The sequence below is a fragment of the Kribbella sp. NPDC055110 genome, assembly GCF_053607525.1.
Window position 1 is genome coordinate 1 of record NZ_JBSGTS010000015.1, and the last position, 114,252, is coordinate 114,252.

The 114,252-nt window shown below is 68.3% G+C and carries 103 protein-coding genes and 1 tRNA gene (1 of these 104 only partly in view); 44 read left to right on the forward strand and 60 right to left on the reverse strand.

What is annotated here, in order from left to right:
• Positions 1 to 161: 161 nt before the first annotated feature.
• Positions 162 to 1,544 (reverse strand): MocR-like pyridoxine biosynthesis transcription factor PdxR, encoded by a 1,383-nt coding sequence (pdxR, locus tag ACWF0M_RS23035; RefSeq protein WP_452237741.1) that lies wholly within the window; start codon positions 1,542 to 1,544, stop codon positions 162 to 164.
• A gap of 187 nt (positions 1,545 to 1,731) precedes the next feature.
• Here pdxR and ACWF0M_RS23040 point away from each other — a divergent pair, with 187 nt between their 5' ends.
• The 3 genes from ACWF0M_RS23040 to ACWF0M_RS23050 all read left to right on the forward strand — a co-directional run bounded on the left by ACWF0M_RS23040 (position 1,732) and on the right by ACWF0M_RS23050 (position 3,322).
• On the forward strand, positions 1,732 to 1,947 hold the full coding sequence (locus tag ACWF0M_RS23040; protein ID WP_452237742.1) for a hypothetical protein: 216 nt from the start codon (positions 1,732 to 1,734) through the stop codon (positions 1,945 to 1,947).
• A 195-nt stretch (positions 1,948 to 2,142) separates the two neighbouring features.
• Positions 2,143 to 2,604 carry a carboxymuconolactone decarboxylase family protein gene (locus ACWF0M_RS23045; RefSeq protein WP_452237743.1) on the forward strand — a complete coding sequence of 154 codons (462 nt, stop codon included), beginning with the start codon at positions 2,143 to 2,145 and terminating at the stop codon, positions 2,602 to 2,604.
• Positions 2,605 to 2,614: 10 nt separating this feature from the next.
• A complete protein-coding gene (locus ACWF0M_RS23050; protein WP_452237744.1) occupies positions 2,615 to 3,322 on the forward strand; it encodes an isocitrate lyase/PEP mutase family protein in 708 nt (235 codons plus the stop codon).
• On the opposite strand, the gene ACWF0M_RS23055 is transcribed toward ACWF0M_RS23050, so the two are convergent.
• On the reverse strand, positions 3,319 to 5,265 hold the full coding sequence (locus tag ACWF0M_RS23055; RefSeq protein WP_452237745.1) for a hypothetical protein: 1,947 nt from the start codon (positions 5,263 to 5,265) through the stop codon (positions 3,319 to 3,321). The genes ACWF0M_RS23050 and ACWF0M_RS23055 overlap by 4 nt on opposite strands.
• Positions 5,266 to 5,350: 85 nt before the next feature.
• Between ACWF0M_RS23055 and ACWF0M_RS23060 the strand changes: the two genes are divergently transcribed.
• The 6 genes from ACWF0M_RS23060 to ACWF0M_RS23085 all read left to right on the forward strand — a co-directional run bounded on the left by ACWF0M_RS23060 (position 5,351) and on the right by ACWF0M_RS23085 (position 13,702).
• Positions 5,351 to 5,839: a pyridoxamine 5'-phosphate oxidase family protein gene (locus ACWF0M_RS23060; protein ID WP_452237746.1), complete on the forward strand. Its 489-nt coding sequence runs from the start codon at positions 5,351 to 5,353 to the stop codon at positions 5,837 to 5,839.
• A 76-nt stretch (positions 5,840 to 5,915) separates the two neighbouring features.
• On the forward strand, positions 5,916 to 6,554 hold the full coding sequence (locus ACWF0M_RS23065; protein WP_452237747.1) for a GntR family transcriptional regulator: 639 nt from the start codon (positions 5,916 to 5,918) through the stop codon (positions 6,552 to 6,554).
• 33 nt (positions 6,555 to 6,587) lie between these two features.
• On the forward strand, positions 6,588 to 7,799 hold the full coding sequence (locus ACWF0M_RS23070; RefSeq protein WP_452237748.1) for an amidohydrolase: 1,212 nt from the start codon (positions 6,588 to 6,590) through the stop codon (positions 7,797 to 7,799).
• Positions 7,796 to 9,034: an MFS transporter gene (locus ACWF0M_RS23075; RefSeq protein ID WP_452237749.1), complete on the forward strand. Its 1,239-nt coding sequence runs from the start codon at positions 7,796 to 7,798 to the stop codon at positions 9,032 to 9,034. Before ACWF0M_RS23070 ends, ACWF0M_RS23075 begins: the two co-directional genes overlap by 4 nt.
• A 167-nt stretch (positions 9,035 to 9,201) precedes the next feature.
• Positions 9,202 to 12,000 (forward strand): glycosyltransferase, encoded by a 2,799-nt coding sequence (locus tag ACWF0M_RS23080; protein ID WP_452237750.1) that lies wholly within the window; start codon positions 9,202 to 9,204, stop codon positions 11,998 to 12,000.
• 97 nt (positions 12,001 to 12,097) lie between these two features.
• Complete coding sequence (locus ACWF0M_RS23085; protein ID WP_452237751.1) at positions 12,098 to 13,702, forward strand: Na+/H+ antiporter; 1,605 nt, start codon at positions 12,098 to 12,100, stop codon at positions 13,700 to 13,702.
• A 4-nt stretch (positions 13,703 to 13,706) separates the two neighbouring features.
• Here ACWF0M_RS23085 and ACWF0M_RS23090 read toward each other — a convergent pair whose 3' ends face one another.
• From ACWF0M_RS23090 to ACWF0M_RS23110, 5 genes are all read right to left on the reverse strand, one after another.
• Positions 13,707 to 14,510: a family 1 encapsulin nanocompartment shell protein gene (locus ACWF0M_RS23090; protein WP_452237752.1), complete on the reverse strand. Its 804-nt coding sequence runs from the start codon at positions 14,508 to 14,510 to the stop codon at positions 13,707 to 13,709.
• A complete protein-coding gene (locus ACWF0M_RS23095; RefSeq protein ID WP_452237753.1) occupies positions 14,507 to 15,484 on the reverse strand; it encodes a Dyp-type peroxidase in 978 nt (325 codons plus the stop codon). Before ACWF0M_RS23095 ends, ACWF0M_RS23090 begins: the two co-directional genes overlap by 4 nt.
• An 84-nt stretch (positions 15,485 to 15,568) precedes the next feature.
• A complete protein-coding gene (locus ACWF0M_RS23100) occupies positions 15,569 to 16,387 on the reverse strand; it encodes an aldo/keto reductase (RefSeq protein WP_452237754.1) in 819 nt (272 codons plus the stop codon).
• 10 nt (positions 16,388 to 16,397) lie between these two features.
• Positions 16,398 to 18,374 carry a protein meaA gene (locus ACWF0M_RS23105; protein WP_452237755.1) on the reverse strand — a complete coding sequence of 659 codons (1,977 nt, stop codon included), beginning with the start codon at positions 18,372 to 18,374 and terminating at the stop codon, positions 16,398 to 16,400.
• Positions 18,375 to 18,449: 75 nt separating this feature from the next.
• Positions 18,450 to 18,773 carry an STAS domain-containing protein gene (locus tag ACWF0M_RS23110; protein ID WP_452237756.1) on the reverse strand — a complete coding sequence of 108 codons (324 nt, stop codon included), beginning with the start codon at positions 18,771 to 18,773 and terminating at the stop codon, positions 18,450 to 18,452.
• A 141-nt stretch (positions 18,774 to 18,914) separates the two neighbouring features.
• Between ACWF0M_RS23110 and ACWF0M_RS23115 the strand changes: the two genes are divergently transcribed.
• Complete coding sequence (locus tag ACWF0M_RS23115; protein ID WP_452237900.1) at positions 18,915 to 19,247, forward strand: hypothetical protein; 333 nt, start codon at positions 18,915 to 18,917, stop codon at positions 19,245 to 19,247.
• Positions 19,248 to 19,276: 29 nt separating this feature from the next.
• Positions 19,277 to 20,929 (forward strand): signal peptide peptidase SppA, encoded by a 1,653-nt coding sequence (gene sppA, locus ACWF0M_RS23120; protein WP_452237757.1) that lies wholly within the window; start codon positions 19,277 to 19,279, stop codon positions 20,927 to 20,929.
• Here the strand turns inward: sppA and ACWF0M_RS23125 are convergent.
• Complete coding sequence (locus tag ACWF0M_RS23125) at positions 20,926 to 21,507, reverse strand: cob(I)yrinic acid a,c-diamide adenosyltransferase (RefSeq protein ID WP_452237758.1); 582 nt, start codon at positions 21,505 to 21,507, stop codon at positions 20,926 to 20,928. The genes sppA and ACWF0M_RS23125 overlap by 4 nt on opposite strands.
• 49 nt (positions 21,508 to 21,556) lie before the next feature.
• Here ACWF0M_RS23125 and murA point away from each other — a divergent pair, with 49 nt between their 5' ends.
• Complete coding sequence (murA, locus tag ACWF0M_RS23130; RefSeq protein ID WP_452237759.1) at positions 21,557 to 22,843, forward strand: UDP-N-acetylglucosamine 1-carboxyvinyltransferase; 1,287 nt, start codon at positions 21,557 to 21,559, stop codon at positions 22,841 to 22,843.
• A gap of 280 nt (positions 22,844 to 23,123) precedes the next feature.
• Positions 23,124 to 24,305: an enoyl-[acyl-carrier-protein] reductase FabV gene (gene fabV, locus ACWF0M_RS23135; protein ID WP_452237760.1), complete on the forward strand. Its 1,182-nt coding sequence runs from the start codon at positions 23,124 to 23,126 to the stop codon at positions 24,303 to 24,305.
• Here the strand turns inward: fabV and ACWF0M_RS23140 are convergent.
• Positions 24,302 to 24,853, reverse strand: a complete 552-nt coding sequence (locus tag ACWF0M_RS23140) for a CGNR zinc finger domain-containing protein (RefSeq protein ID WP_452237761.1) — start codon at positions 24,851 to 24,853, stop codon at positions 24,302 to 24,304. The genes fabV and ACWF0M_RS23140 overlap by 4 nt on opposite strands.
• 71 nt (positions 24,854 to 24,924) lie before the next feature.
• Here ACWF0M_RS23140 and ACWF0M_RS23145 point away from each other — a divergent pair, with 71 nt between their 5' ends.
• Positions 24,925 to 26,136, forward strand: coding sequence for an MFS transporter (locus ACWF0M_RS23145; protein ID WP_452237762.1), 1,212 nt, complete (start codon positions 24,925 to 24,927; stop codon positions 26,134 to 26,136).
• Here ACWF0M_RS23145 and ACWF0M_RS23150 read toward each other — a convergent pair.
• From ACWF0M_RS23150 to ACWF0M_RS23165, 4 genes are all read right to left on the reverse strand, one after another.
• Complete coding sequence (locus tag ACWF0M_RS23150; protein ID WP_452237763.1) at positions 26,123 to 28,624, reverse strand: DEAD/DEAH box helicase; 2,502 nt, start codon at positions 28,622 to 28,624, stop codon at positions 26,123 to 26,125. The genes ACWF0M_RS23145 and ACWF0M_RS23150 overlap by 14 nt on opposite strands.
• Before the next feature lie 123 nt (positions 28,625 to 28,747).
• Positions 28,748 to 30,358, reverse strand: a complete 1,611-nt coding sequence (locus ACWF0M_RS23155; protein WP_452237764.1) for an extracellular solute-binding protein — start codon at positions 30,356 to 30,358, stop codon at positions 28,748 to 28,750.
• Positions 30,355 to 31,251 (reverse strand): carbohydrate ABC transporter permease, encoded by an 897-nt coding sequence (locus ACWF0M_RS23160; RefSeq protein ID WP_452237765.1) that lies wholly within the window; start codon positions 31,249 to 31,251, stop codon positions 30,355 to 30,357. Before ACWF0M_RS23160 ends, ACWF0M_RS23155 begins: the two co-directional genes overlap by 4 nt.
• Positions 31,248 to 32,300, reverse strand: a complete 1,053-nt coding sequence (locus ACWF0M_RS23165; protein ID WP_452237766.1) for an ABC transporter permease — start codon at positions 32,298 to 32,300, stop codon at positions 31,248 to 31,250. The genes ACWF0M_RS23160 and ACWF0M_RS23165 overlap by 4 nt, the downstream gene beginning before the upstream one ends.
• 427 nt (positions 32,301 to 32,727) lie before the next feature.
• Between ACWF0M_RS23165 and ACWF0M_RS23170 the strand changes: the two genes are divergently transcribed.
• On the forward strand, positions 32,728 to 33,195 hold the full coding sequence (locus ACWF0M_RS23170; protein ID WP_452237767.1) for an HIT family protein: 468 nt from the start codon (positions 32,728 to 32,730) through the stop codon (positions 33,193 to 33,195).
• On the opposite strand, the gene ACWF0M_RS23175 is transcribed toward ACWF0M_RS23170, so the two are convergent.
• The 10 genes from ACWF0M_RS23175 to ACWF0M_RS23220 all read right to left on the reverse strand — a co-directional run bounded on the left by ACWF0M_RS23175 (position 33,190) and on the right by ACWF0M_RS23220 (position 46,050).
• The gene (locus ACWF0M_RS23175) at positions 33,190 to 35,286 is read right to left on the reverse strand and encodes a DUF6351 family protein (protein ID WP_452237768.1); all 2,097 of its coding nucleotides are present in this window, start codon (positions 35,284 to 35,286) and stop codon (positions 33,190 to 33,192) included. The two genes, ACWF0M_RS23170 and ACWF0M_RS23175, sit on opposite strands and share 6 nt — an antisense overlap.
• A 12-nt stretch (positions 35,287 to 35,298) precedes the next feature.
• The gene (locus ACWF0M_RS23180; RefSeq protein ID WP_452237769.1) at positions 35,299 to 36,726 is read right to left on the reverse strand and encodes a cellulase family glycosylhydrolase; all 1,428 of its coding nucleotides are present in this window, start codon (positions 36,724 to 36,726) and stop codon (positions 35,299 to 35,301) included.
• A gap of 12 nt (positions 36,727 to 36,738) precedes the next feature.
• Entirely contained in the window at positions 36,739 to 38,298 is a 1,560-nt protein-coding gene (locus ACWF0M_RS23185; RefSeq protein WP_452237770.1) for an FAD-dependent oxidoreductase, read from the reverse strand.
• Positions 38,299 to 38,302: 4 nt separating this feature from the next.
• Positions 38,303 to 39,328: a LacI family DNA-binding transcriptional regulator gene (locus ACWF0M_RS23190; RefSeq protein ID WP_452237771.1), complete on the reverse strand. Its 1,026-nt coding sequence runs from the start codon at positions 39,326 to 39,328 to the stop codon at positions 38,303 to 38,305.
• Entirely contained in the window at positions 39,325 to 40,281 is a 957-nt protein-coding gene (locus ACWF0M_RS23195; protein ID WP_452237772.1) for an ABC transporter ATP-binding protein, read from the reverse strand. Before ACWF0M_RS23195 ends, ACWF0M_RS23190 begins: the two co-directional genes overlap by 4 nt.
• Positions 40,278 to 41,249, reverse strand: coding sequence for an ABC transporter ATP-binding protein (locus ACWF0M_RS23200; RefSeq protein ID WP_452237773.1), 972 nt, complete (start codon positions 41,247 to 41,249; stop codon positions 40,278 to 40,280). Before ACWF0M_RS23200 ends, ACWF0M_RS23195 begins: the two co-directional genes overlap by 4 nt.
• Positions 41,246 to 42,106: an ABC transporter permease gene (locus ACWF0M_RS23205; protein WP_452237774.1), complete on the reverse strand. Its 861-nt coding sequence runs from the start codon at positions 42,104 to 42,106 to the stop codon at positions 41,246 to 41,248. The genes ACWF0M_RS23200 and ACWF0M_RS23205 overlap by 4 nt, the downstream gene beginning before the upstream one ends.
• A gap of 2 nt (positions 42,107 to 42,108) precedes the next feature.
• Positions 42,109 to 43,107 (reverse strand): ABC transporter permease, encoded by a 999-nt coding sequence (locus ACWF0M_RS23210; protein ID WP_452237775.1) that lies wholly within the window; start codon positions 43,105 to 43,107, stop codon positions 42,109 to 42,111.
• 3 nt (positions 43,108 to 43,110) lie between these two features.
• Positions 43,111 to 44,757, reverse strand: coding sequence for an ABC transporter substrate-binding protein (locus ACWF0M_RS23215; RefSeq protein ID WP_452237776.1), 1,647 nt, complete (start codon positions 44,755 to 44,757; stop codon positions 43,111 to 43,113).
• A 306-nt stretch (positions 44,758 to 45,063) separates the two neighbouring features.
• A complete protein-coding gene (locus tag ACWF0M_RS23220) occupies positions 45,064 to 46,050 on the reverse strand; it encodes a TRM11 family SAM-dependent methyltransferase (RefSeq protein ID WP_452237777.1) in 987 nt (328 codons plus the stop codon).
• A 280-nt stretch (positions 46,051 to 46,330) separates the two neighbouring features.
• On the opposite strand from ACWF0M_RS23220, the gene ACWF0M_RS23225 reads away from it, so the two are divergent.
• Complete coding sequence (locus tag ACWF0M_RS23225; RefSeq protein ID WP_452237778.1) at positions 46,331 to 47,374, forward strand: alpha/beta hydrolase-fold protein; 1,044 nt, start codon at positions 46,331 to 46,333, stop codon at positions 47,372 to 47,374.
• Here the strand turns inward: ACWF0M_RS23225 and ACWF0M_RS23230 are convergent.
• From ACWF0M_RS23230 to ACWF0M_RS23290, 13 genes are all read right to left on the reverse strand, one after another.
• The gene (locus ACWF0M_RS23230) at positions 47,365 to 47,796 is read right to left on the reverse strand and encodes a DUF2550 domain-containing protein (RefSeq protein ID WP_452237779.1); all 432 of its coding nucleotides are present in this window, start codon (positions 47,794 to 47,796) and stop codon (positions 47,365 to 47,367) included. The two genes, ACWF0M_RS23225 and ACWF0M_RS23230, sit on opposite strands and share 10 nt — an antisense overlap.
• 100 nt (positions 47,797 to 47,896) lie before the next feature.
• The gene (locus tag ACWF0M_RS23235) at positions 47,897 to 48,301 is read right to left on the reverse strand and encodes a F0F1 ATP synthase subunit epsilon (RefSeq protein ID WP_452237780.1); all 405 of its coding nucleotides are present in this window, start codon (positions 48,299 to 48,301) and stop codon (positions 47,897 to 47,899) included.
• A 1-nt stretch (position 48,302) separates the two neighbouring features.
• The gene (atpD, locus tag ACWF0M_RS23240) at positions 48,303 to 49,757 is read right to left on the reverse strand and encodes a F0F1 ATP synthase subunit beta (RefSeq protein WP_452237781.1); all 1,455 of its coding nucleotides are present in this window, start codon (positions 49,755 to 49,757) and stop codon (positions 48,303 to 48,305) included.
• Between the two features lie 5 nt (positions 49,758 to 49,762).
• Complete coding sequence (locus ACWF0M_RS23245) at positions 49,763 to 50,674, reverse strand: F0F1 ATP synthase subunit gamma (RefSeq protein ID WP_452237782.1); 912 nt, start codon at positions 50,672 to 50,674, stop codon at positions 49,763 to 49,765.
• A 3-nt stretch (positions 50,675 to 50,677) separates the two neighbouring features.
• On the reverse strand, positions 50,678 to 52,315 hold the full coding sequence (gene atpA / locus ACWF0M_RS23250) for a F0F1 ATP synthase subunit alpha (protein ID WP_452237783.1): 1,638 nt from the start codon (positions 52,313 to 52,315) through the stop codon (positions 50,678 to 50,680).
• Between the two features lie 91 nt (positions 52,316 to 52,406).
• Positions 52,407 to 53,204: a F0F1 ATP synthase subunit delta gene (locus ACWF0M_RS23255; protein ID WP_452237784.1), complete on the reverse strand. Its 798-nt coding sequence runs from the start codon at positions 53,202 to 53,204 to the stop codon at positions 52,407 to 52,409.
• The gene (locus ACWF0M_RS23260; RefSeq protein WP_452237785.1) at positions 53,204 to 53,776 is read right to left on the reverse strand and encodes a F0F1 ATP synthase subunit B; all 573 of its coding nucleotides are present in this window, start codon (positions 53,774 to 53,776) and stop codon (positions 53,204 to 53,206) included. Before ACWF0M_RS23260 ends, ACWF0M_RS23255 begins: the two co-directional genes overlap by 1 nt.
• A gap of 30 nt (positions 53,777 to 53,806) precedes the next feature.
• Positions 53,807 to 54,028, reverse strand: coding sequence for an ATP synthase F0 subunit C (gene atpE, locus ACWF0M_RS23265; RefSeq protein WP_198682801.1), 222 nt, complete (start codon positions 54,026 to 54,028; stop codon positions 53,807 to 53,809).
• Positions 54,029 to 54,122: 94 nt separating this feature from the next.
• Positions 54,123 to 54,905: a F0F1 ATP synthase subunit A gene (gene atpB / locus ACWF0M_RS23270; RefSeq protein ID WP_452237786.1), complete on the reverse strand. Its 783-nt coding sequence runs from the start codon at positions 54,903 to 54,905 to the stop codon at positions 54,123 to 54,125.
• 106 nt (positions 54,906 to 55,011) lie between these two features.
• Positions 55,012 to 55,227 (reverse strand): AtpZ/AtpI family protein, encoded by a 216-nt coding sequence (locus tag ACWF0M_RS23275; protein ID WP_130387318.1) that lies wholly within the window; start codon positions 55,225 to 55,227, stop codon positions 55,012 to 55,014.
• A gap of 90 nt (positions 55,228 to 55,317) precedes the next feature.
• Entirely contained in the window at positions 55,318 to 55,782 is a 465-nt protein-coding gene (locus ACWF0M_RS23280; protein ID WP_452237787.1) for a hypothetical protein, read from the reverse strand.
• A 204-nt stretch (positions 55,783 to 55,986) separates the two neighbouring features.
• A complete protein-coding gene (locus ACWF0M_RS23285; RefSeq protein ID WP_452237788.1) occupies positions 55,987 to 57,105 on the reverse strand; it encodes a glycosyltransferase family 4 protein in 1,119 nt (372 codons plus the stop codon).
• Positions 57,105 to 57,875: an L-threonylcarbamoyladenylate synthase gene (locus ACWF0M_RS23290; RefSeq protein ID WP_452237789.1), complete on the reverse strand. Its 771-nt coding sequence runs from the start codon at positions 57,873 to 57,875 to the stop codon at positions 57,105 to 57,107. Before ACWF0M_RS23290 ends, ACWF0M_RS23285 begins: the two co-directional genes overlap by 1 nt.
• A gap of 110 nt (positions 57,876 to 57,985) precedes the next feature.
• Between ACWF0M_RS23290 and ACWF0M_RS23295 the strand changes: the two genes are divergently transcribed.
• The 4 genes from ACWF0M_RS23295 to ACWF0M_RS23310 are packed head-to-tail and all read left to right on the forward strand — an operon-like array spanning position 57,986 to position 63,654.
• On the forward strand, positions 57,986 to 59,011 hold the full coding sequence (locus ACWF0M_RS23295) for an adenosine deaminase (RefSeq protein ID WP_452237790.1): 1,026 nt from the start codon (positions 57,986 to 57,988) through the stop codon (positions 59,009 to 59,011).
• Positions 59,012 to 59,028: 17 nt separating this feature from the next.
• On the forward strand, positions 59,029 to 61,830 hold the full coding sequence (locus tag ACWF0M_RS23300) for a BTAD domain-containing putative transcriptional regulator (protein WP_452237791.1): 2,802 nt from the start codon (positions 59,029 to 59,031) through the stop codon (positions 61,828 to 61,830).
• A gap of 19 nt (positions 61,831 to 61,849) precedes the next feature.
• Positions 61,850 to 62,770 carry a hypothetical protein gene (locus ACWF0M_RS23305; RefSeq protein ID WP_452237792.1) on the forward strand — a complete coding sequence of 307 codons (921 nt, stop codon included), beginning with the start codon at positions 61,850 to 61,852 and terminating at the stop codon, positions 62,768 to 62,770.
• Entirely contained in the window at positions 62,767 to 63,654 is an 888-nt protein-coding gene (locus ACWF0M_RS23310) for an endonuclease/exonuclease/phosphatase family protein (protein WP_452237793.1), read from the forward strand. Before ACWF0M_RS23305 ends, ACWF0M_RS23310 begins: the two co-directional genes overlap by 4 nt.
• A gap of 1,249 nt (positions 63,655 to 64,903) precedes the next feature.
• Here the strand turns inward: ACWF0M_RS23310 and prmC are convergent.
• The 14 genes from prmC to ACWF0M_RS23380 all read right to left on the reverse strand — a co-directional run bounded on the left by prmC (position 64,904) and on the right by ACWF0M_RS23380 (position 80,497).
• Complete coding sequence (prmC, locus tag ACWF0M_RS23315; protein WP_452237794.1) at positions 64,904 to 65,731, reverse strand: peptide chain release factor N(5)-glutamine methyltransferase; 828 nt, start codon at positions 65,729 to 65,731, stop codon at positions 64,904 to 64,906.
• 10 nt (positions 65,732 to 65,741) lie between these two features.
• On the reverse strand, positions 65,742 to 66,818 hold the full coding sequence (gene prfA / locus ACWF0M_RS23320) for a peptide chain release factor 1 (protein WP_452237795.1): 1,077 nt from the start codon (positions 66,816 to 66,818) through the stop codon (positions 65,742 to 65,744).
• Between the two features lie 90 nt (positions 66,819 to 66,908).
• Positions 66,909 to 67,115 (reverse strand): 50S ribosomal protein L31, encoded by a 207-nt coding sequence (gene rpmE / locus ACWF0M_RS23325; RefSeq protein ID WP_452237796.1) that lies wholly within the window; start codon positions 67,113 to 67,115, stop codon positions 66,909 to 66,911.
• Between the two features lie 107 nt (positions 67,116 to 67,222).
• Positions 67,223 to 69,658: a glutaminyl-peptide cyclotransferase gene (locus ACWF0M_RS23330; RefSeq protein ID WP_452237797.1), complete on the reverse strand. Its 2,436-nt coding sequence runs from the start codon at positions 69,656 to 69,658 to the stop codon at positions 67,223 to 67,225.
• Positions 69,659 to 70,035: 377 nt separating this feature from the next.
• Entirely contained in the window at positions 70,036 to 72,222 is a 2,187-nt protein-coding gene (gene rho / locus ACWF0M_RS23335; protein WP_452237798.1) for a transcription termination factor Rho, read from the reverse strand.
• 326 nt (positions 72,223 to 72,548) lie between these two features.
• A complete protein-coding gene (thrB, locus tag ACWF0M_RS23340; protein ID WP_452237799.1) occupies positions 72,549 to 73,523 on the reverse strand; it encodes a homoserine kinase in 975 nt (324 codons plus the stop codon).
• 21 nt (positions 73,524 to 73,544) lie between these two features.
• Complete coding sequence (gene thrC / locus ACWF0M_RS23345) at positions 73,545 to 74,609, reverse strand: threonine synthase (RefSeq protein ID WP_452237800.1); 1,065 nt, start codon at positions 74,607 to 74,609, stop codon at positions 73,545 to 73,547.
• A gap of 4 nt (positions 74,610 to 74,613) precedes the next feature.
• The gene (locus tag ACWF0M_RS23350; protein ID WP_452237801.1) at positions 74,614 to 75,906 is read right to left on the reverse strand and encodes a homoserine dehydrogenase; all 1,293 of its coding nucleotides are present in this window, start codon (positions 75,904 to 75,906) and stop codon (positions 74,614 to 74,616) included.
• Positions 75,903 to 77,306: a diaminopimelate decarboxylase gene (lysA, locus tag ACWF0M_RS23355; protein WP_452237802.1), complete on the reverse strand. Its 1,404-nt coding sequence runs from the start codon at positions 77,304 to 77,306 to the stop codon at positions 75,903 to 75,905. The genes ACWF0M_RS23350 and lysA overlap by 4 nt, the downstream gene beginning before the upstream one ends.
• A complete protein-coding gene (argS, locus tag ACWF0M_RS23360; RefSeq protein ID WP_452237803.1) occupies positions 77,303 to 78,961 on the reverse strand; it encodes an arginine--tRNA ligase in 1,659 nt (552 codons plus the stop codon). Before argS ends, lysA begins: the two co-directional genes overlap by 4 nt.
• A gap of 63 nt (positions 78,962 to 79,024) precedes the next feature.
• Complete coding sequence (locus tag ACWF0M_RS23365; RefSeq protein ID WP_452237804.1) at positions 79,025 to 79,438, reverse strand: PIN domain-containing protein; 414 nt, start codon at positions 79,436 to 79,438, stop codon at positions 79,025 to 79,027.
• A complete protein-coding gene (locus tag ACWF0M_RS23370) occupies positions 79,438 to 79,680 on the reverse strand; it encodes a FitA-like ribbon-helix-helix domain-containing protein (protein ID WP_452237805.1) in 243 nt (80 codons plus the stop codon). The genes ACWF0M_RS23365 and ACWF0M_RS23370 overlap by 1 nt, the downstream gene beginning before the upstream one ends.
• 55 nt (positions 79,681 to 79,735) lie before the next feature.
• Positions 79,736 to 80,266, reverse strand: coding sequence for a hypothetical protein (locus ACWF0M_RS23375; protein ID WP_452237806.1), 531 nt, complete (start codon positions 80,264 to 80,266; stop codon positions 79,736 to 79,738).
• Between the two features lie 45 nt (positions 80,267 to 80,311).
• On the reverse strand, positions 80,312 to 80,497 hold the full coding sequence (locus ACWF0M_RS23380) for a PspC domain-containing protein (protein WP_452237807.1): 186 nt from the start codon (positions 80,495 to 80,497) through the stop codon (positions 80,312 to 80,314).
• A gap of 191 nt (positions 80,498 to 80,688) precedes the next feature.
• On the opposite strand from ACWF0M_RS23380, the gene ACWF0M_RS23385 reads away from it, so the two are divergent.
• Positions 80,689 to 80,760 (forward strand) — tRNA-Arg (locus ACWF0M_RS23385).
• A 50-nt stretch (positions 80,761 to 80,810) separates the two neighbouring features.
• Here the strand turns inward: ACWF0M_RS23385 and ACWF0M_RS23390 are convergent.
• Together ACWF0M_RS23390 and ACWF0M_RS23395 are read right to left on the reverse strand one after the other, a co-directional pair.
• The gene (locus ACWF0M_RS23390) at positions 80,811 to 81,644 is read right to left on the reverse strand and encodes a hypothetical protein (RefSeq protein ID WP_452237808.1); all 834 of its coding nucleotides are present in this window, start codon (positions 81,642 to 81,644) and stop codon (positions 80,811 to 80,813) included.
• An 86-nt stretch (positions 81,645 to 81,730) separates the two neighbouring features.
• Entirely contained in the window at positions 81,731 to 82,264 is a 534-nt protein-coding gene (locus tag ACWF0M_RS23395; RefSeq protein WP_452237809.1) for a helix-turn-helix domain-containing protein, read from the reverse strand.
• A gap of 99 nt (positions 82,265 to 82,363) precedes the next feature.
• Here ACWF0M_RS23395 and ACWF0M_RS23400 point away from each other — a divergent pair, with 99 nt between their 5' ends.
• The 3 genes from ACWF0M_RS23400 to ACWF0M_RS23410 are packed head-to-tail and all read left to right on the forward strand — an operon-like array spanning position 82,364 to position 89,206.
• Positions 82,364 to 83,872: a serine hydrolase domain-containing protein gene (locus tag ACWF0M_RS23400; RefSeq protein WP_452237810.1), complete on the forward strand. Its 1,509-nt coding sequence runs from the start codon at positions 82,364 to 82,366 to the stop codon at positions 83,870 to 83,872.
• Positions 83,873 to 83,915: 43 nt separating this feature from the next.
• Complete coding sequence (locus ACWF0M_RS23405) at positions 83,916 to 85,280, forward strand: esterase/lipase family protein (protein ID WP_452237811.1); 1,365 nt, start codon at positions 83,916 to 83,918, stop codon at positions 85,278 to 85,280.
• Positions 85,277 to 89,206: a hypothetical protein gene (locus tag ACWF0M_RS23410; protein WP_452237812.1), complete on the forward strand. Its 3,930-nt coding sequence runs from the start codon at positions 85,277 to 85,279 to the stop codon at positions 89,204 to 89,206. The genes ACWF0M_RS23405 and ACWF0M_RS23410 overlap by 4 nt, the downstream gene beginning before the upstream one ends.
• Here the strand turns inward: ACWF0M_RS23410 and ACWF0M_RS23415 are convergent.
• The 5 genes from ACWF0M_RS23415 to ACWF0M_RS23435 all read right to left on the reverse strand — a co-directional run bounded on the left by ACWF0M_RS23415 (position 89,193) and on the right by ACWF0M_RS23435 (position 94,135).
• Entirely contained in the window at positions 89,193 to 89,579 is a 387-nt protein-coding gene (locus tag ACWF0M_RS23415) for a VOC family protein (RefSeq protein WP_452237813.1), read from the reverse strand. The two genes, ACWF0M_RS23410 and ACWF0M_RS23415, sit on opposite strands and share 14 nt — an antisense overlap.
• Positions 89,580 to 89,720: 141 nt before the next feature.
• Positions 89,721 to 90,440: a hypothetical protein gene (locus ACWF0M_RS23420; RefSeq protein ID WP_452237814.1), complete on the reverse strand. Its 720-nt coding sequence runs from the start codon at positions 90,438 to 90,440 to the stop codon at positions 89,721 to 89,723.
• On the reverse strand, positions 90,427 to 92,583 hold the full coding sequence (locus tag ACWF0M_RS23425; protein ID WP_452237815.1) for a hypothetical protein: 2,157 nt from the start codon (positions 92,581 to 92,583) through the stop codon (positions 90,427 to 90,429). The genes ACWF0M_RS23420 and ACWF0M_RS23425 overlap by 14 nt, the downstream gene beginning before the upstream one ends.
• 44 nt (positions 92,584 to 92,627) lie before the next feature.
• Positions 92,628 to 93,809 carry an RNA polymerase sigma factor gene (locus ACWF0M_RS23430; RefSeq protein WP_452237816.1) on the reverse strand — a complete coding sequence of 394 codons (1,182 nt, stop codon included), beginning with the start codon at positions 93,807 to 93,809 and terminating at the stop codon, positions 92,628 to 92,630.
• On the reverse strand, positions 93,806 to 94,135 hold the full coding sequence (locus ACWF0M_RS23435) for a YciI family protein (protein WP_452237817.1): 330 nt from the start codon (positions 94,133 to 94,135) through the stop codon (positions 93,806 to 93,808). The genes ACWF0M_RS23430 and ACWF0M_RS23435 overlap by 4 nt, the downstream gene beginning before the upstream one ends.
• 140 nt (positions 94,136 to 94,275) lie before the next feature.
• Between ACWF0M_RS23435 and ACWF0M_RS23440 the strand changes: the two genes are divergently transcribed.
• The 13 genes from ACWF0M_RS23440 (at position 94,276) to ACWF0M_RS23500 (ending at position 104,975) form a co-directional block, all read left to right on the forward strand.
• Positions 94,276 to 94,653 (forward strand): VOC family protein, encoded by a 378-nt coding sequence (locus ACWF0M_RS23440; protein WP_452237818.1) that lies wholly within the window; start codon positions 94,276 to 94,278, stop codon positions 94,651 to 94,653.
• 72 nt (positions 94,654 to 94,725) lie between these two features.
• Positions 94,726 to 96,222 (forward strand): glucose-6-phosphate dehydrogenase, encoded by a 1,497-nt coding sequence (gene zwf / locus ACWF0M_RS23445; RefSeq protein ID WP_452237819.1) that lies wholly within the window; start codon positions 94,726 to 94,728, stop codon positions 96,220 to 96,222.
• Positions 96,223 to 96,294: 72 nt separating this feature from the next.
• Entirely contained in the window at positions 96,295 to 96,846 is a 552-nt protein-coding gene (locus ACWF0M_RS23450) for a hypothetical protein (RefSeq protein WP_452237820.1), read from the forward strand.
• Positions 96,843 to 97,808, forward strand: a complete 966-nt coding sequence (locus tag ACWF0M_RS23455; RefSeq protein ID WP_452237821.1) for a hypothetical protein — start codon at positions 96,843 to 96,845, stop codon at positions 97,806 to 97,808. The genes ACWF0M_RS23450 and ACWF0M_RS23455 overlap by 4 nt, the downstream gene beginning before the upstream one ends.
• 92 nt (positions 97,809 to 97,900) lie before the next feature.
• A complete protein-coding gene (locus tag ACWF0M_RS23460) occupies positions 97,901 to 98,134 on the forward strand; it encodes a hypothetical protein (RefSeq protein ID WP_452237822.1) in 234 nt (77 codons plus the stop codon).
• A gap of 2 nt (positions 98,135 to 98,136) precedes the next feature.
• On the forward strand, positions 98,137 to 99,879 hold the full coding sequence (gene frdA / locus ACWF0M_RS23465; RefSeq protein WP_452237823.1) for a fumarate reductase (quinol) flavoprotein subunit: 1,743 nt from the start codon (positions 98,137 to 98,139) through the stop codon (positions 99,877 to 99,879).
• Between the two features lie 2 nt (positions 99,880 to 99,881).
• Complete coding sequence (locus tag ACWF0M_RS23470; RefSeq protein ID WP_452237824.1) at positions 99,882 to 100,631, forward strand: succinate dehydrogenase/fumarate reductase iron-sulfur subunit; 750 nt, start codon at positions 99,882 to 99,884, stop codon at positions 100,629 to 100,631.
• Positions 100,628 to 101,008: a fumarate reductase subunit C gene (locus ACWF0M_RS23475; RefSeq protein ID WP_452237825.1), complete on the forward strand. Its 381-nt coding sequence runs from the start codon at positions 100,628 to 100,630 to the stop codon at positions 101,006 to 101,008. Before ACWF0M_RS23470 ends, ACWF0M_RS23475 begins: the two co-directional genes overlap by 4 nt.
• Positions 101,005 to 101,352 (forward strand): fumarate reductase subunit FrdD, encoded by a 348-nt coding sequence (gene frdD, locus ACWF0M_RS23480; protein WP_452237826.1) that lies wholly within the window; start codon positions 101,005 to 101,007, stop codon positions 101,350 to 101,352. Before ACWF0M_RS23475 ends, frdD begins: the two co-directional genes overlap by 4 nt.
• 15 nt (positions 101,353 to 101,367) lie before the next feature.
• Positions 101,368 to 102,126 carry a precorrin-6A synthase (deacetylating) gene (gene cobF / locus ACWF0M_RS23485; protein ID WP_452237827.1) on the forward strand — a complete coding sequence of 253 codons (759 nt, stop codon included), beginning with the start codon at positions 101,368 to 101,370 and terminating at the stop codon, positions 102,124 to 102,126.
• 93 nt (positions 102,127 to 102,219) lie between these two features.
• Positions 102,220 to 102,894: a DUF433 domain-containing protein gene (locus tag ACWF0M_RS23490; RefSeq protein ID WP_452237828.1), complete on the forward strand. Its 675-nt coding sequence runs from the start codon at positions 102,220 to 102,222 to the stop codon at positions 102,892 to 102,894.
• Entirely contained in the window at positions 102,894 to 103,316 is a 423-nt protein-coding gene (locus tag ACWF0M_RS23495) for a PIN-like domain-containing protein (protein WP_452237829.1), read from the forward strand. Before ACWF0M_RS23490 ends, ACWF0M_RS23495 begins: the two co-directional genes overlap by 1 nt.
• A gap of 114 nt (positions 103,317 to 103,430) precedes the next feature.
• A complete protein-coding gene (locus tag ACWF0M_RS23500) occupies positions 103,431 to 104,975 on the forward strand; it encodes a carboxylesterase/lipase family protein (RefSeq protein ID WP_452237830.1) in 1,545 nt (514 codons plus the stop codon).
• Here ACWF0M_RS23500 and ACWF0M_RS23505 read toward each other — a convergent pair.
• Positions 104,917 to 105,549 (reverse strand): TMEM175 family protein, encoded by a 633-nt coding sequence (locus ACWF0M_RS23505; RefSeq protein WP_452237831.1) that lies wholly within the window; start codon positions 105,547 to 105,549, stop codon positions 104,917 to 104,919. The genes ACWF0M_RS23500 and ACWF0M_RS23505 overlap by 59 nt on opposite strands.
• Positions 105,550 to 105,566: 17 nt before the next feature.
• The gene (locus ACWF0M_RS23510) at positions 105,567 to 106,982 is read right to left on the reverse strand and encodes an MFS transporter (protein ID WP_452237832.1); all 1,416 of its coding nucleotides are present in this window, start codon (positions 106,980 to 106,982) and stop codon (positions 105,567 to 105,569) included.
• A 121-nt stretch (positions 106,983 to 107,103) separates the two neighbouring features.
• On the opposite strand from ACWF0M_RS23510, the gene ACWF0M_RS23515 reads away from it, so the two are divergent.
• Complete coding sequence (locus ACWF0M_RS23515) at positions 107,104 to 108,051, forward strand: phosphotransferase enzyme family protein (protein ID WP_452237833.1); 948 nt, start codon at positions 107,104 to 107,106, stop codon at positions 108,049 to 108,051.
• A gap of 1 nt (position 108,052) precedes the next feature.
• Here the strand turns inward: ACWF0M_RS23515 and ACWF0M_RS23520 are convergent, their stop codons facing one another.
• Positions 108,053 to 108,535 carry a MarR family winged helix-turn-helix transcriptional regulator gene (locus ACWF0M_RS23520; RefSeq protein WP_452237834.1) on the reverse strand — a complete coding sequence of 161 codons (483 nt, stop codon included), beginning with the start codon at positions 108,533 to 108,535 and terminating at the stop codon, positions 108,053 to 108,055.
• Positions 108,536 to 108,751: 216 nt separating this feature from the next.
• Here ACWF0M_RS23520 and ACWF0M_RS23525 point away from each other — a divergent pair, with 216 nt between their 5' ends.
• The 6 genes from ACWF0M_RS23525 to ACWF0M_RS23550 form a co-directional block, all read left to right on the forward strand.
• The gene (locus ACWF0M_RS23525) at positions 108,752 to 109,924 is read left to right on the forward strand and encodes an MFS transporter (RefSeq protein ID WP_452237835.1); all 1,173 of its coding nucleotides are present in this window, start codon (positions 108,752 to 108,754) and stop codon (positions 109,922 to 109,924) included.
• A 10-nt stretch (positions 109,925 to 109,934) separates the two neighbouring features.
• Positions 109,935 to 111,035, forward strand: coding sequence for a precorrin-3B synthase (locus tag ACWF0M_RS23530; protein ID WP_452237836.1), 1,101 nt, complete (start codon positions 109,935 to 109,937; stop codon positions 111,033 to 111,035).
• On the forward strand, positions 111,032 to 111,661 hold the full coding sequence (locus ACWF0M_RS23535; RefSeq protein ID WP_452237837.1) for a precorrin-8X methylmutase: 630 nt from the start codon (positions 111,032 to 111,034) through the stop codon (positions 111,659 to 111,661). Before ACWF0M_RS23530 ends, ACWF0M_RS23535 begins: the two co-directional genes overlap by 4 nt.
• Positions 111,658 to 113,184, forward strand: a complete 1,527-nt coding sequence (locus ACWF0M_RS23540; RefSeq protein WP_452237838.1) for a precorrin-2 C(20)-methyltransferase — start codon at positions 111,658 to 111,660, stop codon at positions 113,182 to 113,184. The genes ACWF0M_RS23535 and ACWF0M_RS23540 overlap by 4 nt, the downstream gene beginning before the upstream one ends.
• Before the next feature lie 78 nt (positions 113,185 to 113,262).
• Positions 113,263 to 113,955 (forward strand): hypothetical protein, encoded by a 693-nt coding sequence (locus ACWF0M_RS23545; protein ID WP_452237839.1) that lies wholly within the window; start codon positions 113,263 to 113,265, stop codon positions 113,953 to 113,955.
• Positions 113,956 to 114,052: 97 nt separating this feature from the next.
• Positions 114,053 to 114,252, forward strand: the 5' portion of a protein-coding gene (locus ACWF0M_RS23550; RefSeq protein WP_452237840.1) for a hypothetical protein. 409 nt of this gene lie beyond the right edge of the window; 200 of the gene's 609 nt are visible here — the first part of the coding sequence; its start codon is at positions 114,053 to 114,055; its stop codon lies off the right edge, out of view.

The following is a 114,252-nucleotide window of genomic DNA, read 5'->3' on the forward strand; positions in this document are numbered from 1 at the left end:
CACGGGGCGCACGGGGCGCACGGGGCGCGGGGCGCACCGGGGCGCGGGTCGCGGGGCGCACGGGGCGCGGGGCGCGGGACGCGCGGGCGCGAGGAACGCAGGCGCGAGGAACGCGGGCGCGAGGAGCGCGGGTTACGCGGGCGCGGGGGCGGGGGCGGGGGTTAGACGTCTAGGACTTGGGAGAGGAGGTCTAGGGCGCCGGGGTAGGCGTGGTCGGGTGGGGTGCCGTAGCCGACTATTACTGCTTGGCGGGTGGCTGGGGTGGGGTTGAAGTGGTACGTCGTGAGCGTGGCGAGGCCGAGGCCCTGGCGGGCGGCTCGGGTGACGATGTCTTCGGCGTCGCCGGGAACGTCCAACAGGACATGGAGGCCCGCCGAGATACCGGCTACCTCGACTGTCGGTGCGCGGACCGCGAGCAGTTCGACGAGGCGGTCGCGGCGGCGCCGGTAGTGCAGGCGGGAACGCCGTACGTGCCGGTCGTAGTGGCCGGAGGCAATGAATTCGGCGAGGACGAGCTGGTCGAGGGTCGCGGTCTGGAAGTCGGCGGTCCGCTTCGCCGCGACCACCGGCTCGATCAACCGTTGCGGCAGCACCATCCACGCGAGCCGCAGCCCGGGCGCGAGGCTCTTGCTCGCCGTACCTGTGTAGACGACCCGTTCCGGATCGAGGGCCTGCAACGCCCCGACCGGCTGCCGGTCGTACCGGAACTCGCCGTCGTAGTCGTCCTCGATCAGCACCGCCCCCGACTCCCGCGCCCACTCGACAGCAGCGGTACGCCGCTCCGGCGCGAGCGGCACGCCTGTCGGCATCTGATGCGCCGGCGTGAGCAGCACCCCCTGCCCGGTGAGCCGAGAAGTCTGCGCACCCAGCTCGTCAACCGGCACGGCCACCGCGGAAAGCCCGCGCGCCCGGATGACGTCCCGATGTAGCCCGTACCCGAACTCCTCGACCGCGATCGTCGTACCGCCGAGTGTTCCGATCGCCTCGCTCAGCAGACTCAGCGCCTGCACGTACCCGGAGCAGATCAGGATCCGCTCCGGATCGGCCCGCACCCCGCGCGCCCGCGCCAGGTAGTCCGCCAGCACCCGCCGCAGCTCGATCCGGCCGCGCGGATCCCCCAGCCCGAAGGCCTCGTTCGGCGCCGCGGTCAGCGCCTTCCGCGCCGCGGCCAGCCACTCGGTCCGCGGGAACGTCGCCACATCGGGGGAACCCGGCGTCAGGTCGTACCGAAAACTCCGGGCCTCAGGCAACGAAACGGCCGGCGACGGCGGTACGGCGGCCCGGGTCGCGACGACCGTCCCGGATCCCTGCCGCGCCGTCAGCCACCCCTCGGCGACGAGCTGCCCGTAGGCGTCGGCGACCGTGTTCCGTGCGATCCCGAGGTCGCGGGCCAGCGACCGCGACGACGGTAACCGGGTCCCCGCCGCGAGCCGCCCGCTCCGGATCGACTCGTGCAGGGCCTGCACCAGATCGTTCCGCCCCCGCGTCGCCACCAGTTCGAGATGCAGGTCCGAACCGGCCCAGGTGGCCTGTGGATCCTCCATGGAGTGGACCCTATCCCCAAGTCCACTCTCAGCGGCCCGGGGCCGGTGACCGGTTTCCTGCGTCCGGGTAGGTTGGAGTCAGAACGCCCGACGTTTCTCGCCATCGTGAACGGCGCCCGGACCCGCGCAGGAATGCCGCCGTGGAACACCATCGGCCGGATTCGGCTCGCACGATTCGAGGATTTCCATGGCTACTGACCACGACCTCCACCGGCTCGACCACCTGCACCTGCCCGCTCACGTCCACGTCCGGATCCGTGGCGAATGGCGCTCGGGATGGCTTATCGGCTGCGACCGCCAACTGTCCGGATGGCACGGCCTCGTCCAGTACCAGGACGACGATGGGGACCAACCCGAGACCACCGCGTGGTTGCCCGCGGAAGAGATCACTGCCGACGGGTAACTGCCCAGGTCAGGCGCGCGACGCCCTCGGGAGCAGCAGGCTGATCACCGCGATCGCCGTACCGAGGCCTGCCGCGACCAGGAACACCCGGTCGGGACCGCCTGACCGCACCTGACCGGATTGGCGATATTGGCCCACGGATCTTCGGGGGAAGTGGACCAGGTGCCTGGGCCGGTCCGGTTATAACGTGGAGGCATGAGCACAACAACGCGGCGGGTCAAGCTCGCCAATCTGGTGCCGGACTTCTACAAGGCGATGATCGAGCTGGACCGGGTGTCGGACGAGGGTCTCGACCCGAAACTGGCGCATCTGGTGCGGATCCGGGCCTCGCAGATCAACGGGTGCGCGTATTGCACCGATATGCACTCGCTCGACCTGATGGAGTTCGGTGCCGAGCAGCAGCAGCGGATCACGCTGCTCCCAGTGTGGCAGGAGGCGCCGAAGTTCTACACCGAGCAGGAGAAGGCCGCGCTGCAGCTGACCGAGGCGATCACGCTGGTGAGCGTCGACCACGTCCCGGACGACGTGTACGAGGTCGCAGCCCAGGCGTTCGACGAGAAGGACCTCGCGCAGCTGATCGCGCTGATCATCACCATCAACATGTGGACCCGGGTCGGGGTCACCGGTCGGCTGGAGCCCGGCCACTACAAGCCGTGAGGTCGCAGCAATGACTGCCGAACTGTTCAGAGCGCTTCACCACGGCGGCACTCCCCTGGTCCTCCCGAACGCCTGGGACCCGGTGAGTGCACGTCTGGTCGCCGAGGCCGGCTTCTCCGCTGTTGCCACCAGCAGCGGAGCGGTCGCCCGCGTCCTCGGGTACGACGACGGGCAGCTGACCCCGCCGGACGAGATGTTCGCCGCCGTGGCGCGGATCGTCCGCGGGGTCGACGTACCGGTCACCGCCGACCTGGAGGCCGGGTACGGGCTGCCGCCGAAGGAGTTCGCGGAGCGGTTGCTCGAGACAGGCGCGGTCGGCTGCAACCTCGAGGACTCGATCGGTGGCGCGTTGGTCGACATCGCCCAGCAGGCGGACTATCTGGCCGAAGTACGCGCCGCTGCGGGGGCTGAGCTCGTGATCAACGCGCGCGTCGACACCTTCCTGCGGCCGGTGGACGACCCGGTCGACGAGGCGGTACGGCGGGGGCGCGAGTACCGCCGCGCCGGGGCGGACTGTGTGTATCCGATCCTTGCGCCGCTCGACCAGCTGGCCCAGGTGGCCGAAGCTGTCGGCGGGCCGATCAACGGACACGCGAAGATCGGTGGACCGACGCCGGCCGAGCTCGCGGCGGCCGGTGCGACGCGGATCTCGTACGGGACGAGCGTGCATGAGTACGTGATGGCCCAACTGCGGCAGCTCCTCCCGTCGCTGCGCTAGCCCCGCGTTACGTCCGAAGAACCGGCGGGATGTCTCGCCGGTTCTTCGGACGTAAGGGATCGCAGTGCGTAGACGAGGGCCCAGTCCTGATCGTTGGCGAGGGGGTCGGCGATGTGGGCGGGTTGTCCGTTGACGCAGCTGGGGTAGACGAAGGCGCAGGTCGCCGATCCATCCGTGGCGAAGCTGACGAGGTTGGCGCGGAGGATGGCGTCCTGCGCATCGTCAAGCCAGGCGGCTTGTTCGGGTGTGACCAGTTCGCGGGGCCAGGCGGCGTACACGACAGCGCTCAGAGCGGACCAGTAGTGCGGGAAGACGTCACCCCAGAGGCGGAGCCGGCCGAACCAGTAGCCGTCCCAGTGCCGGATGGGGACGTGGCGCAGTCGTACGTCGGGTTGGTCGGCGGCGAATGCGGTCAGCCAGGGCAGGCGTCGGGTCAGCTCGGTGCCGTCGATCTGGTCCGGGGCGATTTGGTATGCCGAAACGAGCAGCTCGAGGAGCGGGGCGACCATCGACTGCTCGTAGTTGACCTCGTGCGGCGGCAGCTCGTCGCCGTACCCGATGAAGGTTTTGGCGTGCCGGACGAGGTGGTCGTGGAGGCCGAGTTCGCTGAGCAGCGGGCCGAGGTCGAAGGCGAGGAAGTGGTCGCCGCCGAGTTCGTAGTACCGGTTGAGGATGCGGATCGCGCCGGCGCGATCGCCCTGGCCGAGGAGGAATCTGGCATACCACGGGAAGTTGTAGAGGCGTACGGCGTTCTGGTGGACACTGTCGTCCTGGATCGTGCCTTGCTCGTCGAGCAGGTGGTCGCGGACGAACTGTTCGTAGCCGGTCAGCGCCTCGTCCAATTCGGTGCGGTCGCCCCAGTCGCGGGCGCGGATCTCCTGCAGGAGAAGGGCCATGCCGACGCGTTCGCGGGCGTCGTTCCAGTCGCGCCAGGCGCTGGACAGCACGGTCAGACCGCTCTCGTTGTCGTACGGCACGAACGCGTATCGACGGCTGTCGGGGAGTTCGGGGCGGCGTTGGCGGTCGAGGACGAAGCGGGCGCGGCGTTCGGCGATCGTGCGCAGCGGCTCGTGGAAGAGGACCGCGATTCGGGACCTGTCGTCGGGTGCTTCGACGTACTGGAGGCCTGGCTCGGCGCTGGTGATTTCGCGTCCGTCGTGGAGCCGGATCGTCTCGCCGACCTCGACAGCGAGCCGGTCAGCGCCGACGAGTCGTGCGCGGTCGGTGTGGAAGGCGGGGAGGTCGTCATACCAGGCCAGCTGCCACGTCCACCGGTACGACGCCCCTGGTGCGAGCATGATCGCCGGCTGGCCACCCATCGCGTGCGGGGACCGGGCGTGGTCGGTGACGTGGAGGTAGATGTGGCCGCGAATGTTGCTGCCTGTGCCGGGCTCGCGGGACTCGACTGAGTACGCCCACAGCTCGCCCTCCGTGAGCTGCAGCCCCAAGCCCGGTCCGCTGCCGTCCATCGGCACCGCCCACACCCAGGCCTCCGCGCCGCCCGTCCACACATGCGCATGCACCGCGCCGGTCAGACTCTCCCGGCTCGACGTGTAGACATCCCGGTACGGCGTACTGATCGCCAGCGACCCGACCTCGACCGGGTCGGCGCTGGTGTTGCGCAGCTCGTACGTCTCCGTCCACCGCTCACCGAACCGGCGACCGACACGCAGCTCCAGGTCGCCGAACCGGTACATCAGATCGATGCCGCTGCTCCGCCACCGGGTGAACGCCGGCGTATCGAAGCGGTGCGCGCCGCGATCGGTGATCACGAAACCCTTGCCCCAGGCATGCAGACTGTCGTGCACGACACCATCGACAGCGGTGGCACCGGCGGCACGGGCGTCCAGCAGCACGCGCCGCCCGTCCGGATGCAGGACCTGCACGACCGCTCCGTCATCGGCGAGCTGGACCGTTCCGCGACCGAAGTCAAAACTTTCCACGATTCGCCAACCTATCGATGTCGAGAACCCTCCGACGGCTCCGTCCCCCTGATGAGAACCAGCCTCCTCACGATGGGATACCGAAATGAACCAGCAGCAGATCGCCGAGATCCTCGCCAAGCCGTACTCGCAGCAGCTCCTGAACGGCTCCGAGCCGGCCCGCTTCGCCTACGACGGCCTGGACGGCGACCCGCGGGTGATCCCGATCGGGTTCTGGGTCGAGGGCGACCAGATCGTGATCGCCACCGTGCCGAAGTCCGCCAAGGTCGCCGCACTCCGCAAGAACCCGAAGGTCGCGCTCACCATCGACACCGGCGCGTTCCCGCCCAAGGTGCTGCTGCTCCGCGGCACCGCCGAGGTCACCGTCGTCCCGGGCGTCCCCGAGGGCTACCTCGTCGCCGGCCACAAGGTCATGACCGACGAGCAGTACCCGGGCTGGGTCGAGGGTGTGAAGGCCCTGTACGACGAGATGGCCGTGATCACGGTTACGCTCACGTGGGCCAAGCTGCTCGACTTCGAGACCACGATCCCGAAGGCCGTCGAGGACCTGATCAAGGAGAAGTCGGCCGGCTGATTCACCCCACCGGCTTCGTTCGCCGCTCACCGGTAGGTCATGCTGGGAATGGCATACCAAAAGCTGGAGAGGGTTGATGAGCGAGAGTCGGGAGTCCGAGACCGAACGGGTCACGCGGCATTTGCGGGGCGAGATCCTCGACGGTGTCCGGCGGCCCGGTGAGCGGCTCGTCGAGCGGGAGCTGGCCGCCGCGCTGGACGTCAGCCGGGTGCCGGTGCGAGAGGCCCTGAAGGCGCTCGTCAGCGAGGGCCTGGTGACGTTGCGGCCGCGCTCGTGGGCGGTGGTGCGGACCTTCACGGACTCCGACATCGCCGATCTGACCGAGGTGCGCGCGGCGTTCGAGCCGCTGACGTTCCGGCTCGCGGCGGAACGGCGTACCAGGGAAGGACTCGACCGGCTGCGGGCGGTTCTGGACGAGCAGCTGGTCGCGGCGCGGGCCAAGGACGCGGTCGTCGCGCGGCGGAAAGCGGCCGATTTCCACGAGCTCGTGACCGAGCTGGCGTCGAACGAGCTGCTGATCGAGATCGAGCGCCCGCTGCGGAGCCGGATGCGCTGGTTGCTGACCCAGCACGACGACCTGATCGCGGTCGCCGGCCAGCATTTGGAGCTGTTCACGGCGATCGCCAACCGCGACGTCGAGGCCGCCGAACGTCTCGCCGACGAGCATCTGGAGCAGTCGCACGTCCTGTTCCGGAGCAGCCGCGGCATGGACTGAAGGGCTCGTGCGGTTTGGTATACCATTCTCGGCATGACCTCCTTGCTGCTTTCTGACGTGCGCCCTTGGGGCGGCGACGCGGTCGACGTGACGATCGTCGACGGCGTGATCTCGGACCTCTCCCCCACCGGGACGACAGCAGGGAACAGCGCCGGGAACAGCACAGAGGCCGGGGAGCGGATCGACGGGCGTGGGCTGCTGGCGCTGCCGGGGTTCGTCAACGCGCACGCGCACGTCGACAAGAGCTGGTGGGGCCAGCCGTGGGTGTCGTACGGCGGTCAGCCGACCACGCAGGGCCGGATCGCCCACGAGCGCGCGGAGCGGGACAAGTACGGCATCCCGAGCGTCGGCGGCGCGAAGGCCGTGCTGCGTGAGTTCCTCCGGCACGGTACGACGGCGACGCGCACACACGTCGACGTCGACCTCGGCGTCGAGCTGCGTGGCATCGCCAACGTTCTCGAGGCCGCGGCGGCGCTCGACGGTGCCGTCGACGTGGAGATCGTCGCGTTCCCGCAGGACGGCGTACTCCGGCGTCCCGGCGTACTCGACCTGCTCGACAAGGCCGCGGCCGAAGGCGCCACGAGCATCGGCGGTCTCGACCCGGCGACGATCGACCGCGACCCGGTCGGCCAACTGGACGCGCTGTTCGAGATCGCGGCGCGGCGTGGGGTCGGGATCGACCTGCACCTGCACGACCGCGGCGACCTCGGTGCGTTTCAGTACGAGCTGCTCGCGGAGCGCACTATCCAGGCAGGCCTGCAGGGCAAGGTGAACGTGTCGCACGGGTTCGCGCTCGGTGAGCTGCCGCCGGCGCGGCGGACCGAAATGGTAGACCAGCTCGGCGAGGCCGGGATCTCGTGGACCACGGTCGCTCCGGCCACCTCGGCACCGCTGCCGTTCCGCGAGATGCGCGCGGCCGGCGTCCCGATCGGCCTCGGCACCGACGGCATCCGTGACCTGTGGTCGCCGTACGGCGATGGTGACCTGCTGCAGATCGCCCGCGGTTTCGCGCGGCTGCATGGGCTGCGCACCGACGAGGACCTGACGTACGCGGTCGAGCTCGCGACGACGTACGGCGCCGACTTCGTGCACCGCGAGAACCACGGCCTGACCGTGGGCGCCCGCGCGGACATCGTGCTGCTCGACGCCGAGAACGCGCCGGACGTGCTGGTCCGCGCACCGCGTCGTGAGTACGTGATCGCCGGCGGGCAGGTCGTCGTGCGCGACGCCGAACTCCAGGTGTGAGTACAGGCACAGCCGTCGGGCGGACGCTGGGCTCGCTCAGGGACAACAGGGCGTTCCGGCTGTTCTGGTTCTCGAACCTTTTCTTCTTCGGTGGCGTGTGGACGCAGACGCTCGTCCTCGGATGGCTCGCGTACGAGTCCACGCACTCGGACTTCCTGGTCGCCGTCTACACGGCGGTGCGGTTGGCCCCGTTGCTGCTCGGGCCGTTCGCGGGTGCGTTCGCGGACCGGCACAACCGGGTGCGCCTGCTGATCGTCGCGGCCTCATGGGCGCTGGTCGCGGTCAGCGCCGTTGCCACGCTGGCGTCGCTCGGCAAGGCGTCGTACTGGGTGCTGGTAGTCGGCGGGCTGGCGATCGGGCTTGCGCAGTCGCCGTCCCAGCCGGCCCGCGCCTCGCTGGTGATGGACCTGGTCGGCCGGCAGAACCTCAGCAACGCCAACGCCCTGAACTCGATGGCGCTGAACATGACCCAGGTGATCGGGCCCGCAATCGGCGGGCTGATGATCACCGGCCTGGGCGCGCCCGCCGCCTTGTGGGTCTCGACATTTTGGTATGCCATTTCGCTGGTCATGCTGCTGCCGTTGCGCGAGTACGGCCGCGTGGTCGGCGGGCACACCGGATCGGCGCTCCGGATGGTCACCAGCGGACTCCGCGACATCGCCCGGAACCGGCTGGCCTCGACCGTCCTCCTGATCACCCTGGCCGCAAACACGCTGCTCTGGCCGATCGCGCAGTCCTTCATGCCGGTGTTCGCGCAGGAGTCCCTCGGGCTCGATGCGGCCGGACTGGGCTGGCTGCTCACCTGCGCCGGCGTCGGCGGGCTGACCGGTTCGCTCGTGATCGCCTGGCTCGGCGACTTCCGGTTCAAGGGCGGGATGTTCGTGGTGGGTACGGCGATCTGGGGCACGCTGTGGTCGCTGTTCGGGCTGTCCCACGACACGGTGGTGTCGTTCGTGCTGATGACCGCGATCGGGGTGATGAGCGCGGCGTTCGGCGTACTGCAGACGACGCTGCTCCTGATGACCACCGACGAGTCCCTGCACGGCCGCGCACTCGGCGTCCAGGAACTGGCGATCGGCATCATGCCCCTCGCCTCGCTGGCCTTGGGCGCCTTCGCCGAGAGCTACGGCGTCGGCATCACCACGTTCGTCAGCGCCGTACTGCTGGTCGCCGCCGTCGCCGCCCTCGGCCTCTGGACGCCCACCCTGCTGCGCTACGGCGGACATCTTCGGTAAATAAATGGGCATTCCTGGCAACCAACTGAGAGTCTCACCGCATCTATAGGTATGAGTCCGGGGGGACTCAGAACCAGCGCACAGGCCAAGGGAGCGGTCTGTGCTAATACCGGTCTAGTCCTGATGTGTCAAGACCGTACGGCGCTCTTGTGGGGGGATTTGACACTGTGGATCGGAACTCGGACTCACGCGACGGAATGCCCGCGCGGCTGGACGCGTCCGTCCGGCTGCTCGTTGGTCCGGCCAACTTCGCGGGCCAGGGCACTCGCTGGGCACGCTCGCTCGAGGAGCGGGTGCCCGACACGAAGGCGACCTCGTTCGCCTTCTTCAAAGGAGTTCTCGACTACGAGGTCGACTACGGCGTCCCGGCGCGCACGTACCGGCGCAACCCGCGGTGGCGGCTGAACTTCTACAACCACGTCGTACGCAACTACACGCATGTGCTGCTCGAGGCGGCCCGGCCGATCTTCGGCCCCTTGCACGGACCGGACGGATCCTTCGAGATCCCGCACCTGCTCGCCAAGGGGCTGCAGGTGGGTCTCATCGCCCACGGCTCCGACGTCCGCATCCCGAGCCGGCACGCGGAGACCGAGCCGTGGTCGCCGTTCCCCGACCTCGACGACGAGACCGTCGAGCTGCTCGAACGCAACTCCACCCGGGCCGTCGAACTGTTCACGTCGTACCCGGGCCGGGTGTACGTCTCCACTCCCGACCTCCTCGACTACGTCCCGAACGCGGTCTGGTGCCCGGTGATCGTCGACGTCGGCGCCTGGCGCAGTGACGCCCCGGTGCTGGAGCACAAGTTGCCGGTGGTGGCCCACGCGCCCAGCAAGTCGGCGATGAAGGGTTCCGAGCTCATCGACCCGATCATGGAACGCCTGGCCGAGCGCGGTCTGATCACCTATCGCCGGGTCGAGGGCGTCGACCCGGCGGACATGCCGGCCGTGTACCGCGACGCCGACATCGTCCTCGACCAGTTCCGTATCGGCAGCTACGGCGTCGCCGCGTGCGAGGCCATGGCGGCGGGCCGGATCGTGGTGGGCCACATAGCTCAGCACGTCCGGGACCGCGTGGCCGCGGACACCGGTCTCGACCTGCCCATCGTGGACGCGACACCCGACACCGTCGAGCAGGTCGTGCTCGACCTCATCGCGCACCCGGAGCGCGGCCGCGAGATCGCCGCGCGCGGACCGGTCTTCGTCGAGAAGGTGCACGACGGCCGTTGGTCGGCCGAGGCGCTGGCCGCGTTCGTCGAGCAGCCGAGCCAGTCAAGTCCGGTGCCGGTCGACTGGAAGCCGTCGTGGATCCGGCCCAAGGTCGTGATGATGGCCGGCAACGACATCGTGGTCGACGCCCGGGTGCTCAAGTACGCGCAGACGGTGGCCAACTGGGACCTGGACGTCACCTGCATCGGCATCCCCGGACGCCGGTTCCGGGGCGTCCGCTACTTCGGCAAGGTGCAGGTGTTGTGCCCGGTCATCCCGTCGAAGGTGCTGCTGACGGGGTGGCGCAAGCGACTCGCCAACCTCAAGACCAACCTGAGACCGTGGTTCAAGACTGAGGCTGAGTACACGCTGGCGTACAGCCGATGGCAGTACGCGAGCCGCGAGCTGCGGGCCGAGCGTGGCCGCGACCGCCGCAACCACGAACGAGCCGATGCGCGAAGCGGGTCAGGCGTACCGCGGCGGTCCCTCCGCGCCCGGCTGCAGCGGGCGGTGCGCTGGCGGTCGCTGCGACTGCACCGCGCGATTCTCCAGGCCCGCGCGTACCCGTTCCGGCGTACCAAGCCCCAGGCCGACATCACCGACCTGGGCATCGGCAAGCGGCGCGAACGGATGCTCGCCCTCTACCGCTACCTGCCGTCGGGGCGCTGGCGCCGGGTGATGCCCGAGCTGGTCGACCAGGAGCTGACGCTGGGCCCGCTCCTCGACCGCCTCCTGATCGAGGTCATCCACGTGCACGACGTGTTCATGCTCGGCATCGCGGCGCGTGCGGCGCACCGGGCGGCCCTGGACGGGCGGACGATCAAGATCATCTACGACGCCCACGAGTACATCCCAGGTGTGCCGGTGGTGGCTCCGCGGCGCGTTGCGGCGTACAGCGATCTCGAGCGCGAGTTCATTCGCGACGCCGACCGCGTCATCACGGTGTCCGAGCCGCTGGCCGGCTGGCTCAAGCGCGACCACAAGCTGGCCGAGCTGCCCGACGTCGTCCTCAACGCGCCGGTCGAGCCGCCCGAGGACGCCGAGGTCACCGGTCTGCGCGAGCAGCTGGGGCTGCCCGAGGACGTTCCGCTGCTGGTGTACGGCGGGGGCGTCAACCGTGCCCGCGGCGTCGGGACGGCGGTCGAGGCGCTGACCCAGCTGCCCGGCGTACACCTCGCGATCGTGGCACGGCCCAACTCCGTCACCGTGGAGTTGCAGGCGCGCGCCGTCGAACTGGGCGTGGACGACCGCGTGCATCTGGCGCCGTTCGTCGCTGCCGAGGTCGTGCCGCTGTACCTGCGCTCGGCCACCATCGGCCTCAGCCCGCTGCTGCACGCGCCGAACCACGACATCGCGGTGACGAACAAGTTCTGTGAGTACATCGGCGCTGGGCTGCCCATCATCACCAGCGACACCCCGGCGCAGGCAGACCTTGTGAAGGAGCTCGACCTCGGCGCGGTCTACCCCGCGGGCGACGTGGACGGCCTCGCGCAAGCGGTCCGGGATGTGCTCGCCGACCGCGACCGCATCGCCACGCGCATCGCCGACGACCCCGAGCTGCAGCACCGGTTCTCCTGGGCCGCACAGGCCGAGGTCCTCCGGTCGGTGTACGCCGACGTGATGGGGACCCTGCCCGACGCCGCCTGGGCCCCTGGCGCCACCGTTGTCCGCCAGCTCCTCCCCGGCCCGCCCGAACCACCGGAGACACGGTGGCGCGCCTTCCGGGAAAAGATGGCAAAGAGCACGAGCTTGTTGGTCTGAGCCCTCCACCTCTTTGTGCCCCCCGACAAAACCGCGCTGACCAGCCTGCTCGCGGGGATAGGTTGCCGCTAACGTCGGCGCGCCCGTGGGAGGACCCGTGATCGGACAGGTCTGGTTCGTCCTTGCGATGGCCGCGGTGGTGGTGCTGGCGCGGGGGGCCGGCCGCCGGATCGGCGTACCGTCCTCGATCCTGCTCACCCTGGCAGGCTTGGTGTACGCCGTACTCCCGGGACCGAAGGTCGCGCTGGATCCGGAGGTCGTACTGCTCCTGATCCTGCCGCCGCTGCTCTACAGCACGGCGCGGCGATCGAGTCTCCCGGCGATCCGGGCGAACCTGCGGCCGATCGTCAGCCTGTCGGTGCTGCTCGTGCTCTTCACCGCCTTCGCCGTCGGCGCGCTCGTCAGCCTCGTGGTCCCCGGAATGCCGTTGGCGGTAGGCCTGGTGCTCGGTGCAGCGGTCGCACCGCCGGACCCGGTCGCCGCGTTGTCGATCGGCCGTCGCGCGGGCCTCCCGCCGCGGCTGATCGTGCTGATCGAGGGCGAGGGCCTGCTCAACGACGCGACCGCGCTGACGACGTACCAACTGGCCTTGGCGGCCGCGGTCGGCACCGGGTTCTCGTGGGCGGCGGCCTCGGGCCGTTTCGTCCTGGCGATCGTCGGCGGACTCGCGGTCGGGGCGCTCGTCGCGTGGACGATCCGTACGGCGCGGCCGTGGCTGCGCGATCCGCTGATCGGCAACGCGGTGTCGCTCGCCGCACCGTTCGTCGCGTACCTGCTCGCCGAGCAGCTCCACTCCTCCGGTGTTCTCGCGGTCGTGATCGCGGGCTTGATGATCGGGTACGACGCCGGACGCGAGGAGACCGGTGCGGCGCGGCTCCAGACCGGCGCGGTCTGGGAACTCGTCGAGTTCCTGCTCGAAGGGTTCATCTTCCTGCTGATCGGTCAGCAGCTACCCGCCATGCTCAACGAGCTACAGACCGAGCCGCCGGGCCGGGTGATCGCAGCAGCCGCTGTGACGGTCGGTGTGGTGCTGCTGACCAGACCGCTGTGGCTGGTGCTCACACAGCTCGTACCGGTCGGGCTGCACGCTCGACTGGGTATCACTCCGTCGGAGCGGCTCCAACCGCGTGAGGTCTTGGCAATGAGCTGGTCCGGTACCCGCGGCGTCATCACGCTCGCTGCGCTGGTCGCCGTACCGCTGACCGCCAGGGACGGGCAGGCGTTCCCGGAGCGCGATGTCCTGCTGTTCTGCGGGTACGCCGTCGTGCTGGCGACTCTGGTGGGACAGGGGCTGACGTTTGCGCCCCTGCTGCGTCGACTCAGGCTGGGGGTCAATGTGGCAGAGGTGGAGCAGCTGAGCAATGAAGCGCGGCTGGCTGGGGTGGAGGCAGGGCTGGTGACCGTTGACCGTCTGCTCGACGCAGGGCGGATCGGGTCGGAGTTGGCCGCCGTACTGCGTGCGAATCTGGCTGCGCGGGCTGACCGGTACAAGGCGCGCAGTGCCGCGCTCCTGCAGTCAGGTGACGGTGACATCACCTGGCCGCAGGACTACCGCGCGGCGGTCGAGGCGCGCCGGGCGATCATCAACGCCCAGCGCGACGAACTCGTCCGCTGGCGCGACGCGGGGCGGCTACCGGACTCCAGCCTGCGCAAGCTCCGCCGCGAGCTGGACCACGAGGAGCGCGGTCTGCTCGAGCTGTAACTAGCTAGGCCTGAAGGACGACGCTGGACTCGGCTGTGAGGGCTAGGAAGGTCAGGGACTCCTGTAGGTACAGCTGGACGTTGTCGGCGTCGTGTGAGAGGTACCCGATGGACAGGTCCTGGCCGAGGTGCAGTTCGTAGTCGCCGCCGCGCGTCGATACCAGGAGTGCGCCTTCGAGTGCCGGCGCCCAGATGATCTCGCCGTCGCCGATCAGCCGGGACAGGTGGTCGCGGATCGGGTAGCCGTGGTCGGTGGTCTCCGCGACGGCTGTGTACGCGTCAGCGGAGAGCAGGAGGCTGTACGGCCCGTTCACCCCGGCCAGCCGCAACGCCCGCAGCGCCTGCGCGACCGTGTCCGGCAGCACCCGCGGATCGGACGGGAGTGCGAGGACCGGGTTCGACGTACTCGGAGCGAGGCCGAGGATCCCGGCGGCGTCAGAGCCGTGGAAGACGAGGTGGTCCTCCGCGTACGCGACCTGCTTCGCGGCGTCCTTGACCGGCTGCCAGTCCGAGTCCTTCGCGCCGCGCTCCACATCGTCGACGGCCTGCCGCGAGACCGTGAACGGGACGCGCAGCTCGATGATCGGCTGCGACAACCGGCGGAGCGCGAGCACGCCCTCGCCCGGCGCCTCGACCGATTCGGTGTGCCCGGTGCCGACCGACGACAGCCCCGGTCCGGCCGGGCCGACCAGGTCGACCACGCGGCGGCCGGCGATGTCGCGCGTGAAGGTACGCCGGGCCTCCTCCTCGATCTCGCCCCACGCGGCATCCGAGACCGGGGCCAGCTCGCGGTGCAGGTTGTTGGTCATGTCCGACTCCTTCTCAGGCTGCCGATCCCCAACGAGCCGTCCGAAGCGGCCGGTTGGGTTGTGGTGGGTGACTCGAGGAACTCCGCGGTCGGCACGAAGAACAGGCTGCCGGTGACCGCGGTCGAGAAGTCAAGGATCCGGTCGTGATTGCCGGGCGGCTCGCCGACGAACATCCGGTGCAGCATCCGCTCGATCACGTCGGGCGTCCCGGCGTACCCGATGAAATAGGTGCCGAACTCGGCGGCGCCCGGTGCGCCGAACGCCATGTTCTCGCGGACGATCTGCCGCTCGGTGCCGTCCGGGTCGACGATCGTGTTCACGGCGACGTGCGAGTTCGGGGCCTTGTCGGCGTCCGGGATCTCGACGTCGCTGAGTTTGTGCCGCCCGATCACGCGCTCCTGGTCCGCGACCGGCAGCGCCTGCCAGGCGTCCAGGTCGTGCAGGTACTTCTGGACGATCACGTAGCTGCCACCGGCGTACGCCGGATCCTCGTCACCGATCGTGATGGCGGCGACCGCGGCGGGGCCCGACGGGTTCTCGGTGCCGTCGACGAAACCGAGCAGGTCGCGTTCGTCGAAGTACTTGAAGCCCTGGACCTCGTCACGGACCTTCACGTGGCCCGCGAGCCGCAGCATCACCTGGCGGACGAGCTCGAAGCACAGGTCGAGGCTGCGGGCGCGGACGTGGAACAGGAGGTCGCCGTGCGTCGCCGGGGCGGTGTGCCGGGCACCGGACAGCCCGCGGAACGGATGCAGGCCGCGCGGCAGCGGCAACCGGTAGAGCCGCTGCCACAGGGACGCGCCGATGCCGACCACACAGCTGAGCCGGTCGTCCGGAACGCGGAAACCGACCGCGCGGGCCAGCCCGGCGACGTCCGCCAGCAGCTCCCGCACAGCGTCCTCGGATCCAGGACGTACGTCGACCACGAGGAAGATCGCCGCCTTCGCGGGCTCCCGCAGTACGTCCTGGACCATCTACTCCCCCTCGCCGGTTGCCGCCACGCTATCCCTCAGCGCGCCGGGTGTGACCGCGTTTGTCTCAGCCGACCGACGGTGTTGTCAGGACCACCACTTGCCGCGCTGGGACAGGGCGTCCGCGGTCAGGTTCGTGGTGTCGAGGGCGTCGAGGTCCGCGATCGCCGCGTCGTCCAGCTCGAAGTCGAACACGTTGAAGTTCTCGACGATGCGGTCCTGGTGGATGGACTTCGGGATGACCGAGAGGCCCTTCTGGATCGCCCAGCGGATCAGCACCTGCGCCGGCGTGTGGTCGGTGGCCTCCGCGATCCGGGCGATCACCGGGTCGCCGAGGTGGCGGCCGGTGCCGAGCGGGCTGTACGCCTGCGCGACGACGTTCGCGTCTTCGCACGCCTCGACGAGGGCCTTGCGGTACTCGAACGGGCTGAACTGGATCTGGTTCGCGACCGGCTGGATGCGGGCGATCTTGCCCAGCTCCTGCAGCTCGGCGGAGCTGAAATTGGAGATGCCGATGCCCTTGGTGAGTCCCGCGTCCACGGCTGCTTCCATCGCCGGCCAGGCCCAGGTCGGCCCGCCCTGCGGCCAGTGGATCAGGTAGAGGTCGAGGTAGTCGGTCCCGAGCCGCTCGAGGCTCTTCTCCGCCTCGACCCGCGCGTCCTTGCCGCCCGGATAGAACTTCGTCGTCAGGAAGATCTCTTCGCGCGGGATCCCGCTCTCCCGGATCGCCTTCCCGACACTGGCCTCGTTGCGGTAGGCCTGCGCGGTGTCGATCAGCCGGTAGCCGGCCTCGAGCGCCCAGGTGACGGCGCGCTCGCACTCCGCCCCGTCATCCACTTGCCAGACACCGAGCCCAAGCACGGGGATCTCAGTTCCGTTGGACAGCTGCCGAGTATTAGCGGTCATGCGCCCCAACTTACAACTTGTTGGCCAGGCGGATGACGTCGACGACGTCGGACATCATGCCGGTGAGGTCGTAGTCCTTGGGCGTGTAGACGGCAGCGACGCCGGCGGCGCGCAGCGAGGTGGCGTCGGCTTCGGGAACGATGCCGCCGACGACGACGGGGACGTCTTCCAGGCCGGCCTCGCGGAGGCCTTCGACCACCTGCGGGACCAGTTCCATGTGGGAGCCGGACAGGATCGAGAGGCCGACGCAGTGGACGTCCTCGGCGACGGCGGCCGCGACGATCTGCTCGGGGGTGAGGCGGATGCCTTGGTAGATGACCTCGAAGCCGACGTCACGCGCGCGGACCGCGACCTGCTCGGCGCCGTTGGAGTGACCGTCCAGACCAGGCTTGCCGACCAGGAAGCGGAGGCGGCCGCCCAGCTCGGAGGACGTCGCGGCGACCTTCTCACGGACGGCGGCGAGGTCGGCGCCGGCGGAAACTCCGACCGATCCCGAGACTCCGGTGGGTGCGCGGTACTCGCCGTACATCTCGCGCAGTACGCCGGCCCACTCGCCGGTCGTCACGCCGGCGCGAGCGCACTCGAGCGTCACGGGCATCAGGTTGTCGGTCGTCTTGGCCGCGGCACGCAGCTTCGCCAGGGCGGTGTCGACGGCGGTCGCGTCGCGTTCCGCGCGCCACGTCTGGAGTGACTCCAGCGCAGCCGATTCGGCCGCCGGATCGACAGTCTGGATCGCAGTGTCGAGGTCAGCTGTCAGCGGCGACGGCTCGGTGTTCTCGAACTTGTTCACACCGACGACGATCTGTTCGCCGGACTCGATCCGCTGCCGCCGCTCGGCATGCGACCCGACGAGCGCCTGCTTCAGGTACCCGCTCTCGACGGCGGCGACCGCGCCACCCATCGCTTGTACGCGGTCGATCTCCTCTTGCGCACCCGCGACCAGCGCGGCGACCTTCGCCTCGATCACGTGCGACCCGTCGAAGATGTCGTCGTACTCGAGCAGATCGGACTCGTACGCCAGTACCTGCTGCATCCGCAGCGACCACTGCTGGTCCCACGGTCGCGGCAACCCGAGCGCCTCGTTCCACGCCGGCAGCTGGACCGCCCGCGCCCGCGCGTTCTTCGACAGCGTCACGCCGAGCATCTCGAGGACGATCCGCTGCACGTTGTTCTCCGGCTGCGCCTCGGTCAGCCCGAGCGAGTTCACCTGTACGCCGTACCGCAGCCGCCTCGCCTTGGAATCGGTCACCCCATAGCGTTCCAGCGTCAACGAATCCCACAGCTGTACGAAGGCGCGCATCTTGCATGTCTCCTCGATGAACCGCACGCCGGCGTTCACGAAGAACGAGATCCGCTGCACCACGTCCCCGAACCGCTCCGGCGGCACCTGCCCGCCGTCCCGCACCCGGTCGAGTACGGCGATCGCCGTCGACAGCGCGAACGCCAGCTCCTGTACGGGCGTCGCGCCGGCCTCCTGCAGGTGGTAGCTGCAGATGTTGATCGGGTTCCACTTCGGCATGGTGGCGACCGTGTACGCGATCACGTCGGTCGTCAGCCGCAGCGAGGCATCCGGCGGGAAGGCGTACGTCCCGCGCGACAGGTACTCCTTGACGATGTCGTTCTGCGTGGTCCCGGTCAGCTCGTCCGGCAGCGCGCCCTGCTCCTGCGCGGCCACCTGGTAGAGCGCGAGCAGCCACATCGCGGTCGCGTTGATCGTCATCGACGTGTTCATCTGCGCGAGCGGGATCTGGTCGAACAACGCCCGTACGTCGCCCAGATGCGCGACCGGTACGCCGACCTTCCCGACCTCACCCTTCGCCAGCGGGTGGTCCGCGTCGTACCCGGTCTGGGTCGGCAGGTCGAACGCGACCGACAGCCCGGTCTGGCCCTTCGCGAGGTTCCGGCGGAACAGCGCGTTGGACTCCGCCGCGGACGAGTGGCCCGCGTACGTCCGCATCACCCAGGGTCGATCCTTCTCGGTCGCCATGTACCCGAGAGTAGGACTCTGTGCCCTTGTGAGTCCCCACCTCGTGACTGGTGTCACCAGGGGCGTGGATCACACTCAGGCGCTGATGGGCAGCGGGGTTCTTTCCACGTTGAGGACTCGGTGCAGGCGGGTGACCGCGAGGATGCGGACGACCGACGGCATCGGGTGCCAGAGGACCAGTTGCCGGCCTAGCAACTGGGTGCGGCGATGGGTCGCGACCAGCAGGCCGAGACCGGTCGCGTCGACCGCATCGACTGTTTCCAGGTCGACGATCACGTCGCCGTCGGAGGCGTCGATCAGCTGGTTGAGAGTTTGACGGACGTCGCCGACGGTGCGGACGTCCAGGATGCCGGTCAGGTGTACGACGTTGTCAGGCTTGCTGTGGGTCGGTGCGAGCATGTCCGTGCCCTCCCGCTCTTCCGGCGGCCCCCGAGGTGTTGTGGCCGGCCCAGAAAAATGTATGGCAGCTCTGTGTTGGTAAAGACTCCCCGGAGACACGGAAGGTTGCCAAGAGTTCACGATCTTTTGATTCGCGAGACAATGGTGTTCGTGTTCGCCGAGGATTACTTCCTGTTCCCGGTGGTCGCCATCGCCCTGGCCGGTCTGATGGTGCTGCTGTGCCGCTGGGCGTTCTCGAAGGCGAAAGGCGGGTCGCTCGTGCGCCGGGTCGACCATCGCCCGGCCGACCGGGACTCCTTCGGCCTGCTCATCGACATCCGCACAGTGACGAACTACAACGAGGCGCGCGTCCTGGTCAGCCGCCTGAAGGACTTCGGTATCAAGGCGACCGCGGCCCGCACCACCGACGGCTGGACGGTCTACGTCTGGCCGAAGGACGAGGCCGCCGCCCGTGGCCTGCTCGACGTTCCCTGACGGCTTTGGTCTGGGTCTAGGGTCTGGGTATGGGGACTCTGCTCGAACTGGACCTGACCCGCGGCGTACTCGAGACGCCGCCCACCTCACCCGTGGCAGCGTTCCGTGCGCGCCACCTGCCGACGCTGCGCGAGCTGGTCGGTGCACTGCGGAAGGGGGCGCGTGACGACGGTGTGGTCGGTGTAGTCGCCCACATCGGCGGCAACCGGCTCTCACTCGCACAGGTGCAGGAGCTGCGTGAGGCGGTGGCGGACTTCCGTACGTCGGGCAAGGCGGCCGTCGCGTGGACCGAGTCGTTCGGCGAGACCGGACAGGGCACCGTGCCGTACTACTTGGCGACGGCGTTCGACGAGATCTGGCTGCAGCCGTCCGGCGACCTGGCCATCACCGGTGTGTCCGTGCAGGCGGTGTTCATCCGTGGTGCGCTCGACAAGGCCGGTGTGATCCCCCAGTTCGGCAAGCGGCGTGAGTACAAGACCGCTGCCGACACGTTCACCGAGCGGGAGATGACTGCACCTGCTCGCGAGATGGCGTCGCGGCTGGCGGAGTCGGCGTACGAGCAGATCGTCGAGAGCATCGCCGTACGGCGGCGTCTGGACAGCGCACGGGTCCGAGAACTCGTCGACAGTGCGCCCCTGCCCGCACAGGACGGTCTGGATGCCGGTCTGGTCGATCGACTCGGATACCGGTCGGACGTGTACGACGAGCTCGAGAAGCTGCTCCAGTACGACGACAGGCTGCTGGCCGAGCGGTACATCCGGCGTGGTCCGCGGACCCTCGCCGAGGTACGCAAGAACCTCCCGTGGCCGCAGAAGCCGCTGGTGGCAGTCGTCCGCGTGGCAGGTGGCATCTCGGTCGGCCGCAACTCCAACAGCCCCATGGGTGGTCCCGGCTCTGGCTCCGACACCGTCGGCGCCGCACTGCGTGCTGTGGCGGACAACGACCGCGTGAGGGCCGTCGTACTGCGAGTCGACAGCCCAGGTGGTTCGTACGTCGCGTCAGACGCGATCCGCAACGAGGTACTGCGGCTGCGCTCGACCGGACGACCTGTGATCGCGTCGATGGGCGGTGTGGCCGCATCCGGTGGGTACTTCGTTGCGATGCCGGCCGACGTGATCGTCGCACAGCCCGGCACGATCACCGGGTCGATCGGGGTCCTGACCGGGAAGGGCGTCGTACGCGATGCGCTGGGGCGGATCGGCATCTCACGGGAGGCCGTGTCCGAGGGCGCGAATGCACAGATGTACTCGGCGCAGGAGGAGTTCACCGACGAGCAGTGGGCGCGGCTGGAGGAGACACTCGACCGCATCTACAAGGACTTCGTGGCCAAGGCCGCTCAGGACCGCGGTCTGCCCGAGGACCAGCTGGAGTCGCTGGCCCGCGGACGGGTGTGGACCGGCGCCGACGCGCACAGCCACAAGCTGATCGACGAGCTGGGCGGCTTCCAGCACGCTCTGACGCTTGCGTGTAACCGGGCCGGTCTGGACCGCGACGAGATCGCCGTGACCGCAGTACCGCACCGCAACCTGCTCAGTCAGCTCAAGGCACCCACGACGACCGATGATCTGGCTGTCAGTGCGGCGCCGTTGACGCTCGACGGCCTGACCACCGGTCTCTACAGTGCGCTCGGGTTGCCGCCGGCCGGCGTACTGCGGATGCCATTCAGCTGGGAGATCAGCTAGCTTCGCTCGCCGCCTGGGACCCAGAGGACGTCGCCGCCGGAGGACAGGTTGGCGACGCGGCCGAGGATGAAGAGCAGGTCGGACAGGCGGTTCAGGTACGTGATCGCGAGCAGATTGACCGACGGGCCGTGTGCCTCGACGGCGGCCCAGCCGGCCCGCTCGGCACGGCGTACGACCGCACGAGCTACGTTCAGGTACGCCGCGCCCTCCGTGCCGCCGGGCAGGATGAACGACCGGAGCTTGGTCAAACGACTGTTGTAGTCGTCGCACCAGCCCTCGAGCCGGTCGATGTAGTCCTGGGTGATGCGCAGCGGTGGGTACTCCGGATCCGGTGCGATCGGATTGCACAGGTCGGCGCCGACGTCGAACAGGTCGTTCTGGATATGCGTCAGCAGCACCACGATCGCGCTGTTCAGGTGCCCGGCCGCGATGGCCACCCCGATCGTGGAGTTCGCCTCGTCGACCTCGCCGTACGCCGCCAGCCGCGGATCCGTCTTCGATGTCACGGAGTTGTCGCCGAGGCGGGTCTCGCCGGCGTCTCCGGTGCGGGTGTAGATCCGCGTCAAGTTCACAGCCATGCCAGGACTCTACGCAAAGCCTCGGACGGTCAAACGCTACAGTCGACCGGTGGAACGGTTTCGGATCGCGGGTGAGGCACGGCTCGACGGCGCTGTCGAGGTGGCCGGGGCGAAGAACAGCGTGCTCAAGCTGATGGCGGCGGCGCTGCTGGCAGAGGGTACGACGACGCTGCGGCAGGTGCCTGGCATCCTCGACGTCACGTTCATGGCGCAACTGCTCGACACCCTCGGGTGCGAGGTGACCGTCGACGCGGAGCAGCGGCTCGCGACGATCGCCGTACCGGGCACGATCGGGCACCAGTGCGACTACGACCTGGTCCGCAAGCTGCGCGCGTCGATCTCGGTGCTCGGTCCGCTGCTGGCCCGCTGCGGTCAGGCGGAGGTCGCGCTGCCGGGCGGCGACAACATCGGTTCCCGCGGCCTGAACATGCACGTGGCGGGCCTGGAGTCGATGGGCGCGAAGGTGCACATCGAGCACGGTTTCGTGATCGCCGAGGCCCCGCAGGGCCTGCACGGCGCCGAGGTCTGGCTGGACTTCCCGAGCGTCGGCGCCACCGAGACGATCATGATGGCGGCCGTGCTCGCCCGCGGTACGACGATCATCGAGAACGCCGCCCGCGAGCCGGAGATCCAGGACATCGCGGCGATGCTGGTCGAGATGGGGGCGCAGATCGACGGCGCCGGCTCGCCGCGGATCGAGATCACCGGCGTGAGCGGACTACTCAACCCCGTCGACCACATCGTGGTCCCGGACCGGATCGTGTCCGGCAGCTGGGCGTTCGCAGCCGCCATCACCAAGGGTGACATCACCGTCACCAACGGGCACGCGGAGCATCTCGAGCTGCCGCTCGACAAGCTGCACAAGGCCGGCGCGGAGATCACCGTGCTGAACCCGGGCTTCCGCGTCCGGATGCACGACCGCCCGAAGCCGGTGGACGTGGTGACGCTCCCCTACCCCGGGTTCGCCACCGACCTGCAGGCGTTCGTAATCGCGCTGAACGCGATCAGCGACGGCGCGGCGATGGTCACCGAGAACCTGTTCGAGGGCCGGTTCACGTTCGCGCAGGAGCTGACCCGGCTGGGTGCGCAGATCCAGACCGACGGGCATCACGCCGTCGTTCGCGGCGTACCGCGGCTGTCCGGCGCCCCGGTAGTCGCCTCGGACATCCGCGCCGGTGCTGCGCTGGTGCTGGCCGGTCTCGCCGCCGAAGGCGAGACGCTCGTGTCGGCCGCCCACCACGTACACCGCGGCTACACCGACTTCGCCGGCAACCTCCGCCGCCTCGGCGCGGACGTCGTGGTCGAACCGGACGATGCGGAGATGTACTGGAGCTGAACCTCCCCCGCCCACCCGCACATCACACCAGCCCGGCACCGCGCTGGAACCCATGGACCTGCGGGACTGAGGTGAGTGGGGAAGGAGCGCCCGGGGGGCGTGAGTTTGTCGTGGCGGGGAAAGAAACCGTCGCGATATGCCCATTTGTTTCCCCGCTGTTGAGGGCTCCGGATCGAGCAGCGATCCTCGGTCTTCGCTCCGCGCACCAGTCACCGCCCACACATTAGGCAGGAGCGCCGGGTTGACCTCTGAGATGGCCGGGCGGGTTAGGGTCTGACGCATGAGCGAGCGTGTGGTGAAGCCCGTGGGGCGCGGATTCCTGTTTCTCGACTCGCATCCGGCCGGGTGTGCGCGGGTGGTGCGGGAGATGGCGGCGGAGGTCGACGGACGTGCGGCCCAGCACCCAACGGCGCAGCGTCGTACGGCGCTCGTGATCGGGTCGAGCTCGGGCTACGGGCTCGCGACCACGATCGCCGGCCTCGCGCGGTACGGGATCGACGGCATCGGCATCTGCTTCGAGAAGGCTCCGACGGCCCGACGTACGGCGACCGCCGGTTGGTACCGCACCGCGGAGACCGCCGCGCTGGCTGCCGAGCTCGGCCGCTCGTGGAGCTTCGTGAACGCGGACGCGTTCGCGGACACCACGAAGGACGAAGTACTCGATCTGGTCGCCGAGCAGCTCGGCGGGATCGACCACCTCGTCTACAGCGTCGCTGCGCCGCGGCGGACGGACCCGCGCACCGGCGAGACGTACCAGTCGGTGCTGAAGGCGATCGGCGCCGAGCACACCACGAAGAGCCTCGCGTTCGACGACGGTGCGCCGGTGCTGCAGGAGGTCGGGATCGAGGTCGCGAACGACGACGAGATCGCGCAGACCGTCAAGGTGATGGGCGGCGAGGACTGGACCCGGTGGATCGCCGCGCTCCAGGACCGCGACCTGCTCAGGCCCGGCTTCAACACCGTCGCACTCACCTACATCGGCTCCGAGCTGACCGGTCCGCTCTACCGTCAGGGTTCGATCGGCGCGGCCAAGGCGGACCTGGAGCAGACCGCGCTGAAGCTGGCCGCGGACGGCGTCATCGCGATGACCTCGGTCAACGGCGCCGCCGTCACGCAGGCCTCGTCCGCGATCCCGGGCATCGGCCTCTACGTCAGCCTCCTGCACAAGGTGACCGGTCTGCAGACGCCCGTCGAGCAGTCGATCGCGCTGTGGGACCAGCTCACCGGCGAGGCCCCGCTCGACCTGGACGACGAGGGCCGCATCCGCCTCGACCGCTGGGAGCTCAACGACGACGTACAGTCCGCCGTCCGCACCCAATGGGAGTCGGTGACGCCGGCCAACATCGGCGAGGTTGCGGACGCCGCGTGGTTCCTGACCGAGGTACGCCGCCTGTACGGCTTCGACGTACCGGATGTGGACTACGACGCCGAGACCGAGGTCGACGTGGAGTGGCCGGTTTAGGTACGCGCGCGATACTTGCGCATCTTGTTGCGGGCGCCGCAGAGGGACATGGTGCACCAGCGACTGCGGCCCGCTGGGCTGCGGTCGTAGTACACCCAGCGGCAGGTGTCGGCGGCGCACGCCTTGAGACGCGGCCAGGTGCCGCTCGCGGCTGCTGACGAGATATCCGCGGCCACCTGGGCAACCAGAGCACGCACGCCCGGCAGCCCGTCGGCGGGGCGGATCGTCGCAGCACCGTCCTCCGACAGCACGAGCCTCAGCGGCGCGTCGGCCAGCAGCCGGTCGAGCAGAACAAGGGACTTCGGAGGTACGTCGACACCTGCGTGCGCCTGACAGACGTCGCGCAGGGCTTCCCGCACCGTGAGCACCTGTTCAAGCTCCGGCTGGTCGAAGTCGAGGTCGCGCAGGCCGTGGGCGGCGCAGAACGCGCCGAGGTCCGCAGGACTCCGGAGCGCATCGCTCTGTTCTTCGAGGTCGACCGTGTTGACCAGGTCCTGGACGAGCACCAGTGGCTCCGGGGCCGGGGTGCGCTCGCCTGGCTGGATCACGGTTGCAACGTTACCCCTTATGCGGCATCATTCGGTAACTGTTACTGGATGAGCCGGAGGTATTGGTAACGGTGGATGGCGACTTCAAGAGATTCTGGGCCGGGCAGTCTGTCTCCGCGGTCGGTACGCAGGTCACCGCGGTCGCGCTGCCGCTGACCGCCGCGCTGACCCTGGACGCGGGCGCGGCCGGTGTGAGTGCGATCGCGACGGCGAGTTACCTGCCGAGCGCGGCGCTCCCGTTGCTCGCCGGGCATTGGCTGGAGCGCCGGCGCAAGCGGCGAGTGATGGTCGCGACCGACGTGCTTCGCGCGGTGGTCATAGCCGTCGTACCGATCACCTGGGCGGTCGGTCAGCTCTCCTTGGCACTGCTCATCGCCGTCGCGTTTCTGGTCGGTGCCGCGAGCGTGGTGTTCGACATCGCGTCGTTCGCCTATCTGCCCGACTTCGTCCCCGAGCAAGAACTGCCGGCCGCCAACCGTGCATTACAAGGCTCGTCGACCGCGGCGCAAGTGGGCGGCCCTGGCCTGTCCGGTCTGCTCGTGCAGTTGCTCGGACCTGCCATCGCGCTGCTCGTCGACGCGATCTCGTACCTGGCCAGCGCGTTCGGCATCGGATCGGCCGGTCGCCCCGAACCCGCACCCCGGGCCGCCGCGGAGCGCGCTGGGCTGTGGGAGGGAGTACGCCAGATCAAGGTCAGTCCGTTCCTCCGGTCCCTGACCGCGCACGCCGCGCTCTACAACGCCGCGGCGCAGATCCTCGTCGTCAACCTGGTGATCCTCGCGGTCAAGGAGCGCGGGCTGTCCGCCGGCGGGTACGGCGTCGCACTCAGCGCGGGAGGCGCCGGTGCGTTCGTGGGGGCGATGCTCGGCCTGCGACTTGCTCGGCGGCTGGGGTACGGACGGGCATTCGGTACGTCGCTCGTGCTGTCGACCGGTCTCCCGCTGCTGCTGGCGTTCCTCCCGGGCCGCGGTCTCGAGTACGGCGTACTGCTCGGCGCCGTGCAGTTCCTCGCCGGCATCGGGCTCGGCAGCGCGAACGTGTTGTCCGTGACGATCCGGCAGTTGCTGATCCCGCGTGCGACGCTTGCCCGCAGCAACGGTGCCTACCGGACCTTCACGTTCGGCGTCCTGCCGATCGGCGCCGCGGCCGGTGGCGTCCTGGGCAGCACCTTCGGCACCACGACGGCCGTTGCCGTCGGCACCATCGGGATGGCGATCTCCGCAGTCCCGATGTTCGCCCGGGAGGTTCGCACGCTGGACTCCCCGGTGGCTACAACGGTTTGAACGACGCCAATTCCAGGACGAGCTCCGCACTTTCGTCGGAGGCGTTGAGGTCGACGCTCGCGGTGATGCGCCAGTCGTGGTTGCCTTCGGGGTCGTCGATGATCTGCTGAACCTCCCAGTAGCCCGGGTGTTCCTCGACCATGAACAGTGCGGGACCGCGCGCCGCGGGGCCGGTGCCTACCACGTCGTGCTCGGCGTAGTACGCCGTACCGGCTTCGGCCCAGCGGCCTGCGTCCCAGCCTGCTGCGTTGTCGAGCTGGCCTAGTTCGGCCCAGCGGTGCAGGGCGAGCAGCTCGACGCGGCGGAACATGGCGTTGCGGACGAGGACGCGGAAAGCCCTGGTATTCAAGGTGATCCGGCGCGGACCCGCTGGGACCACCTCGGCCTGCGTGACGTCGGTGGGATTTGTGAGCTCTTCCCACTCGTCGAGCAGGCTGGAGTCGGTCTGGCGGACCACTTCGCCGAGCCACTCGATCAGGTCGGTGAGATCCTCGTTCACCTTGTCCGGCGGAACGGTCTGCCGCAGCGCCTTGTACGCGTCGCTGAGGTAGCGCAGGACGATGCCTTCCGAGCGCGCGAGACCGTAGTACTGGATGTACTCGCCGAACGTCATCGCCCGCTCGAACATGTCCCGTACGACGGACTTCGGTGACAGCCCGGCCTCGGCGACCCACGGGTGGGTCTGCCGGTAGATCTCCAAGGTTGCCTCGAGCAACTCTTCGAGCGGTTTCGGCCAACTGATCTCGTCGAGCAGCTCCATCCGCTCCTCGTACTCGATGCCGTCGGCCTTCATCCCTTGCACGGCCTCGCCCTTGGCGTGGTGCAGTTGCGCCATCAGGATCGCGCGCGGATCCTCCAGCGTCGCCTCGACCACCGACACCACATCCAGCGCATACACCGGGTCCTCCGGGTCGAGCAGGTCCAGGGCGGCCAGCGCGAAGGTCGACAGCGGCTGGTTCAGGCTGAAGTCCTTCTGCAGATCGACCGTCAGGCGGAGCGATCGGCCGTTCTCGTCGGGCTCGTCCAGCCGCTCGACGACGCCCGCGGTCAGCAGCGTGCGGTAGATCTGGATCGCGCGGCGGATCAGCCGGATCTGCGCCCGGGAGTCCTCGTGGTTGTCCTGCAGCAGGTGCCGCATGCTCGCGAACGCGTCGCCGTCGCGGGCGATCACGTTCAGCAGCATCGCGTGGCTGACCCGCATCCGCGACTGCAGCGGCTCCGGGTCGGCGGCGACGAGCCGGTCGAACGTGTCCTCGCCCCAGGTGACGAACCCCTCTGGCGGCTTCTTGCGCTGGACCCGGCGCTGCTTCTTCGGGTCGTCGCCGGCCTTCGCGAGCAACCGGACATTCTCCACGACGTGGTCCGGTGCCTGTACGACGACGGTGCCGGACGTGTCGTACCCGGCCCGGCCGGCGCGTCCCGCGATCTGGTGGAACTCGCGCGCCTTGAGGATCCGCTGCCGACGTCCGTCGTACTTGCTCAAAGCAGTCAGCAGAACGGTGCGAATCGGGACGTTGATCCCGACGCCCAGAGTGTCGGTGCCGCAGATGACCTTCAGCAAACCCGCCTGCGCGAGCTGCTCGACCAGCCGCCGGTACTTCGGCAGCATGCCGGCGTGGTGCACCCCGATCCCGTGCATGATCAGCCGCTGCAGGGTCCTGCCGAAGCCCGAGCTGAACCGGAAATGCCCGATCAGCTCCTTGATCTTGTCCTTCTCTTCCTTCGTGCAGACGTTGATGCTGGTCAGCGCCTGCGCGCGTTCCAGGGCGGAGGCCTGCGTGAAGTGGACGACGTACACCGGGGACTGGTGCGTCACCAGAAGTTCCGCGATCGTCTCGTGCAGCGGCGTGGTGACGTACTTGTAGACGAGCGGGACCGGGCGCTCGCCGGACGCGACGATCGCGGTCGGACGGCCGGTACGTCGGGACAGGTCGATCTTGAACCGCTCGACGTCGCCGAGGGTCGCGGACATCAGCACGAACTGCGCCTTCGGGAGCTCGAGCAGCGGCACCTGCCACGCCCACCCGCGGTCCGGCTCGGAGTAGAAGTGGAACTCGTCCATCACCACCTGCCCGACGTCCGCATCCGCCCCTTCGCGCAGGGCGATGTTCGCCAGGACTTCCGCCGTACAGCAGATGATCGGCGCGCTCGCGTTCACCGACGCGTCACCGGTCAGCATGCCGACCTTGTCCGCGCCGAACACATCGCACAACGCGAAGAACTTCTCCGACACCAGCGCCTTGATCGGAGCCGTGTAGAACGTCCGCTGCCCGTTCGCCAGCGCCGCGAAGTGCGCCCCGGTCGCCACCAGACTCTTCCCGGACCCGGTCGGCGTCGACAGGATCACGTTCGACCCCGTCATCACCTCGATCAACGCCTCCTCCTGAGCCGGGTACAACGAGATCCCCTGCTCCCCCACCCAACGCGCGAACGCGTCGTACAGGTCATCAGCCTCGGTAGTCCCCGGCAACATCTCGGTCAGCGTCATCACCACCCATTGTCCCCGACCAACCCAGCGCCGGCCCCGCGGGGCGGCGGCGCGGTGGGACCAACCGCCGGGGACTGGGAACAGGCGATTGCTTGTTCCCAGTCTCCGGCGAGGGGCACCAGTTCAGTTCTCGCCCTTGGTGGTCAGGGCTTGTTCCAGTTCATCGCGGATGGCGTCGGCGCCGGACTTGCGGTAGTCGGCGACGGCGTCGTCCCACGCGCCGAGGTCGGCGCGGCCCAGCTGGATGTCCTTGGTGAGGGCGTCCATCCGGGTGTCGAGGACCTTGCCCTTGGTGGACTGGGTCGGCGAGTAGAGCCCGTACGTCGGCGGCAGGATCGCTGTCGGCAGTACGGCCTTCAGGTGGTCGTACAGGTTGTCGACCGCCTCGGTATGCCCGGGGAAGTACGCCGGATACGGCCCATCGGCGAGGTATTGGATCGGGAACTCGCCGAGGCACACCTCGCTGCCGCCGTCCTTGGTGAGCTGCGGATCGGTCCCGTTCAGCGTGTAGTGCCGCCCGGGCAGACCGAACTTCCGGAACAGATACTCCTCGGTCCCGAACGGCGCCGCGAACCAGTTCAGCACCCGCAGCAGCGCCTTCGTCCGCTCCGGCGAACTCGGCCGGATCGCGGCGATCGAGTTGTTCGGCGAACCGAGCAGCACCCGGCCGACCTTGCCGTCGTCCGCGCGCGAGACCGGGACCGTGATGCTGAAGTTCTCGTTCGTCGCCCGCCGGTAGAAGCTCTGAATCGACGAGTAGGAGTCCTGCGTCATCACCGCCGACCCCTGCGTGAACCAGACCTTCTGATTGTTCTTCGCGACCCCGTCCGGATGGATCAGGCCGTCCTTCACCATCTGCCGCGTGATCGACAGCAGCTGCTTGTGCTCCGGCAGCTCCCGGCTGTGCACCAGCTTCCCGTCGCGCACCTCCCATCCGTTGGGAAGCCCGAGCATCGCGCTCACGGCCGCAGTCGGCGGCACCGCGAAACCCCACCGGTTCTTCTTGCCGTCGGTGACCGCCTTCGCCACCTTGATCAGCTCGTCGACCGTCGGCGAACCGAGCTCGACACCGAACTGGTCGAGCAGGTCCTGTCGCACCAGCAACGTGTTCGACGACATCACGCCGCGCTGGATCGGCACCGCGCGGATACCGCCGGAGAACACGCAGCCGCGCCACGAGGCCTGCGGCGCGTTCGCCAGGAACGGGTACTCGAGGATCGCGTCCCCGGACAGGTACTCGGTCAGGTCCTGCGCCCGCGCCTCCAGGAACTGCGGTAGGTACGCGAACCCGCTGTCCACGTTGAACAGGTCGCCCAACGTGTCACCGGCCACCGCGGTGGCGAACTTGTTCGGGTAGTCGGTCGCCGCCGTGATGGTCAGTTTGAGGGGCGATCCGAGCCGCCGGTTCAGCTCCTGCCAGTACGGGTTGCGGTCGGCCGTCGGCGGGATCGGATTCGACGTCAACGTCGTACCGACGACGTCGCTCCCATCCCCCGGCACCCCGCTGGACACCTTCGTCGGGTTCGCCGGGAAGCGGTAGAAGCAGTCCGGCATCAGCGGATGACTGCGCGGCAGGTCCGGCTTCGGGCCGTCGAAGCGTTTGTACGTCGGGAGCGCGACCGGCTTGTTCAACGCCGCGATATCGGTCGACCTGGTCACGGTGGAGCAGCCACTCAGGCCGACCGCCGCAGCAGCCAGCGATCCTCCGAGGAGCGTTCTTCTGCTGACGGTCATCCCTTCACCGCCCCGGTCAGCATGCCCTTGGCGAAATGCCTTTGCAGGAACGGATACACGATCAGGATCGGCACCAGCGACACCACCAGGATCGCCATCTGGATCGACTCCTGCGGCGGCAGCTGGTCGGCCGACGCGCCGCCGAGATCACCGCTGCTCAGTTCGGTGTTGTTGATGACGTACGTCCTCAAGACCAACTGGAGCGGCCATTTCGCGGTGTCGTTGATGTAGAGCATCGCGTTGAAGAACGCGTTCCAGTACCCGACCGCGTAGAACAACCCGACGACCGCGAGCACCGCCTTCGACAGCGGCAGCACGACCGACCAGAAGATCCGGAAGTCGCCGGCGCCGTCGATCCGGGCCGAGTCGAGGACCGAGTCCGGGATGCCCATGAAGAACGAACGCAGCACGATCACGTTGAACCCGCTGATCGCCGTCGGCAGGATCAGCGCCAGCAACGAGTCGAGCAGCCCGAACTCCTTCACCACCAGGTAGTTCGGGATCAGCCCCGGGCTGAACAACAGGCTGAACAACACGATCAGCAGGATCGGCCGCTGCCCGAACGACCCCGGCCGGCTGAGCGCGTAGGCGAGCATCGTGGAGCCGGCCAGGCTGATCAGCGTGCCGCCGGTGGCGATCACGACACTGACCAGCAACGCCCGCTGCACCACGCCGCCGTTGAAGATCGCCTTGTACGCGTCCAGGTTCAGTCCGTCCGGCCACAGGACGAACCCACCAGAGTTCGTCACATGCTCCTGACTGGCGATGCTGGTCGCGATCACGCCGATGAACGGGATGATGACGAACGCGCAGCAGACCAGCAGTACGACGGTCTTGAGCACCCGCGACGACATCGCCGGTCCGTCGTCGATACCTCTCTGAATCGTGCTCATTTCTGGTACACCCCCGCCTCGCCGAAGATGTGCGCGATCTTGTTGGCGCCGATCACCAGGACGACGGCAACAAGACCCTTCACCAAGCCGACCGCGGCCGACACACCCCATTGGCCTGCCAGTACGCCGTTGTTGTAGACGTATGTGTCGAGGACTTCACTCGCCGGTCTGCCGACGAGGTTCTGCTGCAGGATGATCTGCTCGAATCCGACGGACAGCGAGTCGCCGAGCCGCAGGATCAGCAGCAGGATGATCAGCCCGCGGATCCCCGGCACCGTGACGTGCCACAGTTGCCGCCAGCGGGAGGCGCCGTCGACGCGCGCGGCCTCGTACAGCCCCGGATCGATCTGTGTCAGCGCGGCCAGGAACAGGATCGTGCCCCACCCGGTGTCCTTCCAGATCACCTGGCTGGTGAGCAGCGCGATGAAGCCGTCCGAGTTGCCGAGGAAGTCGATCGTGCCCATCCCGTGCGAACGCAGGAAGTTGTTGATCAGTCCGCTGCCGCCGAGGATCTGCTGGAAGATCGCGATCACGATCACCCAGGACAGGAAGTGCGGCAGGTACAGCACCGACTGCACGACCCGCTTGATCCGCTCCGACAGCAGGCTGTTCAGCAGCAGCGCCAGCGCGATCGGCGCCGGGAACACGAAGATCACCTGGACCACCGTGATCAGCAGCGTGTTCTTGAGTGCGTTGAGGAACTCCGCGTCGCCGTTGAAGATCACCGCGAAGTTCTCCAGCCCGACCCACGCGCTGCGGCCGAGCGGCACGAACGGCAGGTACTCCTGGAACGCGATCAGGTTCCCGAGCAGCGGCAGGTAGTGGAACACCAGCAGCAGCACCAGCCCGGGCAACGCCATCAGCAGCAGGACCTTGTCGCGTCGGGCGCGCGCCCACCAGGACAGCGGTTTACCCGCCGTGCGCGCCGACGACCTGTCCGCACTGTCGGTAGCTGTGCCCGGTGGCCCGGACCCGGTGCCGGCCGGTGGGCTGATCGGTGTTTTGTTGTTGTCGGTTTGCGGGCTGAGGACTCCATCCGTTCGAGCCACGCGACACTCCCAGGGTCGAGGTCGATCCCCCCTGACTGGAGAACGCTTTCCGTTCTCCACTGTTCGACTGTGTCGTGTCTTGAGGAGTTCTGCAGCTTCGTTCGGAGTGTCTGACCGAATCCGGCCCTTGTGTCGGATGCGCGGATCGGTGCCGCCCAGGGTGGCCAGGTCCAAGGAGTGGGGACTGCTACCCACCTGAAATGACCAGCCAACGTCCCCAGCCACCCCGGTCACTGTCGAGCTGCAGCTTTCGGCGGACCGCGGCCGCAAGGTGAGCACGGTCGGCCGGTCGCCGAGGGGACAGACACCTTCTGGGGTCTGCGGACAGGGAATACCAGGTTCCACCCCACCAGAAGCTGTCCCACGGGCCCGCTTTTCACCCACACATCGGACAGGGGACTCCGACATCCTTGGCATCATGCCGGGCATGTTCAACCACGCCCCCGAGAACTACGAGTGCCCGTTCTGCCGACTCGGCGCCGGCGGCGAGGACCGCCTCACCAAACAACGCGACGTCGTACTCCGCACCGACGGGGCACTGGCGTTCGTCGCCTCCCGCTGGTGGCCGAACAACCGCGGACACGTTCTGGTCATACCGTCCTCCCACCACGAGAACCTGTACGACCTGCCCCCGGCGGCCGGTCACGCTGTGCAGGACGTCGTACGGGAGGTCGCGATCGCGATCCGCAGCACGTACGGGTGCGATGGAGTTTCCACGCGGCAGCACAACGAGCCGGCCGGATACCAGGACGCCTGGCTTTATCACGTGCACGTCTTTCCTCGGTATGTCGGCGACGAGCTCTACGCGACCCGGCATCTTGCCGAGGCGGCGACTGCGGAAGAGCGGGAGCCGTATGTGCGTAGGTTGCTTCAGTACTTTGAGGGACGGTTATGAGAGGTTGAGCCAGGTGCCGGCTAGGGGTTGTTGGCTGACTCCTGGCTTTGACCAGTCGCATACTCCGTCGGGGAAGATCGTGAGGAGCTTGTTCCATTGGGTATTGGTGAAGCCTGGGTACTCGGACCGGACGGGCTCGCGGAGTTTGCACTTGATGACGTCTGCGGCGATGCTGGCGCCGGCGACCTCGCGCGGGAACGAGGCGGACGGGAACAGCTTCTCGCAGCGTGATGCCGGGTCGCGGTCCAGCGGCTGTGCGACGAAGCCCACGGGAGCGCGGCATCCTTCGACCAGCCCGGACGGCCGCGCTGCCACGATCTTGTCGATCCGCGGCCGGGACGTGCTGTCGGCGGTCAACACAGTCAGCCAACGGTCCATCGAGTCGACCGCGTGCTGCAGCAGCGGGCTCGCGGTGCTGAACAGTCCGTACGTCGCGTCTTCGAGCAGGCTCACCTGGTTGGCCGACGTACCGTTCGCCTTCTGCAGCCGGGCGCGCATCGAGAACGTGTGGTACCGGACGTGGATGTCGCCGTACGACTGGGTGTCGTAGTACGCCCGGTAGTCGATGATCGGCACGTCCTTCAGCCCGCCCCCGCCGCTGGTCAGCCGCCCGGTCCGGTACGCCGTACGCGCGGCCTGTGGATCCGCCACGGTCCGGGACGGCACGAGGTTGGCGTCCGCGTCGAACCCGCCGACCCGTTCGTTCAGGTCGAGGAACTGGGCCGGTGTGATCGCCCCGGACTTCAGCACCTTCAGCCCGTACTGCACGCCGACGTTGTCGAGCGGTCGACGCGAGAACCCGCTCGACGGATCCGTGCCGTACGCGTTGATCGTGTGATCGAAGACGTCGCAGCGGGCGCCCCGTGGGTTCGTCGCGGGGTCGTAGCGCTGCGCCACCGGGAGATGCGAACAGTTGAGCCGCGGATCGATCCGGCCCGCGCTGACCGCCATACTCGGCAGCGTCGCGTACGTCTGGAAGCCGGCCACCTGCCGCTTCTGCTCCTGCGTCCACGGCAGCGTCGACTTGGTGAAGTACGAGTCGAGCAGCCACGAGTCGCTGATGAACGAGACCGTGCCGAACCCGACCTCCGGGAACGAGCAGCCGACGATGATGCCGTCGAAGATGCCCGGGTAGTTGTCGGTGATCTGATGGGCCTGGTACGAGCCGCCGGAGCACCCGAAGCCGATCGTGAAGTCGGGGCGGCCATAGTGCTCGACGAACAGTTCCTTCGTCATCATCGCCGACTCGGCCGCGGTCAGGTCGTTGCAGTTCTGCCCGAACACGTTCAGCGACGACGACATCAGCGCGTACCCGCGACCGAGCAGGAACGCGTCCGTCACCCCACCGGTCGTCGTACCCGACCGGTACCAGCCGCCCGCACACCCACCGCCGAGCGTGAAGATCGCCCGGCCGTTCCAGCTCGGCGAACGCCGCGTCGGTGTCGGCGCCGCCGAACGCAGCGGGTCGTGCAGCATGCTGGTCTGGACGACGGCCCGGTTCGCGCTCCCGGTCTCCATCCGCACGATGAACGGATCACCAGAGTCCGTCTTCGCGAGATCCGCCGGGTAAGCCGTGGCGCCTGCCGGCCACTTCACGAACTGGCCCGCCGTGGTCCGGTAGAAGTAGTCGACCCGCGGCGCGACCGTGCAGTCCGCGTCCACCGGAGCGCCGAGCGTCCCTCCGATCACTGGGATCGCGAAGCTCGCCGTCTCACACACGAACGGCTGCTCTTGCGGGCCCGAGAACACCGGCCCCTGCCGCGGATAGTTCTGCACCTCAAGCGTCGTACGCCGTCCCTCCGTCTCCGCCCGGAGGAGGTTCGAGCCGAGTCGTAAATTCCCGACCAGTCCGGTCAGACCGTCGCCGTCAGCGGTGAACGCCGATGACACGTCGTTGCCGTTGAGAGTCACTCGAACGCGGTCATCCGGTGCAACAACATGCACGAGCGCGTCGCCACCGGTCACCTTGTCCGGGCGGCTGGACAGGATCTCCAGCGTCACCTCCCGCGACGCCAGGGCCGGCACCGCGGGGAGAACTAGTACGCCGGCAAGCAGAGCGACGATCAGGCGAACTGGTCGGGAACGAATCACGAGCCATCCCTCCTAGTGAGCGGCGACCTCGTAGACGCGGGCGATGTCGGGTGTGGTGCTGGACGGGTCGGTGATCGTCAGCCGGATCTGATCGATGGCCGCGGCCGTCACCGCGGTCGACACCAGGGCGCGGGTGTTGGCGGTGTAACTGCCCAGCTGGACCCAGCCGGCGGAGGTGTGGCCCTCGACCTTGAACGCGGTCAGGACGGTGCCGGTGGCAACGTTCGGGTACCCGTACCCGCTGTAGACGTCCACCTGACTCACATCCTTGTAGGTCCCCAGATCCACTGTGAGTACCGGCGCCGTGTCGCCGACGGCCGACATCCAGCGTCCGCTGTCCGCACATGACCCGTCAACCGCTTTCGGCGCGCCCGAGTTCGCGTCGTACGTCGACGAGGCGGTCACCGTCGCGCCGCGGGCGAGGTGATCGGTGCACGGCGAGGTCGCCGGGGCACCGGCCAACCAGTCGCGCATGAACGCGCCTTGGTACTCACCGCTGAGCAGGTTCCAGTTCTTGTCGAACCACACCGGCGCCCAGAAGTTGTCGAAGATCCAGCCCATCCAGCCGATCTGCGGACGCGCGTCCAGGTACTGACGCAGCGGGAGTCCCCAGCCGGACGTCGTACCGGCCGTGACCTGATTCGCCGACGGTGACGGATCCCAGCCGAACTCCGTGAGTACGACGGGTAGCGTCGCCGAGGCGGTGCCGAACTTCGGATCGAGATTGGCCGCGGTCGCCGCGCCCTGGTTCGGGTAGAGGTGGTAGACGTAGGCGATGTTGTCGCCGGTGATCGGGTCGGTCAGCGCGCCGTTCAGCCGGGTGCTCCAGGACGGGCTGCCCATCAGGATCACGTTCGACGCGACCGACCGGATCGAGTTCACGACCGGCTGGATGTACGACTTCCAGGTGGCCCAGTTGTCCGGCGCGATCGGCTCGTTGAACACCTCGAACAACACGTTCGGGTTGCTCGCGTAGCGCGGCGCGATGAAGTCCCAGAACCCCTTCACGTCCGCCTGCGGTACGGCGCCGGCCGCGTCACCGTAGTTGCGGACCAGGTGCAGGTCGATGATCACGTAGAGACCCTTGGCCACGGCGTGGTCGACGTACGGCTTGATGTACGTCGCGTCGTACGCGTTCAGGTCCTTGCCGATCGCCTCGGTGACGAGCAGGCGGAGGACCTTGGAGTTCCAGCCGTTCGAGACGGTCATGTCGATGAGGTCGTTGATCGGCTTGTTGTTGCAGTCGGTGCAGACGGCGTTCTGCTCGGGTGCGATGACGGAGACACCCTTGAGAGTGACGGCGGTGCCGGCACTGTTCTTGATGCGATTGCCTTCGGTGTGCAGGGCGGGGAGGGCGGTGGTCTGCGCCGATGCGTTCACCAGTGACGCAGCGGAGACCAGCAACGCAGTACACAGGGCGGCCAAAGACTTTCGGAACACGGCTACATCCCTTCAGTCGCGATGGGTGCGGATCTCTTCCGGCCAGGCCAGCGGGATCTTCAGACCGTCGGCCAGCAGGCGTTGGTAGTCGGCCAGGTGGGTGGGATCGTTACGGACCTTGCGTGGTGACAGGCCTTCGGTCAGGCAGAAGCTGACCAGTGCGCCGACCGCCTCGCCGATACTCCATTCGACCGGGTGGAGGCGGTAACAACCGTTGGTGATGTGGGTCGTCCCAATGTTCTTGTTGGCCGGGAGGAGGTTGTCCACGCGGACCGGGATCAACGCGCCGAGCGGGATCTGGAACGGGTACGCCTCGATGTCGACGTAGCTGCGTCCCGCCGTACTCGGATGCAGGTCGATCCGGTACCGCCCGAGCCCGACCGTGTCCGCGAACACCTCACTGCCCGCACCGTCAGGTCGCGCCTCGACGCCGACGTGCTGCTCCAGCACAGTGAACTCGGCCTGGATCCGGCGCGCTTCCCGGATGTACGGCGTTTTCGCCAGGCCGTCCGCCGTACCGGTGACGTCCGGCCTGAGGCGCAGGCCGGGGTACCCGCCCTCGGTCTGCATCCAATGGAGGAACGACAACGAAAGCTCCCGGCCGGCGGCCAGAGCTTTCGAGGCATCGGACCCGCCGAGGAGCGGCTGCTCCCAGTAGTCGAGCTGCGGCCAGTTCACCACCGTGACGTCCGGGATCGCCTTGTCGACAAAGTTGCTTCTGGCAAGAATCTGGCGGTACCGCCAGAGCGAGAAGGGTGCCCGCTTCGACGGGTTCGCGTCGAACAGTTTCCACTCCCGCTCCTCCAGCGTCACCGGTACGACGTCCGTCCAGGACAACTGCGATCCCGGCCAGAACGGCGCGACCGTGTCCCGCCAGTGCTCGTACGAGGCCGGCCGATCGATCGTGTGGTCCTCCCCCGGCCGATGCTCCAGCGCGAAACACCACGAGAACGCCTGCTGGTCAAGGGGATTCGCGACCTCCGGCGCGTGCAGCTCGCCGGTCTGATCACGACCTTCCGCGCCGATCACGTGCTCGATGTTCGCCAGCTCGAGCAGATCGCCGAGCTCGGTCGCGTCCACGACGTACGTCGCCGACACGGTCCGCTCGTCACCGGTTCTGAGATCCCGCAGCGTCACGGCCTCGATCTCGTCGCCGGTCGTCGACGCCGCGATCGGCTCGTGTTCGACGTACACGATCAATCGGCCGGACGCCTCCCACGGGGCGAGCATCTCCGCCAGTACGGCGGCGGCGACGCGTGGTTCGTGGCAGAAGCGGCTGACGACACCGAGCCCCGGGTCGAGGAGCGGGTCTGAGGCAACCGACGGTGTCAGCGGGTAGTTGCGCCGGTAGTAGTCGCGGATGCGTCGGCGGAGTTCGGCGTACCCGCTGGCGGCGTACTGCTCGATCCACGGGTGCTCGTCCGGTGGCACGAGCTGGCTTGTCAGCTGACCGCCCAGCCAGTCGCTCGACTCGGTCAGTACGACGCGGCGGCCGAGCCGGACCGCGGTGAGCGCGGCGGCGACGCCACCGAGTCCGCCGCCGACCACCAGCACATCGGTTTCGAGTTCCACCGGTTCATTCCCCCTTCGTACGAGGCGCGGCGACGGTTTCGCCGGCCACCAGATCACAGGCCACCAACTGGCTGACGGGCTCCTCGTCCGGGTCCTCGACCCGCGCCACCAGGGCGTCGATCGCGAACCGGCCGATCTCCTTGCGCGGAATCACCAGGCAGTCCCAGCGGTGGCCGGGCTCGTCACCCGAGCCCTCCAGTACCGCTACCGACACGTCCTCCGGAATGCTCAGCCCGCGGGCCGCCAGCCCGGTCCTCAGGTGCTCGGCCAGACCGATGTTCTCGGCAACAACCGCGGTCTCCGGTCCGGACGCAAGTTCGTCCAGCCACTCCTCGGTCAGCCCCGGCTCGCCACGCGCACCCGGCGAACGGTCGTGCAGACCAAGCCGTTCGACCGCGGCGCGGTATCCCGTCCGGCGATCGGCGTACGCCTCCTGGTTGATTCCCGAGTGCAGATACGCCAGGTGCCGATGGCCGCGCTCGGCCAGCGACGTGACGATCCGGTCGGCGGCCGACACGTAGTCCGGGATGATGCACGGGATCTCCGCGCCGGGCACCTCGCGGCGACCGATGTGCACGAACAGGTACCCGTCGTGCCACAACCGGGCCAGTTCCTCGCGATCGGTCGCGGCACCGAGCAGAACGGTCCCGTCGGCGAGGTTGAGCCGGTTGGTGCCGTCGCGGTAGATCCGGCGCCGGCCGTCACTCGTCCCGGTCGAGGTGAACAGCACGAGGTCGTACCCGATCTCCTCGGCCCGCTCCTCGATGCCGAGCAGGAACTCGAAGTAGAAGTCCTCGCGGGCGTGCGGGAACACGGCCTCGAAGGTGTGGACGCCGAGCAGCCGGTTGCGCTTGTTGCGCAGGTTCCGCGCGGCCGCGTTCGGTACGTACCCGAGCTCCTTGACCGCGGCCAGGATCCGGTCCCGGGTCTCCACCGGGATCCGGTCGACCTCCCCGCTCACCACCCGGGACACCGCGGACTGCGAGACCCCGGCCAGCCGGGCTACGTCGGATTGTCGTGGCGCTTTCATGTGTTCTCCTGCAACCAGCAGTGGGTCCAGCGACCGTCGGTCAGTTCGGTCCGTGGCGGCGCTTGCGTACGGCAGATGTCCATTGCGACCGGGCAGCGCGGGTGGAAACGGCAGCCCGCCGGCGGGTCGATCAGGCTCGGCGGTTCACCGAGGTCCTCCGCGTCGAAGAGGTTGTTCCGGTCGCTGCGCTCGGGATCCGGGGACGAGTCGATCAGCAGCTGCGTGTACGGGTGCAGCGGGTTCGCGATCACGTCCTCCTTCGGGCCGCCTTCGATCATCTGACCGGCGTACATCACGACGATGTCGTCGCACAGGTAGCGCGCGCTCGCGATGTCGTGCGTGATGTACAGCAGCGCGAGACCGTCCTCGGCCCGCAACCGGTCGAGCAGGTTGAGCATCTCGAGGCGGATCGACACGTCCAGCATCGAGATCGGCTCGTCGCCGAGCAGCACCTTCGGCTCGACGGCCAGCGCCCGCGCGATCACGACCCGCTGACGCTGACCACCGGACAACTCGTGCGGGAACTTGTCGACGTACTGCTCCGCCGGCGTCAGACTGACCCGCTCCAGCAGCTCTGTCACTTTGCGGTCCAGCTCGGCGCGCGAACGTACGGCGTGATGCAGCTTCACCGCCCGCTCGAGGTTGTACCGCACCCGATGCAGCGGGTTCAGCGACCCGAACGGGTCCTGGAAGATCAGCTGTACGTCGCGGTAGTACTCCCGCGACCTGCCCTTCACTGCCTCGCCACGCAGCCGGATCTCACCGGACGTCGGCGGGTAGAACCGCGCGAGCAACCGCGCCAGCGTGGTCTTCCCGCTGCCGCTCTCCCCGACCAGCGCCACGATTCGTCCCGGGAGCAGTGCCAGCGTCGCATCTTCGACCGCGCGCACCGTCGACCGCCCGGCGGCGAAATGCTTCGAGACCCCACGGGCCTCGAGAACGGGTTGGCTCATGCTTGATCCTCTCCTGACGGGTACAGCCGGCAGGCGACGGCGTGGTCTTCGATCGTCAGCAGTTCGGGTCGTTGCTCGTCGCAACCGTCGAAGCGGTCGGCGCAGCGGGGGTGGAACGGGCAGCCGGGCGGTGGGTTGCGGAGGTCCGGTGGGCTGCCGGGGATGCCGGTCAGCTTGCGCAGTTCCGAGCGGAGCGGCGGGAACGAGTCGCGGAGACCGCGCGTGTACGGGTGCCGGGGCTTCGTGTACAGGGACTCGGCGGTGCCGATCTCGACGATGCGCCCGCCGTACATGATCGCGATCCGGTCGGCGAGCTCGAGCAGCAGCGACAGGTCGTGCGTGACGAAGACAACCGCGAACCCCAGTTCACGTCGAAGCCGCAGTACCTGGGCGAGGATCTGGCGTTGCATCACCACGTCGACGGCCGTCGTCGGCTCGTCCATCACCACGAGCTCGGGGCCGCACGCCAGCGCGAGCGCGATGCTGGCGCGTTGGCGCATGCCGCCGGACAGTTCATGGGGATACGCGCGGACGCGGTCGGCCGAGATTCCGACCATGCCGAGAAGCTCGGCGGCCCGGGCCCAGGCGTCAGCCTTGCTCAGGCTCTTGTCATGCACACGCAGTACGTCGACGAACTGCGCGCCGACCCGCATGACCGGATTGAGCGCATCCATCGCACTCTGCAAGACGATCGCGAGTGAGGTCCAGCGCAACTTCCTGAGCTGGTCAGCGCTGAGCGACACCAGATCGGTGCCGTGGAACTCGATCCGGCCTGAGGTCGTGACCGCGGGCGGACGCTGCAGGCGGGTCAGCGCGGTGATCAGCGTCGACTTCCCCGAACCAGATTCCCCCGCTACACCGAGGATCTCGCCGCGCCGCAACTCGAACGACACGTCGTCACACGCCCGCACGGGCCGGTCACCCGTCACGTAGTCGACGGTCAGCCCTTCCACCGTCAGCACGCTCATGCCTCAGCCACCTTCCGGGTGCGTACGACGACCGAGCGGCGGGCCATGCGCAGCTTCGGGTTCGACACCTCGTCGACGCCGAAGTTCACCAGCGTCGCCGCCGTACCGATCAGCGCGATACACAACCCGGGCGGTACGAACCACCACCAGAGACCCCGCAGTACGGCGCTCTGCTGCTGCGCGGCCTGGATCATCGTGCCCCAGCTGATCGACCCGGAGTCGGTGATGCCGAGGAACGCGAGGCCGGCCTCCGCCATCACGCCGCCGATCATCCCGTGCAGGAACATCGCCGAGATCCACCCCGTCAGATGCGGCAGTACCTCGAAGAAGATCAGCCGGCGGTGCGGTTCGCCGACCATCCGCATCGCGAGTACGAAGTCACGGCTGCTCAGGCTGAGCGACTGCGCCCGCAGCGTCCGCGCGCCACCCGACCAGCCGAACAGGCCGATGATCAACGCGATCACGAACGGCCCGGTGCCCTGCACGTAGCCCGCCACGATCAGGATCAGCGGCAGGACCGGCATCACCAGGAACAGGTTCGTGAGGAAGTTCAGGCCGTTGTCGATCGCGCCACCGAAGTACCCGGCCGGTACGCCGACCAGGATCGCGATCAACGTACCGATCGCCGCGGCCAGGATCCCGACCAGCATCGAGCCGCGGGCGCCGGCGACCGTCTGCGCGAGGACGTCCTGACCGAACTGGGTGGTGCCGAAGAGATGATGGGCGCTCGGGGGCTGCGAGATCGCGCCGATGTCGTTCGCGCGCGGGTCGCCGCCGATCACCGGACCGAAAACAGCAAGCAGTACGAAGAACGCCAGGATGACCAGGCCGATACGGACTTTCCAGCTCTTGAGCATGGTCACCCCCGCGCCCGGATGCGTGGATCGAGCAGGACGTAGGCGAGGTCGGCAACCAGGTTCGCGAGCAGAACCGCGAGCGTGATCAGCAGGAAGACGCCTTGCATCATCGGATAGTCCCGTTTCTGGAGAGCCTCGTAGAGCAGGTAGCCGATGCCGGGATAGCTGAACACGATCTCCGTGAGCAGCGCGCCGCCGACAACACCACCGAGAGCCATCGCGAACCCGGTGAAGCTCGGCAGCATCGCGTTCCGGGCGGCGTACCTGAACATCACCCGCCTCGGCGACAGACCCTTCGCCTGGGCGAGCAGCACGTAGTCCTCGCGGACCGTCGTGACGGTCATGTTCCGCATTCCGAGCAGCCAGCCGCCGAAGGCCGAGAACACGATGGTTGCTGCGGGCAACACACCGTGATGCAGCACGCTGCCGGCGTACGCGAGGCTGAATCCCTGCGGCAGGTCGGCGTCGTACCCGCCGGACAGCGGCGTCCAGCCGAGGACGAAACCGAACACCCAGAGGGCGAGGAGCGCGACCCAGAAGTACGGAACGCTGCTCAGGAAGGTCGTGAACGGCGTCAGGATCGCGTCGAGGCGGCTGCCGGCCTTCCAGCCCGCGACGACGCCGAGCAGGGTGCCGATCGCGAACGCGGTGACAGTCGTCGTACCGACCAGCAACAGGGTCCACGGCAGGGCCTGCCAGACCAGGTCGGCGACCGGGACCGGGAAGTTGACCACGGACACGCCGAGATCGCCGTGCGACAACTGGCGGAGGTAGTCGGCGAACTGCTGGGCCAGGTTGGCCTGCGGATTGCCGAAGATCGCGCGGATCGACAGCAGGGTCTCGGCCGGAACCTGCTGGCCGCTGACGCGCTCCAGTTCCTCGACGATCGCGGACGACGGGTCGCCCGGCATCAGTCGGGGCAGCAGGAAGTTGAGGCCGATCGCGGCGGCCGCGGCGGCCAGGTAGAAACCCAGCCGCCGGGCCAGGAACGCCCACCGCATCGTTCAGCTCCCCCGGCGCTGAAGCTTCAGCAGAGTCAGGATCGTGTCCGGCCCCATCCCGACGAACGGGATGTGGTCGAAGTTGTCCGGCGTCGGCCAGCCGGTCCAGCGGGTCGCGTTGATGTCGACGAAGTAGAAGTTGTTGTAGATCGGGCTGAACGGCACCTCGTCGACGACGATCTTCTGCAGCTGACGACCGAGGCCCTTCAGTTCGTCAACGTTGTCGGTGCGTTCCATCGCGGCGATGATCTCGTCGGTCTGTGGGTCACTCCAACGACCTTGGTTCAGGGTCGCGGACTTGCCGATCGGGACCTTGAACGAGCTGTTCAGGAAGCGGTAGACGCCGTACACCCCAGAGCCGCCGGTGGACGCGGCGGCCAGGTCGAACTGGCCCAGGTTCTGCTTGTCGTAGTACCCGGCGCTCGGTTGGCCGGCGGCCTTCACCTGCAGGCCGAGGGTCTGCTTCCAGGTGTTGATCAGGATGTCGGCGTAGTTGCCCCAGCCCCAGTCGGAGTTGAACAGGATGCTCGGCTGGTACCGCTTGCCGTCCTTGACCAGCGCGCCGTTCTCGATCGTCCAGCCGCCCTTGGCCAGCTCGGCCTTCGCCGCGGTCGCGTCGACCTTCTGGACCTTCCCCTTGTACGCCGGGTCCAGCCAATCCGCGAACAGCTGCTCGGAGAGACCGGTCGGTCCCGCCTCGGTCCCGGGGCGCTGCAGCGTGGTGACGACCGCTGTCCGGTCGATCGTGAGGGCGAGCGCACGCCGTACATGGACATCGTCGAAGGGAGCCTTGGCGGTGTTGAAGAGCACGGACATCGCGCCGCCGTTGGAGTAGAGCTGGTACAGGTGCTTGTCCGGGTCCTTGGCGACGTACTCCTTCTCACCGTTCGGCCAGCTCGCCGACGCCCAGTCGATATCGCCCTTCAGCAGTTGGGCTTTCAACGCGTCGGCGCTGGTCGGGATGATCTTGTACGTCGTCATCGGCAGCTTCCCGCCCCAGTAGTCGGAGCGCGCCTGCAGGGTGATCTGCTGCGGCTTGAACTCCTTCACCGTGAACGGGCCGGTGCCGATCGGGTCCGGGTTCGTCCAGGTGTTGAGGTTCTGCGTCGACCAGATGTGCTTGGGGACCATCGGGAGCAGGACGTTGGCGAACTGGTTCAGGGTCGCGTACGACGGCTCGGCGAAGACGACCTTCACGGTGCTGTCGTCGACCTTCTGCACCGACTTGTAGGTGACACCCGCAATGCTGAAGTCCGGCTTCTCGATCGGGAGACCGAGCGAGTAGACGACATCGTCCGCGCTGAACTTCTGCCCGTCCGACCAGGTCACGTCGGTGCGGAGCTTGATCGTCAGCGACTTACCCGCGTCCGAGAACGCCCAGCTCTCCGCGAGCCACGGCTTCACCACACCACCGTCGCCGTAGTCGACCCGCATCAACGGCTCGTAGACAAGCTCCATGTTCGGCGCCTTGTCCGTCGCCGGCCCCATCACGTTGTAGTTGCGGACGAACGTCGTACCGCCGTCGGTCTTCGCGTAGACAACCGCCGCACCCGCCGCTCCACCACCACCGGCCGGCGTGGCAGCGGGCCCCGAACACCCAGCCAGCACCACCGCACCAACCACCAGCAAAACCCGCCACCGACTGCGCATATCCCTCACCCCAGACTAGAGCGGCTGCACGTTCATACGTATGAGCACTCATATATGAGCACATTCACCTCTGCTCTTACGTATGCGCAGGAACCTACGAACGTTACGCACACATGTCAAGACCGTGACGAACCCAGGAGCGTTTTATCCCCCATCCGAGACAAAATCGCTGGGCACGGGAGTGGATATCCCCTCGTGTTGGGGGTTCTCCCCTCGCACACCAGCAGAGAACCCCCAAGACGAGGGGATATCCGTCTCTGTGTGTTTGGAGCGTGGGCGAGATGGAGCCGGTGCAGTGTGCCTGGCTCAGCGGGGGTGGGCGACGACTATTTGTGGGTGGCGGCCGGCGACTGTGATGTTGTGTTGGGCGTGGATCGTCCAGTCGGTGGTGAGGTGTGGGGTCTGGTGCTGGTTGAGGATGGTGATGAGGAGACCGTTGGGGTGGAGGGCTTGGTGCCAGCGGCGGGTGTACGGCGTGAGGTCGCCGATTGGCACGCGGACGTTCCAGGGCGGATTGGTGATGATGCGGTCTGCAGGAACAGTCAGGTGACGGGCATCGCCGACGCACCAGCTGATCGAGGCTTGGGACCCGTTCGTGCGAGCGGCGTCGATCGCTGCGGGGTCTCGGTCGAGACCGACGTACGTCGCAGCTGGTTCTAGTCGGTGTGCTTCTAGGAGGAGGGTGCCGGCGCCGCAGAAGGGGTCTACTACTTGGTGAGCGGGGGTGAGGTCTGCGAGCCGCGCCATCGCAGCGGCAACGGGTGGGTGCAGACTCCCCCGCACCGTCTGTTGGCGCCACGTTCGGCGGTGTAGTGGTACGGCGTACGGGCGTTTGGCCACCCATAGCGTCTTGCCGTCCAGGACGACTCGCCACTCGGAGCGGTCGGCGGGTGGGGCGGTGCCGTGGCGGCGTGAGTGGTAGCGGCCGCCGGTGAGTTCGGCGATCTGCGCTCCGACCAAGTCCTCGATGTCGAAGCGGTTGAAGTTTCGTGGGCCTGCGAAGGACGCCGACACGGCGAACGCGCTGCGGTCACCGGGCGACTCCAACACCTGGCGAAGGGCGGCGGCCGCACCAGCCAGGGCGGCCTTCGTGTGGCCAGGGTCCGCAATCGCGGCGTACACAACGAACAAGTCGTCCGCCAGCCGTGGCGGTGACTTGGTGAGTGAGTGGGACGTGGGGTCTACGACGAGTTGTCGTTTGCCGATCTCGACTACTCGGTGGCCGGCGGCGGTCAGTTCTTCGGCCGCCAACTGCTCCAGACCCGTGACGGTACGCACCAGCACCAACTGCATGGAGAATCTCCCGGACAGCGCCCGGGAACAACCAACTGGTCACTCCCGCATCGCTGACCGCGGGAAACCTCGAACAGGCCAGCGGAAGCTAGCCCACGCGGAAGAAGTATGTCTCCATGGACGGAGATGATGGCACGCTGCCGACGCCGGAGCCCACCGAATTATCCGACCGTTCGCCGCAGATCACGGACCACCGGTCGACGGAACCGGACGCCGTCTTGAGTAACCGGCCTGAATGGTTTCAACTGCAGGGTGATCCCCCCGCCCCGGAGGTGTTCTCGTGCATACGAAGCTGTCCTGGATCGGTCGGCGAGCGCTGCTCGTCACCGCTGTGCTCCTCGGAGCCTCACCCCTCGCACCCGCGCAAGCGACGCCGATCTCGGTCACCGCGCCGACCGTCCAGAGCGCCCCGCCCACGGTCGCCGCGCCGGCCGTCCAGAGCGCACCGCGCGGCGCCGAAGTCGTCGCAGTCCGGCAGGTCGCGGATCGGCTGACTGACCTGTCCGTACGATCCCAGGCTCTCGGCGGCCGCACCGTCAACGTCCGGCTGCTCACGCCGGACGGCTGGAATCCGGCGGACCGCAGTCAGCACTGGCCGACGTTCTGGCTGCTGCACGGCTGCTGCGGGGACTACACGTCATGGTCCGGCACCGACATCGCGAAGATCCCGAGCCTGCGCAAGGTTCTCGTCGTGATGCCCGAGGCCGGCTGGAACGGCTGGTACAGCGACTGGTGGAACTACGGCGCCGGCGGCTACCCGGCCTGGGAGACGTTCCACACCGTCGAACTTGCGCACCTCCTCGAACACGGCTGGGGTGCGAGCTCGAATCGCGTCGTGGCCGGCCTCTCGATGGGCGGCCAGGGAGCCCTGCTGTACGCCGCTCGCCATCCCGGCATGTTCCGCGCGGCCGCGGCGTACTCCGGCTCGGCCCACCCGCTGCTGAACGACGAGTCGATCAACCGGATCAAGGGGTTCTTCGCCGGGCAGGGCAACGACCCGCTCCGCGTCTGGGGAGACCCGGTGGCGCAGCGCGGGATCTGGGAAGCGCACGACCCGTACTACTTGGCGCACCGGCTCAAGTCGCTACCGGTCTACCTCTCCTGTGGTGACGGCACCGCCGGACCGTTCGACCCGCCCGGTAAGACGGACGCACTAGAGGCCGACTTCAACCGCCAGAACCACGCCCTCGCGGCCCAACTGGAGCAGGTCGGCGCCAAACACCTGACGACCAACTTCTACGGACCGGGCACGCACGGCTGGGCCTACTGGCAGCGCGAGCTGCACGCCTCTCTACCGATGCTGCTGAGCGCCCTTCAGAGATAGGTCTGGGTGCTCGGCGGAGCCGATTCCATCCAGGCCAGGACGCCGGTGAGGGCTTCTTCGGTCATGGCGAAGTGGACGGTGCGGCCGCGCAGGTCGGCGTCGACGATGACGTGTCCGGCGTACGTGACCAGGGGCTCGTTGCCCATCGGGCGGCGGGTGGTGACGCCTTCGAGCTGGCGGCGGTTGACCACGAGTTTCGGCCACCAGGCGAGGCTGAAGACGCGGAACCACTGCAGGTCGTCGCCGACGTACCGGGCCAGTCCGAGGGCCCAGCCGCGGCCGTGTTCCTTCTGCGCGAGTTGCAGGCTGCAATCAAAAGTTCCGCCGTCCCTGGACAACCAGCGACGGCGGAACGCGACAAGCACGATGAACAGTACGGCGGCAAGCAGACAGACCCCGACGACATCGAGGACTACCCTCATACCTTGCCGACCCCATTTCCGGTGCCCTGTTTCGGTACTGCCCCGGGCACCCCGGAGAACCGTACTGCCAACTGACGATATTTGATTATGGCAGGTGCGATCAGGACGTCTGCTCGGCGGCCCGGACTCGCGCCTCGGCGAGCCGCACCTCGTCCTCGTCGACATCGGTGTCGGTGCCGGTGGCCAAGGCCTGCTCGAGTTCGCGACGCGCCTCTTCGAGGTCGATGTCGTGACCCATCTCGGCGTTCTCGGCCAGGATCGAGACCCGGTCGTTCGCCACCGAGATGAACCCGTCCGGCGCGGCCGCGACGAAGTACTCGTCGTCGACAGTCCGCACCTGGACGGTGCCGCCCTGCAGCAGGCCCAGCAACGGCGCGTGGCCGGGCAGGATACCGACGTCACCGTCGGTGGTACGGGCGATGACGATCTTCGCCTGTCCCTGCCAGACCGTCCGCTCCGCCGCGACGAGGGCTACCTCGAGGTGCTTCGCGGAATCATCGGCCATCTCAGTTTTCCTTCTGCAGCTCGGCCCACTTGCGCTCGACGTCGTCGAGCGAACCGACGTTGAAGAACGCCTGCTCGGCGATGTGGTCGCACTCGCCGTCGGCGATCTTCTTGAAGGACTCGATGGTGTCCTTCAGCGGCACCGTCGAACCCGGGATGTTGGTGAACTTCTCCGCCATGTAGGTGTTCTGGGAGAGGAACTGCTCGATCCGGCGCGCGCGGGCGACGGTGATCTTGTCCTCTTCGGAGAGCTCGTCGACACCGAGGATGGCGATGATGTCCTGCAGTTCCTTGTTCTTCTGCAGGATCTGCTTCACCCGGACGGCCACGTCGTAGTGGTCTCGGCCGATGTACTGCGGGTCGAGGATCCGCGACGTCGAGGTCAGCGGGTCGACGGCCGGGTACAGACCACGCGACGCGATGTCACGCGACAGCTCGGTGGTCGCGTCCAGGTGAGCGAACGTGGTCGCCGGCGCCGGGTCGGTGTAGTCGTCCGCGGGCACGTAGATCGCCTGCATCGAGGTGATCGAGTGACCCCGGGTCGACGTGATCCGCTCCTGCAGCACGCCCATCTCGTCGGCCAGGTTCGGCTGGTACCCCACGGCCGACGGCATCCGGCCGAGCAGCGTCGAGACCTCTGAACCGGCCTGGGTGAACCGGAAGATGTTGTCGATGAAGAGCAGGACGTCCTGCTCCTTCACGTCGCGGAAGTACTCCGCCATCGTCAGCGCCGACAGGGCGACGCGCAGCCGGGTGCCCGGCGGCTCGTCCATCTGGCCGAACACCAGCGCGGTGTCCTTGAAGACGCCGGCCTCGTCCATCTCGGTGATCAGGTCGTTGCCCTCACGGGTCCGCTCCCCGACGCCGGCGAACACCGACGTACCACCGAAGTTGTGGGCGATCCGGTAGATCATCTCCTGGATCAGAACGGTCTTGCCGACCCCCGCACCGCCGAACAGGCCGATCTTTCCACCCTGCACGTACGGCGTGAGCAGGTCGAGCACCTTGATACCGGTCTCGAGCATCTCGGTCTTGGACTCGAGCTGGTCGAAGGCCGGCGCCTTGCGGTGGATCGGCCAGCGCTCGGTGATCTCGAACTCGGACTCGTCCTGGTTCAGGCACTTGCCGGTCACGGACCAGACCCGGCCCTTGGTGACGTCGCCGACCGGCACGGAGATCGCCGCGCCGGTGTCGCGCACCTCGGCACCGCGGACCAGGCCGTCGGTCGGCTTCATCGAGATCGCCCGGACGATGTTGTCGCCGACGTGCAGCGCCACCTCGAGGGTGATCGTCTGGGTGAGGTCGCCGATGGTGATGTCCACCTCGAGCGCGTTGTACATGTCCGGCATCGCGTCCGCGGGGAACTCGACGTCGACGACCGGGCCGATCACCCGGGCGACGCGACCGATGCCGGTGGCACCCGCCGCGTTGTTCTTCTCGGTAACCGTGGCAGTCATCTCTCTCACTCGCTCCCGGCGTTCGCGTCGGCCAGCGCGCTCGCGCCACCGACGATCTCGCTGATTTCCTGGGTAATTTGGGCCTGGCGGGCCTGGTTCAGGTCCCGCGTGAGCTTCTCGATCAGGTCCTGCGCGTTGTCCGTCGCCGACTTCATCGCCCGCTGGCGGTTGGCCAGCTCCGACGCCGCCGCCTGCAGCATGCAGTAGTGGATCCGGCTGGCGACGTACTTCGGCAGCAGTCCGTCGAGGACCTCTTCGGCGGACGGCTCGAACTCGTACAGCGGCAGTACGTCGTCGGCCGCCGGCGCTTCCTCGCCCTCGACGACCTCGAGCGGCAGCAGGCGGATCACGTCCGCGCGCTGGGTCAGCATCGACACGAACCGGGTGAAGACGATGTGGATCTCGTCCACGCCGCCCTCCTCGGTCGGGGTCAGGAAGGCCTCGATCAGCGCGTCGGCGATCTCCCGGGCCCGGGCGAAGCTCGGGTTGTCGGAGTCACCGGCCCACGACTGCGCGACCTCGCGCTGCCGGAACGTGTAGTACGCGATGCCCTTGCGGCCGCTGATGTACGGAACGATCTGCTTCTCGTCCTCGCGGAGCAGCTGGTTCAGCCGCTCCCCTTCGCGGATCACGTTGGCCGAGTACGCACCGGCCTGACCGCGGTCGGAGGTGATCAGCAGGACCGCGGCACGGCGCGGGTTCTCCTTCTCGGTGGTCAGCGGGTGGTCGACGTTCGAGAACGTCGCCACCGCCGACACGGCGCGGGTGAGCTCACGCGAGTACGGACCGGCCGCCTGGGCGCGTTGCTGCGCCTTGACGATCCGGGACGCCGCGATGAGCTCCATCGCGCGGGTGAGCTTCTTGATCGTCGAGACCGAAGCCTTGCGATCGCGAAGCTCCCGCAGATTGGCCGGCATCGGTCAGCCCCGCTTCTGCTTGACGATCTGCTCCTGCTCCACGTCGCCCTCGTCCATCGCCTCGGCTTCCGCCTCGGTACCGAGCAGCGTGCCCTCGGAGGTCTGGAACGTCGGCTTGAACGCCTTCAGCGCGTCGGTGACGGCCTGTGCCTCGTCGTCGCCGAACAGCCCGGACTCACGGATCGCGTCGAGCACCTTGCTCTCGCGGCGCAGGTAGTCCAGGAAGTCCCGCTCGAAGCGGAGCACGTCGTTCACCGGTACGTCGTCGAAGTGGCCCTTGGTACCGGCCCAGATGGAGACGATCTGGTCCTCGACCGGGTACGGCGAGTACTGCGGCTGACGGAGCAGCTGCACCAGGCGCTGACCGCGGTCGAGCTGCCGCCGCGAGGTGGCGTCCAGGTCGGACGCGAACATCGCGAAGGCCTCCATCGCGCGGAACTGCGCCAGGTCGATCTTCAGCGAGCCGGACACGTTCTTCATGCCCTTGACCTGCGCGGCGCCGCCGACCCGGGATACCGAGATACCGACGTCGATGGCCGGCCGGATGTTGGCGTTGAACAGGTCGGACTGCAGGAAGATCTGGCCATCGGTGATCGAGATGACGTTGGTCGGGATGAACGCCGACACGTCGTTGGCCTTGGTCTCGATGATCGGCAGACCGGTCATCGAGCCGGCGCCGAGCTCGTTCGACAGCTTCGCGCAGCGCTCGAGCAGCCGGCTGTGCAGGTAGAAGACGTCACCCGGGTAGGCCTCGCGGCCCGGCGGGCGGCGCAGCAGCAGCGACATCGAGCGGTACGCCTCGGCCTGCTTGGTCAGGTCGTCGAAGACGATCAGCACGTGCTTGCCCTGGTACATCCAGTGCTGGCCGATCGCCGAGCCGGTGTACGGCGCGACGTACTTGAAGCCGGCCGGGTCGGACGCCGGGGAGGCGACGATGGTGGTGTACTCCATCGCGCCGGCCTCTTCGAGCGCACCGCGGACCGACGCGATCGTCGAGCCCTTCTGGCCGATGGCGACGTAGATGCAGCGGACCTGCTTCTTCGGGTCGCCGGACTCCCAGTTCGCCTTCTGGTTGATGATCGTGTCGACCGCGATCGCCGTCTTACCGGTCTTGCGGTCGCCGATGATCAGCTCGCGCTGGCCACGGCCGATCGGGATCATGCCGTCGATCGCCTTGATACCGGTCTGCAGCGGCTCGCGGACCTCCTGGCGCTGCATCACGCCGGCGGCCTGGAGCTCGAGCGCGCGGTCGCCCTCGAGGCCCTGGATCTCGCCCAGGCCGTCGATCGGCTTGCCCAGCGGGTCGACGACGCGGCCGAGGTAGCCCTCGCCGACCGGCACCGACAGCACCTGACCGGTACGGCGGACCTGCTGGCCCTCCTCGATCCCGTCGAACTCACCGAGGACGACGACGCCGATGTCGCGGACGTCGAGGTTCAGCGCGATCCCCCGGGTGCCGTCCTCGAACTCGAGCAGCTCGTTGGTCATCGCCGAGGGCAGCCCCTCGACGTGCGCGATACCGTCACCCGCGTCGACCACGGTGCCGACCTCTTCGGCGGCGGTCTCGGCCGGTTGGTACTCGGTGACGAACCGATCCAGGGCGTCCCGGATCTCCTCCGGCCTGATCGTGAGCTCAGCCATTGTGTTTCCTGCTTCCTTGACCCTTGCTGGCCTGTTGTGGCTCTAAGAGGCTTTCCCGACCCTTAGCGCCGCTGTATGTCGTTAAGGGGGTTCAGCCCGCGATGCGCCGTTGCGCGTCGTCGAGCTTGGCCGCGATGGTTCCGTCGATCACTTCGTCGCCGATGTCCACCCGGACGCCGCCGACCACACCTGCGTCGACGATCACGTTCAGCTGGATGTCCCGGCCGTACTGCCGTCCGAGCGCCGTCGCGAGCCGGGTGCGCTCCGCCTCGGTCAGGTCCGTGGCCACCCGCACCGTCGCGATGCTGGCGTTCCGCCGGGCCGCCGCGGCGACCTGGTAGGACCGCATCGACGCCGCGAACCCACGGCCCCGGCCGTCCACGGCCCGCTCGGCGAGCCGCACCGTGGTGGCGTCGGCCTTGCCCTGCAGCAGTCCGCGGATCAGCTCCTGCCGGTGCTCGGCCGGGATGCCGCGGTCGCCGAGCTTCTCGGCCAGGGCGCGCTCGGCGGCGACCACCCGGTCCAGCCGGAACAGCTCGTCCTCGAGGTCGTCGAGCTTGCGCCGGCTGTCGGCGTAGGCCACCTCGGCCTCGACGCTGAGCTGGTCCAGGGCGTTACCCAGGTCCCGGCCGCTGACCCAGCGACCCGACACCGCGGCGGACAGGATCTCCAACGCCTGGGCGGAGATCTTGCCGCCGAACAGCTGTTCGGCCAGTGCGGACTTGGTCGCGGCCGGCCGCGCCGGGTCGGTCAGAGCGCGCCGGAGCGCGCCGCTGCCGTCCAGCAGCTTGGCGATCGAGAACAGCTCGCCACCCAGGCCTTCGGCCGGGGTCGCACCCGCCAGGACCTGTTCGGCCCGGGCGAGTGACTCGTTCGACGCGCCGCGCATCAGCCGTCCGTTCCGACAGCCTGACGGGCGGACTCCGAGGATTCCAGCTCGGCCAGGAACCGCTCGACGGTCCGGCGCTGCCGGGCCTCGTCCTCGAGGGACTCACCGACGATCCGGCCGGCCAGCGTGGTCGCCATCGAGCCGACCTCGCCGCGCAGCGAGGCGACCGCCTGCGTCCGCTCGGCGTCGATCTGCGCGCGGGCGTGGGTGACGATCCGCTCGGCCTCGGCGTTCGCCTGCTCGCGCATCTCCGCGATGATCGCCGCACCCTGCTCGCGGGCGTCCTCGCGGATCTTCGCAGCCTCCTGGCGAGCCTCCGCCAGCTGCGCGTTGTACTTGTCCAAAGCCGCCTTCGCCTCGGCCTGGGCCTGCTTGGCCGCTTCCATCCCGCCTTCGATCGCCGTGGTCCGGTCGGCGTACGCCTTCTCGAACCGGGGGACGACGACCTTGGCGAAGGCGATGGCCAGCAGGACCAGGAAGACGAAGCCGAAGATGATCTCAGCCGTGTGCGGCAGCAGCGGGCTCGGCGCCTCGGCCGCGGCGGCTGTCAGCGGCAGAACTAACGTCAGCATGTCTGGGTCCTGTCAGTCAGGGGGTAGGGGTCAGCCCTTGAACACGAAGGCGAGGGCGATACCGATGATCGCGAGCACCTCGGTGACGCCGAAGCCGATCCACGCGATCGACTGCAGCTTGCTCTGAGCCTCGGGCTGACGCGCCGTGCCGTTGATCACGGCGGCGAAGATCAGGCCGACGCCAACACCCGGGCCGATGGCAGCGAGGCCGTAGCCCAGAACGGCGATGTCACCGGTGATTGCGAGAGCCATGTTGCTCACCATTGCGGTGTTTCCTTTCGGTACGGATAGCGGCTATCCGGGTTTGTCGTTACTACGGGTCTGGGAGTACTGCGGGTGGTGCGGATCAGTGCTCGTCGGCGATCGCGCTGCCGATGTACTGCGCGGTGAGGACGACGAAGATGTAGGCCTGGATGGCCTGGACGAACAGCTCCAGCCCGGCGATCGCCAGCGCCATCAGGAAGGTGATGATGCCGACACCGCCGATCGCGATGTTGCCGGACTCGAAGACCATGTACTCGCCGCCGAGCACGAACACCAGCAGCAGGATGTGACCGGCGAACATGTTCGCGAACAACCGCAGGCTCAGCGAGATCGGCCGGACCAGGATGTTCGAGATGAACTCGATCGGGATCATCAGCGGCATCAGCCAGATCGGCACGCCGGCCGGCATGGTCTGGTGCTTGAAGTAGCCCCACAGGCCCTTCTTCTTGATGCCGACCGCGTTGTAGATGACCCAGCTCATGATCGCGGCCACGTACGCCCAGCCGATGTGGCTGAACGTCGGGAACTGGATCAGCGGGATCGTCGCGGCGACGTTGTTCAGCAGGATGAAGAAGAACAGGCCGGTCAGGTACGGCACGAACTTCATGTAGTCGGCACTGCCGATCGCGTCCCGGGCGATGGAGTTGCGGACGAAGTTGTAGCCGAGCTCGCCCGCGAACTGCAGCTTGCTCGGCACGATCGCGGCCTTGCGGGACGCACCCCAGAAGAACCACAGGATCACCACGACGGACAGCGCGGCCACCAGCACGGGCTTGGTGAACCAGTCGACACCGTGGATGATCGGCGGGGTCTCGAAGTTCTGTGGACCGGGTGGGATGAACTCGGTCGGAACGCCGGCGGTCACCGGGTCTCCTCTCGCGTCGTGCTCAAGTCGGACGCCTGGTTGGGGGCAGGGCGGCTCAGGGCATGGCGGTCAACAACGTCAGACCCGGTAGGGATCAGATCCGAGGTCAGGACCGCGACCCGTACCGGAAGTGCAACATCAAGATGGTGAGCCCGGCACCGAGGACGATGCCCACCGGAAGCAAGAATTCGGTGCCGAAGAGGCGATCCAGCCCGAAGCCGATGCCCCCGTAGACCAGGACACCGCCGATCAAGTAGGACAGGACCCGCCAGCCGTCGCCCGAATTCGGGGGTGATGGCTTCGGATCCTGATGCTCGCTCATTGGCACCCGAAACGTACCAGTTGGTGACATCGACGGTCACATCGGGCCCCGTAATCTCCACCACAGCAGGGAAATCGTTACCGAGGGTGCTCACGCCGTCACCTCCTTGTCGAGGTCGTAGATCGGCACGCGGAGCCGGGACCAGGCCCAGATCTCGCCCGCCATCCAGCCCATCACGACAACCATCGCGACCAGGCCCAGCACGGTCAGATTCACATGCTTGGCCAGGCTGTCGGAGTTCAGCGCGAGCGCGAGCAGACCGCCGAAGACCGCGATCCGCCCGGTGTAGCTCGCCATCGCGACGGCGAGCTGCATGGTCGGGGAAGTCTTGCGGGAAAGGTGGAGGGCGAGCAGGCCGGCGCCGGAGAAGACGACGACCGTCAGCAGTCCCAGCAGAGCACCCAGGAGGCCGGGAACTCCGGCGGCGACCGTGGACACGGCGGCGGCGTTCACGCCGACCACCAGCGCGGCGACCAAAGCGCCACGCAGCATCGCCAACGCCGGGTGCTTGGTCGCTTGTCCGGCGGGTTTCGGGCTGTGGGCCGTAGGAGCCATCTGGTGGTTCCGTCCTGCTGGCGTGCTGGTCTCGCGGCCAGCTCGTCGGGTGGGCGGGGTCAGGGGTGTCGCTGTACTTCGCTGGTGCTTGTGAAAACTAGCACAAAGTCTGCACGGTCAGCAAAACGAGGTCCCTGCCGCTGTACAGCCACACCTTATCGGTAGGCCACACAGATGAGTGGTCTGGTCCCTCTCAGCTGGGACTCAGACTTTGGCGAGCGGTTTCCCGGAACGTCTCGGCAGACCCGTCGTGAGCAGCACCGCGGTGACCGCGACGGCCAGGACGAGGAGGGCCGTCCACCAAGTGAGGACGAGTCCCAGGACCACCACGCCGTACGCGATCAAGGCGGTCCACAGGTACATCAGCAGGACGGCCCGGCGGTGCGAGTGGCCGCGTTGCATCAGGCGGTGGTGCAGGTGCTGCTTGTCCGCGGCGAACGGTGAACGGCCGGCCTTGGTACGGCGGATGTAGGCCATCGTCAGGTCCAGCGCGGGGATCGCGAGGATGGCGATCGGCAGCACCAGCGGGAGCAGCGCGGGCAGCAGGCTGGAGCCGCCGACCTCGTACGGGACCGCGTTCGGGTCCATCTGGCCGGTCAGGCTGATCGTCGACGCGGCCAGCATCAGGCCGATCAGCAGGGCGCCGGAGTCGCCCATGAAAACCCTTGCGGGGAAGAAGTTGTGCGGCAGGAAGCCGAGGCAGGCGCCGGCCAGCGCGACCGTGATCAGGGTCGAGGTGGTGGCCCGGTCGAGGTTCTCGTGGACGTTCAGCAGGTACGAGTAGACGAAGAACGCGGTCGCGCCGATCGCGGTCACACCGGCCGCGAGACCGTCCAGGCCGTCGACGAAGTTCACCGCGTTGCAGGACACCAGCAGGATGCCCGCGGTCAGGACCGCGAGCTGCGCGGGCGACGGCGAGATCACGCCGCCGGGTAGCGGGAGCCAGTACAACTGGATGCCTTGGACAACGAGTACGCCGACCGCGAGCACCTCGCCGGCCAGCTTGGTGATCGCGTCCAGCTCGTACAGGTCGTCGACCACGCCGACCGCGCAGATCACCACGCCGCCGACCAGAATCGCGCGGGCGTCGTGCGCGACCTGCAGGCTGTTGCCGAGGAACGGCAGGTTGCTGGCGACCGCGTACCCGGCGATCAGGCCGCCGAGGATGGACAGGCCGCCGAAGTACGGGATCGGGACCTTGTGCACGTCCCGGGCCCGGACCTTCGCGACCGCGCCGTACCGCAACGCGATCTGCCGGGCCACGCCGGTCAGCAGAAAGGTCGTGGCCATCGCCACGAACAGGACCAGCAGGTACTCGCGCACTAGTCCGCAGGCCTCACATCAGGATCGGTCTTGACCTCGTCCACCTTGGACGCCACAACCGGCTCCGAGGTTGGCTCGTCCTCCGCCGGCTTCTCGTCCTCCGGCTTTTCTTCTGCGGGTGTTTCGTCGGCTTCTGCGGCTACCTCGGGGACTACTGCGCGGAGTTGGTCGAGGGTGAGGGCGCCGATGCGGACCACGCGGGGGGTGTCGCCGGTGAGGTCGACGATGGTGGACGGTTGTCCTCCGGTCACCTCGCCGCCGTCGAGGTACACGGCGACCGACTCGCCCAGTTGCTCCTCCGCGTCGTACACGTCCAGCGCCGCCGGCTGACCGGACTTGTTCGCGGAGCTGACCGCGAGCGGCCCGGTCCGGGACAGCAGTTCGCGGGTGTTCTCGTGGTCCGGCACGCGGAGCGCGACTGTGCCCTGGGTCTCCCCCAGGTCCCACATCAGCGACGTCTGCGCGTGGCAGATGACGGTCAGCGGTCCCGGCCAGAACTCCTCGCAGAGCTTGCGGCCGTTGTCCGGTACGTCGGTGGCAAGCGCGTCGAGCGACTCGACCACCGAGATCAGCACCGGCGGCGGCATGTCCCGGCCGCGCCCCTTCGCGTCCAGCAGCCGTTGGACCGCGTCGGCCTTGAAGGCGTCGGCGGCCAGCCCGTACACGGTGTCGGTCGGCAGCACGACCAGGTCACCGGCCTCGATGGCGTCCACCGCTGCGCGGTACGCCGGTGCCAGTTCGTCCCCGGTGAAGTCGAAGCGCTCACTCACGCACCGAATCGTGCCACTCACGCAGGCCCGAACTGTAACCGGGCCGGTTGCTGACACCGGATTGTCAGCTTTCCAGCACAACCGAGGCGGTTCTCCTTAGGATCCCGACCATGACTGTGTCGCATGAGTTTCTTGCCGGGTTGCCGAAGGCCGAGCTGCATGTCCACCACGTCGGGTCCGCGTCGCCGCGGATCGTCGCCGAGCTGGCCGCCCGGCACCCGAACTCCCCGGTGCCGGCCGATCCGGCCGCGCTGACCGAGTACTTCAAGTTCAGCGACTTCGCCCACTTCATCGACATCTACCTGTCGGTCGTCGAGCTGATCAAGACGCCCGAGGACGTCCGGCTGCTGACCTACGAGGTCGCCCGCGAGATGGCCGAGCAGCAGAACCTGCGGTACGCCGAGCTGACGGTCACGCCGTACACCTCGGTGATCCGCGGGATCGCCGCCGAGGCGTTCTGCGAGGCGATCGAGGACGCGCGGGTCGCGGCCGAGAAGGAGTTCGGCCTGGTGCTGCGGTGGATCTTCGACATCTCCGGCGAGGCGGGGATCCCGGCCGCCGACGAGACGTTGCGGATCGCGACCAAGATCCGGCCGGAGGGCCTGGTCGGGTTCGGGCTCGGCGGGCCGGAGATCGGCGTACCGCGGCCGCAGTTCCAGCCGCACTTCGAGGCGGCGGTCGCGGCCGGGCTGCACAGCGTCCCGCACGCGGGTGAGACGACCGGTCCGGAGACGATCTGGGACGCGGTCCGGGTACTGAAGGCCGAGCGGATCGGCCACGGTACGTCGACCATGCAGGACCCGGCGCTGGTCGAGTACCTCGGCGAGCACCGGATCCCGCTGGAGGTCAGCCCGACGTCCAACATCGCCACCCGTGCGGTCGCGTCGTACGACGTCCACCCGCTGCGCGCGATGGTCGACGCCGGCCTGGTCGTCACGATCAACTCCGACGACCCGCCGATGTTCGGAACGGACCTCACCAGCGAGTACGCCGTCGCGGCGCGCCTGCTCGACCTGGACGAGGCCGGGGTCGGCGAGCTGGCCAAGACCGCTGTCCGGGTGTCGTTCGCCGAGGACTCGGTGAAGTCGGCTCTAGAGGCCGAGATCGATACCTACCTAGGTGAGAACGCGGTGTAGCTGACAGACTGTCGTCCGTGACGGAGGACCTGCGGCTCGACCTGCTGGGTCCTCTGCGCGGCTGGTCGGGCGACCACAGCCTGGAGCTCGGGCCGCTGCGCCAGCAGGCCTTCCTGGCTGTGCTGGCGCTCCGTCCGAACCAGGTGGTGCCGGCCGACGAGTTGGTCGAGCTCGTGTGGAACGACGCGCCACCGAGCAGCGGGACCCGGATCGTGCCGACGTACGCCTATCGGTTGCGGCAGTTGCTGCCGAAGGGCGTGCTGGTCAGCTCGCGGGACGGGTACAGCCTGCGGATCGCTCCGGACGCGCTGGACCTGACCAGGTTCGAGCGGCTCGTCAGCGCCGCACATGCGACCGACAACCTCGATGAAGCGGCAGAGAACCTGTCGGAAGCCCTTGCGTTGTTCAAGGGTGAGCCGTTGAGCGGCCTGCCCGGGCACTACGTCAATGTCGAGCGGCACCGGCTCACGGAGCGCCGGCTGAAGGTGCTGGCGGAGCGGATCGACCTCGACCTGGAGCGCGGCCGGTACGGCGACCTGGTGCCCGAGCTGGTCGCGCTGGTCGAGGCTGATCGCCTGCGTGAGCAGTTCGCTGGACAGCTCATGCTCGCGTACTGGCGCAGCGGCCGGAGTTCTGAGGCGCTAGGCACCTACACCCGGACACGGGCCGAGCTGGTCGAACAGCTCGGTGTCGAGCCCGGTCCGGCGCTCCGGGCGATCCACGAACGCATTCTGCGCAACGACGAGCCAGTTGCCCGTCCGGCGCTCCCCGACGAGCTCCCGTACGACGGTGCGACGTTCGTCGGCCGTGACGACGTACTGACCCAGGTGGTCGCTGCACTGCGCACCCCAGGACCTGCGGTCGTTGCGATCGACGGTATGGCGGGTGTTGGCAAGACTGCGCTCGCTGTACGCGCTGCACGTCAGCTGGCGGACGTGTACCCGGACGGACGGCTCTTCATCGACCTGCACGGGTACACGCCCGGCAACGAGCCGGTGCCGGCGTTGCAGGCCCTGGATCGCTTGCTGCGCACGCTGTCGGTGTCGGCGGACCGCATCCCCGCTGACCTCGAGGAGCGGGCCGCACTGTGGCGCTCTGAGTTGTCAGGCCGGCGCATCCTCGTAGTACTCGACAATGCACCCGACAGTGCCGCAGTACGGCCGTTGCTGGCCGGGAGCCCGCAGTGTGGCGTGCTGGTAACCAGTCGGCGGCAGCTGACCGCTCTGGACGCGACTGCTCGGCTCGCACTCGACGTACTGCGGCCAAAGGACGCACAGGCGCTACTGGTGGAGATCGTCGGACCGGACCGTGCTGGTGACACAGCTGCTGCGGCCCGGGTGGTCAGCCAGTGCGGACACCTGCCGTTGGCAATCCGGGTGGCTGGTTCGCGGCTGCGGCATCGGCCGAGCTGGACGATCGAGCATCTGAGCAAACGACTCGATGCCGAGGACAGGCGGCTGGCCGAGCTCAGCACGGACAGCGGTGGCGTCTCCCCCGCGTTCGCCTTGTCCTACGAGCATCTGCCGTCGGACCAGCAGCGCCTGTTCCGTTTGCTCGGTGCCATGACCGGTCAGGACGTCGACATGTACGCCGCGGCCGCACTGGCCGACGTGGACCCGGTTGACGCGGAGGACCTCCTGGAGCAGCTCGTCGACGCCAACCTGTTGCTGCAGCTGCATCCTGGCCGTTTCCAGTTCCACGACCTGCTGCGGCAGTACGCACGGACGCTGGAGCCCGAGCCGGACGCAGTACGGCGTTTGCTCGACTACTACCTCTACGCGACAGCAGCCGCGAGTACGGCGATCTTCAGCAGCCAGCTGCAACCGCTGCCGGAGCCGGTCCCGGTGCGGTTGCCTGAGTTCACCTCGGCGTCCGACGGACTGGAGTGGATCGATACAGAGGGTGCGAACGTGCTGGCGACGATCCGGTTCGCGGACTCCTCGCCGGAGCATGCGTGGCGGCTCGGTCTGGCTGTGGCGCCCTGCTTCTACCAACGCGGACGCGTCTACGAGATGGACGAGGCGCTGGAGCTCGCACTGCGCGCTGCGCCGGATCCATCGACGGAGGCACGGGTGCTGTTGTCGATCGGGAGCCTCGGGCGCTACCGCCGCGGCGCTGAGGCGAGTCTGCGGACGCTACAGGACGCACGCGACCGGCTGCCGCAGGACGCGGACCTGGCGTTGCGGGCACGGTTGCTCGCGTCGATCGGCTACAGCCTGGCGAAACTGCATCCCGACGACGAGGCGATCGGCGTACTCGATGAGGCGTTGGAGGTCGCTCGGCACGCTGGTGACGCCGGCATCGCCTCACGGGTGCTGGCGTACCTCGGGGTGACGTACGGCGACCGCAGGGAGTTCACTCGGGCGCTATCGGCGTACCAGGAGTCGCTGGAGCTGGGTGATCCCGCCGTACGGGGAGAGGTGCTGAACGGGATCGGTGAGTGCCTGCTCGAGCTAGACCGTGTGGACGACGCTGTGCGAGCTCTGACGACGGCCAGAGACCTCGGAGTGGAGCGGGGAGCCGACTACAGCCTCATCTACACGTACGCGTTCCTAGGTACTGCGTACGCGCGCCAGCGTCAGTGGGCCGAGGCGATCGACGTCGGACGCAGGTCGCTGGAGCTGGCGTTGGAGAGTGATTCGAAGCAGTCGCAGCAGAACGCGCACCTGCGGCTGGCCGAGACTTTGCTGGCGAAGGGCGATCTGACGCAGGCACGACCGCATTTCGCGCGTGCACTGGAGCTAGTGCTGGATGAGGGCCCGGAGTCGATGGTGCAGCGGGCAGCCAGTGGACTGGAACGGACCGCCCACGCCGCATGAGGTGTGGTTGGCTTGTGCGGTGCGGAGAGTCTGTGTGGCGCTGGCCGTCGTACTGCTGGGTCTGGTGGCGTGCAGCGACGACAAACCCGCACCGGCCGCGCCACCTCCGACGACTGCGCATTCCAGCCCCACTCCCCCACCAGCACCGGACGGACTGCCGCGCGGTGGGCGAGTGATCTTCCCGAAGTACCAGCTCGTCGCGTACGTCGGACTGCCGGGCTCACCTGCACTGGGGCCGCTGGACAAGGACCTGGACGCGAAGGCGGCCAAGCTGGACAAGCTGTCACGCGCTTACGCAGCAGGGCGGACGCCATTGCCCGCGCTGGAGCTGATCGCGGTCGTCGCGAGAGGATCGCGCGGCAAGGACGGGATGTACCACGGGCGGCTGGACGACGCGAAGATCGAGCAGTACCTGGCGGTCGCGCGGAAGCACAAGATGCTGCTGCTGCTCGACATCCAGCCCGGACGCGCGAAGATCCTGCCCGAGGTGCAGCGGCTGGAGCGGTGGCTGAAGGAACCGGATGTCGGGCTGGCATTCGACCCCGAGTGGGCGGTCGGCCCGAACCAGGTGCCGGGTCGGGTGTTCGGGCACACCACGGGCGCGGAGCTCGACAGCATCGCGGCGTACCTCTCGGGGCTGGTGCAGGCGAACGACCTGCCGGAGAAGGTGTTCGTGTTCCATCAACTGTCCTTGCGGATCGTCACCGCCGAGAGCGCTCTGAAGGCGCATCCCGGCGTGGTGACGATCAAGTCCGTCGACGGGATCGGCGCACGCACGGACAAGCTCAAGACGTGGACCAAGCTCACCACGGCCCTCCCGCCGTCGGTCCACTCCGGTTTCAAACTGTTCTACACCGAAGACACCCGCCACGGCCCCCTGATGACCCCCGCCCAGGTCCTGTCCCTGAAACCCCGTCCAGAACTGGTCGTCTACGAATGATCGCGATCGCCTTCGCCAACATCGCCGGCGGCCGGCTGGTCGGCCCCGACGGATACCACGCCGCCGACCGTACGGCGGACTTCGGGCAGGCGCTCGCAGGACTGCAACCGGACGTGCTGATCGTGACCGAACTGGACCCGGACGGCGATCAGCTCGAACGGCTGACCGCGGCGGCCATGCCGGGGCGAAAGGTGTCGCACCTGCGGCACGGTTTCTCGGACTCGCACATTCCTGGCGTGGAGCGGCTGGGGGTCGGGATCGCGTCGACGTACCCGCTGACCGAGCTCGAGCGGATCGACCTGCCGAACCCGTCCATCGACTTCCTGCACTGGCGGACCCGTGAACCGATGGACCCGCATCCGAAGGGGTTCCTGGTCGCGCGGGGTGACTTCGGGGCGCTCGGTACAGTCGACATCGTGGGCGGGCAGGTGTGTCCGATCCACATGTTCCGCAGCGCCTCGGCGGTCGGGTACACGTATCGCGAGGGCCCTGGGCGGGAGTTCGGTGCGCAGATGACGGCGTACCTGCGGGAAGAGTTGGCGGCGCGCGGTGTCCGTCGGGCGGTGGTGGCGGGTGACCTGAACATGCCGAACCCGCGGGAGTTCTTCGGCGAGACGCTCGGTCTGGTCGACGCGTTCGGCGACCCGCCACCCGTCACCACCCCGGACGGCCGTTCGATCGACCGGCTGTTCTCCACACCGGACCTGGTCGCGCGCGGGGTCGAGGTCGTGCAGGTGCCGGGCGCGGATCATTTCCCGGTCGTCTGCCGCCTCACCCGCCGTTCCCTAGAGGCACCGGCGACCGGCCGCATCCGCGAACAGGACCTCACCAGACCACCCACCCGCCCCACCCCCAGAGCGCCCCGCCCCGGCTTCACCCGCTGACAAATCCGCGGCTCGACAGGAGGTGTCGGCCGATTGGGTAGTGCACCTGAGCGTAAACGCGCCCCCGCGTACACCGTCCCACCGGTGCACTACCTGTCGAGCGTGCACATCCCGCCGACCGCGAGCAGCCGCGCCACCACCAACCCGATCCCCAGCCGGCGCCAACACCCACACATCCGGCAGAAGACCGGATATGGCTCTTGTGACCGATGTGTGGGTGGTCGACAGGTCCCAGGGCGGTACCGGGCTCGGCGTGATGTGCAAGCTCGACAGGAGATGTCGGGCGGCCGGGTAGTGCACCTGAGCGTGAACGTGCCCGCGCGTACACCGTCTCGCCGGTGCACTACCTGTCGACCTTGCACATCACCCCGCCACCACGCCACCACCAACCCGATCACCCAGCCGGCACCACCACACCCACACCTCAGGCAGAAGAACGGATATCCCCTCGAATAGTGGGTTCTCTGCTCGTACACCAGCAGAGAACCCCCAACGCGAGGGGATATCCGGTCTTGTGACGCAGGTGTGGGTCGGCTGGGCTGAGTTGGGCGGCGCCAGGTGACCCGGCAGCCGGGCACAGGGCCGGATAACCCCTCGTGTTAGAGGTTCTCCCCTAGAACGCCAGGAGAGAACCCACAACTCGAGGGGATAACGGTTGGTTTGCCAGGTCCGCGGGTCAATGCCTGCCGGTATCGCCCCGGGTTCATCGCGGGTCCGCCGCTTGACAGGTGCTGCCCCGTCGAGTCGTGGGCATTGGCGGTCACCTGCAGCCTCGATTCACGACTCGCGGTGTCGAGGGGCAACCAAACGCCACGACTCGACCTGAGGCCGCACGGGCGGCCCGCGTGAGCCGGCGCGGCGGGGAAAGAAATCGTCGTTCCGTGCAACTTTGTTTCCCCGCTCCGGAGGATTGGCGCGGATCGAACAGGAGTTCTCCCCACCGACCTCCGTCATTCACGGGTGAGCCCGCGTGGTGGGCAGCCGCCCCGCACAACCTGTCCCGGGCCCCTGGTGGGGCGACGACCACCCACACATCGCACAGAAGACCCGGATGTCCCTTGCTCTGTTGGCTTCTCCCCTCGTATACCAACGGAGAACCCACCGCCGGATATCCCCTCGCGTGCGAGGGCTTTCGTCGCGCCCGGCCGGGGCCGGCCGGCGGGACGGACGGGGCGGTGGATGCTCCGGACGGTGGCCCGGTGCAGGCGGTGGTGCGGTGCGTGGGAGCGGTGCGTGGTGCGGTGGGTGGTTAGATGCGGCGGCCGGTGGTGAAGCGGGGGCGGGTGGATAGGTCGGGGTGGTCGCGGACTTCGGTGAAGAGGGTGGTGGCGGCGAAGACGGCGGGGGCTGATTCGCCTTGGACGTCGGCGTGTTCGCAGGCGAACCAGCCGCCTGGCTTCAGCAGGCGGCCTGCCGTGGCGGCGACGACCTTGATCTCGTCGAGGCCGTCGTCGCCGGACCAGAGTGCCAGCGCGGGGTCGTGGTCGCGGACCTCGGCGGTCACGGATTCCCAAGCGGTCAACGGGATGTACGGCGGGTTGGAGATCACCGCGTCCACCTGACCGTCGAGCTCCGGCAGGCACCCGTCGATGTCCCCCTCGTGCAGGATCGCGCCCGTGCCCTCGAGATTGCGGCGAGCCCACGCGACCGCGTCCGGCGACAGCTCGACCGCGTGCACCGTGCTGTCCGGACGCTCGGTCGCGACCGCACCCGCGATCGCCCCGGACCCGGTACAAAGGTCGACCACCAACGGATTGTGAACACCGGCGATCCGCTCGAGGATCCAGCCGACCATCACCTCGGTCTCCGGCCGCGGCACGAATGCTCCGGGCCCGATCGCCAACTCCCGGTACCGGAACGCCGCCGTACCTGTCAGGTGCTGCAACGGCTCCCGAGCGGCACGTCGCGCGATCAAGGCGTCGTACTGAACCTGCTGGTCAGGTGTCGGTTCACGCAGGTTCAGCCGACTGGAACCGGTGACGAAGGCGAGCAGTTCGGCGGCGTCGAACTCGGGCGAGGCGACCCCCGCCTCCCGCAGCCGCGCGGCCGCCCCGGAGACCAGAGTCTTGCTGCTCACTGCGCAAATCTCACTGTGAATCAACGGCCTCGAGCCGGGCGGCCAGGTCGGCCTCGGTCAGGGCCTGGATCACCGGTGCGAGTTCGCCGCCGAGGACCTGGTCGAGGTTGTGCGCCTTGTAGCCGACGCGGTGGTCGGAGAAGCGGTTCTCCGGGAAGTTGTAGGTGCGGACCCGTTCCGACCGGTCGACGGTCCGGATCTGCAGCCGGCGAGCGTCGGACGCCTCCTGGTCGGCCGCTTCCTGGGCCGCGGCGAGCAGCCGGGACCGCAGCACCCGCATCGCCTGCTCACGGTTCTGCAGCTGCGACTTCTCGTTCTGCATCGAGACGACGATGCCGGTCGGCAGGTGCGTGATGCGTACGGCGGAGTCGGTCGTGTTCACGCTCTGCCCACCCGGACCGGACGACCGGAATACGTCGATCCGCAGGTCGTTCTGGTCGATCTCGACGTCGACGTCCTCGGCCTCCGGCATGACCAGTACGCCGGCCGCGGACGTGTGGATCCGCCCCTGCGACTCGGTCACCGGCACCCGCTGGACCCGGTGCACGCCGCCCTCGAACTTCAGCTTCGCGTACGGCGCCTCGCCCGGTTCCGGCGTACCTTTCGCCTTCACCGCGACCGTGATCGACTTGTACCCGCCGAGGTCGGACTCGGCCGAGTCCAGCACCTCGGTCTTCCAGTTCTGCGACTCGGCGTACTTCAGGTACATCTTCAGCAGGTCGCCGGCGAACAGCGCGGACTCGTCGCCGCCCTCACCCGCCTTGATCTCGAGGATCGCGTCCTTGTCGTCGTTGGGGTCCCGCGGGACGAGCAGCGTCTGCAGGCGCTCGGCGAGCTCCTCGCGGCGCGCGGTCAACCGGACCGCCTCCTCGGCGAACGTCGAGTCCTCGTGCGCCAGCTCACGCGCGGCCTCGATGTCGTCGCCGGTCTGCAACCACTCGTCGTACGTACGGACCACCGGCGCCAGCGCGGCGTACCGCTTGCCGACCCGGCGGGCGTTGGCCTGGTTGGAGTGCAGCTCCGGCTCAGCCATCTGCCGCTCCAGCTCGGCGTACTCCGCCTTCAATGTCTCGACCGCTTCGAACATGCCGCACTCCTCCTCTCGAACAAACCCTGACAACACAAACCGCGCGCCGGTCCCGCCCATGACAGGCGAAACCGGCGCGCGGCAGGAAAGCTACTTCTTGGCGTACCGCTTCTCGAAGCGGGCCACCCGGCCACCGGTGTCGAGAATCTTCTGCTTGCCGGTGTAGAAGGGGTGGCACTGCGAGCACACGTCGGCGTGGATCACGCCGTTCTCCGCGGTCGAGCGCGTCGTGAACGAGGCGCCACAGGTACAGGTCACCGTGGTGTCGACGTACGTCGGGTGGATGTCGCTCTTCAAGACAGTCTCCTAGGTATCAGGTGTCCCGGGTCGTCCACACGGTGCGAACGTGAACCGGAACCAGCTCTCTAGTCTGCCATGAGCAGGCAATTCACCGGAAATCCGGGTCAGCGCCCACCCTCCTCAGCCGCCTCCGCCCCGCTCGCCGGAGCGCCCCGCGGCGCCGGCATCGCGCTGTCGGCACCCTTCACGCTCTTCCAGATCGCCTCGTTGAGCTGCTGCTCCGGCGCCACGTCCGCCTGGGAGAAGTTCATCCCGGACGACTCCGCCGCCATCGGGGAGCTCGCAGTGTTCTTCTCGTCGAGCGATTGCGACGGGGTGCGGGCGTCGTACGGCGCGAAGTCCGGCCGGCCGGTGAAGCTCGCCGTCATCGGGGTCGCCGCGGCGTCGAACTGGGTCAGCGGCCCGATCCCGGCGATGAGCTCCATCGTCCGCATCATCGCGACCGTGCTGTACATCGTCGAGTCGACCTTGCCGGTCTGGGTGTACGGGCTGACCACCAGCGCGACCGTGCGGTGCGCGTCGACGTGGTCGGGCCCGTTCTGCGCGTCGTCCTCGGTGACGAAGATCGCGGTGTCCTTCCAGTGCTTGCTGTGCGACACCGCGTCGACGATCCGGCCCAGTGCGAGGTCGTTGTCGGCCACCGCGGCCCTCGGCGTCGGCTTGCCGACCGACGTACCGAACGTGTGGTCGTTGCCGAGCCGGACGAACTGCATGGTGGGCAGGGTGTCGGCCGCGGTGAACTCCTTCAGCCATTCGTCGACGCGGGTGTTGTCCCGGATATCGCCGTTCTGCGCGGCGTAGTTCGGGTCGGTGTGCGCGGACAGCCGTGGCTCGGTCGCGAACACCTTGGCCGGCAGCGGACCGCCGGCCCACATGCCGTAGTTGCGGTACGGGATACCCGAGTCGTCGAGCCGGTCCCAGATCCGCGAGTCACCGGTGATCTTGCCCGGGTCGGTCGCCTGGTTGGTGTACACGTCATCGCCCCGGCCGCGGCCGCTGTACGCGACCGGCCAGAGGTGCTCGTTGTACGCGTTCGACTCCGACCCGGTCGCCCACTCCCAGCCGTCGGACGACACCGCGCCGTCGGCGTAGAAGTTGTCGAGCGTGACGAACTGCCGTGCGAGCTGCCGCTGGTTCGGGGCGGACTCGTCGCCGAACAGGTTCAGCGACGGGTCACCGTCGCCCTTGCCGAGCGAACCGAACACCTGGTCGTACGTGCGATTCTCCTTGACCACGTAGATCACGTGCTTGATCGGGCTCGGGTCACCGGGCCGGACCGGGACCACATTCGCCGGGCCGTTCGGGTGTACGGCGCTGTTGAAGCCGTCGTTCTCGCGCACCTTCTGGGTGTAGTGCGCCAGCTCGTCCCGGCTCGGTACGGCGACGTTCGACAGCGTGCCCATGATCATCGAACCGACGTACTGTGAGTAGTCGACGACCGGATTCGTCGGCTGCGGGCCGCCCGGGTTGGGTCCGGCGCCGAGGCCCTTCGCGTTCGTGACCAGCAGCCGGTTGCCCTTGGTGAGCGTGACTGTGGTCGGGTACCAGCCGGTCGGGATCAGTCCGGTGACGTGGTTCTGATGCGCGAGGTCGACGACCGCGACGTCGTTGTTCCCGGCGTTGGCGACGTACAGCGTCTTGCCGTCCGGGGTGATCGCCAGGCCCTGCGGGCTGGAACCGACCGGCGCGTGCCGGTACGGCGCGAGCTCGATCGTCCGCGTGATCGCATCGGTCGCCGGGTCGATGCCGACCACCTTGTCGGCGTCGGTCACCGCCACCAGCAGCTCGCCGGTGGCCGGGTCGCGGAGGATCGCGGTCGGGTGGCTGCCGACCGTGAGGGTCTTGCGGACCGTCAAGGTCGCCGTGTCCACTGCCGAGACCGTGTTGGTCCCCCAGTTCGAGACGTACGCCGTTTTTCCGTCAGCTGTTAGTCCGACGGTGAACGGGTTGGGTCCGGTCGCGACTTTGCCGAGCACCGCACCGGTCGTGGTGTCGACGGCCGACATCGTGCCGTTGCCGTTGCCGGCGACGAAGAGCTTGCCGCCGTCGGCGCTGATCGTCAGGCCGGCGGGGAACGAGCCCTTCGGCAGAGTGATCGGCGCGGCCTCGGTCAGCCGGCCGTTCCCGAACGCGTAGACGCGGATCTTGTCGTTGCCGCCCGCGGCCGCGTAGAGCTTGCTGCCGTCCGGGCTCCAGGCCAGGCCGATGAACAGTGCCTCCGGGCTGACGTAGGAAAGGCTCTGGACGACCTTGCCGGTGGCCGCGTCGACCAGCGAGAGGCTCTGGGTCCGTGTGCCGTCGTTGCTGATCGCGAGGTACTTGCCGTCGGGGCTGAGGGCCGAACCGAACGGCTTCTCGCCGAGCTTGGTCTGGTCGCCGGCCGGCGTGACCCGCCAGCCGTACGTCGTGATCGCGGAGCCGTCGGGCCGCGGGCCGGCGTGCCGGTCGGGCAGCACGTTCGCGGCCGCCATCCCGGTGGCCGCTACCAGCGCGATCCCGACGGCCGCTCCCCATCGCCATCGCCGCAGTATTGTGCGCATTCCAACTCCCGCCGAAGTCTGTGAGTACTTGACGGGTTGGACACTTCCGCGGGGGAGAATCCTTCGGGTGAGGTCCAGATGAACCTCGGGAACAGCTTTTCTCAGCCTTTCTCAGCTAGCTGAGGACGCCCTCAGCCAGCCGAGAAACAGACCGCTCAGTCGCCGTCGGTGGCGCCGGTCGACGGGGTGGTCTTGTTGACCACACCCGTCCCTTCCGTCTTTCAGTCGCCGTTGGTGGTGCTGTGGCTGGCGCCGGTCGACGGGGTGGTCTTGTCGACCACACCCGTCCCTTCCGTCTTTCAGTCGCCGTTGGTGGTGCTGTGGCTGGTGCCGGTCGACGGGGTGGTCTTGTTGACCACACCCGTCCCTTCCGTCTTTCAGTCGCCGTTGGTGGTGCTGTGGCTGGTGCCGGTCGACGGGGTGGTCTTGTTGACCTGGAGCAGGAACTCGATGTTCGACTTGCTCTCCTTGAGCTTGCCGATCAGGAGCTCCAGCGCGGCTTGCCCGTCGAGTGCGGACAGCACCCGGCGCAGCTTCCAGACCACCTGGGTCTCGTCCTTGGACATCAGCAGCTCCTCGCGGCGGGTGCCGGAGGCGACCACGTCGATGGCCGGGAAGATCCGCCGGTCGGCGAACTCGCGGCGCAGCCGGAGCTCCATGTTGCCGGTGCCCTTGAACTCCTCGAAGATCACCTCGTCCATCTTCGAGCCGGTCTCGATCAGCGCGGTCGCGAGGATGGTCAGCGAGCCGCCGTCCTCGATGTTGCGGGCCGCACCGAAGAACCGCTTCGGCGGGTACAGCGCCGACGAGTCGACACCACCGGACAGGATCCGGCCGCTGGCGGGCGCCGCGATGTTGTACGCACGCCCGAGCCGGGTGATCGAGTCCAGCAGTACGACGACGTCGTGGCCGAGCTCCACCAGCCGCTTCGCGCGCTCGATCGCCAGCTCCGCGACCGTGGTGTGGTCGTCGGCCGGGCGGTCGAAGGTCGAGGCGATGACCTCACCCTTGACCGTGCGCTGCATGTCGGTGACCTCTTCGGGCCGCTCGTCCACCAGCACGACCATCAGGTGTACTTCGGGGTTGTTCGTGGTGATCGCGTTCGCGAGCGCCTGCAGCACCATCGTCTTACCGGCCTTCGGCGGCGAGACGATCAGGCCGCGCTGGCCCTTGCCGATCGGGCTGACGATGTCGACGATCCGGGTGGTGAGGATCCCCGGCTCGGTCTCCAGGCGGAGCCGCTCGGTCGCGTACAGCGGGGTGAGCTTGTTGAAGTCCTGCCGCTGCTTGGCGATCTCCGGGTCCGCACCGTTGACGGTGTCGATCCGGACCAGCGGGTTGAACTTCTCCTTGCGCTCGCCCTCCTGCGGCTGCTTCACCGCACCGGTGATCGCGTCGCCCTTGCGCAGGCCGTAGCGCTTCACCATCGAGAGCGCGACGTACACGTCGTTCGGGCCGGGCAGGTAGCCGCTGGTCCGGACGAACGCGTAGTTGTCGAGTACGTCGAGGATGCCGGCGGCCGGGACGAGGACGTCGTCCTCGCTGATCGTCGGCTCGGTGTCGTACCGCTCGCCGCGGCCACGGGTACGGGTGGTGTCGCGAACGCTGTCACGACCGCTGTCCCGGCCCCCGGTGGGCTGGCCGTCGCGGGTGCGTTCCCGGTCGCGACCCCGGCGGCGCCGGCGACGGCCCTCGCCTTCCTCGCCCCGGTCGTCCTGCCGGTCCTGACGTTCCTGCCGGTCCTGACGTTCCTGCCGGTCCTGCCGGTCCTGCCGGTCCTGCCGGTCCTGCCGGGTCCGCTGGTTGTCACCGCGGTTGTCCCGGGTGTTGTCGCGGTTGCCGTCGCGGCCGTCGCGGGTGTTCTCCCGGTTCGCGTCGCGCTGGCTGTCCCGGTTGTTGTCCCGCACCTGCTCGCGGTTCTGGCTGCCGTCGCGGTTGCGGTCACGGCTCTGGCTGCCGTCGCGGCTGTCGCGGGTGTTGTCCCGGCCCTGCTCGCGTGCGGTGTCTCGGCCCCGCTCGCGGCTGCGGCCCTGGTTCTCACCACGGTCCTCGACCTCGGTGCGGGTCTCAACCCGCTCGACTGCACCGTTCTGAGCGCTGTTCTGGGCAGCCGCCTCCGGCTGCGTGACGACCCTTGCGGCCGGCGCTTCGACGGCGGCCTCGGGGGCAGCACCGTTCGGCGCGGCGTCGGGCGTCGCGTCCTTCTGTGCGGCGGCGCGGGTCCGGCGGCTGCCGCCCTCGCGCTTCGCGGGCGCCGCGGTCTTCACCGCCGGCGCCGCAGACTCAGCGGCCTCGTCCAGCGTCGCCTGCGTAACCTTCGCCTTCGAGCCACTCGTCGGGCCGCCCGCAGAAGAGCCGGCGGACCCGCCGGTCTGGGCGGCCTTGATCGCCTCGATCAGCTGGCCCTTGCGCAGTGCGCCGGTGCCCTTGATGCCGAGCGTCCCGGCGAGCTGCTTGAGCTCGGGGAGCAGCATGCCCTCGAGGCCGCCTCCGGCTTTCCGGCGACGCGTCGCGGTGGTCGCCGCGGCGTCAGCTCCGCTAGAGGCTTCAACAGTTTCTGTCACGTGAGGTCCTTCCCACACGGATCGTCGATGTCCGACACGGCTCATCGACACATTTCATTCCACCCACGGCCGCACAACGGGCACGTGGTGTACAAGGTTGTCTCGCTCGATCTGAGGTCCCCCCGGACATCTCCGACGCAGGCGGCGCAAGGTCACATCCACAAGGGGGTCGCCACACAACACAGGGTGCCGGGAGCACAGCCCGGATCGTGACGAGAGCACACCGATCACCTGGAGGGGATCGGGTGAGTCGAGACTAGCACCACAACGGGTCGTTCTGCCGACTCAGTGGGTCAAACGCGTGTCAGCAGCCCGACATTCCCACCTCAGCCGGATTCCATCGACCAGACCTGTACGCCGACTGGATCGATCTCCAACTCGTACTTCGTCCAGCCGTCCGGCGCATCCGGCGTACCGCGGAAAAACTCGTCCTGACCTGTGCTCTTACCGTCATGACCACCCAGTACGGCGACGGTCGGACCGGCACCGCTGACGATGGCCGCGAGCCCACTGCCCCGCAGCTTGTGCACCAGCGCGAGGCTCTCCGGCATGGCCGGCTCGCGGTACTCCTGGTGCAGCCGGTCCTCGGTCGCGGTCAGCAGCAACTCCGGCCGCCCGGTCAGCGCCGCGACAAGAAGAGCGGACTTCCCCGCATTGGCTGCCGCATCACTGTGGGGAACAACGCCCGGCAGCAGTCCGCGCGCCTGTTTGGTCAGCACGCGATTGTCCGGTACGTAAGCAACTACAACCGTTCCAGCCGCCGGCTCCAACCTGACCGCGCGGCCAGTTTCGCCTTCCGTCCAAGCGATTGTGAGCCCACCTAGGGCAGCCGCAGCCACGTTGTCGGGGTGCCCTTCGAGCTCGTTCGCCAGTACGACGAGGCGCTCGCGATCGACCGGTTCGCCGGCCAGCGCGTACGCCGCCGCGAGCCCGCCGACGATCGCGGCCGACGACGACCCGAGACCGCGTCCGTGCGGGATCCGGTTCTCGCACCGCACGGTGAATCCGGGCACCGGAGCACCCAGCGCCTCGAGCCCGGCCCGGATCGACCGCACCACCAGATGCGTCTCGTCCAGCGGTACTTCGCCGTCACCGCATCCGGTCACCTCGACGGTCACCCCGGAGCCGCACGGGGTGACGACCAGGTCGTCGTACAAGGTCAGCGCCAGCCCGAACGCGTCGAAGCCGGGACCGAGGTTCGCACTGGTCGCAGGCACCCGAACCCGCACCTGATCACACGGCCGCCGGTTGCCGCTCGAACCGGCCGACTCGTCCGCGATGAGCCCTGCCGGCGCATTCACGTGCTCTCCCACCACGGCTGCTCAGGCCAGGCCCGCGATGCGGGCCACCGCATCTGTATCGGCGGGGGTGACCGGGGGTTCCTCGAAGGTGAGGTGGCCGAGCGCGGTGTCGATGTCCTTCAGGCCGTGGCCGGTGACGGTGATCACAACGGTCGACCCGCCCGGCAACCAGCCCTGCGCCTTGGCGTGCAACAGTCCGGCGACCCCAGCCGCCGAGGCCGGCTCGACGAAGACACCTTCGCGGGCGGCGAGTTCACGCTGTGCGGTGAGGATCTGCTCGTCGGTGACCGCCTCGATCCGGCCGCCGGACTCGTCCCGCGCGGCCTCGGCCAGCGTCCAGGACGCCGGGTTCCCGACCCGGATCGCGGTCGCGGCCGTCTCCGGCTTCTCCACGATCGAGCCGCGCACGATCGGCGCCGCCCCCTCGGCCTGGAAACCCCACATCTTCGGCGTCCGGGTGGCGAGCTTGTCCTTGGCGTACTCCTGGTACCCCTTCCAGTACGCCGCGATGTTGCCCGCGTTGCCGACCGGCAGCAGGTGCAGGTCCGGCGCGTCGCCGAGCGCGTCGCAGACCTCGAAGGACGCGGTCTTCTGCCCTTCCAGGCGGACCGGGTTGACCGAGTTCACCAGCGCGACCGGGTAGTTCTTGCCGAGCTCGCGGACGATCCGCAGGCAGTCGTCGAACCCGCCGTCGATCTGCACCAGCTTCGCGCCGTGCACGACCGCCTGGGCCAGCTTGCCCTTCGCGATCCGGCCGGCCGGGATCACCACCAGCGGCAGCATCCCGGCGCGGACGGCGTACGCCGCAGCCGACGCCGAGGTGTTGCCGGTGGAGGCGCAGACGACCGCCTTGTCACCGGCCTGCGCGGCCAGCGAGATCGCCACCGTCATGCCGCGGTCCTTGAACGAGCCGGTCGGGTTGTTGCCCTCGACCTTGAGCCAGACCTCGCAGCCGGTCTGCTCGCTCAGCCACTGTGCGGCCACCAGCGGCGTCCCGCCCTCGCCGAGCGTGACGACCGGGGTATCGGTCGAGACCGGCAGCCGGTCACGGTATTCCTCGATCACGCCACGCCACTGGTGAACCATTTGACTACTCGCCTTCTACCCGCATCACACTGCTGACTTCACGGACGATGTCCATGTTCCGCAAGGACTCCACGGTCGCGGACAACGCGGCGTCGGTCGCGGTGTGGGTGACCACCACCAGTTGCGCGTCACTGCCCCGGCCCTCCTGGCGGACGGTCTGGATGGACACGTCGTGCTCGGAGAAGGCCTGGGCCACCGCCGCCAGCACACCGGCCTTGTCGGCCACGTCCAGCGACACGTGGTAGCGCGTCATCGCGTCGCCCATTGGCCGCACGGCCCGCTGGGTGTACGACGACTCGCCGACCCCCGGCACACCCTTGAGCCGGTTGCGCGCGGCGGACACCAGATCCCCGAGGACTGCACTGGCCGTCGGGGCGCCGCCGGCACCACGACCATAGAACATCAGCCGCCCGGCTGCCTTGCTCTCCACGAAAACCGCGTTGTACGCGTCCCGAACACTGGCCAACGGGTGGGTGACCGGAATCATCGCCGGATACACCCGCGCGCTCACCGAATCCGTCGCCTCGTCGAGCTCGCAGATCGCCAGCGACTTCACCACGCAGCCCATTTCGCGGGCCGAGGCGATATCGGTCGCGGTCACCTCGGTGATGCCCTCGCGGTGCACGTCGGCGATCGAGACCCGGGTGTGGAACGCCAGGCTGGCCAGCAGCGCGGCCTTCGCGGCGGCGTCGAAACCCTCGATGTCCGCGGTCGGGTCCGCCTCGGCGTACCCGAGCGCCTGGGCCTCCTCGAGCGCCTCGTCGAAACCGGCGCCGGTGGTGTCCATCTTGTCGAGGATGAAGTTCGTGGTGCCGTTGACGATGCCCATCACCCGGGTCACGTCGTCACCGGCGAGCGACTCGCGCAGCGGCCGCAGGATCGGGATCGCGCCGGCGACGGCGGCCTCGAAGTACAGGTCGCGCTCGTACTTCTCCGCGGCGGCGAACAACGTCGGGCCGTCCTCGGCGAGCAGCGCCTTGTTCGCCGTGACGACCGAGGCGCCGTGCTCGAGTGCTGTCAGGATCAGGCTGCGGGCGGGTTCGAGACCGCCGATCACCTCGATCACCAGGTCCAGGTCGCCGCGGGACACCAGCGCCTGCGCGTCGGTGGTGATGAGTGCCGGGTCGACGGCGATGTCACGGGCGCGGCCGGGACGACGTACGGCGATGCCCGCGATCTCCAGCGGGGCGCCGACGCGGGCCGCAAGATGGTCCGCCTGCTCGGTCAGGATCCGCACCACTTCGGTGCCGACCACTCCGCAACCGAGCAGGCCCACCTTGAGAGGTTTGTCGTTCATTCGGCCCCCATATCAAGGCGTAACAGGTCGTCTTCGGTCTCACGGCGTACGACGACGCGCATGTGGCCGTCCTTGACCGCGATCACCGGTGGCCGCGGTACGTGGTTGTAGTTGCTCGCCATCGACCGGCAGTACGCACCGGTCCCGGGAACGGCGATCAGGTCGCCCGGCTGGACGTCGGAGGGCAGGAACTCGTCCTTCACGACGATGTCGCCGGCCTCGCAGTGCTTGCCGACCACGCGCGCGAGCGTCGGCTCGGTGTCGGAGTACCGGTTGGCGAGCGTGCAGGAGTAGTCGGCGTCGTACAGCGCGGCGCGGATGTTGTCGCTCATCCCGCCGTCGACGGACACGTACGTCCGGGCGGCGCCGGCGTCCAGCTCGACCTCCTTGACCGTGCCGACCGAGTACACCGTGCACATCGCCGGGCCGACGATCGCACGCCCGGGCTCGATCGAGACCTTCGGTACGTCGACCTCGAACGCGCGGCATTCGTGCTCGACGATCTTGCCCATCTCGGTGGACAGCTGCGCCGGGTCGGACGGGTCGTCCTGGGTGGTGTACGCGATCCCGAAACCGCCGCCAAGGTCGAGCTCCGGCATGTCGACGCCAAGCTCCTCGGAAACCCTTGCGTGCAAGGCGATCACGCGCTTCGCGGCCACCTCGAAACCGGACGAGTCGAAGATCTGCGAGCCGATGTGCGAGTGCAGCCCGAGCAGCTCCAGCTCGGGCGCTTCGTTGACCCGGGCAACGGCTTCGAAGGCGGCGCCGGAGGTGATCGAGAAGCCGAACTTCTGGTCCTCGTGCGCGGTCGCGATGTAGGCGTGGGTGTGGGCCTCGACGCCCGCCGTGACCCGGATCATCACCGGCGCGACCGTGCTGCGCTCGGCGGCGAGCTCGATCAGCCGGGTGATCTCGTACTGCGAGTCGACGACGATCCGCCCGACGCCGGCGTCCAGCGCGCGGGCCAGCTCGGACACCGACTTGTTGTTGCCGTGGAACCCCAATCGCTTCGGGTCCGCACCGGCGCGGAGCGCGACGGCCAGCTCACCACCGCTGCAGACGTCGAGGTTCAGGCCCTCCTCCATCACCCAGCGGACAATCGTCGTACTGAGAAAGGCCTTGCCTGCGTAGTAGACGTCGAAGTCCTTGAAGGCGTGCTTGAACGCGCGCGCCCGGGCCCGGAAGTCGTCCTCGTCCAGCACGTACGCCGGGCTGCCCTGCTCGGCGACCAGGTCGCGCAGGTCGACACCGCCGACCTCGAGCGCGCCGTCACCGTTCTTCTTCGCGGTGGTCGACCAGAGCGACGTGACCAGGTCGTTGGGGTCCCGCGGCGCACGCAGCCAGGGCGGTGCCTTGTGGCCGATGTCGGCGTGCAGCGCGCCCGCCTCGTGCGCCCTCACATCCGCTCCGGTGCGGAGACGCCGAGCAGGTCGAGCCCGTTGGCGAGCACGGTCCGGGTCGCGGAGACCAGGGTCAGGCGAGCCTTGTGCACCGGCTCCACCTCCTCGTCGCCGCGCGGCAGCACGCGGCAGCTGTCGTAGAACTTGTGGAACGCGGACGCGGTGTCCTCGAGGTACCGCGCGATGCGATGCGGCTCGCGCAGCTCCGCCGCGGTGGCGACGACCCGCGGAAACTCGGCCAGCGCGCGGAGCAGGTCGCCCTCGCGGTCGTGGCTGAGCAGACCCGGGTCGAACTCGTCCAGCTTGATGCCGAGCTCGTCGGCGTTCCGCAGGATCGAGGCCAGGCGGGCGTGCGCGTACTGGACGTAGTACACCGGGTTCTCGCTGGCCTGCCGGGTCATCTCCTCGATGTCGAGGGTCAGCGGCGAGTCGGTCGGGTAGCGGCAGAGCGTGTAGCGCAGGGCGTCGACGCCGCCCTCCTCGACCAGCTCGGCGAGCGTGACGATGGTGCCGGCCCGCTTGGACAGCTTCATCTCCTCGCCGCCCTTGAGGATCTTCACCAGCTGCCCGATCAGGACCTCGATGTTGTGCGCGGGATCGTCGCCGGCGCAGGCCGCGATCGCCTTCAGCCGGTTCACGTACCCGTGGTGGTCGGCGCCGAGCATGTAGACACAGGTCTCGAAACCACGGTCGCGCTTGTTCACGTAGTACGCCGCGTCGGAGGCGAAGTACGTCGGCTCGCCGTTCGAGCGGATCAGGACGCGGTCCTTGTCGTCGGAGAAGTCCGTCGTACGCATCCAGAGCGCGTCGTCCGCCTCGTACAGATGGCCCTGCTCGCGGAGCTTCTCGATCGCGTGGCCGACGCCGTTCTGCTCGTGCAGGCTGCGCTCGGAGAACCAGACGTCGAACTTGGTCCGGAAATGCTCCAGCTGGGCCTGCTGCTCCTTGAGCTGACGCTCGTACCCCGCCTCGCGGAACGCGATCACCTGCTCGTCGTCCGGCAGCTCGGTGATCCCCGGCACCTCGGCGACGATCTGCTTGGCCAGGTCGAGGATGTACTCCCCGTGGTACCCGTCCTCGGGGATCGGCTCGCCGTTCGCCGCGGCCTTCAGGCTGGCGCCGAACTTGTCCATCTGGTTGCCGCGGTCGTTGATGTAGAACTCGCGGGTGACGCTCGCACCGGCCGCGGCCAGCACCCGCGCCAGCGCGTCGCCGACAGCGGCCCACCGGGTGTGGCCGAGGTGCAGCGGGCCGGTCGGGTTGGCCGAGATGAACTCGACGTTGATCGTGCGGCCCTGGAGGCTGTCGGTGGTGCCGTACGCCGGACCCGCGTCGAGGATGGACTGCGCGACCTTGCCCTGCGCGTCCGCGGCGACCCGGAGGTTGATGAAACCGGGTCCGGCGATGTCGACGGCCGTGATGGCCTCGTCGTCGCGGAGCCGGGCGGCCAGCAGCTCGGCGAACTGGCGCGGATTCAGCCCGGAGCGCTTGCCGAGCTGCATGGCGACGTTCGTCGCGTAGTCCCCGTGCTCGGGGTTCTTGGGTCGCTCGACCTTCAGCTCGCGCGGCAGCCCGCCCTCGACGGTGATGGCGCCGTCGGCGGCGAGCGCGGCCAGGGCCTGCAGGATCTTCTCAGCGAGCTGTTCCGGGGTCACCGCCTCAGCCTAATGGCCCTCCGCCGAAACCCTTGACTCACCATCCACAGCCCGGTACGACGCTCATTCCCAGGGATTGACGAGCTTGACCCCGGTGCGGATGAAGTCCTGGGTGTTCCGGGTGGCGAGCGCGGCCTGCTCGACCAGACAGATCGCGGCGATCTGCGCGTCCATGGGTCCGATCGGCAGACCGGCCCGGCGGCGGTCGCGGACCACCACCGAGTAGGCCATCGCGGCTTCGGCGGTGAACGACAGGACATCGGCCTCGACGAAGGCGAACGGCTCCTCCGCGGCCAGCCGCACCTGACCACGCCGCCGGCCGGTCGGCATCCGCTCGATGCCGTCGTGGATCTCGGCGACCGAGATCGCCGTCGTACACAACTCCTCGCCGAGATTGCCGTTGACCCAGCGCCAGACGGCCGGATCGGGGGACGCCTTCATGAGCTCCGAGATGACATTGGTGTCCAGAACGATCATCAGTCGAACTCGACCACCCGGTGCCCACCGCTGCGTGGCGGAATGTCCAGTTCGACTCCACCGATCGCCGCGCAGCGCTCGTGCAGCAGGAGCAGCCAGTTCTTGGGCTCCTCCTCCGCGGACACGGCGTCGAGGAGGATCGCCCGTGCCTCGGCCTCCATCGACCGGCCGTGCTTCGCCGCACGAATCCGCAGCCGGTGCTTCACGTCGTCATCGAGACTTCGCACAGTGATTGCCGCCATACCCGATCCCCTTTGCCGTCGGTGATAGCAAAGAGCGTAGCATTGATTGCACGAATCAGTGACGTACGGTGACAGCGATGTGGCTGTTGCGGGTGAGTGGGGTGCTCCAGGGGGCGGGTTTGCCGTCGACGGTGATCTTCAGGGCGGTGCAGGCGTCCGCGAGGCAGTTGGCGTCGTACCGGAGGCCCCAGAGCGTGAAGAACTGGGCGAGGGTGGGGTGTTCGGCGGCGGTCTTGGCCTCGACCCAGACCTGGCCGTCGGTGGTGTGGGTGTGGATCGCGGCCTGCTCGGCGCGGAGCTTGTCGACGCCGATCCCGGCCGGGATCTGCACCGGCTTGCCGTCGACCGTGACCGCGATGGTCAGCGTGTACGGCGACGGGCCGGAGAAGTCGAGCGGGAGCCGTTCGAACCCCGCCTTGTCGATGTACGAGACCGCGTCCCGGGGAGCGTCCCAGGGCGGTGCACCGGTCCGGAGGTCGGCGGCCGCCGGCGCCGCGGGGCCGACCTGACAACCACCCACCACGGAGCTCGTGAGAAGCAGCGCCGCTGCCGCACCGACCGCCCGGCGCCCCCTGCCTGCTCTCATGGAGAGTCAGGTTGCCAGGTACACCGCGACGGCCGGTGAGCGGGGTCAGTCCTCTGACGGCAGCAGGATCCAGAGCGCGATGTAGATCAGGAACTGCGGGCCGGGCAGGAGGCAGCTGATCACGAAGATCAGGCGCATCGTGTTGGCGGAGACACCGAACCGGCGAGCCAGTCCGGCACAGACACCGCCGATCCAGCGACCGTGTGACGGGCGGACCAGAGAGCTAGCCATGAGAACCGTTTTCCTTTCCACCGTTGAGCTTACGTCCAGTACGACGACGCCAACAGCGGATCTGATCCCACTCGGCAACGGTTCCAGGGTCAGCTCAGGGGGTCCCGGGGCCCTCGATCAGCGACGCACCGGGTGCCCCACCCAATTCGGGAAATCAGGTGACTTCCTGCTACTGTTCTGCACGTTCCTGAGCCCCCGTAGCTCAGGGGATAGAGCACCGCCCTCCGGAGGCGGGTGCGCAGGTTCGAATCCTGCCGGGGGCGCGCGACAAGCAGGCCCGGGTCAGCAGACCCGGGCCTTTGTGTTGTCCGGGTCAGCGGCGGAAGCGGTAGGTCTTGCTGTCGATGCCGATGCAGATGCCGGGCGACATGATGACGACCCGGAGTGTGCCGTCAGGCTCGTAGTAGTCGATGCCCTCGACCTCGAAGTTTCCGGAGCAGCCGCTCTGCAGCGGGAGTTGGCCCAGGGACGTGACGTGGCCGGTCACGTCGGCGGAGCCCACCGGTTCGGTCAGGTCGACCTGCAGTAGCGGCTTCGTCGTACCGAACAGGCTGCCGTCCGGGTCGTCGGACGAGCACAGGAGCTGAGTAGCTGTCACGAAGTCACAGCCCTGTACGTCGCGCACCTGGTGGTCGAGGCGGATCGCCGACGCATACGGGAGGTTCTTCGACGGGTCCGTCGCGGCCACGCCCGGCATCGGGAGGACGAGGAGGCGGTCCATCGTGCCCCACTCCCCCGTCACCATCCACTGCGCATCCGGGGACACTGCGGCGAAGCTGTTGTTGTTCGCCTCCCAGGACTCCAGGGCGTGCGTGTAGTTGGACCAGATACCCGCCGGCGACTGCACGCGGTACAGCTTCCCGCCGCGGTCATCGCGCTGGTACGGCTCGACGTACCAGCCCTGGGCGGCACCCGGATCGCCGACATGGTTCCAGCCACGGGTCAGCAGGTCGGCGGGAATGGTGCCGACGCCGGTGTAGCGGTACGCCGTAGTTCCGCCACGGGTCACCGTGGCGAGTCCTTGGCTTTCGTCGAGCGGGCGGGCGTTGTCGGACCCGACGACGGTCCATCCGGTGACGGCGTGAGCCTGAGCGGGTATGAGCAGGGCGGCGAGAGCCACCGCGACGATGATCCCCAGTTTGCGCATTCACTCGTTGTAGCAGGTCAAAGACCCTCTGCCACCACCGAAGAGCTGAAATTTGTTCGGTCTTCCCCTGGGGTTCGACCGGAGGGTCAGTCGTCGGGTAACGAGAACATCGAGAGGACGACGCGGTCCTTGCCTGGGGACTCGGCTAGGTAGGGGGCGATCAGGGCTGCGAAGGCTGAGCGGAATGCCGTCATGTCGTCCGGGCTGAGGTAGAGGGCTAGTTGGGAGTAGCCGAGTTGGTGGATGCGCGGGTAGAGGTCGCCGCTGTCCACTACGCGGTCGAAGTCGGCGGCCAGGCGGGTCAGGAGCATCAGGAAGGCCTGGCGGTGCTGGTCGGGGGTCATGGCGCGGGCCTCGCGCTCGTCGATTCGGCCGACCTTGGTCTGGTCCAGGGTGAGGGTGCGTTCGGTGGTGCCGCGGATCTTTCGTTCGCGGACGACCGTGAGGTAGCCGGCGTCGATCAGGGCGGCCACGTGCCGGTAGAGGGTGGTGATGGGGACGTCGGGGAGGTCGCGTTTGAGGTCCGTGGTGGTGACCTCACGGCCCAGCACGCGTTGCACGATGCGCCAGCGGATCGGGTGCAGCAGGACGTCCAGCACCGGGGTCGGTGACTCCGCCATCGGCTCTCCATCAGGGTTCTTTCAGGGTATCCATTGATACCAACAATGGTAATAATAGCGGCATCGGAAGCATTCCTATTCGCCCGAGGAGACGTTGACGTGTCGCTCACCCGTCGTACCGTGCTCAAGTCCGCCGCCGCTGCCGTACCGGTCGCCGCATTGTCCACCACCCCCGCCTCGGCGACCGGTCGCGAACCGGCCGCGATCGGGCGGCTGGCCGAGAAGATCGAGGCCGGGATGGCGAAGTACGCGATCCCGGGGGCCGGCCTCGGCGTCTGGTACCGCGGCCGTGAGTACGTCCGCGGCTTCGGCGTCACCAGCGTAGACACCGGCGAACCTGTCTCCGGCGACACCGTGTTCCGGATCGGGTCGACCAGCAAGACGTTCACCGCGACCGCGATCATGCGGCTTGTCGAGCGCAGCCGGATCAGCCTGGACCGGCTGGTCCGCGCCTACCTGCCGGACTTCGCGACGCAGGACCCGTCGGTCGCGGCGCGGGTCACCGTCAGGCAGCTGCTGAATCACTCGGCCGGCTGGCAGGGCGACTACTTCGAGGACACGGGTCAGGGCGACGGCGCGCTCGCGCAGTGCGTCGCCGGTATGGCGAAGGTCCCGCAGCTCACGCCGCTCGGCAAGGTGTTCTCGTACAACAACGCGGCGATCGGTGTGGCCGGGCGGATCATCGAGGTGGTGACCGGGAAGCCGTACGAGGTCGCTGCCCGCGAACTGGTCGTCGATCCACTGGGACTCGCGCACAGCCGGTTCTTCCGGAGCGAACTCGACGGTTTCAGCGTTGCCGCGTCGCACAACATCGTCGACGGGAAGCCGGTCGTCGAGCCGTCGTTCGACGCGATGCCGCGTGCGCTGCACGCGATCGGCGGGCTGATCTCAAGCGCCCGGGACCAGCTCAGGTACGCGCGGTACCACCTGGGGCACCGGGACCTCCCGCAGCTGCTCAGCGACCGCAGCAGGCTCGCTATGCAGTCGCACCCGGGTCCGGGCGGCACGCTGTTCGTTGAGCTGAACGGGGTGGGCGTCACCTGGATGTTGCGCCCGACCGCCCAGGGCCCGACCGTGGTGCAGCACGGTGGGGACTGGTCTGGTCAGCACTCCGGCTTCCTGTTCGTACCGCAGCGGGACTTCGCGATCACCTTGCTCACCAACTCCGAGAGCGGGCCGTCGCTGGTGGCAGAGCTGTTCGCGGACGACTGGGCTTTGCAGGAGTTCGCCGGCGTCACGAACCTTCCCGCCGTACCCCGTGATCTGCCGCCTCAAAAGCTGGCTGCTTACGAAGGCACGTACGTCTCTCACCAGATCGGTTTCGACGGCAAGCCGGAGGAGCTGGGTCTCGACCTCGCCGCCGACAGCGGCGAGCTGGTTGCGGGTGTGGGCGGACAGGCAGTGTTCCGATTCGCCTTCTACCGCAAGGATTACGTGCTCGCACAGAACCCCGACGGTACGCCGACGCACGTCCGCGCCAACTTCGTCCGCGGCACCGACGGAAAGGTCGAGTGGCTCCGGTACGGCGGCCGCCTGTTCCGCCGTCAATCAGCCACCAAGAAGGCACTCCGGACGGCCAAGCTTCGCCACCCCGCCTCGGTCTGGTAATTCACCCGACCCGGATCGAGACTGAATCCGGGGGTGGGTTCGGATGGACGCAGTGGGGGCTGTGTCCCGGGATGCCGTCATCGTGATCCCGGGAATCATGGGGAGTTCGCTGGCCGACGTCGAGTCGGGCGATGTCCTGTGGGGCTTGGACGACGCGAGCTGGTGGGTCAGCGCGTGGACGACAGGAAGAGCGCTCAAGCGTTTGGCTGTCACGGACGACGAACGGGCCGGCCGGACCGGCCGCGTCCGTGCGACGGGGCTGTTGCGCTTCCCGGCGTTCGCGCCGGTGCTGAAGGGTTTCGAGCCGTACACGAAGTTGCTGACCGGGATCGGACGGGTGCTCGCACATCCGGATGCGTTGTGCGAGTTCCCGTACGACTGGCGGCTGTCCGTGGAACACAACGCGCAGGAACTCGGGCGACTGGTCGACCGGCACCTGTCCCAGTGGCAGGCGCATCCGTCCGGCAGCGCCGATGCGAAGGTCGTCCTGGTCGCGCACTCGATGGGTGGCCTGATCGCCCGGTACTACCTGCATGTGCTCGGCGGTGCGTCGAGCGTGCGTACGACGGTCACACTCGGCACGCCGTACTACGGATCCGTGAAGTCGGCGTACATCCTGAGCTCGGGCGACGGCATACCGCTTCCCCGCAAGCGGCTCCGCAAGCTCGTCCAGGACATGCCCGGCCTGTACGACCTGCTGCCGTTCTACCGGTGCGTCGACGAGGGTACGACGGCCCGCCGGCTCGAGCCCGGCGACATCGCAGCTCTGGACGGCGACAGGGAGCTTGCGAGCGAATCGGTCGAGCGGCACGACAAGCTCATGCAAGGAGAGGCCGGCAGTCTGCGGTTGCTCATCGGCGTCGAGCAGCCGACGATGCAGAGTGTGTCGCTGCGCGACGGCGTACTGGCACCGCTCATGCACACGTGCATCACCGATCCGGCCGGAGTGATCAGAGAGCGGCCGGATCTGCGCGGTGACGGCACGGTGTTCCGCCGGTCGGCCGCCGGGTTCGGCCTGTCGCCCGGCACGCTCCCGCAGTCGCATGGTGCCGTCGCCGCCACCGAGGAAGCCATCTCGCATGTGCGCGACATCCTCACCAACGACACCGCCGGTCCCCCACTCGGACCTGGGGAGATCGGAATCGACGTACCCGATGTCGTCTCCGTGTCCGAGCCGCTCACGATCGCCGTGACTGGTGCGGACGCTACCGGTACGACGTGCCGGGTCGTCGACGCGTTCAGCCGTTGGCAGGTCGCGGTGCCTCCGTTGCAGCTTCGCGACGGAGTGCTGACCGCATCGGTCGTACTCGGGGAGCCAGGTGTCTACCGGGTCGAGGTGAAGGGCGGTGGCGCATCGGCGGTCACCGAACAGGTGCTGGCGGTCCCGCCCGAGGAGGCGGGCCAATGAGCGAGCCGGCTTTCACGATCTTCCCCATCCCGATCGCCGCCTACAGCACCGAGGTACGACGGCCGTTCGCGTCGATCCCGGCCGACGACGACGCGAAGGCGATCGCCGACCTGCTCACGCCGTACGGCGGTGTACTGCACCCCTGGGCCGACGGCCGGCCGGACGCCGACTGGGTGAAGCGGGAGCTGGGCGCCTGGGCTGATCGGGACGGGCCGCGGAGTTCGGTCCTGGTCTGGGTGGGCCATGGCGAGTCGGACACCGAGGATGCCTGGCTGGCGTCGTACAACAGCACGCAGCACATGAGAAGCTCCGGTCACAAGGCGGAGGAACTGGCGGATCACCTGGCCGACGAATGGGCCGGCCGCAGCAACGACCCCGGGGCCTGGACGTTGGTCGTCATCGAGGCCTGTGGCGCCGAGCGGTTCGTCCAGCTGCTCGCGGCGAAGGTCCTGTCGAAGACGAATCCGGCGGGACGCTTCGCGCTGCTCGGTGGTGGCGGCACCGGATCGGGCTTCCTCAAGGCGGTGCCGAAGGCTCTGGACCTGGCGTTGAAGTCCTTCACGGCCAATGACGAGGTGATCCGGGTGGCCGACCTGGTCGGCCGGCTGGAGAGCTTGCTGGCGTTCGGCTACGCGATCCCGATCGGGCTCGGGCGGGCCCGGCCATTGACCCCGCCGCCGCGGCCGCTCGGTGCGGGCGTCACCGCCACCCAGGACGTCTATCTCGAACTGGAGGCATTCCTTGCCGGTCTGCCCAAGGATCAGCGCAAGTTCTTCGTGCCCAAGGCGCAGGGAGCGGAACTCGGTGAGCCGACCTGGTACTTCGAGGGGCGCAACCGGGAGCATCGCGAGATCACCGACTGGCTGCGCACCACCAATTCCGGGCTGCTCGCCGTCACCGGGCCGGCCGGCTCGGGAAAGTCCGCCGTACTGGGCAACCTCGTCGTGCACAGCAACCCGTCGCTGCGCGAGCTGCTGATCCGCACCGATCAGGTCGAGCGGCTGGCCGAGCCGGAGCAGCCGCCGGACAACGTCTTCGAAGCCACGGTCCTGCTCACCGGCCTGACGACCACCGAGGTGATCAACCGGCTGGCGGCCGACCTCCAAGGCGAGCAGGACGTTTCCACCACGCTCGACGGTCTGCGGACAGCGGTCGAGGGCCGCACGGTCATGGTCGACGCACTGGACGAGGCTCAGGCTCCGCTCGCGGTGGCCGCCGTACTGCGGCAATTGTCCGAGGTCCCCGGCTGCCGGGTCGTCGTCGGTACGCGCCGTTCGACCAACGAAGGACTCGACCTCCTGGAGCCGGTCGACACCAACCTGCTCGACGCGCTCGAACCGACCGCCACGGTGACCGTGGACCTCGATGCCGAAGCGGTGACGAGATACGTCGAGCATCGGCTGCGGGCCCTGCCGATCGACTCCGGCACCGCGGCCGCCGCGGCCCGGAGCGTCGGCGCGCACAACCGGCACTTCCTCTACGCCCGGTTGGCCGTGCACGAGATCCTCGCCCGGCCCGACCTGCTCACCGCGGCGGCGCAACCCGAGCTCGCAGAGCTGCTGGAGCAGGACAGCCGCGGACTGTTCGCCACCGCGGTGGAGCGACTGACAGTTGCCGACCGCAACTTCCGGCCGTTGCTGGAGGCCCTTGCCCATGCCCGCGGCCGGGGCCTGCCGCGGGCCGACGGCACCTGGGCGACGGCTGCCGGTGCGTTCATGGACAGCCCGCCCGGCGAGTCCGACCTGGACCGTTTGCTGGTCGCGGCAGCGCCGTACGTCATGCTCGACGGGGAGCACGGCCAGAGCACGTACCGGTTGGCCCACCAGACGTTCGTGGAGCACTTCCACGCGCAACCGTCGTACGCCGCCGGCCACCGACGGATCGCGCGAGCGCTGGCCGCGCGGCAGCGGGCGGCTCTGGACGGTTGGGCGGACGCGAACTTCTACGCGGTTCGCTACCTCGCCGAGCATCTGGTGGCCGACGCGGACCGGATTGCACCCGCTTCCCAAGCGGTCGTCGACCTGGTGACCGATGCCGGCTGGCTGACCCGCGCGGTCGACCTGCTGGGCGTCGACCAGACCGACGCGGTCATCACCGCGGCCAAGATCGTGACCGACGAGGGCACGGCCCGTGACGACGCCGACTCGATGGTCCGATGGATGACCACGTTCCAGCCGATCGATGTGATGGAGCGGGCCCTGCGTCGGAGCCGGACCGCTCTCACGCGCGACCCCGCCCAGCTCGCGGGCCAGTTGCACGCCCGGTTGAAGGACTACCCCGGCGCCTCGATGACCGGGCTGGGCAATGCGGTCGGCCGGCTCGCGGCCACACCTTGGCTGCGGATGGTCAAGGGCAGCCTCGACTGGAGAGCAGATCTCGAGTCGACCTACGGCACGACCGGCAAGGTCCGTGGTCTCGGCTTCGGCCACGTCGACGACCTGCCCGTGGTCGCCATCGCGGTCGAGAAGCGGATCGAGTTGTGGGACCCGCGGACCGGCGTACCGGATGTCACGTCGATGATCGCGCTCGACCACAAGGCGACCGCTGTCGCGATGTCCGTCATCGACGGTCGCCCGGTCGTGGTCACCTCGGCCGGGTACGACCGGATCCTCGAGGTGTGGGACGCCCGCACCAAGGAACGGATCGCCGCGGCGGACGTCGGCCTCGGTCACGCCATCGGGATCGGCCGGGTCGACGGGCGGCTGGTCATCGCCGGTGTCGACATCGGCCGCACGCTGACGATGGTCGACGCCGTGACCTTGCAGCCCGTCGACCTTCCGCCGGGGCTCGAGATCCTCGACGTTCGCGGCTTCGGGGTCGAGGACGACGGCGCGTTGGTGATCCTGGCCGTGCAGGACGAGCCCGCCCCGGACCGCGCCCACCGCATTCTGCTGATCGATCCTGCCGCCGGCCGCGAGGTCTGGCGGACCGATCCGATCCAGTTCGACGGCGGCAGCCTGCTGGCCGTCATGGCCGGGGCCCGGATCGGGGCGCCGTTCGTGGTCGCCGCGGGGATCGGGAAGCAGCTGTACTGGTTCACCGAAGGGCACGTCCACGTCGAGCAGTCGCCGTACCAGGAACGAAGCCGGGCCATCGCGATCGGTGTGGTCGGCGGACATCCGATCGTCGCGGCGGCGCCCGACTACGACGACACCGCCCTGGTGCAGTTGCAGCAACTCGAGTACGACGCGAACCGGGACGGTGTCACGCTCTCGCGGCTGCGCAGTGGCTCAACCGCGCAGTGGCGCTACGACGGGTTCGTGCCGACGACGGTCCCGGAGGAGCTTTCGGGCGAGAGACGGGACGAGGGGTTCTCGCGGGACGGGTCTCGCCGTCGGCCGCTCGACCTGGACCGGCCGGAGGGCTGGCCGCACTCGGTCGCGGCGGCCGGTGAACTCGACGGCATGCCGGTGATCGCGACGGGATCGGTCGACGGCGCCGTCTGGGTCTGGGACCGGCGGACCTTGGCTGGGGAAGGCGAGCGTCCGCGGGCGATCGCGGGGCCGTTCGTCGAGCTGCCGTCGTACGTTCTCGAGCAGGGCTGGGACCTGCTGTACGTGAAGCCGAACCTGGAACAGGCGACCTCTGTGGCCTTGGGCAACCTTCCGGGGTACGGCGGGATCGTCGCCGTCGCCTGCGGCGGGCAGGCGCGCGTGTACTCGATCGCGGACGGGAAGCGGATCGAGAACCCGGCCGACCGCGCCTCGGCGGTCCAGTGCGTAGCGATCGGAACGCTGAACGCGCGGACCGTGCTGGTCACCGGATCGACCGGCGGCAACGTCGCCGTGTGGGATCCGGCGGCAGGCAGCCGGATCGCCGGGCTGTACGTCGACGACCCGATCACCAACCTGGCCGTCGACTCCGACTGGATCCTGCTCCGGACCGCCACCCACGGCGACTACGCCCTCGAACTCAAGGAGCCGTGACCATCCAGAGGTGTCCGTCGGGGTCGGTGAACGTGGCCATGTAGGTCCACGGCTTGCGAGTCGGTGCCGTCACCTGCACCGCCCCGGCGGCGACCGCCTTGGCAGCCAGTTCGTCGGCCGCCTCTTCGCTGTCGACCTGCACGGTGAGGATGCACTCGCTCTGGCCACGCGGTGCCGCCGGCTGATCTCCCAGCACCCAGCCGAAGCCTCCGGTCGGGATCAGCATCATCCTCACGTCGTCGGCCAGCTGGAACTGCAGCGGTTCGGGGATGCCGTCCTCGTCCCACTCCTCGCCTACCGGTGTCAGGCCGAGCGCCGCCTGGTAGAAGGCGTACGAGCGTCGGCGGTCCTCGATCGGGAGGCTGATGATCATCGGGTCACTCCAGCGGTGAAGCGGTCGGCGTCGCGACCGGACAGGTGGTTCGGTGGGAGGGTACGGCCGCTGAGGACCAGCAGGAGGTCCTGTGCGATCCGTCATACCTCACCGACGAACAGGTTCGGCCGGGACAGACAGTCAGTCCGACAGGTATTCGGACGGCTTCAGCAGTGGGATGCCCTCTGAGCGCTTGCAGGCGTCGAGCAGCGCGGTGAATTCGGCGTCGACGGGAGTCCTGCCTTCGCACGCCGTGAAGTAGTCGGTCAGGAACTGCACCAGCAGCTCGGGGTCGAGCCGCCCATCGGGGCAGACCTCCGGGGCGGCATGGAACACCATCAGCAGCAGGTTGCGGACGCGTTCGGCTCCTGCGGACAGGGCCGGCTGCACGTACGGGAGCGGCAGGATCAGTCCGCCGAGACCGTCGTACAGCCGCATGCGAGCGTCCGCGTCGCCGTACCCGGCTGCGTCGCTGTCGGCGTGGAAGCGTGGATCTTCGACCTCCGCGACCGCCAGCGCAGGTCGGTAGCGAGCGATCCACCGCGGTACGGCGTCGCTCGCGAGGCCGGTGCCGACGCCGCGATCACGGAGCCCCGACAGAACGGCCAGGTAGGACAGCAACAGGACGCCCGCACCCGGGTAGATGTCGGCGATGATGCCCGCCACGGCTCGGCCGGTTGGGTCGACCGCGACGCGACAGCAGACTCCGCTGTCCTCCTTCGCCAGCCGCGGCAACAGCCGGTCGCGCGGCACCAGCTCGTCGACGGGGAAGCTCGGGTTGAGCACCTCGTCGTACAGCCGCTCGAGCTGCACCGGCGCCAGCAGCCAGGAGTCGACGTACTCCAGCTCAGGAATCGCCACTGTGTCTGCCTCCCGAGCGTCCCAGCAGCGCGAAGGCAACGGCAATCGCGACCGCGGCCAGCAGGACGAACCCGAGCTCGAGCGTGGCCACACCCACTGACACTCGTTCCGCGACGGGCGCCATGACGAACTGGTTGATCGCTTCGAACAGGCCGACCAGGGACAGCGCCGCCAGCAAGCCCAGAATCACCTGGATACTCCGCTGGTACTTGCTGGTTGCTTCCTCGTCCGCCCGCGCCCTCTCCTCCTCGACAACGCTCAAATGCGCGGCGACCAGCGCGTAGAGTGCCTCGACCTCACGGATCTCCGCCTCGAGCTCGTCCTCGTACCGGAGCAGACCTGCAGCGTCGTACAACCTGTCCACCAACCGACGGTGCACCGCCGGCCGGCACAACGCGTTGCTGTGCAACTGATCGAGGCAGTAGCGGACGTCCGCCACGTGGCGAGCCAGTTTCAACCGGTCGGCCTCCACCTGCCCGCGCTTGGTCTCCTCCATCCGTCCGGGTGTCAACGAGGCGGCCAGCGCGTCCTTCGTCGCTCGCAGCTCGCGGCGCCATCGCTTCAGGAGTGGGGGGAGCGAGGCAACGAACTCGACCTTCTCCTCCTGGCCGAGGTAGACCCAGCTCGGGCTGCCCGGAAGCACGACCAGCGTGGTGTTGTCGGTCCTGGCGACGAGGTCGGTGTCGTACCCGGCGTCCCCGATCAGGTTGCCCACCTTGTCCGGCATCGGCCGGCGGGTCCATTCCTCGAGCGCGGTCGCGTAACCGGTGACGGGATTCAGCAGCAGCTGCCCGGCCGTGTCGATGACATCCTGACCGGTCGCTGCGCGCTCCCGACCGTCCGCGCCACGGATCTGCGCCTGCCTGATCTCCAGTACGACGTTGAAGTCGTTGCCGAAGTCCGCGCGCCACTCACCCGGGTTCAGACTGTCGACCTGCTGGGCGAGGTCCTGGTGGATCTCGTCCGCGAACTCGTGCAGCCGCTGCCACGATCCGGTTCCACCAGCTTCGAGCGACGTGACTTCCTCGTCACCCATCGAGTGCGAGGCCCGCCGCAGCCCTTGATAGATCTCGTGCAGTCCGAGCTCGTCGCCGTCGTTGTCGTACTCGATCCTGATGTAGTGGTTGCCGAACTTGCTCAGCCGGAGCTCGACTGTATGGCGAAGATCGATGCCTGCTGTCGTGCGGACGTTGATCGGCGGCAATGTCACCACCAGACCCTGGTAGATGTCGCTGTTCCAGATGTCGGAGAGATGCAGCTTGTCAACGAGCTGCGGTCGCGCACCGGCCAGAACGCGCGCCTTCCCGAGGTCCTCCCAGCTGATCCGCGCCGGAGTCGCGAACGGATAGCAGTAGACCAAGCGCGCCTCGCTGATGGTCAGCTCCGGCACTGTCGGACCGGGCGTGTGCTCGGTCAGTCTCTGCAGCGCGTACCGGTGCGCTCGCAGCTCCGAGGAGTAGACGTCGTCGGCCAGCAAGGGGCTCGACTCCGCCTTCTCGAGCCGCGTCATGCACGCTTCAAGCTCGTCGAGGGCGGCCGGTCCTTCCAGGATCCAGCCCAGTACGCCGTGCGCGACCGCGGCGATCGCGTCGTACGTCACGAAGTGCTTCTCGACGATCTCGGACAGGAAGCCGACGAAGCTCTCGGCATCTGGTTGATCGAGGCCCCTGATCTCTCGAAGGACCTGGGCGTTGGCGTCCGACACCGCAGCGGCATGGGTCTGCAGCGCCACCGGACAGGAGCAGTTGATCGCCCCCTCGGCGTCCATGCAGTCCGGCAGCGACGCGGCGTGCTGCAGGAACAGGTCGGTGGCCTTGTCCTCCCAGCCGAGCGGCCGCTCGCAGCGATTCCATCCGGCGCGGGCGCTGTCGATCGTCGCCCTGATCCCGTCGTAGTTGCCCGTCCGCTCCCACGCCGCCTGACAGCGCGCGTAGAGATAAGCAGCCAGTACGAGCGTCGCTCCGGGTTGCCGGCCGGCCGCCGTCCAGGCGTGCTCGAACTCCGTGGAACTGTCGCCGGCCCTGGCCAGCGCGTGATCGACGACCTCCCGCAACGCACCGTTGCTCTCGAGTGTCGTTGTCAATGCTGTCAGCTCGCGACGGCTGAACTCACCGCCGATCGCGACCCAATCGGTCTCCCCCATTGCGTCCCCTCCCCCAGTTGTCAGGGTACGCGCGGGACGGCATTTCACAGGAGCGAATCAGCCAACCGCTTCTCCAGGTACCGGCGTTCGGCTTCGGTGGCGGCCAGGGCCAGGGCCTCGCGGTAGGCCGTGGCGGCTTCGGTACGGCGGTTCAGGCGCCGGAGGAAGTCGGCCCGCGTGGCAGGGAGGAGGTGGTAGCCGGTCAGCGGTCCGGCAGCCAGCTCTTCTACCAGCCGTAGACCGACCGCTGGGCCGTCTGCCATGCCGATCGCCACAGCTCGGTTGAGGGCGACCACAGGGGTCTGCGGGAGCTGGGCGTACAGGGCGGCGATCTGCGGCCAGTCGGTGTCGGCTGCGGTCCGGGCGGTCGCGTGGCAGGCAGCGATCGCGGCCTGGACCTGGTACGGGCCGGGCTCGCCGCGGCGCAGTGCGGAGTCGAGGAGGTCCACGCCTTCGGCAATCCGGGTGCTGTCCCACTGAGTACGGTCCTGCTCGTCCAGCGTAACCAGAGCGCCGTCCGGTGCCAGGCGGGTGTCGCGGCGCGCGTCGTGCAGCAGCATCAGTGCGAGCAGTCCAGCCGCCTCAGGTTCGTCCGGCATGAGTTGGACGAGCAGTCTGGCCAGTCTGATCGCTTCACCGCTCAGGTTGCTCCGGACAACGTCGGAGTACCCCTCGTTGAAGAGGAGGTACAGGACAGCCAGTACGGCGGGTGTCCGCTCCGGCAGGAGGTGTGCGGGTGGGACGCGGTACGGGATGCCGGCGTGCTGGATCTTCTGCTTCGCACGGGTCAGCCGTTTCGACATGGTCGTCTCCGGCACCAGGAACGCCCGCGCGATCTCCGTCGTACTCAGACCGGCCAGTGTCCGCAGCGTCAACGCCACCCGTGCCTCCATCGCCAGTGCGGGATGGCAGCAGGTGAACATCAACCGCAGCCGATCGTCCGGTACGTCGTACGGCGGCTCTGAGTCATACGTCATCGCAACCACCTCCCGCAGCTTCTGTGCGCCCACTGCCTCGCGGCGCAGCCAGTCGATCGCACGGTTGCGTGCGGCCGTAGTGAGCCACGCACCAGGCCGATCCGGTACGCCGTCGCTCGGCCACCGCTGCAGCGCCGAGGCGAACGCTTCTTGCGCGCACTCCTCCGCCAGCTCCCAGTCACCGGTCAGCCGGATGAGAGTGGCGACCACCTGGCCCCACTCCTGCCGGTAGATCTCCTCGAACGTCACACCGGCGGTTCCAGCACCGGCCGGATCTCGATCGTGCCGTAGCCGGCCGCAGGGTGCTTCGACGCGATCTCGATCGCCTCGTCCAGGTCGGAGCAGTCGATCAGCACGAACCCACCGATCTGCTCCTTAGTCTCCGCGAACGGCCCGTCCGTGAGCAGCAACTCCCCCTCCCGCACCCGCACCGTGGTGGCCTCGTCCGGCGGCCGCAACCCAGCCCCACCGGCCACGACTCCACGAGCCGCCATCTCCTCCGTCCAGCCACCGCACCCCTCATCAGCATGCGCAGCAGCCGACTCGTCACCACAGATCATCAGCAGGTACTTCACAGGCTCATCCTCTCCGTCACCCCACCGACGAACGTCTACGCCGGAAACAGACACGAACACCGTAATCCGTGACCTCTGGCTGGTACGGCGTACCGGGGCTAGCGTCGGTCGGTAGTGGCGTACCGACGGGAGGGGCTGTGATGACAGGGCGGATCGTGCATTTCGAGGTGCCGTACGACGATGGGGACCGGGCGCGGGCGTTCTACCGTGAGGCGTTCGGGTGGAACCTGATGGAGATGCCCGGGATGGACTACACGATGGCGTCGACCGGGCCGGTGAACGAGCAGTCGATGCCGGCCGAGGCGGGGTTCATCAACGGCGGGATGTTCCAGCGCACCGACGAACTCAAGGGTCCGGTGCTGACCGTCGACGTACCGGATATCGACGCGGCCTGGAAGACGATCGAGAGCCTCGGCGGCGAACCCGTCGGCGAGAAGCTCCCGGTCGGCGACATGGGATTCGCGGCCTACTTCAGGGACCCGGAAGGCAACATCCTCGGCCTCTGGCAATCAGCCTGACGCCCGGGCGTCACCGGAGGCACCTAGACTGCGAAACAGTGTTGGCTCCGGTGGCGTCCTCGGGAGGACTGAATGCCTGACCGTACTCAGACCATTGCGTATCCGGCGCCCGGGTCGCGGCCGTCGCGGCGGGACCCGGAGCCGTTGGCGCCGCATGTGATCGTGCTGTTCGGGGCCACCGGCGACCTCGCCAAGCGCAAGCTGCTGCCCGGACTCGCGTACCTGCAGCATTCCAGGTTCGCGCCGGACGTGCGGGTCATCGGGACCGCCACCGAGGACCTGAGCTCCGACGAGTTCCGGGATCGCGCGCGGAAGGCAGTCGAGACGTTCGGCACCCACAAGATGAGCGACGAGGAGTGGGCGCAGTTCGCGGAGCGGCTCGAGTACGTGCCGGTGACCGCCGGGCCGGAGGCGCTCGCGTCCGCGGTGAAGGCCGCCGAGGAGCTGCTCGGCCCGGACACCCGCCGGCTGCACTACCTGTCGGTGCCGCCGAAGGCCGCGCAAGCGGTGATCGCGATGCTCCGCGACGCCGGCCTGGTCGAACGCGCCCGGGTGGTGATGGAGAAGCCGTTCGGCGACGACCTGGCGAGCGCGATCGACCTGAACGACTTCGTCCACGAGACGTTCGACGAGTCGCAGATCTTCCGGATCGACCACTTCCTCGGCAAGGAAGCCGCGCTGAACATCCTCGCGTTCCGGTTCGCGAACGGCCTGTTCGAGCCGATCTGGAACCGGAACTTCATCGACCACGTGCAGATCGACATCCCGGAGTCGCTCGGCCTGGACCAGCGCGCCACCTTCTACGAGCCGACCGGCGCGTTCAAGGACATGGTCGTCACGCACCTGATGCAGGTGATGTCGTTCGTCGCGATGGAGCCGCCGACCGCCCTGGAGCCGCGGGCGATCTCGGAGGAGAAGAACAAGGTCTTCCGGTCGATGCTGCCGATCAACCCGGGCGACGTGGTCCGCGGGCAGTACTCCGGTTACCGCAGCGAGGAAGGCGTCGCGCCGGACTCGGACACCGAGACGTTCATCGCGCTGAAGGTGGAGATCGACAACTGGCGCTGGGCCGGCGTGCCGTTCTTCCTGCGCACCGGCAAGAAGATGGCCGAGGGCCAGCGGATCATCTCGATCGCCTTCAAGGAGGCGCCGAAGACGATGTTCCCGGCCGGTTCCGGCGTCGGCTCGGAAGGCCCGGACCACCTGACCTTCGACCTGGCCGACTCGTCGCGGGTGTCGCTGTCGTTCTACGGCAAGCGGCCCGGTCCGGGTATGCGGCTGGAGAAGCTGTCGATGCAGTTCTCCACGCAGGAGACCGGCAGCGCGGGCGACGTACTGGAGGCGTACGAGCGGCTGATCCTGGACGCGATGCGCGGGGACCACACGCTGTTCACCACGGCCGAGGGCATCGAGTCGCTGTGGGACCGGTCCGCGCCGCTGCTCGACGACCCGCCGCCGGCCAAGCCGTACCAGCCCGGCACCTGGGGCCCGAACGCGATCCACCAACTGATCGCCCCGCGCGCCTGGCGTTTGCCGTTCGAACGCGAATGGCGGCAGGCCAAGCACTAATTTCCCGTTGACGCTGAGCCACACCCCATGCACTCTATGAATCCACGGGGATAATTCCTGGGGGTGGGGACTGTGGTCCGGCGTCGAGTCGTTGCTCTGCTCACGTGCCTGGTCGCGTACGCCGCGCTGTCCGGCTGCGCCCCAGATCCACCCGGCGAATCCGGTACGGCGAAGTCCGGCGGCAGCGGTGACGGCAAGCGTGGGAGCGGCTGGCTCTCGTGGGTGCCGTTCGGTCCGCGGGACGGAGAATCCCCGACGCCGACCTGGGCGGCGTACACCCCGTTCGCCGACGGCAAGTGTGCTCGGCTGCAGAGCAATCTGCGGACCGATACGGCCGGCCTCAAGGGGACCGGGATCGCCACCGCGATGCTCGCGTTGTGCCGAGCCGCGGTGGACGGAAGAGCGGACCAGTGGGTGCTCGTGGAGAAGTACGCCACCGCGGATCCGGCGCCCTTGGGGGATGATTGCGTGGCGGCACTCGTGACCGAGGTGCTGGCTCGCGCGGTCGTGTGGCACAAGGCGCATCCCGGCCAGAAGCCGGAGGTGAAATTCAACCGGGTCGAAGGCAACACGGAATGCATGAAGAAACAGATAGCCCTGCAGACCGCGGAGCCGACCGGATGACTCAGCCGACTGCGACCCCACCGCAGACCAACGGTCCGGCGAACACCGCGGGCGCCGTGCCACAACCGGCGTCGCCGTCGGTGCCGGTATCTGCCACCCCCGAACCGGTCGGGAGTGAATCGCCTTTGCAGGCGGTGGTTTCGGTGGTCACGACCTTGGGGCCGCCGCTGACGATCGCCACCGGGCTGATGATCTACTTCGGGTGGGCCCGGAGCAGGACACAGGCCCGGGAGATGGGGCTGGACGTCAGCCTCTTCGGTTTCTCCACGCAGGACTACGTACTGAACAGCATCAGCACCCTCTACCTGCCACTGCTGTTCATCGCGGGTGTCGGACTCGTCGGTCTGGCCGTACATCGCCGGATCGACGCCGCACTCCACCGTACCGAGGCCAGACGGGCGCTCCGCAAGTCTGCCCGGATCGCCCTCCTCGGCGGACTCGGCTCCATCGCGGCGGCCGTGGTCGCCGCGGCGGTCATGCGGCACGCGGTGGACCTGTTCGCTCCCCTCGTCGTTGCCGGCGGCACCGTTGTCGCGGCGTACGGCGCCTGGCTGCGGGCAACCGCGAGCGACGCCCCCTCGACGCCCGCGCAGCCGGCCTGGCACCACGCGCTGCGGATGTTGCTGGTCGGCGGTGTCGTCACGGCGGCGCTCTTCTGGGCGGTGTCCGACTTCGCGACGATCGTCGGCCGCGGGTACGCCCTGCAGGTGCAGGCGGATGTGCCCACCATGCCGCAGGTGACCGCGTTCAGCAGCACGCCGCTCGGCCTCGAAGCACCCGGCGTCGTGGAGACCCCGGTCACCGGAGCCGGCCATGTGGGGCACTACCGCACCACCGGGCTGCGGCTCCTGGTCAGCTCCGGCGGGCGGATGTTCCTGCTGTACGACGACTGGAAGGTAGGCAAAGGCCCCGTCATCGTGCTGCCCGACACCGAGCAGATCCGCTGGCAGTTCTCCCGGTGAACGCCGAGGCATTGCCGCCGCGCATACCACGGGCGCACTATCGGGGTGTGATGTAGGTCACGAACACCTCGGGAGGGTGAGGAGGTGGGTGAATGACCGGGACCAAGACGCATCTGACTGGGGAGCGGGCGCCGTGTGGGCGGCTCGGAGATGCCGATCGAAGCCAGGAGGACGACTTCGAGGGCTTCCGGCTCGACGACATGCTGTTCGCCTGTGGGTGCCGGCAGATGCGGCACGAGTTCCACGACGGCAGCGTACGGATCCGGACTGTGCGGCACGACGGCAAAGTGCTGATGGACGAGCACAGCGGCGACCACGAAGCCTGACCATGGCGAATTATCATGATGTTGTCGTGGTCGGAGGCGGCGGTGCCGGGTTGAGAGCTGCCATTGCGGTGGCCGAGACCAACCCGGCACTGCGCGTTGCGGTGATCTCGAAGGTCTACCCGATGCGCAGCCACACGGTGTCCGCCGAGGGCGGTGCCGCGGCCGTGGCCGGGCCCGACGACACGCTGGACGAGCACGCGTACGACACCGTGTCCGGCAGCGACTGGCTGTGCGACCAGGACGCCGTCGAGGCGTTCGTCGCCGAGGCGCCTCGGGAGCTGCTGCGGCTCGAGCACTGGGGCTGCCCGTGGAGCCGGCAACCGGACGGCAGGATCGCGGTCCGTGCGTTCGGCGGCATGAAGAAGAAGCGCACCTGGTTCGCCGCCGACCGGACCGGGTTCCACCTGCTGCACACGCTGTTCCAGACCGCGCTCTCCTACTCGGACATCGTCCGGTACGACGAGTGGTACGTCACCAAGATCCTCGTCGACGACGGACGCGCGTACGGCGTGGTCGCCATCGAACTGGCCACGGGGCGGACCGAGACCATCACTGCGAACGCGGTGATCGTCTGCACCGGCGGCTGTGGCCGGGTGTTCCCGTTCACGACCAACGCGAACATCAAGACCGGTGACGGGATGGCCCTCGCGTACCGGGCCGGAGCGCCGCTCAAGGACATGGAGTTCGTCCAGTACCACCCGACCGGCCTGCCGTTCACCGGGATCCTGATCACCGAGGCGGCCCGCGCCGAAGGCGGCTGGCTGCTCAACAAGGACGGCTACCGGTACCTGCAGGACTACGACCTCGGTACGCCGACGCAGGAGCCGGTACTGCGCAACATGGAACTCGGACCGCGGGACCGGTTGTCCCAGGCGTTCGTGCACGAAGTCGAGAAGGGCCGCACGATCGATACGCCGTACGGACCGGTCGTCAACCTGGATCTGCGGCACCTCGGGGCGAAGCTGATCGACGCCAAGCTGCCGTTCGTCCGGGAGTTGTGCTCGAAGTACCAGAACATCGATCCGGTGCATCAGCTCGTCCCGGTACGCCCGGTCGTGCACTACATGATGGGCGGGATCCACACGGACCTGCACGGCGCGACCCCGCTCGACGGCCTGTACGCCGCCGGCGAGGTGGCCTGCGTCAGTATCAACGGCGCCAACCGGCTGGGGTCGAACTCGTTGCCGGAGTGCCTGGTCTTCGGCAACCGGGCCGGCCGCGCCGCCGCCGTGTTCGCCGGGCGCTATCACCGCGCGGTGCCGGCGTCGATCGTCGCGCAAGGCCGGGACGAGGAGCGCCGGCTGGCCGCGGAGTTGGGTCGGCGCGTCGAGGGGCACCAGCGGATCGCGGACGTCCGGACCGAGATGCAGTCCACGATGGAGAACGGCGCCGGGATCTATCGCGACGGCGACTCGCTGACCAAGGCCGCCCATGCCCTGGCGGAGCTACGGCTGCGTTTCCAGCACGCGGCGATCGACGACCACAGCACGAACTTCAACACCGAACTGATCGCGTGGCTCGAACTCGGGTTCATGCTGGATGTTGCCGAGTGCATCATCGACAGCGCAGCGCTCCGGGAGGAGTCGCGCGGCGCGCACCAGCGGACCGACTTCCCGGCCCGCGACGACGAACGTTTCCTGGCGCATTCGCTGGTACAACGCCAACCGGACGGAACCAGCCACGTCGGGTACCTCCCGGTGACGATCACCCGCTGGCCGCCGGGCGAACGCGTGTACGGGAGATAGCGATGGCAACCGAGATCACGCTGGAGGTCGCCCGCTACCGGCCAGGAGTCGACACCGAGCCGGTCATGCAGTCGTACCAGGTCCCGCTGCGGGAGCATTGGGCGATCCTGGACGGCCTCACCTACGTGAAGGACCACCTGGACGGCACCCTGTCGTTCCGATGGTCCTGCCGGATGGGGATCTGCGGCAGTTGCGGCATGACCGTGAACGGCGAGCCCCAGCTGAGCTGTGCGACCTTCCTCACCGACTACGCGCCCGGCCCGATCCGGGTCGAGCCGCTGCACAACTTCCCGGTCGTCCGCGACCTCGTGGTGGACATCGACGACTTCATGACCAAGCTGCCGAAGGTCAAGCCGTGGATCGTCCGCGAGGTGCAGAGTCCGGTCGAGGAGGGCGAGTACCTGCAGACGCCCGAGGAACTGGACGAGTACCAGCAGTTCAGCATGTGCATCAACTGCATGCTGTGCTACTCGGCCTGCCCGGTCTACAGTCTCGAACCGGACTTCATCGGCCCGGCGGCGATCGCCCTGGCACAGCGCTACAACCTCGACTCGCGCGACGAGGGTGCCGACGAGCGTCGCGACGTACTGTCCTCGCCGGAAGGGATCTGGGCCTGCACGTTCGTGGGCGAATGCAGTGCCGTGTGCCCGAAGGGTGTGGATCCGGCCGGGGCGATCCAGCGCTACAAGCTGACGGCGGCGACGCAGTCGATCAAGGACCTGCTGATGCCGCGTTCGCGGAGCAGGCGATGAGTGTCTACCAGCGGCCGATTCACCTGTTCTGGTGGCTCGAGCGCCGGGCGTACGTGCTGTTCGTACTGCGTGAGCTCAGCAGCGTCTTCGTTGCGTGGTTCGTGGTGTTCCTGCTGTTGCTGGTGAATGCGATCAGCGACGGCGCCGCGTCGTACCAGCGCTTCCTCGACTGGAGCGGGCAGTGGTGGGTGGTCGCGATCAACGTGATCGCGATGCTGTTCGTGCTGCTGCACGTCGTGACGTGGTTCGGCCTGGCGCCGCGGGCGATGGCGATCAAGGTGCGCGGCAGCCGGGTACCGGCGCGGCAGATCGTTGCCGCGCACTACCTGGCCTGGTTGGTGTTGTCGGCCGTCGTCGCATGGCTGGTGCTGCGATGAACCGCAGGTCGCCTGAACCGTTCCTCTGGATGCTGTTCAGCTCCGGCGGCATGGTGGCCGCGCTGATGGTGCCGATCCTGCTGTTCCTGTTCGGTATCGCGATCCCGCTCGACCTGTGGTCACCTTCGCACACTCATTTGCTCGCGGTACTGCGGAATCCGCTCACCCGACTCGTGCTGTTCGGGCTCTGCGCATTGGCACTGTTCCACTGGGCCCAGCGCTTCCGCTACACCCTGTACGACGGCTTACAGCTGAAGCGGTACGCCGTACCGATCGTCGTCCTGTGCTACGGCGGCGCCATTGTGGGATCCGTCATCGCGGCCGGACTGCTGCTGACGGTCTGACATAGGCTGCGGCGCATGCGGGAGATTGTGGTGGTCGGGGTCGGGGCGGGCGATCCGGAGCAGGTGACGATGCAGGCCGTGTCGGCGCTGAACCGGGTCGACGTGTTCTTCGTGCTGGACAAGGGCGAGGTCAAGCAGGAGCTCGTGGACCTGCGGTCGGAGATCCTGCGGCGGTACGCGACGTCGAAGGACTACCGGGTCGTCGTCGGGCGGGACCCGGAGCGGGATCGTACGACGTCGGCGTACGTCGAGGCCGTCGACGACTGGCGGCGGCGCCGGGCCGACGTGTGCGCGGACCTGATCGCGAGCCAGCTGGGCGAGGGCCAGGTCGGGGCGCTCCTGGTGTGGGGCGACCCGTCGCTGTACGACAGCACGCTGGCGATCCTGGACGACATCTTGGCGCGCGGCGAGCTCGCGTTCTCGGTCGAGGTGATTCCCGGCATCAGCAGCGTGTCGACCCTCGCCGCCCGGCACCGGGTCGGGCTGAACCAGGTCGGGCGCCCGATCCAGATCACCACCGGCCGCCGGCTCGCTCAGGAGTGGCCGGCCGGAGTGGACGACGTCGTGGTGATGCTCGACGCCCAGACCGCGTTCACGGAGCATGTCGATCAGGACGCCGACATCTACTGGGGCGCGTACCTCGGCACACCAGACGAACTCCTCATCTCCGGCCCACTCCGAGAGGTCGCACCCGAGATCGAGAAGGTCCGAGCAGAGGCCCGAGACCGCAAGGGCTGGATCATGGACACCTACCTCCTGAGACGCCACTCGTAGGGGTTGGCGGGTGCAGGGACGCGCGCCCAGGAACGGGCCGACACGGAGGCGCAGGTTCGCACTCCGTCCCCTGAGGGTGTCAGGATTACCACCATGGCGAACTCACTCCTCGATCGAGCGATCTACTCGTATCCCGACGTGGATCGCCTGGTCGGTTTGCACTCGGGCACTGCCCGGCGCTGGCTCGAGGGCTACGAGCGTGGCGGTCGGTTCTATGACCCGGTCCTGCGCGCGGAGCCAACTGGCACCGATGCAGTGACCTGGGGCGAGATGGTCGAGGCGCGGTTCCTCGCGGAGTTCCGAAGTCGCGACGTGCCCGTTCAGCGCCTTCGCCCGGCGATCATCCGACTCCGCAACGACTTCGGCCGCTACCCGCTCGCACACGCCCGCCCGTTCCTGGATGTCGAGGGCCGTGAGCTGGTCAGGATCGTCCAGGAGCAGGTCGGGCTTGAGCGCTCCCTGCAACTCGTGGTCGTCCGCAACGGGCAGCTCGTGCTGGCTGAGTCCGCCCAGCGGTTCAGCTCGGCAGTCGAGTACATCGACGACATCGCCGGCCGACTGACGCCGGAGATCCGCACCCCCGACGTGGTGATGGACCCGCAGCGCTCGTTCGGGCAGCCCTCCGTCCGTAATGTGCGCACCGAATCCCTTGCCGAGGACTTCCGAGCGGGCACCACCCGGGAGGACTTGGCCGACCTCTACGATCTCAGTCACACGCAGGTTGACGAGGCCATCCGCTTCGAACTGATCGCCGGTCGCGCCGGCTGATGGCAGCAGATCTCGGCTCGGTGTACTTCACCGACGAGAACACCCTCGGTCTCGGCAAGCTTCTGCGTCGCAGCGGTCGCGACGACGTGCTCTACCCCGGGCACGACAAGCTACCTGAGGTGCCACTCGGCACCCTGGACCTTGACTGGATGCCTGTCGTAGCCGAGCGCAACCTCGTCGTGCTGACCCGAGATCGGCGGATCCGTACCAGGCCCGCCGAACTGCGCGCGTACTCGGAGCTGGGCATCCGCTCGGTCTGGATCGGCGCAAAGCGGGATCTCGGCCCGCGCGATCAGGTGGACTTGTTCCTCAAACACGAGGCTCGGCTTCAGCGCGAGATCATCAAGCGGGGTGCCGGGCCGTGGGCACTCGCGATGAGCGCGTCCGGAGTGAGACCGCTGAATCTCCGCGATCATTCGTAGGTCCGTACGAGAACGGTGTGCGGACTGTTTCGGACTGAAGGCTAGACCAAAGTCTTAGTGGCTCTGGCCGGTGGGTCGAAGTCGGGGGCGGGTGGTGTGGGCGACGCTCCTGGCATGAAGAGACTCTTGGTGGGTATGGCGGCCGCGGTGGGGCTGTTGGTGGGACTGGCCGGACCGGGTGAAGCGGCACAGCAGAGCGTTGTGCGGATTGACGGCGGGCGGGTGGCTGGTAAGAGCGTCGGGGACGCGTTGGTGTACGACGGGATTCCGTACGCCGCTCCCCCGGTCGGCGCGTTGCGGTGGAAGGCGCCGCAGCCGGTGCAGCCGTGGACCGGCGTACGGGCGTCCAAGGTGGGCAGCGTGTGCGCGCAGCAGGCGAACTCCGAGGCGCCGAAGGGTTCGACCGCCGAGGACTGCCTGTATCTGAACGTGACGACTCCCGCCAAGCCGTCCACGAAACCCCGGGCCGTCGTCGTGTGGATCCCCGGCGGCGGGTTCTTCTCCGGCGCCGGCAGCAGCTACGAGGCATCGAAGTTCGCCGCGCGCGGTGACGTGGTCGTTGTCACGGTCAACTACCGCCTCGGCATCTTCGGCTTCTTCGGGTACCCAGGTCTGCCGGGCTCCGGCACGTTCGGCCTGCAGGACCAGCAGGCCGCCCTGCGCTGGGTGCAGCGCAACGCCGGTGCGTTCGGCGGCGACCCGCGCAACGTCACGGTGGCGGGTGAGTCCGCCGGCGGGATGAGCGTGTGCGCGCAGCTGACCTCCCCGACCGCAACCGGCCTGTTCGCGAAGGCGATCATGCAGAGCGGCTCGTGCGCCTTCAACTGGGCCGACAACAGCCAGTACCCGGGTCAGGCCGCAGACTCCCCCTTTATCCCGGTCAGCCGGGTACGGGCGAACGGCAAGGAGTGGGCGGTCGGCAAGAGCTGCACGACGCTCGAGTGCCTGCGCGGTCTGAAGGCCGACGTACTGGTGGACGACCTGCTCCAGTTCACGCAGATCGGGTACGGCGGGACTCCCGTCGTACCGTTCAGCCCGGCGAAGGCAGTGGAGGCCGGACTGTTCCACCGGGTGCCGATCATCTCCGGGAACAACCACGACGAGGCGAACGGCTGGCTGGCCGCGTTCGGGGACATCAAGGACTACCCGGCGCTGGTGAAGAACATGGTCGGCGCATCCAAGGCGCCTCAGGTACTGCGGCAGTACCCGCAGTCGCGCTACGAGTCAGCGGCTGCAGCGTGGGGTGCTGTGACGACGGACCGGATCTGGTCGTGCACACAGGTCGCGACGGACCAGCAGGCGGCGCGCAAGGTCCCGGTGTACGCGTACGAGTTCGCGGACAAGCACTCCCCGATCGCAGCGCCCGGACTGGGAGCCGCACACGCCATGGAGCTCCCGTACCTGTTCCGCCTCGGCGGCTACGACCTCCCGATGTCGGAGACGCAACAGACGCTGTCGAACCAGATGATCGACTACTGGACGGCGTTCGCGCGGACCGGCAACCCGAACGGTCCGGACCGGCCGCACTGGTCGCCGACCGGAGTACAGGCCGTCAACGGGCTCTCACTCGCGCCGACGGACCAGGGCGGCGTCCAGCGGGTCAATCTGACTGCTGAGCACCAGTGCGGGTTCTGGAGCGGCCTTTCCACACCCGCATGACGATTGGCGACAGCAGGAGCAGGAACATCGCGTAGAAGTCGACGCCTGGAACAAGCGTTGCCAGGAGATAGGCGAGCACGGTCAACCCGGTCATCAGCAAGGAGCCGACAAGCTCCTGCTGTCCGATCGGGTTGTCCGGCTTCTCCAGCTCCTTGTGGCCGTGGACCATCCAGGTCAGCGCGGACTGGCAGACACTGAGCGCCAGGATCGTGCCGATGTACAGGCCGGCGGTGAACTCGTCGGTGTCGAAGGCGCCGACGATCTCGGTCGGGAACGGCAGTATGACGATCGTGAGCAACCAGAGCAGGTTTAGCCGCATCATGGCGGGGGTGTACGCGCGGATGTGCTCGAAGAGCCGGTGGTGCCCCATCCAGAAGGTCGCGATCACCACGAAGCTCAGCAGGAACGTGAAGATCTCCTGACGGTGGTCACTGATCACGCTGACCGCGTCGCCGCCTTCCGACTGCACCTCGGGCACCAGGTCGACCAGCGGCAGCACCAGCAACGTGATGGCGATCGCGACGACCGCATCGCTGAACAGAACGAGGCGGTCCGGGTCTCTCGAGGTACTCACGGCCGCCACAGTAGCGGTCAGCGGTGGCTCGTCCGGAGCAAACTGATCGACAACAGGGTCGCTGCCAGGACGAATCCGGCCGCTGCGAGCCAGGCTGCGCCGTAGCCGTCGCGTAGCGCCAGCAGGTCGCCGGCGCCGGCGGCGAGGCGGTGTGACGTGGTGGATGCGGCCAGCGTGGCCAGTACGGCGGTGCCGACCGCTGCACCGGCTTGCTGAGCGGTGTTGTTGAGTCCCGAGGCCAGTCCGGCGTCGCTGGCGTCCGCACCGGACATGGCCAGCATGATCGACGCTGGGATGGCCACACCGATACCGGCACCCATCACTGCGAGCACTGGCCCGACGTTGACGACGTACGAGCCGTCTACTGGTGCACGGCTGATCCAGAGCAGCGCCAGCATGAAGACGACCAGTCCGGCGAGCAGCATCTTGCGTGGGCCGAAGCGGACGGTGAGGCGTGGTGCGAGGGACAGGGACATCAGCCCGTTCATGAGCGGCGCGGGCAGGAAGGCGAGGCCGGTGGTGAGCGAGTCGTAGCCGAGTACGCGCTGTACATAGAGGGCAGTGGTGAATTGGAAGCCGAAGCCCGCGGCGAAGAGCAGTACGACGACACCGTTGGCGACGGTGAGTTGACGGCGCCGGAAGATGCGCAGGGCAAGTAGCGGGTTCTTGATCCGCGCTTGGCGTACGACGAACGCGGCCAGCAGCACGAGCGACGCAGCGGCCAGCAGCAGCGTGCGGGTCAGCGTCGCATGTGGTTCTGCGGTTTGGACGATCGTGTAGACGCCTAGGGAGAGGCCTGCGGTCACCAGTACGGCGCCTAGTACGTCGGCACCGTTTGCGAGGCCGAGCCCGGGCTGGTGCGCGAGGAGACGTACGGCGAAGGCCAGTGAGACCACACCGATCGGGACGTTGATCAGGAACGCCCAGTGCCAGCCGATGGTCTGGGTGATCACCCCACCGAAGATGAGGCCGATCGACGCGCCGCTGGCGGCTGTGAAGCTGTAGACGCCCATGGCGCGCGCCTGCTCACCAGAAGCCGGGTAGAGGTTCACGATCATCCCCAGGATCACCGCCGAGGCCAGTGCCCCGCCGACGCCCTGCAGGAACCTGCCGGCGATCAGCACCTCCGCATTGCCCGCCACCCCGCACAACAACGACGCCGCGGTGAACAACCCGAGTCCTGCGACGAAGACCCGCTTGCTCCCGATCAGATCCCCGATCCGCCCCGCCAGCAGGAGCAGTCCGGCGAACGCGATCAGGTAGGAGTTCATCACCCACGCCAGCCCCGCCTGCGAGAACCCCAAATCCGCCTGAATCGTAGGCAACGCAACGGTCACCACGGTCCCGTCCAAGATGATCATCAACTGCATCACGCACAGGACGACAAGCGCCTTCCCGCGCGCCCGCACCGCCACCGACTCCACTACAGCCACAACCCACTCCCATCGCTAGCCCGATGAGAGAGACCATAACAGATAGTCCCGTAAGAGACGATCTTCTAGTGGATAAATAATCCAGCTGCAGCCCGCTCAGGTCGCGGCTAGAGTCGCTGGGATGAGGGACGAACCCGCCGAGATCTCCTGTGACCTGGTGGCCGGAATCCTCAAGGAACATTGGGGTTTCCAGGCCACAGAGGTGGTGTATGCGCCGGTCGGTTTCGGCAGTTACCACTGGATCGCCTCCGAGGCCGGCGAGCCGCGCTGGTTCGTGACCGCGGATCGGGTTGGGTCGGCCGGCGTGATCGAGGCTGCGATGCAGACAACCAAGGAACTGGCTGACCGCGGCTACGAGTTCGTCGTGGCACCGTTGCCCGATCGGACCGGCAGGCTTGTCCGCGAGGCGCTACCGGGTTGGACGTTCGTGGTCCTGCCGTATCTGCCGGGGTGGAGCATGCCGGACGGCGCCTGGAACGATCCGTCGGAGCGCGACCAGATCGCCCGCATCCTGGGGCGGCTGCATGCGGCACCGGCGCCAGAAGCCTTACAACGGTGGGATCCCGTCATCCCCGACCGGGATGCACTGCTCGCCGCACTCGCGGACCTCGACCGGCCGTGGTCCTCCGGACCGTACGCCGAGCCCACCCGACTGCGGCTGGCGGGCGCGATCGGTCACGTTCACCGGCGGCTCGCGCAGTACGACGCGCTGGTCCGTGAGTTGGAGGCGTCGGACGACCCATGGGTCGTCACGCACGGCGAGCCGCATAGCGCCAACGTCCTCCGCGCTACCGACGGCCGGATGTGGCTGATCGACTGGGACACGGTGCGGCTCGCGCCACGCGAGCGGGATCTGGCCGCGATCGTCGGTGGTCCGACCGACGTGCTCCCGGCGTACCAGGCAGAGGCCGGTCCGGTCAGCCCGCGGGCCGCGGTCCTGGAGCTCTTCGACGTCTGGTGGTCGCTTGCCGAGATCGCCTCGTACGTCGAGCTGTTCCGGCGGCCGCACACCGAATCCCAGGACAGCAGGGAGTCCTGGCAGAACCTGACGGCGTACGTGCCTAGTTGATTCAGCCGACGCGCTGGCGGGAGCGGCGGACCGGCTGGGCGGTGACGGGGGTGGAGAGGGGGCCGTCGACGAGGGTGGTGATGGAGTCGACGAAGGTCTTGCGGTGCGGGGCGGTGAGGGCTTCTAGGGCGTCGGCGTGGACGCGGTCGACGATCTTCTGGCCCTCGGCGGCGACTGTCGCGCCGGCGTCGGTGACGGCGATGATGCGGGCGCGGCGGTCGGTCGCGGACGGGCGGCGTTCGGCGTACCCGGCCTTCTCGAGCGCGTCGACGGTCACCACCATCGTGGTCTTGTCCATGTAGGACAGCTCGGCGATCTGGATCTGCGTACGTTCGGCCTCGAGCGCGTGCCGCAGTACGCACTGCATCCGCAACGTCAGGCCGATCTCCGCCAGCGCCGCGGACAACTGGGTCTCCAGGACATGCCCGGCATGCGTGAGGTAGCCGGTGAGGTCAGGGACAGTACGTTCCGGAAGCTCCGCCATACCTCCGAGAGTAGCGCGATCATCCGCCCCCAGATGATCCCAAGCCAGATCATTCCCGCAGGCAACTGAGGGTGTTGGGGAGGTTTCCTTCCCGAAACGGGCAGGGAATCCTCCCCAACCGCTTTCAGTCGCGGGAAAGCGACGGCTTGGTGGATGGCGACGGCGGTGTCGCGAAATCGCGAGCTGGTCGGGTTCGCGGGCAGTTGCCTGGGATGCATGACTGTTCTGACAACGCAGGCCGCGCCACGGGCACTCCGGTGGTTCGGGGTGGGTGCGGTGACGCTGGGGATCTTCGCGATCGTCACCACCGAGATCCTCCCGATCGGCCTCCTCACCTCGATCGGCGCCGACTTCGCGCTCACCCCGGGCCGCACCGGCTGGCTGATGACGATGCCCGGTCTGGTCGCCGCCGTCGCCGCACCTGTCGTCACCCTCGCCACAGCCCGGCTGGACCGCCGCCTCATGCTCTGCGTCCTCATGGTCCTGCTGGCCGTGGCCGGCTTCCTCGCAGCAGCCGCACCGGTCTTCTGGCTCGAGTTGGTTGCCCGCTTCCTCGTCGGCCTGACTATTGGAGGCTTCTGGTCCATCGGTGCCGGTCTCGCGGGACGACTCGTCCCGGAGCGCTGGGCGCCGCGGGCGACAGCCGTCATCTTCTCCGCAGTCCCCCTCGGCTCAGTGCTCGGCGTACCAGCAGGCACCTTCGTCGGTGAGCTCGCCGGCTGGCGTACGTCGTTCGCAGCGCTCGGCGTACTCGCCCTACTGGCATTAGTCGCGCTCCGGACCACCGTCTCGCCACTGCCACCGTTGCAGGTCACCCACGCCGCAGTACTCCGCAAGGCCTTCCGCAGCAGCCGGACCGCTCTGGTCGTCACCTGTCTGATCGTCACGGCGCACTTTGCGACCTACACCTACGTCACACCGCTCCTGCGCGAGGTGGTGCGTCCAGAGCTCATCGGCCTGTTCCTGCTCGTGTACGGCGCCGCAGGTCTGATCGGCAACGTCGTCGCCGGCCTGTGGGCAGCCCGCAACCTCCTCACCACGTTCGCCACCTGCGCTGCACTGATCGCCGCAGCGACGCTCCTCATGCCAGTAGCGGGCCGCAGTACGGCGGGAGCGTTGTTGCTCCTCGTCGTCTGGGGACTCGGGTATGGCGGCGTACCGGTCTGCTCGATGACCATGTTCGCGCAGGCCGTGCCCGAGTCTCGGGAGGCTGCGACCGTGTGGTTCACCTCCTCGTTCCAGGCGGTGTTGTCGGCCGGGGCGCTGGTCGGCGGGCTCGTGGTGGACGCGTGGTCGGTGCAGGTGGCGATGGTGGCCGGGGGCGGGTGTGCCATGGTGGCGGTCGGGTTCCTGCTGTGGGGCAGAACACACCAGGTTTCGGGGACGTAGCATCACGCCTGTGGCGAGGACCGAAGTCGATCGATGCCCTGGTGTGCTGGCAGTGCACCAGGCGGCTGACGGCGGTCTCGCACGCGTACGGGTACCCGGTGGGCGGCTGACGACCAAGCAGCTCGACGTACTGCGTCTTGCTGCCGCCGAGCTGGGAGACGGGCGGCTGGAGCTCACGTCGCGGGGCAACGTACAGCTCCGCGGACTGCAGGCCGACGGGCCGCGGGACCTGTCAGACCGGCTCTTTACGGCCGGCCTGCTGCCGTCGATCGCACACGAGCGCGTCCGCAACATCCTGGCGTCACCACTCTCCGGCCTGGACCAGCAGTCGAGGTACGACGTACTTCCTGTCGCCACTGCCCTGGACCGCGCGCTGTGCGAGCGCCCTGCGCTGGCTGATCTGCCGGGGCGGTTCCTGTTCGCGCTGGATGACGGGCGCGGGGATCTGGCCGAGCTGGCAGCAGATGTTGCTGTGCGAGCGCTGGACGAGCGGACCGGCTTGCTGAGCCTCGGGACGCTTGGTGTACGGGTGGAGTGGGATGTGGTGCCGGAGCTGATGCTGGCTGCGGCGGAGGCGTTCCTTGCGGTGCGCGATCAGGAGTGGCGGATCGGTGAGGTCGCTGACGGTGAAGAGCTCATCCTGGAGCGGCTTGGGTTGCGGGCGACTGAGGCGGTGCCCACTGACACCGCGCGGGTTGTTGCTGGGGTGCATGGGCGCGCTCTGGTCGTGACGGTTCCGCTGGGGAGTTTGACGCAGGAGCAGGCTGCTGCGTTGGTGCGGGTTGGTGCTGAGGTTCGGATCACGCCTTGGCGGTCTGTGGTGGTGCCAGCTGGTAGTACTCGCCTGGAGGAGGTTGGGCTGGTCACTACACCCGGCTCGGTCTGGGAGGGTGTCACGGCTTGTGCCGGGCGGCCGGTGTGCGCGAAGGCGCTGGCCGACGTACGAGCAGACGCAACCAAGAGCGTGACAGCAGGTGGGTTGGCTCGGGTGGTTGGGCGGGGCCGGGTGCACTGGTCGGGTTGTGAGCGGCGGTGCGGGAAGCCTTCCGCCGGGTTCGTCGATGTTCTTGCGGTAGGCAACGGTTATCTGGTGGACGGGGAACGGGTGTGAGTTACGAGTACGAGCGGGACGGCGCGGAGATCTACCGGCGGTCGTTCGCGACGATCCGGGCCGAGGCGGTGCTCGACGGGCTGTCGGCCGACGTGGCGCAAGTCGCCGTACGGATGATTCATGCGTGCGGAATGACCGATCTGGTCGCCGACCTCGCCTGGTCGCCGAACGTGGTGAAGCATGCCCGGACCGCGCTCCAGAACGGTGCACCGATCCTGTGCGACGCGCAGATGGTCGCGGCCGGCATCACGCGGCGGCGGCTCCCGGCGGACAACGAGGTGATCTGCACGTTGCAGGACCCGCGCACGGTCGCGTTGGCGGAGCAGTTGGCGACCACCAGGAGCGCTGCGGCCGTCGACCTGTGGCTCGATCGGCTCGAAGGTGCAGTTGTTGCTATTGGCAACGCGCCGACCACGCTGTTCCGTTTGCTGGAGGTGATCGCGGCCGGTGGTCCGCGGCCGGCGGCGGTGTTGGGCATTCCGGTCGGGTTCATCGGCGCGGCAGAGTCCAAGGAAGCGCTGGCGGGGAACGAACTCGGACTGGAGTACCTGGTGGTCAGAGGACGCCGGGGTGGCAGCGCGATCACCGCGGCCGCCGTCAACGCGATTGCGAGTGAGGCAGAGTGACTGGTCGGTTGTGGGGGGTTGGGCTGGGGCCCGGTGATCCTGAACTGGTGACGGTCAAGGCGGCTCGGTTGATCGGGGCTGCGGACGTGATCGCGTTCCACAGTGCGCGGCACGGGCGGAGTATCGCCCGGTCGGTTGCCGCGCCGTACCTGACGCCTGGCCAGCTGGAGGAGCACCTCGTCTACCCGCTCACCACGGAGACGACCGACCACCCGGGCGGGTACCAGGGCGCGATGGACGACTTCTACGCCGACTGCGCCGCCCGGCTCGCAGCGCATCTCGATGCCGGCCGGGACGTGGTCGTCCTCGCGGAGGGCGACCCGCTGTTCTACGGCTCGTACATGCACATGCACAAGCGGCTCGCGGACCGCTACCCGTGTGAGGTGGTCCCTGGCGTCACCTCCGTCAGCGCCGCGGCCGCCGTACTCGGCCGACCGCTGTGCGAGCGCGACGAGATCCTCACCGTCCTGCCCGGCACCCTGCCGCCGGATGTACTCGCGGACCGCCTCCGCTCGACCGACGCGGCCGCCGTGATGAAGCTCGGCCGCACGTTCGCGGGCGTCCGGGAGGCCTTCGAGCTCGCAGGCCGCGCCGACGAGGCCTGGTACGTCGAACGCGCGACAACCGACGCCCAGCGCACAGCACCGCTCAACGAGGTCGACCCGGACGAGGTCCCGTACTTCTCGCTCGCCCTCCTCCCGAGCCCCATCAACAACACGTTCGCTGCCCCGGTCACCAAGACCGCAGCGGAAGGCTCCGTGACCGTCGTCGGCCTCGGACCGGCCGGTCCGGAGTGGATGACGCCGGAGGCGCGGGCCGCGATCGCCGGTGCGGACGATGTGATCGGCTACACGACGTACGTCGGCCGTCTGCCGGACAGGGCCCGTCAGCGCAAGCACGGCTCGGACAACCGCGTTGAGTCGGAGCGGGCCGCGTTCGCGCTCGACCTGGCTCGCAAGGGCTCCACTGTGGTTGTGGTCTCGTCCGGTGACCCAGGTGTGTTCGCCATGGCCAGTGCGGTCACAGAGATCGCGGCGGAGCCGGAATACGCCGATATCGCCGTACGGGTGCTGCCTGGCATGACGGCCGCACAGGCGGTCGCCAGCCGGGTCGGTGCGCCGCTGGGACACGACTACTGCGTGTTGTCGCTGTCGGACCGGCTCAAGCCGTGGGACGTGATCGCCCAGCGCCTGACCGCCGCAGCGCAGGCAGACCTGGCGATAGCGATCTACAACCCCGCCTCCAGGTCCCGTACCTGGCAGGTCGAGGCGACGCGGGACCTGCTGCTGGAGCACCGCTCCCCCGGTACGCCGGTTGTGGTCGGACGCGACGTCGGCGGGCCGGAGGAGGCGATCACTGTGACAACGCTGGCCGAACTGGATCCTCAAACGGTTGACATGCGGTGCCTGCTCCTGGTCGGCTCGTCACAGACCCGTACTGTGCCCCGGCCGGCCGGCTCGCTGGTGTTCACTCCACGCCGATACCCCGCGACGGTGAGTGACACCACCCCAGGAGACGGTTAAATCAGCGCTCCGGCTGTGTCAGGCGCGGTGCGGACGGGTAGGGACCGCCCCGAACCGACCTGTGAGGAGCCTGCGGAGATGAGTCAGCAGTACACCGGTGACACCGCCACGATCACTACGCCCGCCGGCGACGCCAGCACGCAGAAGTACGAGGAGGCCCGTGCAGCTGCGAGCCGGGCGATGAGCACGATCTCGGTCCCTGCGGAGCAGCCGCTGCGCACACCTCCGGCTGCGGCCGAGCCGGACGTCGATCCGGACCTGCTGTCGTACCGCGGGTTCAAGTTCGGTGCGGCGTTCTTCGGGTGGCTGATCGCGATCTCGATGTCGGTGCTGCTGATGGCCGCAGTGGCCGCGGCCGCGCTCGGCACCGCCCAGGTCCTGGACTACACCACCAGTGACGCGAAGGCGCAGCCCGGCGCGGCCTCGCTCACGGCGGCAGGTGTCACGATCTTCATGCTGATGCTGGCGTTCTACACCGGCGGGTACGTCGCCGGCCGGCTGGCACGCTTCGACGGCGGACGCCAGGGCTTCGGCGTCTGGATGATCGCACTGCTCGTCGGACTGCTCGCCGGCGGTGCCGGTTGGGTGCTGGACAACCAGTACGGCGTGCTCGACAACTTCAACCGTCCGGACGTGGCACTCGCCGACAACACCCTCCTGCTCGGCAGCATCGCCGCTGCGGCCGCTCTGCTGATCCTGACGCTGCTGGCCGCCGTCCTCGGCGGCAAGTCCGGCCGGCGCTACCACGACCGCATCGACCAGCTGCTCTGAGACCAGCTGCCCTGAGACCAGCTGCCCTGAGTCGCAGTCGGTTTCACACCGGGTACAGGGGAGGTACACGGGGCTTGTCCGGTGAGGAGAAGCTGACATGACCCAGCAGCATCAGGAAGACACACGTGTTGACAGGCTCGGCCCGTCCGAGCTGTACGAGGAGGAGCGGAGCGCCGCGCCGGTCCGGGAGCGGATGCACAGGCGCTCCAGAGGCGGCGGGACGTTCTACGGGTGGTTGGTCGCGATCGGGCTGACCGCGTTGCTGACCGGGCTCGCCGGTGCGATCGCGGCGGCCGT

What these genes read in the sequence shown, in the direction of transcription:
- pdxR (WP_452237741.1), bottom strand. Translation starts at nt 1,544, where the DNA reads ATGGAGGATCCACAGGCCACCTGGGCCGGTTCGGACCTGCATCTCGAA.
- ACWF0M_RS23040 (WP_452237742.1), top strand. Translation starts at nt 1,732, where the DNA reads ATGGCTACTGACCACGACCTCCACCGGCTCGACCACCTGCACCTGCCC.
- ACWF0M_RS23045 (WP_452237743.1), top strand. Translation starts at nt 2,143, where the DNA reads ATGAGCACAACAACGCGGCGGGTCAAGCTCGCCAATCTGGTGCCGGAC.
- ACWF0M_RS23050 (WP_452237744.1), top strand. Translation starts at nt 2,615, where the DNA reads ATGACTGCCGAACTGTTCAGAGCGCTTCACCACGGCGGCACTCCCCTG.
- ACWF0M_RS23060 (WP_452237746.1), top strand. Translation starts at nt 5,351, where the DNA reads ATGAACCAGCAGCAGATCGCCGAGATCCTCGCCAAGCCGTACTCGCAG.
- ACWF0M_RS23065 (WP_452237747.1), top strand. Translation starts at nt 5,916, where the DNA reads ATGAGCGAGAGTCGGGAGTCCGAGACCGAACGGGTCACGCGGCATTTG.
- ACWF0M_RS23070 (WP_452237748.1), top strand. Translation starts at nt 6,588, where the DNA reads ATGACCTCCTTGCTGCTTTCTGACGTGCGCCCTTGGGGCGGCGACGCG.
- ACWF0M_RS23090 (WP_452237752.1), bottom strand. Translation starts at nt 14,510, where the DNA reads ATGACCAACAACCTGCACCGCGAGCTGGCCCCGGTCTCGGATGCCGCG.
- ACWF0M_RS23095 (WP_452237753.1), bottom strand. Translation starts at nt 15,484, where the DNA reads ATGGTCCAGGACGTACTGCGGGAGCCCGCGAAGGCGGCGATCTTCCTC.
- ACWF0M_RS23100 (WP_452237754.1), bottom strand. Translation starts at nt 16,387, where the DNA reads ATGACCGCTAATACTCGGCAGCTGTCCAACGGAACTGAGATCCCCGTG.
- ACWF0M_RS23105 (WP_452237755.1), bottom strand. Translation starts at nt 18,374, where the DNA reads ATGGCGACCGAGAAGGATCGACCCTGGGTGATGCGGACGTACGCGGGC.
- ACWF0M_RS23110 (WP_452237756.1), bottom strand. Translation starts at nt 18,773, where the DNA reads ATGCTCGCACCGACCCACAGCAAGCCTGACAACGTCGTACACCTGACC.
- ACWF0M_RS23115 (WP_452237900.1), top strand. Translation starts at nt 18,915, where the DNA reads ATGGTGTTCGTGTTCGCCGAGGATTACTTCCTGTTCCCGGTGGTCGCC.
- sppA (WP_452237757.1), top strand. Translation starts at nt 19,277, where the DNA reads ATGGGGACTCTGCTCGAACTGGACCTGACCCGCGGCGTACTCGAGACG.
- ACWF0M_RS23125 (WP_452237758.1), bottom strand. Translation starts at nt 21,507, where the DNA reads ATGGCTGTGAACTTGACGCGGATCTACACCCGCACCGGAGACGCCGGC.
- fabV (WP_452237760.1), top strand. Translation starts at nt 23,124, where the DNA reads ATGAGCGAGCGTGTGGTGAAGCCCGTGGGGCGCGGATTCCTGTTTCTC.
- ACWF0M_RS23150 (WP_452237763.1), bottom strand. Translation starts at nt 28,624, where the DNA reads ATGACGCTGACCGAGATGTTGCCGGGGACTACCGAGGCTGATGACCTG.
- ACWF0M_RS23155 (WP_452237764.1), bottom strand. Translation starts at nt 30,358, where the DNA reads ATGACCGTCAGCAGAAGAACGCTCCTCGGAGGATCGCTGGCTGCTGCG.
- ACWF0M_RS23160 (WP_452237765.1), bottom strand. Translation starts at nt 31,251, where the DNA reads ATGAGCACGATTCAGAGAGGTATCGACGACGGACCGGCGATGTCGTCG.
- ACWF0M_RS23170 (WP_452237767.1), top strand. Translation starts at nt 32,728, where the DNA reads ATGTTCAACCACGCCCCCGAGAACTACGAGTGCCCGTTCTGCCGACTC.
- ACWF0M_RS23190 (WP_452237771.1), bottom strand. Translation starts at nt 39,328, where the DNA reads ATGAAAGCGCCACGACAATCCGACGTAGCCCGGCTGGCCGGGGTCTCG.
- ACWF0M_RS23195 (WP_452237772.1), bottom strand. Translation starts at nt 40,281, where the DNA reads ATGAGCCAACCCGTTCTCGAGGCCCGTGGGGTCTCGAAGCATTTCGCC.
- ACWF0M_RS23200 (WP_452237773.1), bottom strand. Translation starts at nt 41,249, where the DNA reads ATGAGCGTGCTGACGGTGGAAGGGCTGACCGTCGACTACGTGACGGGT.
- ACWF0M_RS23205 (WP_452237774.1), bottom strand. Translation starts at nt 42,106, where the DNA reads ATGCTCAAGAGCTGGAAAGTCCGTATCGGCCTGGTCATCCTGGCGTTC.
- ACWF0M_RS23210 (WP_452237775.1), bottom strand. Translation starts at nt 43,107, where the DNA reads ATGCGGTGGGCGTTCCTGGCCCGGCGGCTGGGTTTCTACCTGGCCGCC.
- ACWF0M_RS23215 (WP_452237776.1), bottom strand. Translation starts at nt 44,757, where the DNA reads ATGCGCAGTCGGTGGCGGGTTTTGCTGGTGGTTGGTGCGGTGGTGCTG.
- ACWF0M_RS23220 (WP_452237777.1), bottom strand. Translation starts at nt 46,050, where the DNA reads ATGCAGTTGGTGCTGGTGCGTACCGTCACGGGTCTGGAGCAGTTGGCG.
- ACWF0M_RS23230 (WP_452237779.1), bottom strand. Translation starts at nt 47,796, where the DNA reads ATGAGGGTAGTCCTCGATGTCGTCGGGGTCTGTCTGCTTGCCGCCGTA.
- ACWF0M_RS23235 (WP_452237780.1), bottom strand. Translation starts at nt 48,301, where the DNA reads ATGGCCGATGATTCCGCGAAGCACCTCGAGGTAGCCCTCGTCGCGGCG.
- atpD (WP_452237781.1), bottom strand. Translation starts at nt 49,757, where the DNA reads ATGACTGCCACGGTTACCGAGAAGAACAACGCGGCGGGTGCCACCGGC.
- ACWF0M_RS23245 (WP_452237782.1), bottom strand. Translation starts at nt 50,674, where the DNA reads ATGCCGGCCAATCTGCGGGAGCTTCGCGATCGCAAGGCTTCGGTCTCG.
- atpA (WP_452237783.1), bottom strand. Translation starts at nt 52,315, where the DNA reads ATGGCTGAGCTCACGATCAGGCCGGAGGAGATCCGGGACGCCCTGGAT.
- ACWF0M_RS23255 (WP_452237784.1), bottom strand. Translation starts at nt 53,204, where the DNA reads ATGCGCGGCGCGTCGAACGAGTCACTCGCCCGGGCCGAACAGGTCCTG.
- ACWF0M_RS23260 (WP_452237785.1), bottom strand. Translation starts at nt 53,776, where the DNA reads ATGCTGACGTTAGTTCTGCCGCTGACAGCCGCCGCGGCCGAGGCGCCG.
- atpE (WP_198682801.1), bottom strand. Translation starts at nt 54,028, where the DNA reads ATGGCTCTCGCAATCACCGGTGACATCGCCGTTCTGGGCTACGGCCTC.
- ACWF0M_RS23275 (WP_130387318.1), bottom strand. Translation starts at nt 55,227, where the DNA reads ATGAGCGAGCATCAGGATCCGAAGCCATCACCCCCGAATTCGGGCGAC.
- ACWF0M_RS23280 (WP_452237787.1), bottom strand. Translation starts at nt 55,782, where the DNA reads ATGGCTCCTACGGCCCACAGCCCGAAACCCGCCGGACAAGCGACCAAG.
- ACWF0M_RS23295 (WP_452237790.1), top strand. Translation starts at nt 57,986, where the DNA reads ATGACTGTGTCGCATGAGTTTCTTGCCGGGTTGCCGAAGGCCGAGCTG.
- ACWF0M_RS23310 (WP_452237793.1), top strand. Translation starts at nt 62,767, where the DNA reads ATGATCGCGATCGCCTTCGCCAACATCGCCGGCGGCCGGCTGGTCGGC.
- prfA (WP_452237795.1), bottom strand. Translation starts at nt 66,818, where the DNA reads ATGTTCGAAGCGGTCGAGACATTGAAGGCGGAGTACGCCGAGCTGGAG.
- ACWF0M_RS23330 (WP_452237797.1), bottom strand. Translation starts at nt 69,658, where the DNA reads ATGCGCACAATACTGCGGCGATGGCGATGGGGAGCGGCCGTCGGGATC.
- thrC (WP_452237800.1), bottom strand. Translation starts at nt 74,609, where the DNA reads ATGGTTCACCAGTGGCGTGGCGTGATCGAGGAATACCGTGACCGGCTG.
- ACWF0M_RS23350 (WP_452237801.1), bottom strand. Translation starts at nt 75,906, where the DNA reads ATGAACGACAAACCTCTCAAGGTGGGCCTGCTCGGTTGCGGAGTGGTC.
- ACWF0M_RS23365 (WP_452237804.1), bottom strand. Translation starts at nt 79,438, where the DNA reads ATGATCGTTCTGGACACCAATGTCATCTCGGAGCTCATGAAGGCGTCC.
- ACWF0M_RS23370 (WP_452237805.1), bottom strand. Translation starts at nt 79,680, where the DNA reads ATGGCGGCAATCACTGTGCGAAGTCTCGATGACGACGTGAAGCACCGG.
- ACWF0M_RS23375 (WP_452237806.1), bottom strand. Translation starts at nt 80,266, where the DNA reads ATGAGAGCAGGCAGGGGGCGCCGGGCGGTCGGTGCGGCAGCGGCGCTG.
- ACWF0M_RS23380 (WP_452237807.1), bottom strand. Translation starts at nt 80,497, where the DNA reads ATGGCTAGCTCTCTGGTCCGCCCGTCACACGGTCGCTGGATCGGCGGT.
- ACWF0M_RS23390 (WP_452237808.1), bottom strand. Translation starts at nt 81,644, where the DNA reads ATGCGCAAACTGGGGATCATCGTCGCGGTGGCTCTCGCCGCCCTGCTC.
- ACWF0M_RS23395 (WP_452237809.1), bottom strand. Translation starts at nt 82,264, where the DNA reads ATGGCGGAGTCACCGACCCCGGTGCTGGACGTCCTGCTGCACCCGATC.
- ACWF0M_RS23405 (WP_452237811.1), top strand. Translation starts at nt 83,916, where the DNA reads ATGGACGCAGTGGGGGCTGTGTCCCGGGATGCCGTCATCGTGATCCCG.
- ACWF0M_RS23410 (WP_452237812.1), top strand. Translation starts at nt 85,277, where the DNA reads ATGAGCGAGCCGGCTTTCACGATCTTCCCCATCCCGATCGCCGCCTAC.
- ACWF0M_RS23415 (WP_452237813.1), bottom strand. Translation starts at nt 89,579, where the DNA reads ATGATCATCAGCCTCCCGATCGAGGACCGCCGACGCTCGTACGCCTTC.
- ACWF0M_RS23425 (WP_452237815.1), bottom strand. Translation starts at nt 92,583, where the DNA reads ATGGGGGAGACCGATTGGGTCGCGATCGGCGGTGAGTTCAGCCGTCGC.
- ACWF0M_RS23440 (WP_452237818.1), top strand. Translation starts at nt 94,276, where the DNA reads ATGACAGGGCGGATCGTGCATTTCGAGGTGCCGTACGACGATGGGGAC.
- zwf (WP_452237819.1), top strand. Translation starts at nt 94,726, where the DNA reads ATGCCTGACCGTACTCAGACCATTGCGTATCCGGCGCCCGGGTCGCGG.
- ACWF0M_RS23455 (WP_452237821.1), top strand. Translation starts at nt 96,843, where the DNA reads ATGACTCAGCCGACTGCGACCCCACCGCAGACCAACGGTCCGGCGAAC.
- ACWF0M_RS23460 (WP_452237822.1), top strand. Translation starts at nt 97,901, where the DNA reads ATGACCGGGACCAAGACGCATCTGACTGGGGAGCGGGCGCCGTGTGGG.
- frdA (WP_452237823.1), top strand. Translation starts at nt 98,137, where the DNA reads ATGGCGAATTATCATGATGTTGTCGTGGTCGGAGGCGGCGGTGCCGGG.
- ACWF0M_RS23470 (WP_452237824.1), top strand. Translation starts at nt 99,882, where the DNA reads ATGGCAACCGAGATCACGCTGGAGGTCGCCCGCTACCGGCCAGGAGTC.
- ACWF0M_RS23475 (WP_452237825.1), top strand. Translation starts at nt 100,628, where the DNA reads ATGAGTGTCTACCAGCGGCCGATTCACCTGTTCTGGTGGCTCGAGCGC.
- frdD (WP_452237826.1), top strand. Translation starts at nt 101,005, where the DNA reads ATGAACCGCAGGTCGCCTGAACCGTTCCTCTGGATGCTGTTCAGCTCC.
- cobF (WP_452237827.1), top strand. Translation starts at nt 101,368, where the DNA reads ATGCGGGAGATTGTGGTGGTCGGGGTCGGGGCGGGCGATCCGGAGCAG.
- ACWF0M_RS23490 (WP_452237828.1), top strand. Translation starts at nt 102,220, where the DNA reads ATGGCGAACTCACTCCTCGATCGAGCGATCTACTCGTATCCCGACGTG.
- ACWF0M_RS23495 (WP_452237829.1), top strand. Translation starts at nt 102,894, where the DNA reads ATGGCAGCAGATCTCGGCTCGGTGTACTTCACCGACGAGAACACCCTC.
- ACWF0M_RS23500 (WP_452237830.1), top strand. Translation starts at nt 103,431, where the DNA reads ATGAAGAGACTCTTGGTGGGTATGGCGGCCGCGGTGGGGCTGTTGGTG.
- ACWF0M_RS23515 (WP_452237833.1), top strand. Translation starts at nt 107,104, where the DNA reads ATGAGGGACGAACCCGCCGAGATCTCCTGTGACCTGGTGGCCGGAATC.
- ACWF0M_RS23520 (WP_452237834.1), bottom strand. Translation starts at nt 108,535, where the DNA reads ATGGCGGAGCTTCCGGAACGTACTGTCCCTGACCTCACCGGCTACCTC.
- ACWF0M_RS23525 (WP_452237835.1), top strand. Translation starts at nt 108,752, where the DNA reads ATGACTGTTCTGACAACGCAGGCCGCGCCACGGGCACTCCGGTGGTTC.
- ACWF0M_RS23545 (WP_452237839.1), top strand. Translation starts at nt 113,263, where the DNA reads ATGAGTCAGCAGTACACCGGTGACACCGCCACGATCACTACGCCCGCC.